General features: G+C 61.4%; 111 protein-coding genes (2 of these 111 running past the window's edge). 47 read left to right on the top strand and 64 right to left on the bottom strand.

Annotated features, from left to right (window positions below; translation table 11 throughout):
• The 5 genes from fliD to lexA all read right to left on the bottom strand — a co-directional run.
• On the bottom strand, positions 1 to 213 hold the beginning of the coding sequence (fliD, locus tag FB598_RS13975; RefSeq protein ID WP_141915688.1) for a flagellar filament capping protein FliD. It extends 1,869 nt beyond the left edge of the window; only the first 213 of its 2,082 coding nucleotides appear in the window; it begins with the start codon at positions 211 to 213; its stop codon lies beyond the left edge, outside the window.
• A 185-nt stretch (positions 214 to 398) separates the two neighbouring features.
• Positions 399 to 758: a flagellar protein FlaG gene (locus tag FB598_RS13980; protein WP_141915686.1), complete on the bottom strand. Its 360-nt coding sequence runs from the start codon at positions 756 to 758 to the stop codon at positions 399 to 401.
• Between the two features lie 78 nt (positions 759 to 836).
• Positions 837 to 1,925 carry a flagellin gene (locus FB598_RS13985; RefSeq protein WP_141915684.1) on the bottom strand — a complete coding sequence of 363 codons (1,089 nt, stop codon included), beginning with the start codon at positions 1,923 to 1,925 and terminating at the stop codon, positions 837 to 839.
• A 435-nt stretch (positions 1,926 to 2,360) separates the two neighbouring features.
• On the bottom strand, positions 2,361 to 4,310 hold the full coding sequence (locus FB598_RS13990; protein ID WP_141915682.1) for a tetratricopeptide repeat protein: 1,950 nt from the start codon (positions 4,308 to 4,310) through the stop codon (positions 2,361 to 2,363).
• Positions 4,311 to 4,521: 211 nt separating this feature from the next.
• Positions 4,522 to 5,178 (bottom strand): transcriptional repressor LexA, encoded by a 657-nt coding sequence (gene lexA / locus FB598_RS13995; RefSeq protein ID WP_141915680.1) that lies wholly within the window; start codon positions 5,176 to 5,178, stop codon positions 4,522 to 4,524.
• 294 nt (positions 5,179 to 5,472) lie between these two features.
• Here lexA and rpsF point away from each other — a divergent pair, with 294 nt between their 5' ends.
• The 7 genes from rpsF to FB598_RS14030 all read left to right on the top strand — a co-directional run bounded on the left by rpsF (position 5,473) and on the right by FB598_RS14030 (position 10,566).
• Complete coding sequence (gene rpsF / locus FB598_RS14000; RefSeq protein WP_006462645.1) at positions 5,473 to 5,838, top strand: 30S ribosomal protein S6; 366 nt, start codon at positions 5,473 to 5,475, stop codon at positions 5,836 to 5,838.
• 24 nt (positions 5,839 to 5,862) lie between these two features.
• Positions 5,863 to 6,156 (top strand): primosomal replication protein N, encoded by a 294-nt coding sequence (priB, locus tag FB598_RS14005; RefSeq protein ID WP_141915678.1) that lies wholly within the window; start codon positions 5,863 to 5,865, stop codon positions 6,154 to 6,156.
• A 42-nt stretch (positions 6,157 to 6,198) separates the two neighbouring features.
• Positions 6,199 to 6,483: a 30S ribosomal protein S18 gene (gene rpsR / locus FB598_RS14010; protein ID WP_006462643.1), complete on the top strand. Its 285-nt coding sequence runs from the start codon at positions 6,199 to 6,201 to the stop codon at positions 6,481 to 6,483.
• Between the two features lie 26 nt (positions 6,484 to 6,509).
• Positions 6,510 to 6,962, top strand: coding sequence for a 50S ribosomal protein L9 (rplI, locus tag FB598_RS14015; protein ID WP_141915674.1), 453 nt, complete (start codon positions 6,510 to 6,512; stop codon positions 6,960 to 6,962).
• 204 nt (positions 6,963 to 7,166) lie between these two features.
• Positions 7,167 to 8,621 (top strand): replicative DNA helicase, encoded by a 1,455-nt coding sequence (locus FB598_RS14020; protein WP_141915671.1) that lies wholly within the window; start codon positions 7,167 to 7,169, stop codon positions 8,619 to 8,621.
• Between the two features lie 216 nt (positions 8,622 to 8,837).
• Complete coding sequence (locus FB598_RS14025; protein WP_141915668.1) at positions 8,838 to 9,464, top strand: DUF47 domain-containing protein; 627 nt, start codon at positions 8,838 to 8,840, stop codon at positions 9,462 to 9,464.
• 88 nt (positions 9,465 to 9,552) lie between these two features.
• On the top strand, positions 9,553 to 10,566 hold the full coding sequence (locus FB598_RS14030) for an inorganic phosphate transporter (protein ID WP_141915665.1): 1,014 nt from the start codon (positions 9,553 to 9,555) through the stop codon (positions 10,564 to 10,566).
• A gap of 99 nt (positions 10,567 to 10,665) precedes the next feature.
• Here FB598_RS14030 and FB598_RS14035 read toward each other — a convergent pair whose 3' ends face one another.
• Entirely contained in the window at positions 10,666 to 12,351 is a 1,686-nt protein-coding gene (locus tag FB598_RS14035) for a PhoH family protein (protein ID WP_183405854.1), read from the bottom strand.
• A 125-nt stretch (positions 12,352 to 12,476) separates the two neighbouring features.
• Between FB598_RS14035 and FB598_RS20765 the strand changes: the two genes are divergently transcribed.
• Positions 12,477 to 12,635, top strand: a complete 159-nt coding sequence (locus FB598_RS20765) for a hypothetical protein (RefSeq protein WP_183405855.1) — start codon at positions 12,477 to 12,479, stop codon at positions 12,633 to 12,635.
• A gap of 158 nt (positions 12,636 to 12,793) precedes the next feature.
• On the opposite strand, the gene FB598_RS14040 is transcribed toward FB598_RS20765, so the two are convergent.
• The 9 genes from FB598_RS14040 to FB598_RS14080 form a co-directional block, all read right to left on the bottom strand.
• Positions 12,794 to 13,270, bottom strand: coding sequence for a peroxiredoxin (locus FB598_RS14040; protein ID WP_141915662.1), 477 nt, complete (start codon positions 13,268 to 13,270; stop codon positions 12,794 to 12,796).
• 92 nt (positions 13,271 to 13,362) lie between these two features.
• On the bottom strand, positions 13,363 to 14,304 hold the full coding sequence (locus FB598_RS14045) for a polysaccharide deacetylase family protein (RefSeq protein WP_141915660.1): 942 nt from the start codon (positions 14,302 to 14,304) through the stop codon (positions 13,363 to 13,365).
• A gap of 179 nt (positions 14,305 to 14,483) precedes the next feature.
• Complete coding sequence (locus tag FB598_RS14050; RefSeq protein WP_141915658.1) at positions 14,484 to 15,539, bottom strand: bifunctional UDP-4-keto-pentose/UDP-xylose synthase; 1,056 nt, start codon at positions 15,537 to 15,539, stop codon at positions 14,484 to 14,486.
• Between the two features lie 27 nt (positions 15,540 to 15,566).
• Positions 15,567 to 16,484 carry a formyltransferase gene (locus tag FB598_RS14055; RefSeq protein WP_141915655.1) on the bottom strand — a complete coding sequence of 306 codons (918 nt, stop codon included), beginning with the start codon at positions 16,482 to 16,484 and terminating at the stop codon, positions 15,567 to 15,569.
• A complete protein-coding gene (locus FB598_RS14060; RefSeq protein WP_141915652.1) occupies positions 16,481 to 17,437 on the bottom strand; it encodes a glycosyltransferase in 957 nt (318 codons plus the stop codon). The genes FB598_RS14055 and FB598_RS14060 overlap by 4 nt, the downstream gene beginning before the upstream one ends.
• Before the next feature lie 127 nt (positions 17,438 to 17,564).
• Complete coding sequence (locus tag FB598_RS14065; protein ID WP_141915650.1) at positions 17,565 to 18,686, bottom strand: DegT/DnrJ/EryC1/StrS aminotransferase family protein; 1,122 nt, start codon at positions 18,684 to 18,686, stop codon at positions 17,565 to 17,567.
• Between the two features lie 74 nt (positions 18,687 to 18,760).
• The gene (locus FB598_RS14070; RefSeq protein ID WP_141915647.1) at positions 18,761 to 19,132 is read right to left on the bottom strand and encodes an EamA family transporter; all 372 of its coding nucleotides are present in this window, start codon (positions 19,130 to 19,132) and stop codon (positions 18,761 to 18,763) included.
• A complete protein-coding gene (locus tag FB598_RS14075) occupies positions 19,129 to 20,859 on the bottom strand; it encodes a glycosyltransferase family 39 protein (protein ID WP_141915644.1) in 1,731 nt (576 codons plus the stop codon). The genes FB598_RS14070 and FB598_RS14075 overlap by 4 nt, the downstream gene beginning before the upstream one ends.
• A gap of 56 nt (positions 20,860 to 20,915) precedes the next feature.
• The gene (locus FB598_RS14080) at positions 20,916 to 21,296 is read right to left on the bottom strand and encodes an Mth938-like domain-containing protein (protein WP_141915642.1); all 381 of its coding nucleotides are present in this window, start codon (positions 21,294 to 21,296) and stop codon (positions 20,916 to 20,918) included.
• A gap of 413 nt (positions 21,297 to 21,709) precedes the next feature.
• Here FB598_RS14080 and FB598_RS14085 point away from each other — a divergent pair, with 413 nt between their 5' ends.
• The gene (locus FB598_RS14085; RefSeq protein WP_141915639.1) at positions 21,710 to 22,939 is read left to right on the top strand and encodes a pyridoxal phosphate-dependent aminotransferase; all 1,230 of its coding nucleotides are present in this window, start codon (positions 21,710 to 21,712) and stop codon (positions 22,937 to 22,939) included.
• A 130-nt stretch (positions 22,940 to 23,069) separates the two neighbouring features.
• A complete protein-coding gene (locus FB598_RS14090; RefSeq protein WP_141915636.1) occupies positions 23,070 to 24,380 on the top strand; it encodes a homoserine dehydrogenase in 1,311 nt (436 codons plus the stop codon).
• Positions 24,381 to 24,468: 88 nt separating this feature from the next.
• On the opposite strand, the gene FB598_RS14095 is transcribed toward FB598_RS14090, so the two are convergent.
• The 5 genes from FB598_RS14095 to FB598_RS14115 all read right to left on the bottom strand — a co-directional run bounded on the left by FB598_RS14095 (position 24,469) and on the right by FB598_RS14115 (position 28,641).
• Positions 24,469 to 24,909: a surface-adhesin E family protein gene (locus FB598_RS14095; RefSeq protein ID WP_141915634.1), complete on the bottom strand. Its 441-nt coding sequence runs from the start codon at positions 24,907 to 24,909 to the stop codon at positions 24,469 to 24,471.
• A 197-nt stretch (positions 24,910 to 25,106) separates the two neighbouring features.
• The gene (locus tag FB598_RS14100) at positions 25,107 to 25,967 is read right to left on the bottom strand and encodes a penicillin-binding protein activator LpoB (RefSeq protein ID WP_141915631.1); all 861 of its coding nucleotides are present in this window, start codon (positions 25,965 to 25,967) and stop codon (positions 25,107 to 25,109) included.
• Between the two features lie 21 nt (positions 25,968 to 25,988).
• On the bottom strand, positions 25,989 to 26,600 hold the full coding sequence (lpoB, locus tag FB598_RS14105; RefSeq protein ID WP_141915629.1) for a penicillin-binding protein activator LpoB: 612 nt from the start codon (positions 26,598 to 26,600) through the stop codon (positions 25,989 to 25,991).
• A 40-nt stretch (positions 26,601 to 26,640) separates the two neighbouring features.
• Positions 26,641 to 27,054, bottom strand: coding sequence for a YcfL family protein (locus tag FB598_RS14110; RefSeq protein ID WP_141915626.1), 414 nt, complete (start codon positions 27,052 to 27,054; stop codon positions 26,641 to 26,643).
• 48 nt (positions 27,055 to 27,102) lie between these two features.
• Positions 27,103 to 28,641, bottom strand: coding sequence for a COG3014 family protein (locus FB598_RS14115; protein ID WP_255464027.1), 1,539 nt, complete (start codon positions 28,639 to 28,641; stop codon positions 27,103 to 27,105).
• A 290-nt stretch (positions 28,642 to 28,931) separates the two neighbouring features.
• Between FB598_RS14115 and FB598_RS14120 the strand changes: the two genes are divergently transcribed.
• From FB598_RS14120 to FB598_RS14160, 9 genes are all read left to right on the top strand, one after another.
• Entirely contained in the window at positions 28,932 to 30,071 is a 1,140-nt protein-coding gene (locus tag FB598_RS14120; RefSeq protein ID WP_141915624.1) for a helix-turn-helix transcriptional regulator, read from the top strand.
• Positions 30,072 to 30,173: 102 nt separating this feature from the next.
• The gene (gene thrC / locus FB598_RS14125) at positions 30,174 to 31,634 is read left to right on the top strand and encodes a threonine synthase (protein ID WP_141915622.1); all 1,461 of its coding nucleotides are present in this window, start codon (positions 30,174 to 30,176) and stop codon (positions 31,632 to 31,634) included.
• A 154-nt stretch (positions 31,635 to 31,788) separates the two neighbouring features.
• Positions 31,789 to 33,072 carry a gephyrin-like molybdotransferase Glp gene (gene glp, locus FB598_RS14130; protein WP_141915619.1) on the top strand — a complete coding sequence of 428 codons (1,284 nt, stop codon included), beginning with the start codon at positions 31,789 to 31,791 and terminating at the stop codon, positions 33,070 to 33,072.
• Positions 33,069 to 33,326, top strand: coding sequence for a molybdopterin converting factor subunit 1 (gene moaD, locus FB598_RS14135; protein ID WP_141915617.1), 258 nt, complete (start codon positions 33,069 to 33,071; stop codon positions 33,324 to 33,326). The genes glp and moaD overlap by 4 nt, the downstream gene beginning before the upstream one ends.
• A 1-nt stretch (position 33,327) precedes the next feature.
• Entirely contained in the window at positions 33,328 to 33,960 is a 633-nt protein-coding gene (locus FB598_RS14140) for a bifunctional 2-polyprenyl-6-hydroxyphenol methylase/3-demethylubiquinol 3-O-methyltransferase UbiG (protein WP_141915615.1), read from the top strand.
• A 107-nt stretch (positions 33,961 to 34,067) separates the two neighbouring features.
• Positions 34,068 to 35,474 (top strand): gluconate:H+ symporter, encoded by a 1,407-nt coding sequence (locus FB598_RS14145; protein WP_183405856.1) that lies wholly within the window; start codon positions 34,068 to 34,070, stop codon positions 35,472 to 35,474.
• A 111-nt stretch (positions 35,475 to 35,585) separates the two neighbouring features.
• Positions 35,586 to 36,038, top strand: coding sequence for a molybdopterin synthase catalytic subunit MoaE (gene moaE, locus FB598_RS14150; RefSeq protein ID WP_141915610.1), 453 nt, complete (start codon positions 35,586 to 35,588; stop codon positions 36,036 to 36,038).
• A gap of 208 nt (positions 36,039 to 36,246) precedes the next feature.
• Positions 36,247 to 37,536, top strand: a complete 1,290-nt coding sequence (locus tag FB598_RS14155) for a type II toxin-antitoxin system HipA family toxin (protein ID WP_141915608.1) — start codon at positions 36,247 to 36,249, stop codon at positions 37,534 to 37,536.
• Positions 37,536 to 37,826, top strand: coding sequence for a helix-turn-helix transcriptional regulator (locus tag FB598_RS14160; protein WP_141915606.1), 291 nt, complete (start codon positions 37,536 to 37,538; stop codon positions 37,824 to 37,826). The genes FB598_RS14155 and FB598_RS14160 overlap by 1 nt, the downstream gene beginning before the upstream one ends.
• Positions 37,827 to 38,096: 270 nt before the next feature.
• On the opposite strand, the gene FB598_RS14165 is transcribed toward FB598_RS14160, so the two are convergent.
• From FB598_RS14165 to FB598_RS14180, 4 genes are all read right to left on the bottom strand, one after another.
• On the bottom strand, positions 38,097 to 39,083 hold the full coding sequence (locus tag FB598_RS14165; protein WP_141915604.1) for an HlyD family secretion protein: 987 nt from the start codon (positions 39,081 to 39,083) through the stop codon (positions 38,097 to 38,099).
• An 82-nt stretch (positions 39,084 to 39,165) separates the two neighbouring features.
• A complete protein-coding gene (locus tag FB598_RS14170) occupies positions 39,166 to 39,366 on the bottom strand; it encodes a DUF1656 domain-containing protein (RefSeq protein WP_141915601.1) in 201 nt (66 codons plus the stop codon).
• Positions 39,356 to 41,584: an FUSC family protein gene (locus tag FB598_RS14175; RefSeq protein WP_141915599.1), complete on the bottom strand. Its 2,229-nt coding sequence runs from the start codon at positions 41,582 to 41,584 to the stop codon at positions 39,356 to 39,358. The genes FB598_RS14170 and FB598_RS14175 overlap by 11 nt, the downstream gene beginning before the upstream one ends.
• The gene (locus tag FB598_RS14180; RefSeq protein ID WP_141915597.1) at positions 41,581 to 43,092 is read right to left on the bottom strand and encodes an efflux transporter outer membrane subunit; all 1,512 of its coding nucleotides are present in this window, start codon (positions 43,090 to 43,092) and stop codon (positions 41,581 to 41,583) included. Before FB598_RS14180 ends, FB598_RS14175 begins: the two co-directional genes overlap by 4 nt.
• 223 nt (positions 43,093 to 43,315) lie before the next feature.
• Here FB598_RS14180 and FB598_RS14185 point away from each other — a divergent pair, with 223 nt between their 5' ends.
• The 5 genes from FB598_RS14185 to rraA all read left to right on the top strand — a co-directional run bounded on the left by FB598_RS14185 (position 43,316) and on the right by rraA (position 50,066).
• The gene (locus FB598_RS14185) at positions 43,316 to 44,296 is read left to right on the top strand and encodes a LysR family transcriptional regulator (protein ID WP_141915595.1); all 981 of its coding nucleotides are present in this window, start codon (positions 43,316 to 43,318) and stop codon (positions 44,294 to 44,296) included.
• Between the two features lie 84 nt (positions 44,297 to 44,380).
• Entirely contained in the window at positions 44,381 to 44,755 is a 375-nt protein-coding gene (crcB, locus tag FB598_RS14190; protein ID WP_141915592.1) for a fluoride efflux transporter CrcB, read from the top strand.
• A 123-nt stretch (positions 44,756 to 44,878) separates the two neighbouring features.
• Positions 44,879 to 47,464, top strand: a complete 2,586-nt coding sequence (gene clpB, locus FB598_RS14195) for an ATP-dependent chaperone ClpB (protein ID WP_141915590.1) — start codon at positions 44,879 to 44,881, stop codon at positions 47,462 to 47,464.
• Between the two features lie 387 nt (positions 47,465 to 47,851).
• A complete protein-coding gene (locus tag FB598_RS14200) occupies positions 47,852 to 49,534 on the top strand; it encodes a sensor domain-containing diguanylate cyclase (RefSeq protein WP_141916054.1) in 1,683 nt (560 codons plus the stop codon).
• 40 nt (positions 49,535 to 49,574) lie between these two features.
• Positions 49,575 to 50,066, top strand: coding sequence for a ribonuclease E activity regulator RraA (gene rraA / locus FB598_RS14205; protein WP_141915588.1), 492 nt, complete (start codon positions 49,575 to 49,577; stop codon positions 50,064 to 50,066).
• A 56-nt stretch (positions 50,067 to 50,122) separates the two neighbouring features.
• Here the strand turns inward: rraA and FB598_RS14210 are convergent, their stop codons facing one another.
• Both FB598_RS14210 and FB598_RS14215 read right to left on the bottom strand, forming a co-directional pair.
• Positions 50,123 to 52,351, bottom strand: coding sequence for an FUSC family membrane protein (locus tag FB598_RS14210; RefSeq protein WP_141915585.1), 2,229 nt, complete (start codon positions 52,349 to 52,351; stop codon positions 50,123 to 50,125).
• Between the two features lie 236 nt (positions 52,352 to 52,587).
• The gene (locus tag FB598_RS14215) at positions 52,588 to 53,118 is read right to left on the bottom strand and encodes a PaaI family thioesterase (RefSeq protein ID WP_141915583.1); all 531 of its coding nucleotides are present in this window, start codon (positions 53,116 to 53,118) and stop codon (positions 52,588 to 52,590) included.
• Positions 53,119 to 53,543: 425 nt separating this feature from the next.
• On the opposite strand from FB598_RS14215, the gene aceA reads away from it, so the two are divergent.
• Complete coding sequence (gene aceA / locus FB598_RS14220) at positions 53,544 to 54,851, top strand: isocitrate lyase (protein ID WP_141915580.1); 1,308 nt, start codon at positions 53,544 to 53,546, stop codon at positions 54,849 to 54,851.
• A gap of 132 nt (positions 54,852 to 54,983) precedes the next feature.
• On the opposite strand, the gene FB598_RS14225 is transcribed toward aceA, so the two are convergent.
• From FB598_RS14225 to modA, 3 genes are read right to left on the bottom strand one after another with little or no spacing between them, the layout of a single operon-like run.
• Positions 54,984 to 55,661, bottom strand: a complete 678-nt coding sequence (locus FB598_RS14225; protein WP_141915577.1) for a sulfate/molybdate ABC transporter ATP-binding protein — start codon at positions 55,659 to 55,661, stop codon at positions 54,984 to 54,986.
• 52 nt (positions 55,662 to 55,713) lie between these two features.
• A complete protein-coding gene (modB, locus tag FB598_RS14230; protein ID WP_141915574.1) occupies positions 55,714 to 56,388 on the bottom strand; it encodes a molybdate ABC transporter permease subunit in 675 nt (224 codons plus the stop codon).
• Positions 56,389 to 56,414: 26 nt separating this feature from the next.
• Positions 56,415 to 57,173, bottom strand: coding sequence for a molybdate ABC transporter substrate-binding protein (gene modA, locus FB598_RS14235; RefSeq protein ID WP_141915571.1), 759 nt, complete (start codon positions 57,171 to 57,173; stop codon positions 56,415 to 56,417).
• 263 nt (positions 57,174 to 57,436) lie between these two features.
• Here modA and FB598_RS14240 point away from each other — a divergent pair, with 263 nt between their 5' ends.
• The 4 genes from FB598_RS14240 (at position 57,437) to FB598_RS14255 (ending at position 62,185) form a co-directional block, all read left to right on the top strand.
• On the top strand, positions 57,437 to 57,790 hold the full coding sequence (locus FB598_RS14240) for a winged helix-turn-helix domain-containing protein (RefSeq protein WP_141915569.1): 354 nt from the start codon (positions 57,437 to 57,439) through the stop codon (positions 57,788 to 57,790).
• Between the two features lie 9 nt (positions 57,791 to 57,799).
• Entirely contained in the window at positions 57,800 to 59,536 is a 1,737-nt protein-coding gene (locus FB598_RS14245; protein ID WP_141915566.1) for a ClcB-like voltage-gated chloride channel protein, read from the top strand.
• A gap of 260 nt (positions 59,537 to 59,796) precedes the next feature.
• Positions 59,797 to 60,684, top strand: coding sequence for a 23S rRNA (adenine(2030)-N(6))-methyltransferase RlmJ (locus FB598_RS14250; RefSeq protein ID WP_141915563.1), 888 nt, complete (start codon positions 59,797 to 59,799; stop codon positions 60,682 to 60,684).
• Between the two features lie 154 nt (positions 60,685 to 60,838).
• Positions 60,839 to 62,185: an EAL and HDOD domain-containing protein gene (locus tag FB598_RS14255; RefSeq protein WP_141915561.1), complete on the top strand. Its 1,347-nt coding sequence runs from the start codon at positions 60,839 to 60,841 to the stop codon at positions 62,183 to 62,185.
• A 142-nt stretch (positions 62,186 to 62,327) separates the two neighbouring features.
• Here FB598_RS14255 and FB598_RS14260 read toward each other — a convergent pair whose 3' ends face one another.
• Both FB598_RS14260 and FB598_RS14265 read right to left on the bottom strand, forming a co-directional pair.
• Positions 62,328 to 62,963: a hypothetical protein gene (locus tag FB598_RS14260; protein ID WP_141915558.1), complete on the bottom strand. Its 636-nt coding sequence runs from the start codon at positions 62,961 to 62,963 to the stop codon at positions 62,328 to 62,330.
• Between the two features lie 24 nt (positions 62,964 to 62,987).
• On the bottom strand, positions 62,988 to 63,875 hold the full coding sequence (locus tag FB598_RS14265) for a methylglyoxal synthase (RefSeq protein ID WP_141915554.1): 888 nt from the start codon (positions 63,873 to 63,875) through the stop codon (positions 62,988 to 62,990).
• 243 nt (positions 63,876 to 64,118) lie between these two features.
• Between FB598_RS14265 and greB the strand changes: the two genes are divergently transcribed.
• Both greB and FB598_RS14275 read left to right on the top strand, forming a co-directional pair.
• Positions 64,119 to 64,673: a transcription elongation factor GreB gene (greB, locus tag FB598_RS14270; RefSeq protein ID WP_141915552.1), complete on the top strand. Its 555-nt coding sequence runs from the start codon at positions 64,119 to 64,121 to the stop codon at positions 64,671 to 64,673.
• A 123-nt stretch (positions 64,674 to 64,796) separates the two neighbouring features.
• Positions 64,797 to 66,137: a DUF3422 family protein gene (locus FB598_RS14275; protein WP_141915550.1), complete on the top strand. Its 1,341-nt coding sequence runs from the start codon at positions 64,797 to 64,799 to the stop codon at positions 66,135 to 66,137.
• Between the two features lie 29 nt (positions 66,138 to 66,166).
• On the opposite strand, the gene FB598_RS14280 is transcribed toward FB598_RS14275, so the two are convergent.
• Complete coding sequence (locus tag FB598_RS14280) at positions 66,167 to 68,698, bottom strand: aldo/keto reductase (RefSeq protein ID WP_141920753.1); 2,532 nt, start codon at positions 68,696 to 68,698, stop codon at positions 66,167 to 66,169.
• A 13-nt stretch (positions 68,699 to 68,711) separates the two neighbouring features.
• Positions 68,712 to 69,653: a glycosyltransferase family 2 protein gene (locus FB598_RS14285; RefSeq protein WP_141915548.1), complete on the bottom strand. Its 942-nt coding sequence runs from the start codon at positions 69,651 to 69,653 to the stop codon at positions 68,712 to 68,714.
• Positions 69,654 to 69,876: 223 nt separating this feature from the next.
• Between FB598_RS14285 and FB598_RS14290 the strand changes: the two genes are divergently transcribed.
• Genes FB598_RS14290 through FB598_RS14300 form a run of 3 tightly spaced genes read left to right on the top strand, consistent with a single transcriptional unit; the run spans position 69,877 to position 73,367 of the window.
• Positions 69,877 to 70,710, top strand: coding sequence for a WecB/TagA/CpsF family glycosyltransferase (locus FB598_RS14290; protein WP_255464028.1), 834 nt, complete (start codon positions 69,877 to 69,879; stop codon positions 70,708 to 70,710).
• A 46-nt stretch (positions 70,711 to 70,756) separates the two neighbouring features.
• On the top strand, positions 70,757 to 72,163 hold the full coding sequence (locus FB598_RS14295) for an undecaprenyl-phosphate glucose phosphotransferase (RefSeq protein WP_141915546.1): 1,407 nt from the start codon (positions 70,757 to 70,759) through the stop codon (positions 72,161 to 72,163).
• Entirely contained in the window at positions 72,153 to 73,367 is a 1,215-nt protein-coding gene (locus FB598_RS14300; protein WP_141915544.1) for a GNAT family N-acetyltransferase, read from the top strand. Before FB598_RS14295 ends, FB598_RS14300 begins: the two co-directional genes overlap by 11 nt.
• A 4-nt stretch (positions 73,368 to 73,371) precedes the next feature.
• On the opposite strand, the gene FB598_RS14305 is transcribed toward FB598_RS14300, so the two are convergent.
• The 11 genes from FB598_RS14305 to FB598_RS14355 form a co-directional block, all read right to left on the bottom strand.
• Positions 73,372 to 74,124, bottom strand: coding sequence for a polysaccharide deacetylase family protein (locus FB598_RS14305; RefSeq protein WP_141915541.1), 753 nt, complete (start codon positions 74,122 to 74,124; stop codon positions 73,372 to 73,374).
• A gap of 15 nt (positions 74,125 to 74,139) precedes the next feature.
• Positions 74,140 to 75,252, bottom strand: coding sequence for an acyltransferase (locus FB598_RS14310; protein WP_141915539.1), 1,113 nt, complete (start codon positions 75,250 to 75,252; stop codon positions 74,140 to 74,142).
• Positions 75,249 to 76,691 carry a hypothetical protein gene (locus FB598_RS14315; RefSeq protein WP_141915537.1) on the bottom strand — a complete coding sequence of 481 codons (1,443 nt, stop codon included), beginning with the start codon at positions 76,689 to 76,691 and terminating at the stop codon, positions 75,249 to 75,251. Before FB598_RS14315 ends, FB598_RS14310 begins: the two co-directional genes overlap by 4 nt.
• Complete coding sequence (locus FB598_RS14320; RefSeq protein ID WP_141915534.1) at positions 76,684 to 79,116, bottom strand: cellulase family glycosylhydrolase; 2,433 nt, start codon at positions 79,114 to 79,116, stop codon at positions 76,684 to 76,686. Before FB598_RS14320 ends, FB598_RS14315 begins: the two co-directional genes overlap by 8 nt.
• Positions 79,113 to 80,531, bottom strand: coding sequence for an O-antigen ligase (locus tag FB598_RS14325; RefSeq protein ID WP_141915532.1), 1,419 nt, complete (start codon positions 80,529 to 80,531; stop codon positions 79,113 to 79,115). Before FB598_RS14325 ends, FB598_RS14320 begins: the two co-directional genes overlap by 4 nt.
• On the bottom strand, positions 80,515 to 81,468 hold the full coding sequence (locus FB598_RS14330; protein ID WP_255464029.1) for a glycosyltransferase family 2 protein: 954 nt from the start codon (positions 81,466 to 81,468) through the stop codon (positions 80,515 to 80,517). Before FB598_RS14330 ends, FB598_RS14325 begins: the two co-directional genes overlap by 17 nt.
• 3 nt (positions 81,469 to 81,471) lie before the next feature.
• Positions 81,472 to 82,764 carry a lipopolysaccharide biosynthesis protein gene (locus FB598_RS14335; RefSeq protein WP_141915530.1) on the bottom strand — a complete coding sequence of 431 codons (1,293 nt, stop codon included), beginning with the start codon at positions 82,762 to 82,764 and terminating at the stop codon, positions 81,472 to 81,474.
• Positions 82,737 to 83,690, bottom strand: a complete 954-nt coding sequence (locus tag FB598_RS14340) for a polysaccharide biosynthesis tyrosine autokinase (protein ID WP_141915527.1) — start codon at positions 83,688 to 83,690, stop codon at positions 82,737 to 82,739. Before FB598_RS14340 ends, FB598_RS14335 begins: the two co-directional genes overlap by 28 nt.
• 11 nt (positions 83,691 to 83,701) lie before the next feature.
• On the bottom strand, positions 83,702 to 85,033 hold the full coding sequence (locus FB598_RS14345; protein ID WP_221292439.1) for a hypothetical protein: 1,332 nt from the start codon (positions 85,031 to 85,033) through the stop codon (positions 83,702 to 83,704).
• Between the two features lie 110 nt (positions 85,034 to 85,143).
• Entirely contained in the window at positions 85,144 to 85,935 is a 792-nt protein-coding gene (locus FB598_RS14350; RefSeq protein ID WP_141915521.1) for an SLBB domain-containing protein, read from the bottom strand.
• Positions 85,936 to 86,510: 575 nt separating this feature from the next.
• Positions 86,511 to 87,119, bottom strand: coding sequence for an FMN-dependent NADH-azoreductase (locus FB598_RS14355; RefSeq protein WP_141915519.1), 609 nt, complete (start codon positions 87,117 to 87,119; stop codon positions 86,511 to 86,513).
• Between the two features lie 259 nt (positions 87,120 to 87,378).
• Between FB598_RS14355 and FB598_RS14360 the strand changes: the two genes are divergently transcribed.
• Complete coding sequence (locus tag FB598_RS14360; RefSeq protein ID WP_141915514.1) at positions 87,379 to 88,398, top strand: LysR family transcriptional regulator; 1,020 nt, start codon at positions 87,379 to 87,381, stop codon at positions 88,396 to 88,398.
• Positions 88,399 to 88,713: 315 nt separating this feature from the next.
• Here the strand turns inward: FB598_RS14360 and FB598_RS14365 are convergent, their stop codons facing one another.
• From FB598_RS14365 to FB598_RS14395, 7 genes are all read right to left on the bottom strand, one after another.
• Positions 88,714 to 90,978 carry a bifunctional (p)ppGpp synthetase/guanosine-3',5'-bis(diphosphate) 3'-pyrophosphohydrolase gene (locus FB598_RS14365; RefSeq protein ID WP_141915511.1) on the bottom strand — a complete coding sequence of 755 codons (2,265 nt, stop codon included), beginning with the start codon at positions 90,976 to 90,978 and terminating at the stop codon, positions 88,714 to 88,716.
• Between the two features lie 35 nt (positions 90,979 to 91,013).
• A complete protein-coding gene (gene rpoZ, locus FB598_RS14370) occupies positions 91,014 to 91,217 on the bottom strand; it encodes a DNA-directed RNA polymerase subunit omega (protein ID WP_141915509.1) in 204 nt (67 codons plus the stop codon).
• An 84-nt stretch (positions 91,218 to 91,301) separates the two neighbouring features.
• Positions 91,302 to 91,940 (bottom strand): guanylate kinase, encoded by a 639-nt coding sequence (gene gmk / locus FB598_RS14375; RefSeq protein ID WP_141915506.1) that lies wholly within the window; start codon positions 91,938 to 91,940, stop codon positions 91,302 to 91,304.
• A 78-nt stretch (positions 91,941 to 92,018) separates the two neighbouring features.
• Positions 92,019 to 92,303 (bottom strand): DNA-binding transcriptional regulator, encoded by a 285-nt coding sequence (locus FB598_RS14380; protein ID WP_141915503.1) that lies wholly within the window; start codon positions 92,301 to 92,303, stop codon positions 92,019 to 92,021.
• Positions 92,300 to 92,428 (bottom strand): hypothetical protein, encoded by a 129-nt coding sequence (locus tag FB598_RS20925; protein ID WP_141915501.1) that lies wholly within the window; start codon positions 92,426 to 92,428, stop codon positions 92,300 to 92,302. Before FB598_RS20925 ends, FB598_RS14380 begins: the two co-directional genes overlap by 4 nt.
• The gene (locus tag FB598_RS14390) at positions 92,410 to 92,655 is read right to left on the bottom strand and encodes a hypothetical protein (protein WP_183405857.1); all 246 of its coding nucleotides are present in this window, start codon (positions 92,653 to 92,655) and stop codon (positions 92,410 to 92,412) included. The genes FB598_RS20925 and FB598_RS14390 overlap by 19 nt, the downstream gene beginning before the upstream one ends.
• Before the next feature lie 65 nt (positions 92,656 to 92,720).
• On the bottom strand, positions 92,721 to 93,635 hold the full coding sequence (locus FB598_RS14395; protein WP_141915499.1) for a YicC/YloC family endoribonuclease: 915 nt from the start codon (positions 93,633 to 93,635) through the stop codon (positions 92,721 to 92,723).
• A gap of 287 nt (positions 93,636 to 93,922) precedes the next feature.
• On the opposite strand from FB598_RS14395, the gene rph reads away from it, so the two are divergent.
• The 5 genes from rph to FB598_RS14420 all read left to right on the top strand — a co-directional run bounded on the left by rph (position 93,923) and on the right by FB598_RS14420 (position 100,043).
• On the top strand, positions 93,923 to 94,651 hold the full coding sequence (gene rph, locus FB598_RS14400) for a ribonuclease PH (RefSeq protein ID WP_141915496.1): 729 nt from the start codon (positions 93,923 to 93,925) through the stop codon (positions 94,649 to 94,651).
• Positions 94,652 to 94,793: 142 nt separating this feature from the next.
• Positions 94,794 to 95,384 (top strand): RdgB/HAM1 family non-canonical purine NTP pyrophosphatase, encoded by a 591-nt coding sequence (gene rdgB, locus FB598_RS14405; protein ID WP_141915494.1) that lies wholly within the window; start codon positions 94,794 to 94,796, stop codon positions 95,382 to 95,384.
• Positions 95,381 to 96,625, top strand: coding sequence for a radical SAM family heme chaperone HemW (gene hemW, locus FB598_RS14410; protein WP_141915491.1), 1,245 nt, complete (start codon positions 95,381 to 95,383; stop codon positions 96,623 to 96,625). The genes rdgB and hemW overlap by 4 nt, the downstream gene beginning before the upstream one ends.
• A gap of 144 nt (positions 96,626 to 96,769) precedes the next feature.
• Positions 96,770 to 97,969 carry an EAL and HDOD domain-containing protein gene (locus FB598_RS14415; RefSeq protein WP_141915489.1) on the top strand — a complete coding sequence of 400 codons (1,200 nt, stop codon included), beginning with the start codon at positions 96,770 to 96,772 and terminating at the stop codon, positions 97,967 to 97,969.
• 4 nt (positions 97,970 to 97,973) lie between these two features.
• Positions 97,974 to 100,043, top strand: coding sequence for a bifunctional diguanylate cyclase/phosphodiesterase (locus FB598_RS14420; RefSeq protein ID WP_141915486.1), 2,070 nt, complete (start codon positions 97,974 to 97,976; stop codon positions 100,041 to 100,043).
• A gap of 476 nt (positions 100,044 to 100,519) precedes the next feature.
• Here the strand turns inward: FB598_RS14420 and FB598_RS14425 are convergent, their stop codons facing one another.
• Complete coding sequence (locus FB598_RS14425; RefSeq protein ID WP_141915484.1) at positions 100,520 to 100,801, bottom strand: helix-turn-helix domain-containing protein; 282 nt, start codon at positions 100,799 to 100,801, stop codon at positions 100,520 to 100,522.
• A gap of 89 nt (positions 100,802 to 100,890) precedes the next feature.
• Between FB598_RS14425 and FB598_RS14430 the strand changes: the two genes are divergently transcribed.
• A complete protein-coding gene (locus FB598_RS14430) occupies positions 100,891 to 101,682 on the top strand; it encodes a hypothetical protein (RefSeq protein ID WP_141915482.1) in 792 nt (263 codons plus the stop codon).
• Positions 101,683 to 102,407: 725 nt separating this feature from the next.
• Here the strand turns inward: FB598_RS14430 and FB598_RS14440 are convergent.
• Complete coding sequence (locus tag FB598_RS14440) at positions 102,408 to 102,737, bottom strand: hypothetical protein (protein WP_141915478.1); 330 nt, start codon at positions 102,735 to 102,737, stop codon at positions 102,408 to 102,410.
• A gap of 2 nt (positions 102,738 to 102,739) precedes the next feature.
• On the bottom strand, positions 102,740 to 103,006 hold the full coding sequence (locus FB598_RS20990) for an AlpA family transcriptional regulator (RefSeq protein WP_141915475.1): 267 nt from the start codon (positions 103,004 to 103,006) through the stop codon (positions 102,740 to 102,742).
• Positions 103,007 to 103,435: 429 nt separating this feature from the next.
• On the opposite strand from FB598_RS20990, the gene FB598_RS14450 reads away from it, so the two are divergent.
• Both FB598_RS14450 and FB598_RS14455 read left to right on the top strand, forming a co-directional pair.
• Positions 103,436 to 104,134: a hypothetical protein gene (locus tag FB598_RS14450; RefSeq protein WP_141915473.1), complete on the top strand. Its 699-nt coding sequence runs from the start codon at positions 103,436 to 103,438 to the stop codon at positions 104,132 to 104,134.
• A gap of 25 nt (positions 104,135 to 104,159) precedes the next feature.
• Positions 104,160 to 104,852, top strand: coding sequence for a hypothetical protein (locus tag FB598_RS14455; RefSeq protein WP_141915471.1), 693 nt, complete (start codon positions 104,160 to 104,162; stop codon positions 104,850 to 104,852).
• Positions 104,853 to 105,009: 157 nt separating this feature from the next.
• Here FB598_RS14455 and FB598_RS14460 read toward each other — a convergent pair whose 3' ends face one another.
• Both FB598_RS14460 and FB598_RS14465 read right to left on the bottom strand, forming a co-directional pair.
• Positions 105,010 to 105,897 (bottom strand): ImmA/IrrE family metallo-endopeptidase, encoded by an 888-nt coding sequence (locus tag FB598_RS14460; RefSeq protein WP_141915469.1) that lies wholly within the window; start codon positions 105,895 to 105,897, stop codon positions 105,010 to 105,012.
• Positions 105,890 to 106,225: a helix-turn-helix domain-containing protein gene (locus FB598_RS14465; protein ID WP_141915467.1), complete on the bottom strand. Its 336-nt coding sequence runs from the start codon at positions 106,223 to 106,225 to the stop codon at positions 105,890 to 105,892. Before FB598_RS14465 ends, FB598_RS14460 begins: the two co-directional genes overlap by 8 nt.
• Before the next feature lie 132 nt (positions 106,226 to 106,357).
• Between FB598_RS14465 and FB598_RS14470 the strand changes: the two genes are divergently transcribed.
• The 4 genes from FB598_RS14470 to FB598_RS14485 all read left to right on the top strand — a co-directional run bounded on the left by FB598_RS14470 (position 106,358) and on the right by FB598_RS14485 (position 108,590).
• Entirely contained in the window at positions 106,358 to 106,663 is a 306-nt protein-coding gene (locus FB598_RS14470) for a DUF3892 domain-containing protein (protein WP_141915465.1), read from the top strand.
• A gap of 132 nt (positions 106,664 to 106,795) precedes the next feature.
• Positions 106,796 to 107,002: a DUF2188 domain-containing protein gene (locus FB598_RS14475; protein WP_141916048.1), complete on the top strand. Its 207-nt coding sequence runs from the start codon at positions 106,796 to 106,798 to the stop codon at positions 107,000 to 107,002.
• A gap of 179 nt (positions 107,003 to 107,181) precedes the next feature.
• The gene (locus tag FB598_RS14480; RefSeq protein WP_141915463.1) at positions 107,182 to 107,451 is read left to right on the top strand and encodes a metal-sensing transcriptional repressor; all 270 of its coding nucleotides are present in this window, start codon (positions 107,182 to 107,184) and stop codon (positions 107,449 to 107,451) included.
• 11 nt (positions 107,452 to 107,462) lie between these two features.
• Entirely contained in the window at positions 107,463 to 108,590 is a 1,128-nt protein-coding gene (locus tag FB598_RS14485) for a nickel/cobalt efflux protein RcnA (protein ID WP_141915460.1), read from the top strand.
• A 105-nt stretch (positions 108,591 to 108,695) separates the two neighbouring features.
• On the opposite strand, the gene FB598_RS14490 is transcribed toward FB598_RS14485, so the two are convergent.
• The 8 genes from FB598_RS14490 to FB598_RS14520 form a co-directional block, all read right to left on the bottom strand.
• The gene (locus FB598_RS14490) at positions 108,696 to 109,088 is read right to left on the bottom strand and encodes a chromate resistance protein ChrB domain-containing protein (RefSeq protein WP_255464030.1); all 393 of its coding nucleotides are present in this window, start codon (positions 109,086 to 109,088) and stop codon (positions 108,696 to 108,698) included.
• Between the two features lie 2 nt (positions 109,089 to 109,090).
• Positions 109,091 to 109,711, bottom strand: coding sequence for a superoxide dismutase (locus FB598_RS14495; RefSeq protein ID WP_141915458.1), 621 nt, complete (start codon positions 109,709 to 109,711; stop codon positions 109,091 to 109,093).
• Between the two features lie 45 nt (positions 109,712 to 109,756).
• Positions 109,757 to 110,953 carry a chromate transporter gene (locus FB598_RS14500; RefSeq protein ID WP_141915456.1) on the bottom strand — a complete coding sequence of 399 codons (1,197 nt, stop codon included), beginning with the start codon at positions 110,951 to 110,953 and terminating at the stop codon, positions 109,757 to 109,759.
• A 25-nt stretch (positions 110,954 to 110,978) separates the two neighbouring features.
• Entirely contained in the window at positions 110,979 to 111,938 is a 960-nt protein-coding gene (locus FB598_RS14505) for a chromate resistance protein ChrB domain-containing protein (protein WP_141915453.1), read from the bottom strand.
• A gap of 90 nt (positions 111,939 to 112,028) precedes the next feature.
• Positions 112,029 to 112,178 carry a hypothetical protein gene (locus FB598_RS20770; protein WP_183405858.1) on the bottom strand — a complete coding sequence of 50 codons (150 nt, stop codon included), beginning with the start codon at positions 112,176 to 112,178 and terminating at the stop codon, positions 112,029 to 112,031.
• 61 nt (positions 112,179 to 112,239) lie between these two features.
• On the bottom strand, positions 112,240 to 112,602 hold the full coding sequence (locus FB598_RS14510; protein ID WP_141915451.1) for a hypothetical protein: 363 nt from the start codon (positions 112,600 to 112,602) through the stop codon (positions 112,240 to 112,242).
• A gap of 64 nt (positions 112,603 to 112,666) precedes the next feature.
• Complete coding sequence (locus FB598_RS20995) at positions 112,667 to 112,966, bottom strand: YHYH domain-containing protein (protein ID WP_370511660.1); 300 nt, start codon at positions 112,964 to 112,966, stop codon at positions 112,667 to 112,669.
• A gap of 24 nt (positions 112,967 to 112,990) precedes the next feature.
• Positions 112,991 to 113,110, bottom strand: partial view of a hypothetical protein gene (locus FB598_RS14520; protein WP_141915447.1) — the 3' end only. Its footprint extends 669 nt past the window's final position; only the last 120 of its 789 coding nucleotides appear in the window; its start codon lies beyond the right edge, outside the window; the stop codon is at positions 112,991 to 112,993.

The following is a 113,110-nucleotide window of genomic DNA, read 5'->3' on the forward strand; positions in this document are numbered from 1 at the left end:
GCTGGCCGAAGTCAGGGCCTTGATCGCGCTTTGATAAGTCGACAGCGCGCTCTTGAGGTTGCCATAGGCGGAGATGAGGGTGTTGTAGCTGCTGGCCTGGGTGGTCAGCGGCGTCAGTTGGGACTGGCTTTCGGCCGAGATCAGCTGGCTGACCAGCGTTGCTACGTCGAGAGGGCCCGCCGAGGTGGAGATGGTGCCGGTGGAAGTCGCCATTGTTCACTCCTGAATCTATGCGTTGCGCACGGCGTCATGCAGGCTACGGCGCAGTCAAGAGTGACGATTGTTGGCTCTTAAGTACGGCGTCGGTGCAATGGGTTGACGCTGTGCGAAATAAATACTCGAATCCGTTATGAACTGTGGTGCATGAGACCAACATGCCACTGCAGTTCGTACCAGACTCAAACCTTGTGGTTGATCAGCAAGCCTTGCATCTTATCAATCGATTTTGCAATTGCAATGGCTTCTTCGCTGGGAATCTGGCGAATGACGGTATCGGTGGCCGTATCGACAACCTTGATAATCGTTTTGCCGGTGTCCTCATCTTTCGAGAAGTTCAGGGCCGATGCGTTGGCGGCGGCGAAATCATTCAGCTTGCCGACTGCATCATTGACGTCGCTTTCAGCAGTGCGGCGGGCTTCAGGCGCCGCAGCCGGTGCAACGGTCGATACCACTGGATCGGGCTTTGCGGCAGTCTGCGGCAGCGCGTATGCGGTGCCCGAGTCGCCTGCAGTTGTTATATTAAGTGGGGCAATCGACATGGTGTTACTCCCTTCCTTAAAGGAACGTGCGGAGAATATCAACTATCCTCCGCACGCCATCCTACCTAGCTCTCAGGCTTATTTCAACAGCGAGAGAACCGACTGTGGCGAGGAGTTCGCTTGCGACAGCATTGCGGTACCGGCTTGTTGCAGGATCTGCGCACGGCTCAAGTTCGAGGTTTCCGCCGCATAGTCGGTATCCATGATACGGCTGCGCGACGCGGTGATGTTCTCGCTCGACACTTGCAAGTTGCTGATAACCGCGGTGAAGCGGTTCTGCACCGCACCGAATTCCGCACGCTTGGACGAAATCAGGTTGATTGCCTTGTCCAGGTTCTTGATCGCGTTTTGCGCATCGCTTTGCGCGCTCGGAGCGGCAACTGCGGCATCCAGGCTCAGCTTGGCGCTGTCGATGGAGGCTTGCAGGGTCACAGCCGAAGAGGCCAGTGCTTCGGCGGTCAGGGTCGAGCCGGTGGCGAACAGGTCGTCCAGGGCAGCCTTGGCCGAAGTATAGGTGGCTTGGGCAGTGCTCACGCCGCTGGTGTCGCCCAGGCCGATCAGGCCCTTGGCGCTGGTGCCGATGACGCTGGCGATGGTGCCATTGTTCGACAGGTCGTCCAGGGTGATGGTGATCTGGTCGTTCAGCTTGTTGTCAACGACGTTGGCGCCGACCTGGAACGACAGGGTCAGCGAAGCCGAAACGCTGTTGGAATCGGAACCGATGCCAGCCGAAGCGCCTTGGCCGACGCCGGTGAACAGGTTCTGGCCGTTGAAGGAGGTGCCGTTCAGCACGCGGAAGACTTCTTGCGACAGTTGCGTGTATTCGTCGTTCAGGGTCTTGCGGTCCTGGGCGCCGTTGGTGCCGTTGGCTGCTTGCACAGCCAGTTCACGCATACGTTGCAGGTTGTCGGTCACGGTGGACAGAGCGCCTTCAGCGGTCTGGGCCATCGAGATACCGTCGTTGGCGTTACGTTGCGCCACTGCCAGGCCCTTGACCTGGGCGTTCATGCGGTCGGCAATTGCCAGGCCGGCGGCATCGTCCTTGGCGCTGTTGACGCGCAGGCCGGAGGACAGGCGTTGGATGGAGGTGTTCAGCGACGACTGCGACGCGCTCAGGTTGCGTTGCGTGTTGAGCGACGGGATATTGGTGTTGATGATTGATGCCATGCTAATTCTCCTAAGATTTGAGACCGATGATCCGAGTTTCAGTGCTTAACTTTGGTCTTCTACCCATGAGTCCCAGGCGTTTCAACCTCTGTTGTATGCGTTATCGGGCAGCCTTGGAAAAAGTTTAGGGCTATTCGCAAAAAATCTTTTCAGGGCTTTCCGAACCAAAACTACGTGCTTAAAAAGTAACCAAGCAAATCCCTTTTCGGCGTCTTCATCCAAAACTTTAGGTTTAATTGCACAGCGGGAAGATGGAATGGCAAAAAAACTGTATCACGAGGGGAGGGGATGCCCTTTTGTTTTCAGATTGGCATCATCAGGATGTTTTGCAAACGCCCTGGGATGAGTCAATGAAAGGGGGCTTGTGTCCGTTTTTTGAGGGCGGGCGGCGCGCAAAATATCGATCCGGCTCTGCTTTTGCGCGCCAACGGTTCTTTATCGATTGCGCATGGCAGTCAATTCGGTTGCCATTTTTGCAATGACGGCCTCCCAGTTGCCTTCTTCCGGCTGGCGGAAGAGCCGGGTGTTCGGGTACCACACGCAGTCGTCGCGGTCGAGCAGCCAGCGCCAGTCAGGCGTATGCGGCAGCATTACCCAAGTGGGGCCGCCGAGTGCGCCGGCCAGGTGCGCGACCGAGGTGTCGACGCTGATGACGACGTCGAGATTGGCGATGGCGGCCGCCGTATCGGCAAAATCCGTGCAATCGTCGCCCAGGTTGAACACAGGGAGGCCGGGTTGCAGATTGTTCAGATCCGCCGTGGGTTTGCCTTTTTGCAACGAAAAATAGTCGATGCCCGGAAGATTGAACAGGGGCAGCAGCTTGGTCAACGGGATGGAGCGGCGGCGATCGTTGCCGTGCTCCGGGTTGCCGCCCCAGACAAAACCGACGCGCAGATTGCCCGGTTTGGACAGTCTTTCGATCTTGTCTTTCCAGATGGCCTTGCTGCTCTCTTCGGCCGACAAATAGGAGGGCAGGACGGGGATGTCGTCGATGGTATCGGTGCCTAATGCGTGAGGCAGGCTCATCAGCATGTAGGCGTAATCGCAGCGGGGTATCGGGTCGCTCTCGCGCACCAGCATGATGTCCGGCGAATAACTCTGGAACAAGCGATACAGGGGATTCTTGACGTGTACGGCAACCTCTGCCCCCAGTTCCTGGACCAGCTTGGCATAGCGCAGGAACTGGATACTGTCGCCAAAGCCTTGTTCGTGCATCAAGAAGATGCGCTTGCCCTTGAGCGAGGAGACGCCATCCCATTTGGGGATGATCTTGAACAGCTTGTGCACCACGCGATAGACATCGGCCCGTTCGCGCGTGACCAGGCGGCTTTCGTGGTTTGCCCAGCCTTCTTTCAGGTTGCCTTGCAAGAGCTGGCTGAGTGCCAGGTTGTGCATGGCGGTCGAGTAATTCGGCTTGAGTTCCAGTGCCTTCCTGAAGTACGGGATGGCTTCTTCGCGGCGTCCATGGTCATGCATGATGGCGCCGATGTTGTTGTAAGTCAGGGCATGGCGCGGATCGAGTTCGAGCGCTTTGTTGAACAGGGCCAGTGCCTCCTCGACGCGATCTTGTGTATTTGCGAGGCTGACGGCTAATTTGGCATAACTGTTGGCATCGTTGGGCAGCAGTTCGATGACGCGCCGGTAATGCTCATGCGCCTTGTCGACCTCATCGAGCTTCAGATAGGCATCTGCGATCTTGTAATGCGCGTAGCTGTCCGTTGGGTCCAGCAGCAAGGAGGTCTTGTGCGACTCGACAGCCTCCTTGTACATGTTCATGGCATAGAAGGCTTCGCCCAGTGCGGTATGTGCGGGGGCGAAACTGATCTGCAGTTCGAGCGACTTCATGATCGTCGATACTGCTTCGTTCAAGCGTTTGGCGTCAATCAGCGCCCGTCCCAAGTGGCTCAGGGGCCCCGGCGCGCTGGGTTCGCGCGCTACTGCATCTTCAAAATAGGCAATTGTCGCTTCGGGGTCGTTCTTTTCATGCAGGGCATTGGCCAGGCCGATGCGGGCATCGCGATTGTCAGGGTCGCAGGCGATGGCGCGTTCGAAAAGCTCGATCGCCTCATCGACGCGCTCCTGTTTGAGGACGCAATTTGCCAGGCTGGTGGCATATTCCGCGTTGCTTGGATCTCCCTCCATGGCCTTTCTCAGCCATTTTTCTCCCAGCGCGTAATCGTATTCTTGTATGGCAATCAATCCGCGGGCATTGTGGGCGAAGATCAGATTGGGCGCGCGCTTGAGCACTGCATCGCATTTTTGCCGGGCTTCGCCAGGCTTGCGCGCTTCCAGCAGGTCAAGGCTGGCGCGAACGTCAAGCAGGTCTTGCAACTGATATTTCGATGGTGGTGGGGAGGCTTTTGAGTGGCCCTTGCGCGTAGACATCAAATTTCCTTGCTAGATGGATCAGTACCGTTCGCGAAGACGAAGGCGGAATGCGACAGCTAGGCATGATATGTGGCTACGCAGCTGGATGAAAGTGCGAACAGAAAGCGAAACAGGGCGTTTTTGCTCAGACTCAAGCTTCGTTTTGCCTGGCCGGCGTGGCAGGCAAAACGAAGCGATAGCGATGGGCGGGGTGGCGGGAATGAATGGCTTACCAGCTGCGCAGCAATCCTACGGCGAGCCCTTCAAGCGCGAAGTCTTCATCGTTCTGGTCGATGAGGATGGGGGCGAAGTCGGGATTCTCGGGCAGCAAGGTAATGGTGTTGCCGGATTTCTGGTAGCGCTTGACGGTGACGTCGTCGGCCAGGCGGGCAACGACGATTTGGCCGTTGCGCGCCTGGTCGGCCTTCTTGACTGCGAGCAGGTCGCCGTCGAGGATGCCGGCATCGCGCATGGACATGCCGCGCACCTTCAACAGGTAGTCGGGTTTGCCTGAAAACAGGGCGGGATCTACCTGGTAGGTTTTTTCCACATGCTCTTGCGCGAGGATGGGCGAACCGGCTGCGACGCGACCCACCAGCGGCAGGCTCAATTGCATCAGGGCCGGATGGGGCAGCGCCATCTGGCGGTTGCCTGGCAGGCCGGCTGCGACCCCGGACTCCCGCAGCCGGATGCCGCGGGAGGTGCCGGGGGAGATTTCAATGGCGCCCTTGCGGGCCAGGGCCTGCAGGTGTTCTTCGGCCGCATTGGCGGAGCGAAAGCCCAGTTCCGAGGCAATCTCGGCGCGCGTGGGGGGGAAGCCGGTGTTTTCGATGGCGTTCTTGATCAGGTTGAGGATCTGTTCCTGGCGCGCGGTGAGCTTGAGCATGTGGAGTGCCTTTCCGGGGAGGAAGGCTGTTTGTATGAACAGTCTGTATTTTTATACAGTTACCATCTTTGTGTCAACGGCAACATGGGACAATGCGGCCGATATCGCTTCGCATGCGCATATATATAGAAGGAAGGCGGGGCGGCGGAGCCGGGTTGTCGCCGCCAGGCCTCGCCCAATCCTTGTCTGGATTGCTGTTTGGCCGGATATCTTGTATGATTGCCGACTTTCCTCTTCCCACACTCGTCTTGACGCCGGGGTGGGCGTTTTGTCAATAGTCCAAAAGGAGTCTACATGCGTCATTATGAAATCGTATTTATCGTCCACCCGGACCAAAGCGAGCAAGTGCCTGCGATGATCGAGCGTTACAAGGGCATCGTCACCACCCGCGGCGGCAAGGTGCACCGTGTCGAAGATTGGGGCCGTCGTCAACTGGCCTACCAGATCCAGAAGCTGGCCAAGGCACACTACGTCTGCCTGAACATCGAAGTCGACAGCGAAACGCTGGCCGAAATCGAAACCGGCTTCAAGTTCAACGATGCCGTCCTGCGCCACCTGACCGTCAAGATGAAGAAGGCCGAAACCGGTCCTTCCCCGATCCTGAAGGCAGTGCAAAAGGAAGACGCAGCCAAGAGCCGCACCGAAGCACCCGCAGCCTGATTGCGCAGCGATTCATAGCGGAGAGTGAACCAGCTTCAAGTCATCGCCAGCCTGGCCGAACGTGATGTGTTGCGTTATACGCCGGCCGGCATCCCGATTGTGACTGCCAGGTTGCAGCACCAGTCGGAGCAGATGGAAGCGGGGATCAAGCGCTTGGTGGAGTTCGACATCGCGGCCATGGCCGCCGGGGAAATCTCCGGTCGACTCAACAAGGCAGCGCTGGGAGCCATGTTCCAATTCACCGGCTTTCTGGCCCGCAGGAATCGCAACAGCAAGAGCGTCGTGTTTCACATCGTTGATTTTGATCCCGTCGGTTAATCCGACACAGACATTACCCAATTTAGATACAGGAGCCAAACCATGGCATTCGGTAAAAAGTTCGATAAAAGCAAACTGAAAAACAAGCGCCAACAGCAAAACCCGCTGTTCAAGCGCAAGAAATTCTGCCGTTTCACCGCCGCTGGCGTTGAACAGGTCGATTACAAGGACGTGGACACCCTGAAGGACTTCGTTCAGGAAAACGGCAAGATCATGCCGGCACGCCTGACCGGCACCAAGGCCCACTACCAGCGTCAGGTGGATACCGCGATCAAGCGTGCCCGCTACCTGGCCCTGCTGCCGTACACCGATCTGCACAACGCGTAATCGCCGCCGAGAAATAGGAGAAAAACATGCAAGTCATTCTGTTGGAAAAAATCGTTAATCTCGGTGGTCTGGGCGATGTCGTGCGCGTCAAGGACGGTTTCGCGCGCAACTTCCTGATCCCGCAACGCAAGGCCCGCCGCGCTACCGATGCAGCCATCGCTGAATTCGAAGCCAAGCGCGCCGACCTGGAAAAGGCCGCCGCTGAAAAGCTGGCAGCAGCCCAAGCCCAAGGTGAAAAGCTCAACGGCGCCACCATCGAAATCTCGCAAAAGGCGGGCGTCGATGGCCGTCTGTTCGGTTCGGTCACCAACTTCGACATCGCCGAAGCGCTGGGCAAGCAAGGCTTCGCCGTCGAAAAGGCGCAGGTTCGCCTGCCTAACGGTCCGTTGAAGATCGTTGGCGAGCACCCGGTTGCAGTTGCCCTGCACACCGACGTGGTGGTCGATGTGACCATCAACGTGAAGGGCGAGCAAGCGTAAGCATTGCATTCGCTGCAATTCAATTTGCAATAAGAAAGCCGGGTTCGCCTGGCTTTTTTATTGCCGCCCGGCATCAGGGCGCAAGCGTTGCCGGCCTTATCCCGAGGCCGGAGCGGTCCAGCCCGGGAAACGGAAATGACCGCGCAAGATATGGGCTGCGATTTGCCTCCAGCCTGAAACGGCCAACTCCCATAGCAGGTTATAATGCGCGCCATGAAAGAATCATCCCGCGCCAAGAAAGACTCCTTTCCATCATTCCGCGGCCCCAGAGATTCCTCTGATCCCGAGGTCGATTCGCTACGCGTGCCGCCGCATTCGATCGAGTCCGAACAATCGGTGCTCGGCGGTTTGCTGCTGGACAACGCGGCGTGGGACCGTATCGCCGATTTCGTCAGCGCTGACGATTTCTATCGTTACGACCACCGCATCATCTTCGAACATATCGTCAAGCTGATCAACAGCACCAAGCCGGCTGACGTCATTACCGTCTACGAAGCCTTGTCGACCAGCGGCAAGGCAGAAGAAGTGGGCGGCCTGGTCTACCTCAATGCGCTGGCGCAGAACACGCCGTCGGCAGCCAATATCCGCCGCTACGCCGAGATCGTGCGCGACCGCGGCATCCTGCGCAAACTCATCACGGTGGCCGACGAGATTTCCGGCAATGCCTTCAATCCGCAGGGCAAGGACGTCAAGCAGATGCTGGACGAGGCCGAATCCAAGATTTTCGCCATCGCTGAAGAAGGTTCGCGCGGCTCGCAGGGTTTCATGGAAATCCAGCCCTTGCTGACGCAAGTGGTCGAGCGCATCGATGAACTGTACAACCGCGACAATTCCAGCGACATCACCGGGGTGCCGACCGGCTTCATCGACCTCGACAAGATGACCTCCGGCCTGCAGCCGGGCGACCTGATCATCGTCGCGGGACGTCCTTCGATGGGCAAGACGGCATTTTCTATCAACATCGGCGAAAACGTTGCCATCGACAGCGGCCTGCCGGTGGCGGTGTTCTCGATGGAAATGGGCGGCGCCCAGCTGGCCATGCGTATGCTGGGCTCGGTCGGCCGCCTGGACCAGCACCGCCTGCGTACCGGCCGCCTGCTGGACGAGGACTGGCCCCGCCTGACGCACGCCATCCAGAAGATGAACGATGCCCAGTTCTACATCGACGAAACGCCGGCCCTGAGCCCGATCGAATTGCGCGCGCGTTCGCGCCGCCTGGCGCGCCAGTGCGGCAAGCTGGGCCTGATCATCATCGACTACCTGCAACTGATGTCCGGCAATGGCGGCAGCTCCTCGGAGAACCGCGCATCGGAAATCTCGGAAATCTCGCGTAGCCTGAAGGGCCTGGCCAAGGAACTCAATTGCCCGGTGATCGCGCTGTCGCAGTTGAACCGTTCGCTGGAGCAACGCCCCAACAAGCGCCCCGTGATGTCCGACTTGCGCGAATCCGGCGCCATCGAGCAGGATGCCGACGTGATTTTGTTCATTTACCGGGATGAGGTTTACAATCCGGACTCGCCCGACAAGGGGACGGCGGAAATCATCATCGGCAAGCAGCGTAACGGGCCCATCGGCAGTATCCGCCTGTCATTCCTGGGCATGTATACCAAGTACGACAATTACATCGGTAATCTGGCCCAGCCTTACGGCGGCGATTGATGGACCATTTTTCGGCCGCGCGCAATGTCTGTGGCCATGAGGGAACCACGAGCGGCTTTTTTGCCGCTCGTGTCGTGTAAGTAAGGCGCGGAGCCGGTCGGTTCGGCGCGCAAGACGGGCAGGGCGGTTTTTCGCAAGCAATGGGAGCGGAGTCCCGTATCGCCGGTCCGAAACAGCGCTTCATGCAAGCGCGAATCATTGACGAGAGAGTGAAACATGTTTGGACGATTGATGCCGACTGAAGGCAAATTCTTTGACCTTTTCAATCAGCATGCCGAATTGGGGGTCAAGGGGGCAAAGGAAATGGTCGCGCTGATGACCAATTTCGATGACCTCGAAATTCGCGTGCACGCGATTGAAACCGTCGAGAAGCAAGCCGACAAGGTGACCCACACCACCATCGACCTGCTGCACAAAACCTTCATCACCCCGCTCGACCGCGACGACATCCACCAACTGATCACCCGCATGGACGACATCCTCGACCTGCTCGAGGATGCGGCCCAGACTATCTCCCTGTACGACATCAAGTCCATCACGCCCGAAGCCAAGCGCCTGGCGGAGCTGTGCCTGGCCTGTGCGGAGAAGGTGCAGGCCGCCGTGGCCCTGCTGCACAACATGGACAATTCGCGCCAGATCCTGGCGATCTGCCAGGAAATCGACCGTCTCGAATCCGATGCCGACCATGTGATGCGCGCGGCCATGTCCAAGCTGTTCCGTGACGAGCCCGACGTGCGCACGCTGATCAAGCTCAAGGCCATCTACGAGATCCTGGAAACCGTCACCGACCGCTGCGAAGACGTGGCCAACATCATTGAAGGCATCATCGTCGAAAACGCCTGACGCCAAGTTGCCCGGCAGTTGCGGCAACCGCCGCCTGCCAGTGTGACCTGGCCACGGCTGCGGGTCGGCCTCAAATAACGGTTTATCCATGCATACAGTTCAAATCAGCTTACATATCCTCGCATTCCTGATCGTCTTGGCCTTGCTGTTCGATTTCATGAACGGTTTCCACGATGCGGCCAATGCCATCGCCACCGTGGTGTCCACCGGTGTGCTGCGTCCGCAGACGGCGGTGGCCATGGCGGCGTTCTTCAACCTGGCCGCCGTCTTCGTGTTCCACCAGCTGCATGTGGCGGCCTCGGTGGGCAAGGGCACGATCGAGCCGGCCGTGGTCGACCATTACGTGGTCTTCGGCGCGCTGATCGGCGCCATTTTCTGGAACCTGGTCACGTGGTACTACGGCATCCCATCGTCGTCCTCGCATGCGCTGATCGGCGGCCTGGTCGGTTCGGCCGTGGCCAAGGCCGGCACCGGCGCGCTGATCTCCTCGGGCCTGCTCAAGACGATCCTGTTCATCGTGCTCTCGCCTTTGCTGGGCTTGCTGTTCGGTTCGATCATGATGCTCATGGTGTCATGGATCTTCTTCCGCTCCACGCCGCGCAAGATCGATGGCTGGTTCCGCCGCCTGCAGCTGTTGTCGGCCTCGATGTACAGCCTGGGCCACGGCGGCAATGATGCGCAAAAGACCATCGGCATCATCTGGATGCTGCTCATCGCGGCAGGCTATTCCAGCGCCGGCGCCGAAGCGCCGCCGATGTGGGTGATCATTTCCTGCTATTGCGCGATCAGCCTGGGCACGCTGTTCGGCGGCTGGCGCATCGTCAAGACCATGGGGCAGAAGATCACCAAGCTGAAGCCGGTGGGCGGCTTCTGCGCTGAAACCGGCGGCGCGATCACGCTGTTCATCGCCACCGCGCTTGGCATTCCCGTTTCGACCACCCATACCATTACCGGCGCCATCGTCGGCGTCGGCGCTTCGCAGAAGATGTCGGCGGTGCGCTGGGGCGTGGCCGGCAATATCGTCTGGGCATGGATTTTCACGATCCCCGCCTCGGCGTTCGTCGCCGCGATCGCATGGTGGGTCGGCGTGCGCATCCTCTGATTCCGCACATGTCTTGATTCCGGCGATCTCAACAAAAAAACCACCTTGCGGTGGTTTTTTTGTTGGAGCCGATCGCGCTTACATCACAGCGCGCTTACATCACAGCACATCGCTGGCATGATCCGCCAGGCGCGAGCGTTCGCCGCGCGCCAGGGTCACATGGCCGCTGTGCGACCAGCCCTTGAAGCGGTCGACCACATAGGTCAGGCCGCTGGAGCCTTCGGTCAGGTAGGGCGTATCGATCTGCGCGATATTGCCCAGGCAGATGATCTTGGTGCCGGGGCCGGCCCGGGTGACCAGCGTCTTCATTTGCTTGGGCGTGAGGTTCTGCGCTTCGTCGATGATCAGGAACTTGTTGACGAAGGTGCGGCCGCGCATGAAGTTGAGCGACTTGATCTTGATGCGCGAGCGGATCAGGTCCTGGGTCGCGGCGCGGCCCCATTCGCCGGCATCGCCATCGGACTTGTTGAGCACCTCGAGGTTGTCGTCGAAGGCGCCCATCCATGGCCCCATCTTCTCTTCTTCCGTACCCGGCAGGAAACCGATATCTTCCCCCACCGGCACCGTCACGCGGGTGACGATGATCTCGTTATAGAGCTTGGTTTCCAGCACCTGCGCCAGGCCTGCCGCTAGCGCCAGCAGGGTCTTGCCGGTACCGGCCTGGCCCAGCAGCGTGACGAAATCGCACTCGGGGTTCATCAGCAGGTTCAGCGCGAAGTTCTGCTCGCGGTTGCGCGCGGTGATGCCCCACACGCTGTTCTTGGCGTGGCCGTAGTCGCGCAGGGTCTGCAGCACGGCGGTCTTGCCGTTGATCTGCGTGACCTGGCCGTAGAAGGCCGGTTCGCCGTTCTTGGGCTCGATGAACACGAACTGGTTGACCAGCAGCGACGGCACATAAGGGCCGGTCACGCGATAGTAGGTGAGGCTGCTGCCGTGCTTGCTTTCCTGCCAGGACTCCATGCCCTTGGCGTGCTTGGTCCAGAAGTCGTCTGGCAGTTGCTGGATGCCCGAGTACAGCAGGTCGGTGTCTTCCAGCACATGGTCGTTGAAATAGTCTTCGGCGGGCAGGCCGATGGCGCGCGCCTTGAGGCGCATGTTGATGTCCTTGGACACCAGCACCACCGGGCGCTCCGGATATTGCTGGTCCAGCGCGCGCACCACGCCCAGGATCTGGTTGTCGGCCTTGCCTTCGGGCAGGCCTTCCGGCAGCGCGGCATTCTGCAGCTTGGTCTGGAAGAACAAGCGGCCCTTGGCATCCTTGTTGCCCAGCTTGGCCAGCGGGATGCCGAGGTCGATCGCATCCTCGGCGATGTCGGACACCAGCGCATCCAGCGAGCGTGAGATCTGGCGCGCGTTGCGGGCGACTTCCGACATGCCTTTCTTATGGTTGTCCAGCTCTTCCAGCGTGATCATCGGCAGGTAGATGTCATGCTCTTCGAAGCGGAACAGCGAGGTCGGGTCGTGCATCAGCACGTTGGTGTCGAGCACGAACAGTTTGGACACGCCCAGCTTGTCGGCCGTGCGGCTGGTGGGGGATTTGGCGCGCGATTCCAGGTTCCTGGGGGCGCTCTTCGGCTTTTCCGCGACCGGAGCCTTGCCGCCGATGCGCGCGCGCGGTTCTGCAATCTTTGCTTCAGGGGCGACGAGTGCTGCAACAGCTGGTTTTGGGGCGGGTGCTTCGACGAGAGTGATGTTCGGTTTGACAGGTTTATTGCGATCAGCCTTGGGGTAGTCCTCGGGAGACAACAACGCAGCTGGCTTGCTCGGCATTTTGGGCAGGGGCATCAGAACCTCGGTAGTAAATGAAGAAAACACCGCTTTGTCAGAGCGAACAGGTATTGCGGTACGGCTAACAGCGAAGGGAACATCGACTGAGCAATGGCACCGCAGGATCTAATGAAGCCCTTCTGATGGCCCGCCATGCCGAAAAACGGCATCGTGGCATGGGCAAAACCATGGGGCAGGAGGGCTTGATTAGCGTCAGCGGCGATTTGAAAAGTAAAAAAGCCGTTTCGGCAGGCCTTCGGCCTAAACCAGAAACGGCTTTCAAAAAACGTTTTTCTATTTGAATTCAATGGCTTGTATCGATTGACCGCATATTCGTCGAACGCGGCAGCATCGCTTGCCAGGCGACCCTGACACGGCCTGCAAACATCGTTCGGGCAGATTCGCACTGCACGGTTCCGGTAGTGCCGGCAGATGGCGCTACAAGATTTCCGATGGTTGTTCAGGCAATGGTTTTGATGAAGGCCAGCACTTCATCCACGTGGGCTGGAACCTTGACTCCACGCCATTCTTTCACCACTTTGCCCGATCCGTCAATCACAAACGTGCTGCGTTCGACGCCGCGAACTTGCTTGCCATACATATTTTTCATCTTCATGACATCGAACATGGCGCACAGCGTTTCGTCAGGATCAGAGATCAGCTCAAAGGGCATCTCCAGCTTGGCTTTGAAATTCTCGTGCGATTTCAGGCTGTCGCGGCTGATGCCGAAGATGTCGGTGTTGTGCTGCTGGAATTGCGGGTGCAGGTCCCTGAATTGCATCCCCTCGGTGGTGCAGCCGGGGGTGTTGTCCTTCGGGTAAAAGTACAGCACCAGGTTGCGGCCCTTGTAGTCGGCAAGGTTGAAGTCCTTGCCGCCGGTCATGCTGGCCGAGAATTCCGGCACGGTCTTGTTCAGGATGGTTGGTCTGTCGGTCAAAATGGCGCCCCGTATATCGGTTGTCGTTGGTGTGGTCGGTTATTGCGTATGCCTGCAATTCTGGAAGTGGTGGCGAGCCTGCAAACCGGCTCCTACATCGCCTGTACGATCATGTCGCCCGAGCGGCCCGGCAATTCGCCCCAGCTGATCGGCAGGATGGGCAGTACATCGTTTTTCACGCTCTGGTAATAATCGCCCATGGAAACCAGTTCATAGCCTTGCGTACGCCAGCCTGCCAGCAATTGCTCGAAAATGGGGGCGAGTTTCTGGCCTTCAAGTTCGGCATGCAAGGTGAAGACGTGGTCGCGCGGTTGCCGGGTCAGTTCCAGCAGGAGCTCGGCGGCATTGCCGGCATCGATCAGCTTGCCGCGGATGGTGCGGCCCAGGATTTCATCCAGCGTCGGCAGCGTGGTCGGCAATTGCACGCAGGACAGCGGGCGGCCGAAGGCCGACAGGCGATGCGGCCCGGCATCCGGATCGGCCAGCCGGCCGTCTTCGCGCAACTGCGAGCGGCCGTCGGAGGAGTAGGCGATGCCGAACTGGTCGAGCTGCACGAAGGCATGGTCGTTCATCTGCCAGCCGGCCGCGCCGTGGGTGACCGGCGCGCGCCCGAAGATATCGTGGTAGCGGCCGTAGGATTGCTGCATGGTTTCCTGCGTCCATTGCGCATCGGCGGTGCGGACGTTGTCTTGCCAGACGCGGTGGTCCCAGGTGTGGATGCCGCACTCAAAGCCGGCGTCGTAGGCTTCGCGCATGAAGTCGGCGCAGGTCTTGCCGATATCCGGCGCCGGCAGCAGCGTGCCGTACATCAGCGTCTTGAGGCCATAGTGCTCGACTACCGAGGTGCGCGATACCTTGCTGAAGAAGCCCGGGCGGAAGATCTGCTTCAGGGCCCAGCCGGTATGGTCGGGACCGAGCGAGAACAGGAAGGTGGCGCCGGCGCCGTGTCGGCGCAACTGGGCGATGAGGTTGGGAACGCCCACGCGGGTGCCGCGGTAGGTATCGGCGTCGATCTTGAGTGTAAGTTTGGGCAATGTCGGCGAATCGGAAAGGTGACAGGGAATACGAGCAACCCGGGAATTGCTGCAATGCGGCTCAGATAGGGAGACTAGCACCGCATGCCGCACAGAACAATACACAGACGGCAAATGCCGTGGCGAAAAAAGAAAACCGCGCCGTAGCGCGGTTTCCTGGCAAGGCGGATATTTGCGGATCAGTCGACCAGCGCACGCGCTTCGGCCACCTGGCTGCGATAGGCGTCGAAGATGTTGCGCAGGGTGTCGGCCATGGTGGTCTGCGGCTTCCAGTTCAGTTCGTCGCAGGTATTGGTGATCTTGGGCACGCGGTTCTGCACGTCCTGGTAGCCCTTGCCATAGTAGGCTGCCGAGGTCGTTTCGACCAGCTTCACCTGCTTGGCGGTCTCGGCGTACTCGGGGTATTCGGCGGCCAGTTTCAGCATCATGTCGGCCAGTTCCTTGATCGAGTAGTTGTTGACCGGATTGCCGATGTTGTAGATCTTGCCCGAGGCCACGCCGCCTTCGTTGGCGATGATCTTCATCAGCGCGTCGATGCCGTCGTCGATATAGGTGAAGGCGCGCTTCTGCTGGCCGCCGTCGACCAGCGAGATGTTCTCGCCGCGCACGATGTGGCCGAAGAACTGGGTCACCACGCGCGAGCTGCCTTCCTTCGGGGTATGGATCGAATCCAGGCCGGCGCCGATCCAGTTGAACGGGCGGAACAGCGTGAAGTTGAGGTTGTCTTCCATGCCGTAGCCCCAGATCACGCGGTCCATCAGCTGCTTGGCGCAGGAGTAGATCCAGCGCGGCTTGTTGATCGGGCCGCAGATCAGTTCGGACTCTTCCGGATCGAATTCCTCGTCATGGCACATGCCATAGACTTCCGAGGTCGACGGGAACACCAGGTGCTTGCCGTACTTGGCGGCCGAACGCACGATCGGCAGGTTGGCTTCGAAGTCCAGCTCGAACACGCGCAGCGGCTTGTTGACGTAGGTCGACGGCGTGGCGATGGCTACCAACGGCAGGATCACGTCGCACTTCTTGACGTGGTACTCGACCCATTCCTTGTTGATGGTGATGTCGCCTTCGAAGAAGTGCATGCGCGACTTGTAGGCCTCGTTTTCCAGAATGTCGGTGATGCGGTCGGTCATCATGTCCATGCCGTAGACATGCCAATCCGTGGTTTCCAGGATGCGCTTGGACAGGTGGTGGCCGATAAAGCCGTTGACGCCGAGAATGAGGACTTTTTTCATAATGAGAGCAGTGTGAATGGCCGGACTTCAGGAGGCCATGTATTTCAGGTAATTGTTGAGCGACGCATCCCGGTCATTGATCTGGATGCCCAGGATCTGGAGGAAGTTGCCGTCGCCGCAGCGTGCGTACAGTTTGCCTCCTTCAAAGAACTTGTCTTGCATGCCATGCGCCTTCTGCAGGGCCGGATGGGCCGATGGCGGAACCAGCCGGGTTTTGGTGACCGTAATTTTATCACCCGCGATTTCTTCGAAGGCGCCGGGATAGGGCGGGGCCACCGCACGCACCAGGTTATGCACCTCGCGCGCGGTGCTGCGCCAGTGGATGCGGCCGTCTTCCGGCTTGCGGCCGCCGAAGTAGCTGCCCTTGGTCAGGTCGTTGGGCAGGCGCGGGGTATGGCCCGACAGCATTGCCGGCAGCACTCCCCACAGGGTTTGTTCGGCCGCCACGACGACCTTGCCGAAGACCTCGTAGGCCGTGTCGTCCGGCAGGATCGGCACGGCGGTCTGGGCCACGATGGCGCCGGCGTCGGGCTTGACCGTCATCTCGTGCAGGGTGGCGCCGGTTTCGGTCTCGCCATGCAGCACCGCCCAGTTGATCGGCACGCGGCCGCGGTACTTGGGCAGCAGCGAGCCGTGCATGTTGTAGGCGCCGTGCCTGGCCGCGGCCAGCAGCTCCACCGGCAGCATGTGGCGATAGTAGAAGCTGAAGATGAAGTCCGGTTGTGCCGCCTGCACCTGGGCCAGCAATTGGGGCGATTTCGCGTCGGCCGGCGTGATGAACGGGATGCCGTTGTCGCGGCATACGCCGGCCACCGAACCGAACCAGATGTTCTCGGTCGCGCTGTCTTCGTGCGTGACCACCAGCGACACCTGCACGCCGCGTGCGAGCAGCACCTTCAGGCAACGCACGCCCACGTCATGGTAAGCGAATACGACGGCATTCATGATGTCTGCTTGTCCTCGTCGGAGGATTGTTCAAGGATGGCCTGCACCACATAGCGCGGTCGCGCGCGCACCTGCATGTAGATGCGGCCGATGTATTCGCCCAGCAGGCCGATGGAAAACAGGATCACGCCCATCAGGAAGAAGGTGATCGCAAACAGGGTGAACACGCCGCCCACTTCCGCCCCGATCAAGAAGCGCCGCACCACGATCAGGATGAACAGCGCCGCCGAGGCGAACGACAGGAAGATGCCCAGCAGCGAGAAGAACTGCAGCGGCACCAGCGAGAAGCCGGTGACCAGGTCGAAGTTCAGGCGGATCAGGCTGTAGAACGAATACTTGGATTCGCCGGCCGAGCGCTCTTCGTGCTCGACCGTGATTTCGGTCGGCTTGCGGGCGAAGGTGTAGGCCAGCGCGGGCACGAAGGTGTTGACTTCGCGGCATTGGTTGACCAGGTCGATCACGTTGCGGCCGTAGGCGCGCAGCATGTTGCCCTGGTCGGTCATCTTGATGCGGGTGATTTTCTCGCGCAGGCGGTTCATGGCCTTGGAGGCGATGGTGCGCCAGGCCGAATCCTGGCGTTTGCGGCGGATCGAGCCGACGTAGTCGTAGCCTTCGCGCATCTTGGCGACCAGGTTGCCGATTTCCTCGGGCGGGTTCTGCAGGTCGGCATCCAGCGTCACCACGATATCGCCGCGGGTGGCTTCAAAGCCGGCCATGATGGCCATGTGCTGGCCGTAGTTGCCATTGAACAGCACCACGCGGGTGACGTCGGGACGGATGCGGTACTGCTCGGCCAGGATGCCGGCCGAGCGGTCGCGGCTGCCATCGTTGACGAAGATGACTTCATAGCTGTAGCCCAAGGCGTCCAACGCCGGGTAGAGGCGTTCGAACAGCTTGGCGAGGCCGGATTCCTCGTTGTAAACCGGGATGACGACGGACAGTTCTGGTTTCATCAATGGCGGGTACTGGAATATGTCAAAGGCCCGAAGCCGCAGCGACCGTCAGGCGTCGCGGCATTCAGGCCCGCTTGGAGCTGAAATTGCAAGTGGTGCGGAATTTAAACGGAAAATTGCCGCAAAATCAACGCAAGACCGATTTTACCGTTTCGACTGCGCGTTCCACGTCATCTTTACTCATTGCATTGAACATCGGCAAGGAGACGATGCGCCGGCCCACGCGCTCGGCCACCGGGAACATGCCTTCCTTGAAACCGCGCTCGCGGTACAGCTGCAGCAGGTGGATGGCCGGGTAGTGGTAGCCGATGCCGACTTGCTTTTCCATCATCTTTTCCATGAAGGCGGCGCGCGTGATGCGCTCGGGCAGCACCAGCTGGAACATGTGCCAGTTGGAGTTCTCGAAGTCGGCCACCGGCAGCTGGGCGCCGTACTCGGCTTCGAAACGGTCGCCGAAGGCGGCGAAGTAATGCCTGGCCAGCGCCTTGCGGTGGGCGGTGATGGCATCGATATGGGCGAACTGGCCCAGGCCGATGGCGGCGGCCACATCGGTCATGTTGAACTTGCCGCCCAGCACATCCACTTCCAGGCCGTCGAAGCCGCTGCGGGTCACGCCCTGCAGGCGGTACTTCTCGGCCAGCCTGGCTTCGTCGGCGTTGTTGAGCACGAGGAAGCCGCCTTCGGAGCTGGTGATGTTCTTGTTGGCCTGCAGGCTGAACGAGACGAAGTCGCCGAAGGCGCCGATGCGTTTACCGTTCCAGGTCGAACCCAGCGCCTGGGCGGCGTCTTCCACCACGCGCAGATTGTGTTTCCGGGCGATCGCGTACAGGCGATCCATGTCCACCGGCAGGCCCGACAGGTAGACCGGGATCACGGCCTTGGTGCGCGGGGTAATGGCGGCTTCCAGCTGGTCCAGGTCGATGTTGCGGGTGACCGGGTCGATGTCGGCGAACACCGGCGTGGCGCCGGTTTCGATGATCACGTTGGCGGTCGCCACCCACGAGATCGGGGTGGTGATGACTTCATCGCCCGGACCCACGCCGGCGATGCGCAGCGCGATTTCCATCGTGCAGGTGCCGGAGTTGAAGGTGCGCACGATGCGCCCGCCCAGGTACTCGGACAGCGCCTTCTCGAAGGCCTGCACCTTGGGGCCGCTGGTGATCCAGCCGGAACGCAGCACGTCGGCGACGGCGGCGATGGTGGGTTCGTCGATGGTGGGTTTGGCGAACGGCAGGAAAGGCAGGCTCATGAGTGTGTTTCTCGGTCAGGCTATAACGTAGAACGTAGATAGATGCCAGGCGCAGGGCAGCGCGCTATTGTAAATCAGCTTCTGGTCAGCAAAACCACGCCGATGATGATCACCCCGATGGCCAGCAGGCGCTGGGCGGACACCGCTTCCCCGAGGAAATACCAGGCGCCGACGGCATTGATGATATAGCCCAGCGACAGCATCGGGTAGGCGATGGTCACGTCCACGCGCGACAGGCCGATGATCCACACCACCACCGAAATCACATAGCAGGTCAGGCCGCCGATGATCGGCAATTGCGTGGCAAGCTTGATACCCGTGGCAAACCAGTTCTCCGCGCTCAGGTGGATCGCGCCCACGGCGTTGGTGCCTGCCTTGAGCAGCAATTGCGCCACGGCGTTGAGGCAGATGCCGGCGAAGATGAAACCGAACGTGGCCAGGTTCATGGCGCCGCTTTCTTGCCGTCGCCGGTCGTGGCCGCGTCCGGGGCCGGATCATTGGCCACAATCACGCGGCGCGGATCCTGGCCGATCAGGCGCATCGGCAGCTTGCGTTCCTGCAACTGCTTGTAGAGGGTGGGATCGACGATGGCGATGTCCTTCTTGCCGGCCGCATGGTCGGCCACCCATTGGGCGACGAAGGCGTCCATGGTGGGCAGCCACAACTGCGGTTCCTGCTTCAGGCCGAATGCCATTTCGTCGGCGTGCTGGACCAAGGTCATCGTGCGGCGCAGGTAGAAAGGCAGCGCCTGCTCATAGCGGCCCACCAGGTAAATCGGGGTTTCGGGCTTCAATTCCGCCTGCAGCACGGGAACATAGTCGACGCCGGCGGAGTAGCGGCCCTGCGGATCGTGCCCCAGCATCAGCACCTGGCCGGCGAGGAAAGCGGTGGCGGCCAGCGCGGTCACCGCCACATCCTTGTGCTGGCGAGCCAGGCGGATGGCGGCGATGCCGCCGATGAAAAACAGCAGCGTGGCGGCATAGATATACGGCACATGCGCCTCGACCAGCGGACGCGAGAAGGCGTCCTTGGCCAGCGACGGGACGCGCGGAATGAACGCCAGCCCAACCGCGCACGGCACCGCCACCAGCGAGCCGGCCAGGGCCAGCGCCTTGTAGTCGGCCTTCTCCAGGTAACAGGCGATCAGCAGCGCCAGGGCCGGGAAGATCGGCAGGATGTAGGAGGGCAGCTTCGAGTCCGAGATGCTGAAGAAGACGAAGATGAAGACGGCCCAGATCAGCAGCAGTTTCTTCGGCTGGAAGCGTCCGCCGTTGAGGCTGTTGTAGGCGGCGGTGTCGCGCTGTTCGCGCATGCCTTGCCACAGCCCCTGGAAGAACACGCCCAGCCACGGGACGATGCCCAGCAGCAGGATGGGAATGAAGTAGTACCACGGGCCGGTGCGGCTGTGGATCTTGGAGGTGAAGCGCTGGAAGTGCTCGTGGATGAAGAAGAACTGCGGGAATTCCGGGTTCTTCAGCGACACGGCCACGAACCACGGCGTGGTAATGGCGAAGAACAGGAGCAGGCCCTTGAGCAGGTGCAGCCGCTTCCAGATCGCCCAGTCGCGCGAGAACAGCGTGTACAGCACCAGTACCGCGCCAGGCAGCACGACGCCGATCAGTCCCTTGGACAGCACCGCCAGCGCCATCCCGGCCCAGCACAGCAGCATCCAGTTGCGCTGGCTTTCACGCGAGGCGTCGTTGCGCTGGGCCATGAGCAGCGCGCACAGCGCGATGGTCATCATGCCCGACAGGCCCATGTCCAGCGTGTTGATATGGCCCATGCCGGCCCAGAAGAAACTCGACGCCAGCACCAGCGCGGCATAGAAGCCGACGCGGCCGTTGAACACGCGAACGCCGGTGTAGGCTGCCAGGCCGATGCCGAGCAGGCCGCACAGGCCGGTCCACAGGCGCGCCTGCCATTCACCCAGGCCGAACAGCTCGAAGGTGAGGGCATTCATCCAGGTTTGCAGCGGCGGCTTTTCGAAATACTTGATGCCGTTCAGGCGGGTGGTGATCCAGTCCTGGGTGGCGACCATTTCGCGCGCCATTTCCGCATAGCGGCCCTCATCGGTGGGTACCAGGGTGCGGGCGCCCAGCATCCAGAACCACACCAGCAAAAACAGGATAAGCAGCGTCCAGACGAACGCTTTCGATTTGTACAGTTCGCGCATTGACGGCGGTTCCTTGTGCGTGTCTTGGGTTTTTTGTCGCGGCAGGCCGAAGCCGTTCAGCTCTTGGGAGGGATGATCAGCGCCAGCGCCACCTTGCGGCCTTCGGCCATCAGGATATTGTAGGTGCGGCAGGCAGCCTGGTTGTCCATGCACTCGACGCCGATGCGGCGCGCGGTCAGGGCGGCGATCAGCTTGGGATGGATAAAGCGCTGGCGCTCGCCGGTGCCGAGGATGACCACGTCGGGCTGGGTGGCGTCGATCTGGGCGAAGTCGGCCACGGTAAGCGCCTCGAAGCTTGCCACGGGCCACGGAGCCGGTTCGGTTTCGGGCAGCACGACCAGGCTGTGGGTGAAGCGGATGGCATTGAGCTCAACGCCGTCTTCATCGTAAGCGGTGACAGTCTGGTATTGCTTGGTTTCGGTTGAATGAAGCTTCATCGCAAGATGGGCTGGAAGGCGTGCGGATCATCGGCCGGCGGGGGCGCCGGGATGTCATTCCGACATGCGTTGCAGCAATCTGGTCGTAAAGTGCTGCATTGTAGCCGTTTCCTTATCCGGCGCACGCCTATTTGATTGATAAAATGAACAGCTTTGGGCAAAATGGCCGGTTCCCGGCCGCTGGGCGATGGGCGCGCGCAAGCGTGTTTTGCGCCGCTTTCGTTGCGCTGCGCGCATGCGCGCCAAGCGAAGCCGCCGCGCGAGTTGCCGCAAGGAACCGGAGATAAACCAAGGGATGCGCCGTGATGGAGAGGCAGGAACCTGAAAGGTTCCTTGCCCGCCCGGCGCCAAGAGAAACGGACCAGCCCCGCATGCCGCGGCGCCCCCGCTTCAGAACAAGTAGAGGAATGGCTGTGCGACCGATTCAGAAATCCAAGAAACTGGCAGATGTTTGTTACGACATTCGTGGTCCCGTGCTGGAAAAAGCGCGTCAGATGGAGGAAGAGGGCCACAAGATCATCAAGCTCAACATCGGCAACCTGGCCGCCTTTGGCTTCGACGCCCCGGACGAGATCGTCCAGGACATGATCCGCAACATGGGCAACGCCTCCGGCTATACCGATTCCAAGGGTCTGTTCGCGCCGCGCAAGTCGGTCATGCACTACACCCAGCAAAAGAAGATCGAGGGCGTGACCATCGATGACATCTACCTGGGCAACGGCGCTTCCGAGCTGATCGTCATGAGCGTGAACGCCTTGCTCAACACCGGCGACGAAGTGCTGGTGCCGTCGCCCGACTATCCGCTGTGGACCGCCGCGGTGAGTCTCTCGGGCGGCACCCCGGTGCATTACGTGTGCGACGAGCAGCAAGGCTGGCAGCCCGACATCGCCGACATCAAGAAGAAGATCACGCCCAACACCCGTGCGATCGTGGTCATCAACCCCAACAACCCGACCGGCGCGCTGTACTCGGTCGAGGTGCTGAAGGAAATCATCGAGCTGGCGCGCCAGCACCAGCTGATCATCCTGGCCGACGAGATCTACGACAAGGTGCTCTACGACGGCAATACCCATACCTCGCTGGCTTCGCTGGCCGACGACGTGCTGTTCATCACCTTCAACGGCCTGTCCAAGAACTACCGCTCGTGCGGCTATCGTGCCGGCTGGATGGTGGTCTCGGGCGAGAAGAAGCATGCCAGGGACTATATCGAAGGCCTCAACATGCTGGCCTCGATGCGCCTGTGCGCCAACGCGCCGGGACAGTTTGCGATCCAGACCGCGCTGGGCGGCTACCAGAGCATCAACGACCTGGTCGGCCCGAACGGCCGCCTGACCAAGCAGCGCGACCTGGCGCACAAGCTGCTGACCGACATCCCGGGCGTGAGCTGCGTCAAGCCGAAGTCGGCGTTGTACATGTTCCCGCGCCTGGATCCGGAAATCTATCCGATCAAGGATGACCAGGAGTTCGCCTACGAACTGCTGGCCGAAGAGAAGGTGCTGATCGTGCAGGGCACCGGCTTCAACTGCCCGACGCCGGACCACTTCCGCGTGGTGTTCCTGCCCAATACCGACGACCTGACCGAATCCATGGGCCGCATCGCCCATTTCCTGGAAGGTTATCGCCGTCGGCACGGCACCGCCTGAACTGTCGGCAACGCATCCGGCATCACCGCGCGGCAACGTGGCAAGGCCGCGCAGCGATTACCGTTTTACTTGCAGTACCCGTCCTGTTCCGTGAGCAGGGCGGCAATTTTTCACCAACCACGAAGACAATATGAAATCCATCAAAGTAGGTTTGCTCGGCATCGGCACCGTGGGTTCCGGTACTTTCAATGTTCTCAAGCGCAACCAGGAAGAGATTGCGGGCCGCGCCGGCCGGGGCATTGAAATTACCATGGTGGCCGATCTCAACACCGAGCGCGCCACCGAACTGACCAATGGAGAAGTCAAGGTTGTCAACGACGCCAACCTGGTGGTGAACGACCCTGACATCGACATCGTCATCGAGCTGATCGGCGGCTACGGCATCGCCAAGGATCTGGTCTTGAAGGCCATCGCCAACGGCAAGCACGTGGTCACTGCCAACAAGGCGCTGATCGCCACGCACGGCAACGAGATCTTCAAGGCGGCGCAGGAAAAGGGCGTGATGGTCGCATTCGAAGCGGCGGTCGCCGGCGGCATCCCCATCATCAAGGCGCTGCGCGAAGGCCTGACCGCCAACCGCATCCAGTGGATCGCCGGCATCATCAACGGCACCACCAACTTCATCCTCTCCGAGATGCGCGACAAGGGCCTGGACTTCGACGTGGTGCTCAAGGAAGCGCAGCGCCTGGGCTATGCCGAAGCCGATCCGACCTTCGACATCGAAGGCGTGGACGCCGCCCACAAGCTGACCATCATGGCCTCGATCGCCTTCGGCATCCCGGTGCAATTCGACAAAGCCCACGTGGAAGGCATCACCAAACTGCAGGCCAGCGACATCACCTACGCCGAGCAACTGGGCTACCGCATCAAGCTGCTGGGCATCACGCGCCAGACCGAGAAGGGCATCGAACTGCGCGTGCACCCGACGCTGATCCCGGCGCAGCGACTGATCGCCAATGTCGAAGGCGCGATGAATGCGGTGGTAGTACGCGGCGACGCCGTCGGCGAGACCCTGTACTACGGCAAGGGCGCCGGCTCCGAGCCGACCGCCTCGGCCGTGATCGCCGACCTGGTCGACATCACCCGCCTGGCCACCGCCGATCCGGAGCACCGCGTGCCGTACCTGGCGTTCCAGCCCGGCGCCATGGCCGATACGCCGGTGCTGCCGATGGCCGAGGTCACCACCAGCTATTACCTGCGCATGCGCGTGGCCGACAAGCCGGGCGTGCTGGCCGACGTTACCCGCATCCTGGCGGATTCGTCGATCTCGATCGATGCCATGCTGCAGAAGGAGCCTGCCGAAGGCGAGCAGCAGACCGACATCATCATGCTGACCCACCAGACCCAGGAAAAGAACATCGAGGCGGCCATCGCCAAGATCGAAGCGCTGCAGACGGTGGTCGGCAAGGTTACCAAGATCCGCCTGGAAGAGTTGAACTGAACGGTGGGGCCAATGGCAATGGCCCGCCAATGAAAAACGGAGCCGTATGGCTCCGTTTTTTTATGCCTGACGCAGGGGGGGCGGGGGCTTACTTCTTCTTGAGCTCGTAGCCGCACACCGCCTGCAGCATGGCGTCGCCGACTGACATCGGCTTGGGCTTGGTGAATTCCATGCCCTTGAGGGCGCTGGTATGGTCGCGCTTGTCGCCCTTGCCGTCGTTCTCGGCGAAGATGATCTCGCTGACCAGCTTCATGGTGCCGGCCTTGCAGTTGTACTGGTGCAAATCCTTGTAGGACTTCAGGCTGGGGAAGCTGGCGTCGCCGGTGTTGGGGCGGGCTTCCTTGAAATTCCACAGCGACCATGCCTCGCGGATGCCGCCGCTTTCGACGATGGAGTCGGTATCGACCAGCAGCGAGGACTGGTCCGTGCCGCCCAGGGCCTGCCAATTCTCCGCATGCGCCGGCGCGCCAGCCAGCAAGGCGCCGAATGCGCCGGAGATCGCCAGCAAGGTCTTGATCTTTTGTTTCATGCCATTTCCATCCTTCTTGAGTTGAATGCCGTCTTTGATGTGGCTGTCGCGCGGGAGTTTCCGCCATGGCGGACGCACGAAGTGCCGCAGCATAGCCCGGCGTTGCCGGGCTTTCAAGGGTGGTAACGTTTTATTTCATCTGGCCGGGCGGGATTTGTTTCTTTATGGAAACAAATTGGGCCATCCCGGATGCCTGGTCACTTGAAGACCACGGTGCGCTCTTCCTGTGCAGGCGCATTGGCCGGTCCGGCATTGCGCGCGGCGCGGGAGGCGCGGGTGGATGCGGCAGGGTTGAATTGCGCCTCCATTTCGCTGGCCACGGCATCGCCCAGCGAGCGCGAGACTTCCTGCATGACCTTGCTCTTGTTGAGCGCGATCCGGGTTCCGGCGGCATTGGCCAGGCGCGTGTCCGAACCTTCGCCCATGGCCGAGAAGGCCGCCTTGATCTCATAGGTCCTGGTATTGATCAGCGAGAACTCGCCCACCAGTTCCAGCGCCAGCGAGAACGACACCGCATTCGATCCCTGGATGGGATGGGTCTCCTGGCGGAAGTCGACGTTGTTGATGCTGCCGAACAGCACATAGTCGGCCCCGAGGTAATAGCCTTGCTTGATGCGGGCGATGATGTCGTACAGCTTTTCCGTGTTTTGCTGGGTCCACGGCTTGCCTTGCACCAGGCGGTATGAGCCGGACTTGAGCAGTTCGCCCTTGATGTCGGCGGTAAATTTGCGCAGTTCGCCGCGGCTGATCACGGTGACGCTGCCCGAGGCCGCCACCACCGAACTTTCGCCGCGGCTCGACGAGCGTTCGGACGCCGAGCCCGACGAGCTGTTGGCCGAATCGCGGAACTGCCCGCTGGACGAGGAGCGGTTGTCATGCTTCTCGCGCGCTTCGAAGTATTGGAAATACTCCTTCACCTGCTCTTCATACGACAGGTCGGTGACGGCGATCTTGGGCAGGTTTTGCGCGCCGGCCGTGGGAGCGTCCAGCACGATGCAGGCCAGGCCGCCGATTGCGCAGGCCGCGCGCAAGATGCGCAGGAGGGAGGATGGGTACATGAGCGTTTCCTGAAGCGCCGTTCAGCGGCGCGAAGTCTTGCGGATTTCCTTTTCGTCGGCCCATTCGATGGTGCCGGCCTCGATGTCGGTCATGATCAGGCTGAACTTGTAGTAGACGTCCTTGACGTCGCCGCCGCGCTTGACGATGGAAGTGATGTTGCCTTCGATGCGGTATTGCGCGCCTTGCATCTTGCCGACCTTGGCGGTGGCCGATTTCTTGTACAGGCCGCTGTTGTTCTGGCGGGTCAGCTCGTCGGTCTGGTTCTGCATGGCGTCGATGTCGGTGGCGAAGCGCATGGTGCCGCTCTTGACCAGCTGGGTGCGGATCGAGTCGCTGATGGAACGCGTATCGATGTATTCGCTGGTCTTGTTCTTGACGTCGGCGAAGGTGACCAGCGGCTTGCTCTTGTAACCGCTGGCCGATTGCGCCAGCGAGCGCGCCATCGATTCGGCGATGGTCTGCAGGTCGGTCGAGCCGAATTCGTTGGTCACCTGTTCCACCGCCTTGGCGTCGCCGTACTGGACGTTGCCGCCGACGGTCGGCGTGCCGGGCGTGGCGCAGCCGAACAGGGCGGCGCACAAGGCGCACAGGGCCGTATGGCGAAGCTGGCGGGAGTGGGGGATGGCGTACATGGCGTTTCCTTTTTTGGATGGCGGATAAGAATTCAGCGGGTCATGGGCTGTTGCCGGAAGCGCTGGGCCGGCTCAGCGAACGGTTATCGGTGGCGCTGAACTGGATCTTGAAGTCGCGCGCCCTGGTGGTCGGCGCGACGATCTGCAGCGTCAGTTTTTGCGCGCCGTGCAGCAGCACCGGTTTCCAGGCTTCGTCGTCCCATACCTGGAAGCCGGCGTCATCGAGCCACTGCACCCGGTAATAGGCGCTTTGCGGGGCGGTGTCCTGGTTGGTCAATTCGGCCTGCACCCGCAGCAGACCGTTCTGTTCGCGCATGCGCAAACCGGTGAATTGCAGCGAGGCCGGTTCGCCCATGGTTTCGATCTTGGAGGCGATGGTCTGGCCTGCGGCCGGGGAGCCGAAAAACAGTGCGCAGGATGCTGCCAGCACGATGTTGCGTAAAAAAACTTGCATCTGGATTCTCCGATGTGTCGATGTCGTGATGGCGCTGGCGCAGAGCAGTTATTGGCCGGCCGTGGCCGAGACCGGCACGATCGCCTTCTTCCTGTCGGCGGCGCTGGCCAGGGCCTTTTCCTTGGCCGCCGCCGCGGCTTTGGCGGCATTGTTGGGGGCGGCTTTCTTGCCGGCCTTGGCGACCTTGGCTGGCGGCGTATCCGGGGCGGCCAGGGCCAATGCGGCCTGTTGTTCGTTGAACGGCGTCTGTGCCAGATACAACGCCGGTCCGGAAGTGCGCATGGTCACCACGGCGTAATTGCCGGAGAGCTTCACTTCCCGTGTCAGTTGGCTGGTGCCGGAGAGCAGGCTGATGGTGTGCGCCCCGACCGGCAGCTTGACCCGCGCCACCGAGAAGAAGCCCGGCAGGGTGCGCCAGGTGCGTTCATCGGCCACTTCCGCCACCACCGAGCCGACCTTGGCCGCCAGGCTCAGCAGCGAGCCGAAGGCTCCCATCGAGCCGGCGTTGTCGTCGATGGCTTTCTGGGCGACGCCGCGCGTGATGGCGCGCACCGAGGAGCGCGCAATGATGCCGGGCATCTCGTCGGAGAGCGCCTTGCGCGCCATCTGGTCGACGCTGGTGAGCAGGGCGACCGGCGCGGACTTGCCATCGATGTTGATGGCCGCGGGCACCATCGAGCTATCCGCGGCGCGGATCACCGGCCAGGAAATCGGCGTGGCGATGATGGACAGGCCGCTGCGTCCCGGGATCGGCAGCATGATGGGCAGGGTCATGGAGGAGATGGCCGGGGCGCTGCCCGATTCGATCACGATCAGGGTATCGACCAGCTTGGGCGAGCGGGCGCGCACGCGGCCGTCGAGCCCCTTGAGCCCGTCTTCCAGCACCGGCTCGCCCGGGCGCATCTCGATTGCCTTGCGGTAACCTGCCGCAGCCAGCGAAGGTTCGCCCAGGCTTTCGTAGACGAAGCCGGCCAGGTAGTTGGCGATCGCGGATTCATAGGAATTCTTCAGCGCCTGCACTTGCGGATCGACCAGGGTCTCGACCGGATAACCGCTGAGTTCCTTGAACGAGGTCGTCTTCAGTCCCTTGGACTCGGCGCTGCTTTTGGCTTGTTCCAGCTCCTTGCTGCGGAACTCGGCAATGATGGCCTCGCGTTCATGCATCTTCTTGATCTCGGTGCGCGCCGAATCCCAGTCGCCGATGGCCAGGTGGTCCAGCGCCAGCCGCAGGTTGATGAAGGTCTTTTCGTAGTCGCGGCCATCGTAGCGGCGGGTCGTGTCGTTGAGCACGAAGGAGCCGATGTCGCCGAACAGCTTGGACGGATCGCTCTTGGCCTGTTCTTCCCAGCCGCGCACCTTCTCGTCGGCGGCCAGCCAGCTTTCCTTGCTGGCCTCGTAGGCGCCTTTCATGCGCAGCAGCTCGCCCTTTTCCATGAAGTAGAGCAAGTCCTTGTCCTTGTCGGGATTTTGCTGTTCAAGCGTTTGCAGCGCGAGGTCGGGATTGCCGCCCTGCATGGCGCCGACGGTGCTGCTGGCCTTGTTGTCGTAGCCCTGGGTAGCGCACCCGGCGATGAGTCCGGCTGCCATGGCCCCCGCGCACAGGCGTTTGCCCAAGAACAGGGCCGCCATTGTCCTTTGGCCGTTCGGCTTGATTTGCATGATGAGTTTCTCCCCGGAATTGCCAGCATCCCAGTCGTGCATGTCCCCTGACAGTTGCTCCTGTGAAAAAGCGAGCCGACTGACTGTTTGGCAAGAAAAATTCTAGAGAAATGCAACACAAAAAGCCTCATCCGTTTGAATGAGAAAGTGAAATGTTCTATGCTCGGAAGCGGGAAGGCCAATCAAGTCGCCACAGTGAGCGACATGGGGATAAAACAATGAAAACCGCCAATCAGGAACAGCGGTTCGACCAACTGGTCGGGCTGATTTACGAGTCGGTGCAACATCCCGGGCAGCTGGCGCCGCTCATGGAATCGATATGCGATGAGATCGGCGCGGTCGCCGGGCATTACCTCCACATGGATATGTCGACCCGGGAGGTGTTCAGCTCCGTCATCAGCAATCCCATCTTCAACGCCGCCGATGTCGAATACCGGACTTACTACAACAGCGTCGACGAGCGCCTGCAGTGGGTTGCCGCCGGCGCCGTCGGCGAGTGGCGCGCGGACTACGAGCGCTTCGACGAAAGCTTCGTGCGCCGTAGCGAGATCTATAACGATTTCCTGTTCAAGCACGGCGCGCGCCACATGGTTCTCGGCCGTGTCGGCGGCGAGGGCCTGGACAATGAAGTGCTGTCGTTCCTGCGCCCGGTCGGCGCCGGGCATTACGACGCCGACGATCTCCAGCTGCTGGAACGCATCACCGGGCACATGATCCGTTCCTCCGTGCTGCGGCGGCGCCTGCGCGCCCTGGAAAGCCAGCAGCAGGCCGACCAGGCCCTGCTGAAATACTTTCCCTACGGTACGGTGTGGGTCGATGCCGCCTGCCGCGTGGCGTCGTTCAACAACGTGGCGGCAGACATGCTGGCCGGCGCCGACGGCATCTGCGTGAAGGCGCAACGCTTGCGCCTGGCCGACCCCGGCGCCGATGCCATGCTGGTTGCCGCCGTCAGCCAGGCCACCGGCGCTGAAGGCCGGCGCGGGCAATGGTTTGCCGCCCGCCGCGAGCGGGGCGGGCAGCCGCTGGTGGTGTCGGTCATTCCGGCGCAACCGGACCGCCAGGCCGGTTTTGCCGATGACAGCGGGCCGCTGGCCCTGGTGATCCTGCAGGACATGGGCCGGCAGCAGCTGCCGCGCAGCGCCATATTGCGCAAGATGTTCGGCCTGACCCCGGCCGAAGCCCGCCTGGCCGAAGCGCTGCTCGATAACGACACCATCGAGAGCTATGCGCAAAAAGCCGATGTCAGCCGCAATACGGTGCGCACCCATATGGCCAGCCTGTTCTCCAAGACCGGCACGCGGCGCCAGGCGGAACTCCTGCGCATCCTGATGATGGCCGAACCGCCGATCCGTATCTGATGGCCTGCCGGCGGCAAAAGTGAGCGCGGCAGTGGCGGGACGCTATAATGAGCGACTTCTCCGATTCCCCCGCATTCACGCATCCTGCAGCCATCACACGTCATGCAATACGTCTCTACCCGCGGTCACTCTGCCACTCCTTCCTTTTCCGAAATCCTGCTGGGCGGCCTGGCGCCGGACGGCGGCCTGTACCTGCCGTCGCAATACCCGCAGGTAAGCGGCGCCGAGCTGGACCAATGGCGCAAGCTGTCCTATGCCGACCTGGCCTTCGAGGTGCTGAAGAAGTTCGCCACCGACATTCCCGAGGCCGACCTCAAGGCCCTGGCGCACAAGACCTATACCGCCGACGTCTACCGCAATACCCGCGCCGGCGAAGACGCATCGCAGATCACCCCGCTGCGCACGCTGGAAGACCAGGACGGCAAGAAGCTGGTGCTGCAAGGCTTGTCCAACGGCCCGACCCTGGCCTTCAAGGACATGGCCATGCAATTGCTGGGCAACCTGTTCGAATACGCGCTGGCCAGGAAGGGCGCCGAACTCAACATCGTCGGCGCCACCTCGGGCGACACCGGCAGCGCCGCTGAATACGCCATGCGCGGCAAGCGCGGCATCCGCGTGTTCATGCTGTCGCCGCACAGGAAGATGAGCGCCTTCCAGGCCGCGCAGATGTTCAGCCTGCAGGACCCCAACATCTTCAACATCGCCATCGAAGGCGTGTTCGACGACTGCCAGGACATCGTCAAGGCGATTTCCAACGACCTGGAATACAAGGCCGCCAAGAAGATCGGCACCGTCAATTCGATCAACTGGGCGCGCGTGGTCGCGCAGGTGGTGTACTACTTCCGCGGCTACCTAGCGGCGACCGCCTCCAATGAGCAGAAGGTCTCGTTCACGGTGCCGTCGGGCAACTTCGGCAACATCTGCGCCGGCCACATCGCGCGCATGATGGGGCTGCCGATCGACAAGCTGGTGGTGGCCACCAACGAGAACGACGTGCTCGACGAGTTCTTCCGCACCGGCGTCTACCGCGTGCGCAAGTCGGCCGAGACTTACCACACCAGCAGCCCCAGCATGGACATCAGCAAGGCCTCGAACTTCGAGCGCTTCATCTACGACCTGCTGGGCCGCGACAGCGACCGCGTCAAGGCGCTGTTCCACAAGGTCGAGAGCGCCGGCGGCTTCGACCTGACCGGCAAGCCGGGCAGCGACGGCAACGAATTCGCCAGCGTGATCAAGTACGGTTTCGCCTCCGGGAAATCGACCCACGCCGACCGCCTGGACACCATCCGTTTCGCCGAAAAGAATTACGGCATCACGGTCGACACCCACACCGCCGACGGCATCAAGGTGGCGCGCGAGAACCTCGCGCCGGGAGTGACCATGATCGTGCTGGAAACCGCGCTGCCGGCCAAGTTCAACGAAACCATCCGCGAAGCGCTGGGCCGCGACGCCGACCGTCCGGCCGGGTTCGAGAACATCGAGGCGCTGCCGCAGCGTTTCGAAGTGATGCCGGCCGACGCCGTCAAGGTCAAGAGTTTCGTGGCGCAGCACACCGGCCTGTAAGTTGCATCGATATGCCGGACGCCGCCCGGACCCTCAAGTCCGTGCGGCGTTTTTCATGCGCAAGGTGTAATACTGATTCGCTGTGCCGATTGCATTAAAATGGCAGATCGCTATATCCGCACGGAATCAGCGAAAACCAGATAACAGGCCAGACATGCAAGCCAATACTTCTCTACCGAATCCAAGCGACAAAGCGGCGGCGCCGTCGCGCCCACCGCTACAAAGCGTGGCGCAGGCATTGAATACCTTGCTCGACGCCGCCGTGCCGGTGCAAGGCAGCCAGACCATCTCCACGCTCGACGCCTGCGGCCGTGTGCTGGCGGCCCCGGTACAGGCGCACATCAACGTGCCGGGCATGGACAATTCGCAGATGGACGGCTATGCCGTGCGCGCCGCCGACTGCGCTTCGGGCCAGGCCCGCTTGCGCGTGTCGCAACGCATTCCCGCCGGCCATGTCGGCCAGCCGCTGCAAGCCGGCACCGCCGCACGCATCTTCACCGGCGCGATGATGCCCGCAGGCGCGGATGCGGTGGTCATGCAGGAGGCCTGTGACACCGAGGGCGAATACGTCATCGTGCGCCACGTCCCGCAGCAGGGCGAATGGGTGCGCACCATCGGTGAAGATATCCGCCAGGGCAGCACCATCCTTGAAGCCGGCACCCGCTTGCGCCCGCAGGAGCTGGGTTTGGCGGCCTCGGTGGGGCAGGCCGAACTCTCCGTGCGGCGCCGCTTGCGCGTGGCGGTATTTTTCACCGGCGATGAGTTGGCCATGCCGGGCCAGCCGCTGAAGCCCGGCGCCATCTATAACTCCAACCGTTTCCTGCTGCGCGGCCTGCTGGAGAAACTGGGCTGCGAGATCACCGACTACGGCATCGTCCCGGACAACCTCGACGCCACCCGCAAGACGCTGCGCGAGGCGGCGCAGCAGCATGACCTGATCATCACCAGCGGCGGCGTGTCGGTGGGCGAGGAAGACCACGTCAGGCCGGCGGTGGAAGCGGAAGGCCGCATCAACATGTGGCAGATCGCCATGAAGCCGGGCAAGCCGCTGGCCTTTGGCGAAGTGAACCGCCAGACGGCGCAAGAGGGGCGCGCCTTCTTCATCGGCCTGCCGGGCAACCCGGTATCGTCCTTTGTCACCTTCCTGGTCTTTGTGCGGCCCTTCCTGTTGTGCTTGCAGGGTTTGCCGCGCGCAGCCGTGCTGCCGCAGGCGCTGGCCATGCGCGCCGATTTCGCCTGGCCCAAGGCCGACCGCCGCCAGGAATTCCTGCGCGTGCGCCGCAACGCCAATGGCGGGCTCGACCTGTTTCCCAGCCAGGGCTCCAACGTGCTGACCTCGACCGTGTGGGCCGATGGCGTGGTCGACAATCCTGCCGGCAAGACCATTGCCGTGGGGGACATGGTCTCCTTCATTTCTTTCCAGGATTTGCTGTCATGAAAATCGAACTGCGTTTCTTCGCCAGCGTGCGCGAAGCACTCCAGACCACGCAGGAAGTCATCGAACTGCCGGCCAGCGTCAAGACCATCGGCGACGTGCGCGCCTTCCTGATCGGGCGTGGCGGTATCTGGGCCGAAGTGCTGGGGCCGGAAAAGAATTTGCGCATGGCTTACGACCATGTGATGGCCGAAGCCGATACCGAGATCGTCGATGGCGGCGAGGTGGCCTTCTTCCCGCCGGTCACGGGGGGCTGACATGCCCGCGAAGGACGATGCCTCGGCCGGCACGCTCGAACATTACAGCCGTAATGCCGAGGGGTTTCGCGCAGGCACCTGGGAGCACGACGTCAGCCAGAACATCGGCGCCTTGCTGGATGCGCTGGCGATGCGCCCCGGCATCGCCGGCCATGGGCCGTTCTCCATCCTCGACTTCGGTTGCGGCCCGGGGCGCGATTTGCTCACCTTGTCGAAGCTGGGGCATGAAGCGGTAGGCCTGGACGGCACGGAGGAATTCGTGTGCATGGCGCGCCAGGCTTCCGGCTGCGAGGTCTTGTGCCAGGATTTCGTGAAGCTCGATTTGCCGGCGCAGCGCTTCGACGGCATTTTCGCCAATGCTTCGCTGTTTCATGTGCCATCGGCCGACCTGCCGCGTGTGCTGGCGCAACTGCGCGAAACGCTGAAGGAAGGGGGCATTTTGTTCAGTTCCAATCCGCGCGGCGACGATGAGGAAGGCTGGAGCGGCGAACGCTATGGCGTGTGGCATAGCCTGGAGGGCTGGCGCCGCTACCTGCTGGCTGCAGGATTTGCCGAATTGCGGCATTATTACCGCCCTGACGGTTTGCCGCGCGAGCAGCAACCGTGGCTGGCCAGCGTCTGGCAAAAGACCTGATCTGACCGGCGATCCGCTGCAAGCGGGCCACGATCCGTTTTTTGGGAGGAGACAGGGCATGCGCCAAACATGCCTGTTCGAGGGGATGCACAAGACATCGTCCAGCGATGCGCATTCATCCACACCTGAAGAAGGAACCCGTCGTGATATCAACCCAATTGGCCGCCTGGGCGGCCCAGGATACCCAGCTGTTGCTGGTCACCCTGCTGGCGCTGGTCGCCATCGTGGTGCTGATCAGTTTTCTCAGCATCGCTCCCTTTCTCTCCATCCTGATCGGCACCTTCGTGGCCGGCATCGGCGCCGGCCTGCCGCTGGAAGACATTGCCAAGGCATTCAGCAAGGGCGCCGGCAGCATCCTCGGTGAAGCCGGCATCATCATTGCGCTGGGCGCCATGCTGGGCGCGCTGATGGCCGATTCCGGCGCGGCCGACAAGATCGTCACTACCTTGCTGCGCTACGCGCGCGGCCGCACCATCCCCTGGATGATGGCGGCGGTGGCGCTGGTGATCGGCTTGCCGCTGTTCTTCGAAGTGGGCCTGGTGATGATGGCGCCGATCATCTTCGTGATGGCGCGCCGCTCCGGCCTGCCGATCATGCGCGTGGCCATTCCCGCGCTGGCCGGCATGACCACGCTGCACGCCTTGTTGCCCCCGCACCCGGGGCCGTTGATCGCGGTGAGCGCGCTGCATGCCGACCTTGGCACCACCATGTTGCTGGGCTTGCTGGTGGCGATACCGGCGGTGATCATCGCCGGCCCCCTGTATGGCAACTTCCTGGCGCCGCGCCTGAACGTGGTCGAGCCGGACCAGATCGGCAAGCTGTTCGCCGGGCGCGAGCAGAAATCGCAGCCCGGTTTCGTGCCGGCGCTGGTCACCATCCTGTTGCCGGTGGCGCTGATGCTGGGCCGCACCGTGGCGCGCATCTGGGTCACGCCCAAGACCGGGCTGTATGAGATGCTGAACTTCTTCGGTGAGCCCATCATTGCGCTGACCGTCACGGTCCTGTTCGCCGTGGTGGTGCTGGGCTGGGGCCAGGGCACCAGCCGCTTCGATGTCGGCGCCACCTTGCGCAAGGCGCTGCCGCCGATCGCCGGCCTGCTGCTGACCATCGGCGCCGGCGGCGGCCTGAAGCAGGCGCTGCTGAGCGCTGGCATCAGCGACACCATCACCAAGATCGCAACCGGCACCCATGTGCCGCTGATCCTGCTGGCCTGGATCATCGCCGTGGCGCTGCGCCAGGCGACCGGCTCGGCCACGGTGGCCACCACCGCCACCGCCGGCATCGTGGCGCCGCTGGTGGCGGGCCTCTCGGCTACCCACAATTCGCTGATGGCGCTGGCCATCGGCGCCGGTTCGGTATTCTTCTGCCACGTCAATGACGCCGGTTTCTGGATGGTCAAGGAATACTTCGGCCTGAACCTGAAGCAGACGCTGGCGACCTGGTCGGTGATCCAGACCCTGGTGTCGGTGATCGGCCTGGGCATGACGTTGCTGTTGTGGGGCATACTGGTCTAAGCCGGTTCGGCCGGGGCCTGGCGCAAGCCGGGCTCCGCGTCGTTTGCGTCGCTTTCGCGCCCGCCGGCGCTGTTAGAATCTGTCGCTGCACTTCACTTTATTTCCGCTGCCATGCCCGTTCGCGTCCAGACCGCCGATTTCGATCTTTCCACCGAAGTGGCGCAACTGCGCCTGGCCAATCCCAAGGTCGGCGCGGTGGTGAGCTTCGTCGGTACCGTGCGCGACCTGAATGAGGGCGCGGAAGTGTCCGGGATGGAGCTGGAACATTACCCCGAGATGACTGGGCGCGCGCTGGAGCAGATCGTGGCACAAGCCAGGGAGCGCTGGCCGATCTTCGATGCGCTGGTGATCCATCGCGTCGGCCCCATGCAGCCGCTGGAGCAGATCGTGCTGGTGGCCGTGACTGCGCGCCATCGGGGCGAAGCTTTCGCCGCCTGTGAATTCATCATGGATTACCTCAAGACCCGGGCGCCGTTCTGGAAGAAGGAGCAGACGCCGGACGGCGCGCGCTGGGTCGACGCGCGCGAAAGCGATGACGCCGCATTGGGCAAGTGGGATAACTGACGCCGGGATAACGCGCCATCATTGGCGCCGCCGTGATGGCGCACAAGCTTTATCCTCATCCTCCATTTAGAGGCCGAGACGCGCACGGTGCGGTGACCGGGCTTGGTTTTTGTCCGCGTGCTCGGAAGGAAGTAATCTACAATATTTACACATTAAACCATCATTATTAATAAGAATTTATTTTTATTAATGATATTATGATGTGTATATGGATACTTCCTGCACACTCCAGCTCTTCCTCGCCGGACGCTGGCACGATGCTGCCGCACTGTCGCTGATAGGGGAGCCCGCTCGTGGAATGGCCTGCGCGACTTATCTTGCCTACACCACCGAGCACGCCATGGCTTATCAGCAGCGGGTGGATGCGGCCGCCTTGTCGGTCAATCTGCCGGTGGATTTCACCGACCATAGCGGCGACGCCTGGCCGCCTTTCCTGATCGACCTGTTGCCCCAGGGGCATGGCAGGGGGGAGTTGCTCAAGCAACTGGGTTTGGATGGACGAGCCGAGGCCTCGGCCGACTGGCCGCTGCTGTGCGCCGGCGCAGGCAATCCGATCGGCAATCTGCGCGTGCTGGAAGCCCATGAGTGGGTGCAAGCGCGCAGTGGCAACAAGTTGCGCGGTTTCACCGCAGATGAGATCGCCTCCCGTTCGGAAGACTTCAACGAATACCTGGCGCAGCATGGGTTGTTCCTCGCCGGCTCGTCCGGCGTCCAGGGCGAATGGCCGAAGATCCTGCTCACGCGCGGCGACGACGGGTTGTATTACCTTGACCATGCGTTACCCGACGAGCTGGCACGGCAGCATTTCATCGTCAAGTTCGGCCGCGGCCAGGATGAGGCCCTGGCCGACATCTTGCGTTTGGAGGCGCCCTATATGCATCTGGCACGCAGGCTGGGGCTTAAAGTACATGGCGAACTCGTCTTGCGTGGGCGGGCATTGTTCATTCCGCGCTTCGACCGTGAAGTGGTTGCTGGAGCAGTGCTGCGCCATGCGCAGGAAAGCATCGCTGCGCTATGCGGTGTCAGCGGCTTCGGCGCCATTCCTTCGCACAATACCGTGTGCACGCGGCTGGGGCAGGTGGCGACCGATCCGCTGAGCGAGGTGGCCGAGTACATCAGGCGCGATATTGCCAATATCGTCTTGCGCAACAAGGACAATCACGCACGCAATACCGCCATCTGGCGCAAGGCCGATGGCAGCATAGGCCTGACGCCGCTGTTCGACTTCGCCCCGATGTGGCTGCACCCGGACGGCATCGCCCGGCGCATGCGCTGGGAGGCAGATGACGGCGGTTCGCCGCAATGGGCCAGCGCGATTGATCAAGCGGCACAAGCCGCGCAGCTTGACCGCGATCTGCTGGTGCAGCGTGTGCGGCCGATGGCGGCGCCGCTGGCAAGTTTGCTCGATGACGCCCGCGCCCTCGGTATTGAGGAAAAATTTTTGACTCCGCTGGCGGCGACCGTCAACCAGGTCGTGCTGCAATTGGAGGCGCTGTAATGGACAAGCGATTCAAACCGCTGACGCCAGTCGAGCAATTAGCTGAGCGCAAGGCATTGGCCGATGAGTTGGCGGCCGACCCGACGCTACCGGTGCCGGCCGTCATCCGCAAGATCCGCGCTGCGCTGCGGCTGACGATTGCCGAATATGCCCGCTTGTGCGGCGTATCGGCACGTACCTTGCAAGATATCGAAAGAGGCGAGTCCAGCCCCACATTGGCCACGGCGGAAAAGCTGCTTAAACCGATGGGCTTGACGGTCGGGGCGGTGAGTCAAAAACGCTCCGCTTGAAGGGGTAATGCCGTTCAGTTAATCCGAAATTTCCCCGTCGCCCTGACGAAGGTCAGGGTCCAGCGTCGCGTCATTCGTCATTCAACGGCCATTGAGGCACAACGAAAGACACAGGATCCCGGCCTTCGCCGGGATGACGATTTGCAGATGGAAGGCTTAACTGAACAGCATTACGCTTGAAGGGGGGATGCCTGCGATGCAGGGCGTACGAAAAAAGCGGGCGGATGAGAAATCATCCGCCCGCTTTTTATTGCCCGGACATGCCGGAACTCAGCTCTTGGGCGCCGGCGCAGCCTGTTCCTGCTGCTTGCCGCTGCCCGGTTCCAGCACCACGGTGCAAGTCAGGCCGGAAGCCAGCAGCACGTCTTTCGGCACTTCGTCCAGATGGATGCGCACCGGAATGCGCTGGGCCAGGCGCACCCAGTTGAAGGTCGGATTGACGTCGGCGATCAGCTCGCGGCTTTGCGGATTGTCGCGGTCGTAGATACCGCGCGCGATGCTGTCGACGTGGCCGGAGAGGGTGGCGCCGTTGATCAGCTGGATTTTGGCCTTGTCGCCCACCGACAGCAGCGGCAGCTTGGTTTCTTCAAAGTAGGCGTAGACCCAGAAGGAATGGCTGTCGATCACCGCGATCTTGGCCGCGCCGGCGGTGGCATAGTCGCCGCGGCGCACGTTCAGGTTGGTGATGTAGCCGTCTACCGGCGAGAACACCTTGGTGCGTTCCAGGTTCAGCCTGGCGGTGTCGCGCTGGGCGATGGCCGCCTGGTACTGCGCCTGGGCCGACTGGAATTGCGCTTGCGCGGCCTGGAACTGGGCTTCGGATGCGGCGACCTGGGTGCCGGCGTCTTCGCGCGCCTCGCGCGAGACTACCAGCGCATCCATGTCGGCGCGGCGGCGGGCCTGGGCGCGGCGCATGTTCAGCTCGGCGCGGCGCGCGTCGACATCGGCGCGGCGCACGTCGAGGTCGGACTTGCGCGCGGCCACGGCGGCATCGGCCTGCTGGAGCGCCAACTGGTAGCGCGCCGGGTCGATTTCCATCAGCAGGTCGCCTTTCTTGACCAGCTGGTTGTCGCGCACCGGCAGCCCGACCACCTGGCCGGAGACGTCCGGCGCGATGTTGACCACATCGGCGCGCACGCGGCCGTCGCGGGTCCACGGCGAGACCATGTAATGCTGCCATAGCGTCCAGGCGAGGAAGATGGCCAGCAGGAAAATCAGCAGGGTGATGGCGAGGCGAAAAATCGATTTGACCGACATGATGAACTACTCCTGAATGTTTCTTTATCTTTTCGTATTGCGTGTTTGTTATTGATTGGCGCGGCAGGCGTTGGATACGCAGCTAGGCATACACGTATAGCCCCATCAACGCGGCGAAGCAGACGAACATGCTCACGCGGAACAGCGCCGGATGCCAGACCAGGTTGTACAGGCCGATGCGTACCAGGATGCGGTCGACCACGAAGGCCACGGCGCCGGCCGCAATCGCCAGCAGCAACAGCGTGGGGATGTAGGCGTCGAAAAAGGAAATCTCACGTGGCATGGCGGGCTCCGGAATGCGAGGTGTTGGCCGCGCCGTCGCGCATGGTGTGCAGCGGCGATTGCTGGTCCAGCAGGGCGGTGCGGATGAAATGCAGGTAGCTCAGCGTACGCTGCAGGCGGTGGCGTTCGCTGCGTTCGCGGTAGTGCGGGCCGATGGCTTGCTGGACCTGGGCGATGGCGTGGTCGTTGGCGGCCAGGGCGTTGGCGAAGGTATCGGGGTCGGGGCTGCCGAACAGCGCCGGGATGGTTTCGCGCAGGCGGTTCAGCGCGGCATAGGCCTGGGCCGACAGCAGGTCGGGGCGCTCGGTGCGGATGCCGTTGAGTTCGGTGCGCAGCTCGATGATGGCGTGGCCCACTTCCAGCGTGGCGAACATCCAGCCGAATGCATTCTGGCGCAGCGCCGGGCGGCTGCTGGTGAGCATGGTGATCTGGTGCATCAGGTCGCGGGTGCCGCTTTCGAATTTCAGCGCCAGGTGGCCGAGCTTGCCGAAACAGGCATCCACGACTTGCTTGCGCAGCTGTTTTTCCAGCACGCGCACGGTCCAGTCGGTGGTCGGCGGCAGCAGCAGCATGAAGGAGACGGCGGTGACGATGAGCGACACCAGCAAGGCGACCGATTCGTTGAGATAGCCGGCGGCGTTGAAGCGCGCGAAATTGTCCGGCACCGCGAGGAAGGGGAAGAAAATGCAGATCCCCAGGCCATAGCCGGCCCATTTCGGTTTGGTGGTCAGCCACACGGCCAGCATCAGCACGGGGGTGAGCATCGCCGCCAGCATCCAGTAGCCGTCGGCGCGCGGCAGCAGGTGGAAGGTATAGACGTAGCCGGCAATGGCCGCGAACACCACGCCGATGGTGACCGTGCGCGTGGCCTTGGCCGGGTCGGGCGCGGCCGAGGTGATGGCGCAGAAGGCGGCGGCATTGAGCGCGGCCACGTCGCCGCTGGGCCAGCCGCTGGCGAGCCAGAAGGCCGACAGCAGCAGCAGCGTGACGGCGGCGCGGGCGCCGGCGATCAGCGCGGTGGTCATGCTGGTCTTGGAGGCGTAGGCATGCTCCCATTGCTCGCGCTCATGGCGGCGCGGGTTGAGCGACGCATAGGTCAGGGTGTAGGCGTGCAGTTCTTCGATGACGCGGTACAGCAGTTCCGAAGCGGTGTCGAAGTCCAGCATGGTGCTATCGCTGTCGATTTGCAGCGCATTGCGGGTGGCGCGCACGCGGCGCGGCAGTTCGCGCTTGTAGGTTTCCAGCTTCAGTGCGGCGTCGGCGGCGTCCACCGCGCTCATCACCGGTTCGCCGCCGGTGCGGGTCAGCAGCGGCTGCACCTCCTTGAAATAGGGGGAAATGGCGTCGATGACGACTTGCGCGCTGGGGGCGGTATTGGCATGCAAGCGGTTCATCAACTGGTGCAGCGCATGCACGCGGGTCGACAGCGCCATGAACTCGCTGTTCATGCGCGTGAGGCGGCCGCTGCGCAGGCGGATTTCGGGATCTTCGAAGATGGCCGAGCTGCGCAGCGCTTCCAGTCCGATGATGTCGCCCACGAAGCGGGCATTGGCGGCTTCCAACTGCTTGCGCTCGCTGGTGCCGCCCAGGGTGGCGCCGATCAGGTCGACGAAGGCGGTGAAGCGGCCGCGGATGATGCGCACTAGCCCCGGGGCGCTGGCTTGCGGAAACACCAGCGCGCTGACCAGGCCGGCGCACACGATGCCCACGGTAATTTCGGTGACGCGGGTCATGACCGAATCGAAAGTGATGCCGGGATTGAGCGCGGCCGGCAGGCCGATCAGGGCCACCGTATAGCCCGACAGCACAAAGCCGTAGGAGCGGAAATTGCGATTGTGCGCCGAGCCCACGGTGCACAGGCCGATCCATAAGGCGGAGGCGATCAGGAACAGCTCAGGCGTCTGCGCGAACAGGCCCACGAGCACCACCACGGCGACCGAGCCGACCAGGGTGCCGATCACGCGGTAGAAGCTCTTGGCCAGGATCATGCCGCTTTGCGGCTGCATCACGATGAACACCGTGATCAGCGCCGAGCGCGGCGATTCGAGGTCGAGCCCATAGCCGATGCCCAGCGCCAGCAGGCCGGCGAACACCATCTTGAAGACGTAGATCCAGGTCGGCCGCTCGTTGTGCCACCAGTCGCTGGCGGCTTCGCGCAGTTGCGCCCTGAAGGACGGGCGTGGTGTTGCGGCTGCGGCCGCGTTGGCGGGCTGGTTCATTTTGCGGCGGCCTTGAGGGTGCGGCTGCTGGCGATCCCGGCAGCGGCTTCGGTTTCAGTTCCAGGCGCGGCCGCCGGTTCCAGGCCGCCGCCCAGGGCTGCGGTCAGCGCGGCATAGGCGGCCAGGTGCCGGGCCTGCAACTGTTGCACGATCTGTTGCTGGCGCAGCCATTGGGTCTGCGCTTGCAGCACGTTGAGGTAATCGGTCAGGCCGCGCTGGTAGGCGCGGGTGGCGATGTCGACATTCTTTTGCGCGGCGGCGACCGATTCGCCCGCCTGCTGTTGCTGGCGGGCCACCGATTGCAGCGTCACGACCTGGTCGGAGATCGACTTCAAGGCCTGCGACAGCAGGGCGTTGTAATGCTCGACTTCGATGTCGTAGCCGGCGGTGGTGGCGCCCAGTTGGCCGCGCAGGCGGCCGCCTTCGAAGATCGGCAGCGAGATCGCCGGCCCGTAGGTGGTTTGCCAGTTTTTCATGCTGAGGAAAGACAGCATGCCGCCGCCGGCAGCGGCCGGGCCGATGCCGGCCAACAGGTTGAGGTTGGGGTAGAAGGCGGCCTTGGCCACCGCGATGCCGCGGACCGCGGCTTCCACGCGCCAGCGCGCGGCGCTGATGTCGGGACGGCGGCCGACCAGTTCTGCCGGCAGCGCGCTGGGCAGGCCGATGGCCGTGTGCAGCGCCAGCACCGGCCGGGCGATGCGGTCGCCGGCGCCCGGGCCTTCGCCCAGCAGGGCGGCCAGCTGGTTGCGCACCAGCGCAATGCTCTCATGCAAGGCTTCGATCTGGCGGCGGGTTTCCGGCAGCGGGGATTCGGCCTGGGTGATTTCCAGTTGGGTGCCGATGCCGCCGGTGAAGCGGCGATGCGCCAGGTCGAGGATCTTCTGTTCTTCCTTGAGCATGGCTTCGGTGTTGTCCAGCAAGCCGTATTGCAGCGCCAACTGGACATAGGTGCGCACCACGTTGCTTTCCAGGTCGAGCTGGGCGGCGCGGGCATCGGCGGCGACCGCGTGCAGTTCATCCTGGGCGCGCTCGGTGGCGTTCTTGTTGCGATCCCACAGGTCGACGTTGTAGGTCAGGCCCAGGGTGGCGGTGTTGTTCCAGGTCAGCTTGTCGCGGAAGCTGGCGCCGTAATAGACGTTGTCGGACCAGTCCTTGCGGCCGATGGCGGCATCCAGTTGCGCGCTGGGCAATTCGCCGGCATGCGCTACCATCGCCATCGACTGTGCCTGGCGTACGCGGGCCGCGGCAATGGCCATGCTGGGGTTGCCGGCGACGGCTTTTTGCACCAGGGCGTCGAGTTGCGGGTCGTTATAGGCCTGCCACCATGCGTGTTGCGGCCAGCCGGCTTCGGCGCCGGCCTGGCCGATGGCCTGTCCGGCGTCGAAGGTGGCGGTGTCGCGGACTTGCGCTTGCGGCCTGATGCCTCCCTGGTCGGCGCAGCCGGCGATTGTCAACGCTAGCGCAATGACGGTCAGGGCAGGCAAATGATGGTGGAAGAGGCGGCGCATGAAATTACCCCAAAATATGCAAATATCAGATGATATGTATTATATTTTGTAATTATCTTGGGAAAAATTCGACAATTCGCAATTATTTGTCTTATAAATTGAAATAATTGACTAACTGTTTTAGGTAACAATGCTGTCATCCGCCAGTCCGGAAAAGCGAGTTTGCTGAGTGGACGACTCCGATGAGCTTATCCGAGAACTGGCCACAGCATAGAGAAAGAGTATGGATACCCTGCAAAACATGCGCGTGTTCGTGCGCGTGGTCGATGCCGGCAGTTTTACCGCTGCGGCCCAGCAGATGGAGTTGACCACTGCCCATGTGTCGCGCGCCGTGGCAGACCTGGAGCGGCACCTGCGCACCCGCCTGCTGAACCGCACTACCCGCCGCATTGCCTTGACCGAGGCCGGGGAGCGCTATCTGCTGCGTTGCCAGCAGATCATCTCCTATGTCGAGGAAGCCGAAGCCGAGGCCGGCGCCGCCTATGTGAAGCCGTCCGGGCGTTTGCGCATCCATGCGATGACCAGTTTCGGCCAGCGTTATGTGATCCCGGCCATTTCCGGCTACCAGAAGCGCTATCCCGACGTGGCGGTGGAGCTGACCCTGGCCCAGCGCATTCCCGACATGCTGGAAGAGGGCTATGACGTCTCGCTGGTGCTGGCGCGCGAGTTGCCGGATTCGGGCCTGATTTTCCGCCAGTTGGGCAGCACCTTCAGCATGTTGTGCGCCTCGCCTGCCTATATCGACAAGCATGGCATGCCGCAAAAGCCGGCCGATCTGCTGAATTACACCTGCCTGCAACTGGTCAGCCCGGTCTCGCCGCTGGATGAGTGGATCATCGAAGGGCCGGAAGGCCAGGACATGATCGCCGTCAAGAGCAAGTTCCAGGTCAACGTGGCCGAGGCCATGCTGGCAAGCGTCCGCGAAGGCATGGGCATCGGCGTGCTGCCGATCTATTCGGCGGTGGATCCGCTGCGCGCCGGCACCATCGTGCGCGTGCTGCCGCAGCATCGCATGCAGCACATGGGCGTCTATGCGTTGTACCCGTCGCGCCAGTACCTCGATGCCAAGATCAGTACCTGGGTCGACTGGATGCACGAGAGCGTGGACAAGGCCTTGCAGGAAGACCATCAGGCGCTCGAGCGCATCGGTTCGCTGCGTGAAGAAATGCAGGGGATCGCTACCGCCCGGGAACATACCCCCTGAGAGGGGCGGAGGACAGGGATGGAATGGCCGGGACGATTGCAGTTTCTGGCATCATCGCAGCGACGGACAAGACAAGGAGGCAGCATGGGATGGTTGGCGGTAGGCGCGGGAGCGACATTGGGGGCATGGCTGCGCTGGCGGCTCTCGGCGGTGTATAACGTGGGCGGCCATCTGGTGCCGATCGGCACGCTGGCGGTCAACTGGATCGGCGGTTATGCGATCGGCTTTTTGGTCGCCTGTTTCGAGCAGCATCCCGGCCTGTCGCCGGAATGGCGCCTGTTCGCCATTACGGGCTTCCTCGGCGGCCTGACCACCTTTTCGACGTTCTCGGCAGAGGCCATGATCCTGCTGCAGCGGGGCGACTATCTCTGGGCCATCGGCCATTCGGCGCTGCACTTGCTCGGCTCCATCGCGTTGTGCGTTGCCGGCTTTGCAACTTATCGCGCGTTGGCCGGATAACGCGCGACGGGAGGGCATCGGGTGTGGCGGGCATGATGCAAATCAAATTTCCGTGCCGGGCACTTTGCTTGAAAATCAAATGTCCGGCCCAATTTTCATTACATTGAAAAATTGGAGCGAACCATGCGTCTCGACAAACTCACCACAAAATTGCAGGAAGCGCTGGCCGACGCGCAATCCCAGGCGGTCGGCCACGATAACCAATACATTGAACCGGTGCACCTCGTCATCGCCCTGCTGAGCCAGGACGACGGCGGCGCGCGCTCGCTGTTGCAGCGCGCGGGCGTGAACGTGAACGGCCTGTCCGCCGCCTTGCAGGGCGCCTTGCAGCGCCTGCCGCAAGTCTCGGGCAACGGCGGCGAAGTGCAGATCGGCCGCGAACTGGTGGCCTTGCTGAACCTGGCCGACAAGGAAGCGCAAAAGCATGGCGACCAGTTCGTCGCCAGCGAAATGGTGCTGCTCGGCCTGGTGGACGACAAGTCCGATGCCGGCCGCGCCGCGCGCGAGAACGGCCTCACCCGCAAGTCGCTGGAAGCCGCCATCAAGGCCGTGCGCGGCGGCGCTTCGGTGTCGTCGCAGCAGGACGAGGGCCAGCGCGAAGCGTTGAAGAAATACACGCTGGACCTGACCGAGCGCGCCCGCGCCGGCAAGCTCGACCCGGTGATCGGCCGCGACGACGAGATCCGCCGCGCCATCCAGGTGCTGCAGCGGCGCAGCAAGAACAACCCGGTGCTGATCGGCGAGCCGGGCGTGGGCAAGACCGCCATCGTCGAAGGCCTGGCGCAACGTATCGTCAACGGCGAAGTGCCGGACAGCCTGAAGTCCAAGCGCGTGCTGTCGCTGGACATGGCGGCGCTGCTGGCCGGCGCCAAGTACCGCGGCGAATTCGAGGAACGCTTGAAAGCGGTCCTGAAAGAGATCGCCCAGGACGAAGGCCAGACCATCGTCTTCATCGACGAGCTGCACACCATGGTCGGCGCCGGCAAGGCCGAAGGCGCGATGGATGCCGGCAACATGTTGAAGCCGGCATTGGCGCGCGGCGAGCTGCATTGCGTGGGCGCCACCACGCTGGACGAATACCGCCAGTACATCGAGAAGGATGCCGCGCTGGAGCGCCGCTTCCAGAAGATACTGGTCGACGAGCCGAGCGTGGAGGCGACCATCGCCATCCTGCGCGGCCTGCAGGAAAAGTACGAGGTGCACCACGGCGTGGACATCACCGACCCGGCTATCGTGGCCGCGGCCGAATTGTCGCACCGCTACATCACCGACCGTTTCCTGCCGGACAAGGCGATCGACCTGATCGACGAAGCCGCCGCCAAGATCAAGATCGAGATCGACTCCAAGCCGGAAGTCATGGACAAGCTCGACCGCCGCCTGATCCAGTTGAAGATCGAGCGCGAAGCGGTCAAGCGCGAGAAGGACGAGGCTTCGCAGAAGCGCCTGCAACTGATCGAGGAAGAGATCGAAAAGCTGGAGCGCGAGTACGCCGACCTGGAAGAGACCTGGAAGGCCGAGAAGTCGACCGCCCAGGGCGGCCAGCAACTCAAGGAAGAGATCGAGAAGGTTCGCCTGCAGATGGAAGAGGCCACCCGCAAGAGCGACTGGCAGCGGGTGTCCGAGCTGAAGTACGGCAAGCTGGCCGAACTGGAAGCGGCGCTGGAAGTGCAGAACAAGAAGGATGCCGCGGGCGTCGCGGCCGAAAAGCCGAAGCTGGTGCGTACGCAAGTGGGCGCCGAGGAAATCGCCGAGATCGTGGCGCGCGCCACCGGCATCCCGGTGTCGCGCATGATGCAAGGCGAGCGCGAGAAACTGCTGCACATGGAAGACGTGCTGCATGAGCGCGTGGTGGGCCAGGACGAGGCGATCGTGGCCGTGTCCGATGCCATCCGCCGTTCGCGCGCCGGCCTGGGCGACCCCGGCAAGCCGTATGGTTCGTTCATGTTCCTGGGCCCCACCGGCGTGGGCAAGACCGAGCTGTGCAAGGCGCTGGCGTCTTACCTGTTCGACACCGAAGAGGCGATGATCCGCATCGACATGAGCGAGTTCATGGAGAAGCATTCGGTGGCCCGCCTGATCGGCGCGCCGCCGGGCTACGTGGGTTACGAGGAAGGCGGCTACCTGACCGAGGCCGTGCGCCGCAAACCGTACAGCGTGATCTTGCTCGACGAGATCGAGAAGGCCCATCCGGACGTCTTCAACGTGCTGCTGCAGGTGCTGGACGACGGCCGCATGACCGATGGCCAGGGCCGTACCGTGGACTTCAAGAACACGGTGATCGTGATGACCTCGAACCTGGGTTCGCACCGGATCCAATCGATGGAAGAGAGCGACCCGGCGCTGGTGAAGCTGGCGGTGATGGCCGAGGTGCGCACGCACTTCCGTCCGGAGTTCATCAACCGGGTGGACGAGATCGTGGTGTTCCATGCGCTCGACGAGAAGAACATCGGCGCCATCGCCAAGATCCAGTTGCGCATCCTGGAAGAGCGCCTGGCCAAGCTGGAGATCGGCTTGCAGATCAGCGATGCCGGCCTGCAGAAGATCGCCGAGGCCGGGTTCGATCCGGTGTATGGCGCGCGGCCGCTGAAGCGGGCGATCCAGCAGGAGATCGAAAACCCGCTGTCCAGGGAAATCCTGGCCGGCAAGTTCGGCCCGAAGGACGTGGTGCACGTGGACGCGCGCAACGGCCAACTGGTGTTCGCCAAGTAATTCCGCAAGCGGGGCGAGGCGCGGCGGCAGCGTTTTGCGCCGCCGTGCCGGTCCGGTTGGAAGCCGATTGCGCTTTGGGGCGCAATCGGCTTTTTTCGTGGTTTTTTGGAGGGGCGCCGCCGCCATTCTTGCTGTTGTTTCCGGGGAAACCCCGGCCGGATACGCAATGCATCCATTCGGCAATGCCTGTTGCCGGGCTTTTGGCATACAATGGTTGCTCAATCGAAAGAACTGGTGCAGTGCGCCGCAATGCCGGCCACAGCAGTTGGCAATGCGTACCAGCGGGGGAATTATGCGAAAGATAATTGGCGGCCAGAGTCCGCGAAGGGATCGATCCTGAGGCAATCGTCTTTGCAGCGGCTTTTCATCTTGCCGTTCATCTTCCTGATGGTTTGCCTGGCGCTGACGATAGGCTGGTTCCTGTATCGCGCCGGGAACGATGCCACCGAAGTCCTCGCGCGCAATGCGCTGATGGAGGTGATGGGACGCGTCGGCCAGGCCATCGACCGCCAGACCCTGAGCGCGCGCGAGAGCCTCAATATGGTGGCGCCGCCGCCGGTGCCGCCCGTCAACCCCGGCGACCAGCCGGCCGTATTGCCATTTCCGAAAGACCGCAAGCAGCTGGAAGAACGGCTGTGGCTGGCCAATTTCCTGTTCAGCGATCCCAGCTACGTTTATTTCGGCGGCGTCGACGGCAGCTTCCTCGGCATCAAGCAGGAAAGCGCCAGCGTGTTCAGGTACAGCATCCGCGAGCCGGAAGGGAAGGATTACGTCTATTACCTGCGCGGTCCCGGCACCGAGATGAAGCTGGCCGCGGTGCAGGATTACGAGCCGCGCAAGCGGCCCTGGTACATCCAGACGGTGGCGCGCGGACGCGAGACCTGGTCTTCGGTGTATGCCGATTTCCGCGAGAAGTTTTTGGGCATCAATCTCTCCAAGCCGGTTTTCGATACCGACGGCACTTTCCTGGGCGTGGCCAACAGCAGCATCGGCTTGAGCCAGCTCACCACCTTTTTGCAGCAGTTGCCCTTGAGCGCCAATGGCGTGGCTTTCGTCGCCGAGCTTAAAGGCGACATGGTCGCCACTTCCCTCAACGAAACGCTGCACGAGATCAAGGGCAACGCCGGCGAGATGGTGCGCCTGAACGCCCGGCAAAGCCAGTCGCCGCTGGTGCAGCAGGCTTTCGATGAGGTACGGAAGTACATGGAGGTGCATCGCCTCGTGCCGGGTCAACTGGTGTTTCTGGGCGCGCACAGCCAGGGCAGCAAGATCGAGGTAGCCGTCCGCTTGCATCACGACGATGCCGGCCTGGACTGGTTGGCCATCAGCGCTGCGCCGCGTTCGGATTTCCTCGGTTCGGTGACCGGCGGCGTCTATCAGACCCTGCTGTTGGGACTGGTGGCGGTGTGCCTGACTTTCGTGATCGGCTTCGCGTTGTTGCGCTGGGTGTTGCGCGACATCCGCAAACTGACGCTGGCGGCCAAGAGCATCGGCAACGGCAGCCCGTTCCCCCCTCTTAACATCAATCGCGACGACGAGATCGGGCAACTGGCGCTCAGTTTCCAGGAAATGGAGCGCAACCTGCGCACCGACCGCCTCACCAACGTGCTCAACCGCGACTCGCTGATCGCGCAGATCGAGTTCCGCCGCCGTAATTCGTCGGAGGCCAATCCGCTGCATTTTGCGATGCTGTTCATCGACCTCGACCGCTTCAAGGCGGTCAATGACGAATATGGCCACGACGAGGGCGACAAGGTGCTGGTCGTGATCGCCGAGCGCCTGCAGCATGCCTTGCGCCATGACGACTCGGTGGCCCGTTTTGGCGGCGACGAGTTCGTGGTGTATTTGCACGGCGTCAGCGAGATCGAGGTGGCGCGCACGATTGCCGACAAGATCCGCCATGCCGTCAACCGCCCCATCGAAGGGCGGGACGGCAACCAGTACACGGTGGACGCATCGGTGGGCGTGTCGTTGTATCCCGAAGACGGCCTGGATGTGGAAACTCTGCTGCGCATGGCCGACTCGCGCATGTTCGACCAGAAGCGCCTGCATCGCATGCTGTCGGTATGATGCCGTATTGCCCGTAACACACACCATCACGGAGACCACCATGAGCTTTGCCACCTGCGACCTGTGCGATAACAATGAAGACAAGCTGGCGGCTGGCGCCTTGCATGTGCTGCCGCCCATCTTCGCTTCGTTCGGCAAGCAACATGCCTTTGCCGGCCCGGCCAGGACGCTCAAGGTGTTCGAAGACAACGTGCTGGTGCGCGCCGCGCTGGAAACGCCGGGGGATGGCCATGTCCTGGTGGTGGATGGCGGCGGCAGCTTGCGCTGCGCGCTGGTGGGCGGCAACCTCGGCATGCTGGCGCAGAAGAACGGCTGGGCCGGCATCCTGGTCAATGGTTGCGTGCGCGACGCCGCCGAGCTCAACGCCTGCGATATCGGCATCCGGGCGCTGGCCACGCATCCGCAACGCAGCTTCCGCAAAGGGGCAGGCGACGCCGGCCTCAAGGTCAGCATCGCCGGCGTGGCGGTGTATCCGGGCGACTGGATTTATGCGGACGTGGATGGCGTACTGGTGTCGCGCACCCAACTGTGACGCGGGCATGGCATCGGCGGCCGGCGGCAGCGGCCTGCCGGATGCGGCGCAAGGGTTCAGTTCTGCTGGCGCAGGATATGGTCGATGGCGGCGGTCTGGACGACGATTTCGCGCAAATCCTGATTGAGCAGGCTGGTGCGGCGCTGCAAGGTATTCCAGCCAGACCACGCGCTGGCGTCGGCCGGCACCGGTTCCGGGGTGACAGGCCCGATCAGTTCGATCTTGGCCGATAGCGCCTTGTCTTGCGGCGCTTGCGGCGAGACGGTCACCGCGCCGCTGCGTTTCTTCGACTTCGGCGCCAGGATGCGCTGAGCCTCCGCCAATTGCTGGCTGGCTTCCAGGTAAGTGCTTTCGATCAACTGGTTGACCGCGCCTTGCGGGGTATTTTCCTGATGGCGCCGCAACATCAGGCGCAGGGCGGCAATGTGCGCCGCCACCAGGTAGTTTTGCACGATGAAGCGGTTGAGCTCCTTGACTGCGCGGTGCTTGGTCACCGGCTCATCCATCATGCGCACCAGCGCCGAGATCAGCGCCGCCAGGCTATCCATGAAGCCCTTGCGGCATACCCGATAGAAAAAATCGTCCTTGACCTTGCCTTCCAGCATGTCGCGGCTGGCGGTCAGATAACGCTGGCTGGCCTTCAATACGTTGCGCAGCAGCTTGGGCAGGTCGCGGTATTCCCAGGCCGGCAGCACGTAGCTGAAGATAGTGGCGATCACCACCCCGATCACGGTGTCGATCAGGCGCTCGCTGACCACGCCCTGGTGGCCGGCCGGCAGCAGCAGGTTGAGCAGCATCAGGATCTGCACCGAGGCGGCGATGGCGGTGTAGCGGTATTTCACGTAGGTGAACGCGGGCGCGGCGACGCTGGCGGCGAACAGCACCGCCATCAGGCCCATCGGGTTATGGACGAAGCGCAGGATCAGCGCCGTGATCAGGCAGCCGATGATGGTGCCGATCAGGCGGTCGGCCATGCGTTGCTTGGTGGCGCTGAAATTGGGTTTGAGGATGATGACGATGGTCAGCACGATCCAGTAGCCGTGCGCCATGTAGGGCAGGTGGCTGGAGATCCACAGGCCTGTGGTCACCGCCAGCGCGACGCGGATGGCGAAGCGGAAGATCGGCGACTGCCAGCGCAGGTTGACCAGCAGCATGTTGAACTTGAACTTCTGCTGGGTCAGGAACGGCGTCATGTCCGAACCGGGCAGGATCGGGATGGGGTCGACCGGGTTCTGCGTGGCCTGGTGCAGCTGGCCGATCAGTTCGATGATGTCGCGGATCTTGTTGTAGGTCACGCGGAGGATGGTCAGGGCTTCTTCGGAGGCCCGGTTCGGCCCCGGCTGGGCCATCTGCTGCATCTCGTACTGGATGGCGCGCAGCTCGGCCTTGTAGTTGACGGTGGGGGAGGAGGCTTTCTTGCGGGTGATGGCGTAGGCGATCGATTCGATGTCTTCGGCGGTCTTGTTGGCCAGGTCGCGCAGGAAGATCATCACATCCTTGTCGCCGAAGTGGTCGCGCAGGAAGGCGTAGTCGGCGTGGGTGGACAATACCTGCTCATAGAGCTCCAGCATCGACAGGTGCACTTGCACCAGCAGGCCGTCCTGCTTGGTATAGAGGTCGCGCAGGATCAGGTCGCGCGAGGCTTGCTGCTTGTCGGCCACCACGATCTGCTGGCGCACCAGCTGGTTGAACTGGGCGGCGAGGTCGTGCCGCACATCGTAGAAATCGGCCTTGATGCGCAGGTAGCGCGCCAGTTCGAACAGGGCTTCGGCCAGCACCTGCTGCTTGATGCGGCGGCGCAGGAACCATGACACCACCATCGAATAGGCCAGGTAGCCGAGGCCGCCGCCCAGAAACAGCACGCAGTTCGCCAGCGCGGCCGAGATCGGCACCTGGTTTTCCATCGACAGCGTCATCACCATCAGCGCGGCGAACTGCAGCGGCATGGTCTTCTTGCCATAGACCACCATCATGCTGGCGAAGAAGCTGACCACCACCATCATTGCGCCGACCAGCCAGGGCACCGGCGCGCACAGGCTGATGAGCAGCATCACCAGCGTACACAGCAGCACGCCGGCCAGCATCTCGTTGAACTTGTGCCGCAAGGGGCTGGGCAGGTCCATCAGGCTGGTGCACAGGGCGCCGAGGAAGACCGTCATGGTGGTCGGCATGTCGGCCACGTTGTACACCAGCATGGTGAGGCCGACCACCCCGATCGCGATTCGCACCCCAGTATAGAAATAATGACTGAATAGAAATGTGCGGATGTCCAGGGCGTAATGCATGAAGACTATCGACGTTGGATCGCCGTTCAATTTTAGTAGGCGTTCATTTTGTGCCTTCTTCGTCGATTAAACAACCGAGCGGTGGCGTTGCCGCAAAAAGAAATTGGTGGAACGAAAGACGGCCGGCCCGGTCGGCGCGCTCCGGAGCGCAGGCGCGCGGCTATTACCCCGGCGCTTTCGGTACGCGGAAGATCGGGAGGGGGAATACTGCGTGAAGTTTTTTCACTTCCGGCGCTTCAGGGCAGGGGAAAGACCAGGCAGGTCGTGGTCGCGTGGGCATACAGGCGGCCTTCGGCATCGATGATGCGCCCCTCGGCGATGCCGACCTGCTTGCCGACTTGCACCACGCGGCCTTCGGCGCGCACCGGGCCGGTCTTCTCGGTCAGCGCCCGCACCAGGTTCACTTTCAGTTCGAGCGTGGTGTAGCCCATGCCTTGCGGCAGCACCGAATGCACCGCGCAGCCGACGGCCGAATCCAGCAGGGTGCAGAAATAGCCGCCATGCACGCTGCCCAGCGGGTTGTAGTGGCGCTTGTCGGGCGTGCCCTGGAATACGATGCGGCCCGGTTCGCCTTCCACCGGGATGAAGTCCATGGTCTGGCCGATGGGCACCGAGGGCAGCAAGCCGTCCCAGATCTTCTGCAGGAAATCCATGCCGCTGCCGGCCTTGAGGTCGGCCATGGTGGCTACGCCGGGCGGCGCCAGCTTGGCGCGCACTGCCTCTTCCTGTTTGCGCCACAGCGCAAGCGTCTCTTCTTTGGTCGTCATGTTTCCTCCGGGCTGGCGCCCTCGATGTGAATGGAATGCCTTGTCTGGGTAGGTGACTTTTATTATGCAAGAGGTGGATGTGAACGTCAAAAATTTTCGAACGATCGTCTTAATCCTCAATGGATCGCCTGTGCCGCAACGGCAAAACCTGTGCAAGGCGGCCATATTTCACGATGAGAATTTTTCATTTCGTATTGTGAAAAGTGCGGGTGCGAAGCATCAAAATGATTTTTCATTTCCAGAAATTTCGTTCCGTATCGCAAAAAACAAAAAATAAGTATTTGATTTTATTGGTATAAAAAAATTACCTATGTCTTATACAAGACATTGTTGCTCTGCACATGGCGGGACTACTATGAAGTCATGGAATTCGCGATTTCATCCGATTTTTAAACACTTCAACATTGACGAAAAAGGAGATCACCATGAGCACACGTGAACAGCAAATCCAGGCACTGGAAAAGGATTGGGCAGAAAATCCCCGCTGGAAGGGCATCAAGCGCAACTATACGGCCGAGGACGTGGTCCGCCTGCGCGGCTCGGTGCAGATCGAGCATTCGCTGGCCAAGCGCGGCGCCGACAAGCTGTGGCACCTGGTCAACAACGAACCCTTCGTCAACGCGCTGGGCGCCCTGACCGGCAACCAGGCCATGCAGCAGGTCAAGGCCGGCCTGAAGGCGATCTACCTGTCCGGCTGGCAAGTGGCGGGCGATGCCAACCTGGCCGGCGAAATGTATCCCGACCAGTCGCTGTATCCGGCCAACTCGGTGCCGATGGTGGTCAAGCGCATCAACAATACCTTTGCCCGCGCCGACCAGATCCAGTGGTCCGAAGGCAAGAACGACATCGATTTCTTCGCGCCCATCGTGGCTGATGCCGAGGCCGGTTTCGGCGGCGTGCTCAATGCCTTCGAACTGATGAAGTCGATGATCGAAGCGGGCGCCGCCGGCGTGCACTTCGAAGACCAGCTGGCTTCCGTGAAGAAGTGCGGCCACATGGGCGGCAAGGTGCTGGTGCCGACTCGCGAAGCGGTCGAGAAGCTCAACGCCGCACGCCTGGCGGCCGACGTCATGGGCACCAGGACCCTGGTGATCGCCCGTACCGATGCCGAAGCGGCCGACCTGCTGACCTCCGACGTGGATGCCAACGACAAGGCCTTCCTGTCGGGCGAGCGTACCGTCGAAGGTTTCTTCAAGACCCATCCCGGCATCGACCAGGCCATCTCGCGCGGCCTGGCCTATGCGGAGTACGCCGACATGGTCTGGTGTGAAACCGGCAAGCCCGACCTGGCGTTCGCCAAGACCTTCGCCGAAGCCATCCACGCCAAGTTCCCGGGCAAGCTGCTGGCCTACAACTGCTCGCCGTCGTTCAACTGGAAGAAGAACCTGGACGACGCCACCATCGCCAGGTTCCAGCGCGAGCTGGGCGCAATGGGCTACAAGTTCCAGTTCATCACGCTGGCCGGCTTCCATGCGCTGAACTACTCGATGTTCAACCTGGCGCATGGTTATGCCCGCAACCAGATGTCGGCCTTCGTGGAATTGCAGGAAGCCGAATTCGCCGCCGCCGCCAAGGGCTTTACCGCGGTCAAGCACCAGCGCGAAGTCGGCACCGGCTACTTCGATGCTGTGACCCAGGCGATCCAGCAGGGCCAGTCGTCGACCACTGCGCTGCACGGTTCGACCGAGGATGAGCAGTTCTTTGAAGAACAGATCGAAAAGAAGGTTGCCTGATCGCCTGAACAGATTTGAGTTGGTTGTATGTTGTGCTGTGTGAAACCGGCTTGACTCCAGCGCAAGCCGGTCGGGGTATCCCCCATCCTGGAACCGCACCTCAAAAGGGTGCGGTTTTTTTTCATGGTGGAGTCAGGGTGAACGCTGTGCCTGGATGCGCCCGTCGCGTATTTCGAACACTTCGTCGCCCAATGCCTCGACATCGGCCGGATCATGCGTGATCAGGAGCATGTGCACGCCTAGGCGCTGCTGCAGTTCGGCCAGTTCGCGCCGCATGCGCTCGCGCAACGACGGGTCCAGCGCGGAGAAGGGTTCATCCAGCAGCAGGATGTCGGGTTCCGACGCCAGCGCGCGCGCCAGCGCCACGCGCTGCCGCTGGCCGCCGGAAATCTGCGCCGGACGGCTGCCGGCGATCGCCTGCAACTCAAATGCCGTAATCCATTGTTGTACCGCGGGATGCGCAGCGGGCCGGCGCAGGTTGAAGCAGCCGCGCGCCAGGCCGAAGGCGATGTTCTGCGCCACCGTCAGGTGTGGAAACAGCGCGTAATCCTGGAACAGGTAAGCCACGTTGCGCTCCTGCGCGCGCACGTTGATTTGCTGCCGCGCATCGAACAGCGTGCGGCCGTCCAGCCGGATGTGGCCGGCGTCGGGCGTCAGGAGCCCGGCCATGGCCTTCAGGGTCAGGCTCTTGCCGGAGCCGGACGGGCCGTACAGCACGATGCGCTCGCTGTCGGAGGCGAAGGCGATGTCGAGTTCGAACACGCGGTCGCCGGCGCGCAGTGTCTTCTGGATCTGGAGTTCGACGCTCACGGCAGCTCGGGATGGGGTTGGAAAGTGGGGCGCATGGCGGGATAGGCGGAAATCAGCGCAACGTAAACCGGGCGCGGTCCGGCACCAGCCGGCCGGCCAGCATGAGGATGACCACGCAAGTGATGGAGGTGATCACCACCAGCATGGTGGCGGCGCCGTCGTCGCCCGCCTGTACCGCTTCATAGATGGCCACCGACAAGGTCTGGGTGCGGCCGGGCAGGTTGCCGGCGACCATCAGCGTGGCGCCGAATTCGCCCAATGCGCGGGCGAAGGCCAGCAGCACGCCGGCGGCGATGCCCTTGGTCGCCAGCGGCAGGCTGACGCGGAAGAACACGCCGGCTTCCGACACGCCCAGTACGCGGGCGGCGTTTTCGAGCTGGTGGTCGACGTTGTCGAACGCGGCGCGGGAGGCCTTCATCACCAGCGGGAAGGCGACGATGGTGGAGGCGAGCACCGCGCCTTGCCAGGTGAACACCAACTGGATGCCGAGGCTTTCAAGCCAGGCGCCGAATGTGCCGCGGCGGCCGAACAGCACCAGCAGGTAATAGCCCAGCACGGTGGGCGGCAGCACCAGCGGCAAGGTCAGGATGGAATCGACCAAGTCGCGCAGCGGCGAGCGCCAGCGCGACAAGCCGTAAGCCGCGGCCACGCCCAGCACCATGTTGAGCAGGCTCGCCAGCCCGGCGACCTTGAGCGAGAGCAGCAGCGGCGTCCAGACGGGATGCATGGCCTTGGGTCAGCGAGCGCCGGTCGTTAAGGTTGCAGGAAGCCGTAGCGCGCCAGCACGGCCTGGCCGGCGGGCGAGAGCACATGAGCGATGAACTTGTCGGCCAGTTCCTGGTGCCGGCTGCCGGCGGTGGCGGCGATCGGATAGGTGGCCGGCGAATCCGACGGGATGCGGATGGCGACCCTGACCTTGTCCGGCATCACGGCGGCATCGGTGGCGAACACGAAGCCGGCATCGACTTCGCCGCGCGCCACATAGTCCAGGCTGGTGCGCACATTCTCGGCCATCACGGCTTTGGCCTGGAGCTGCTGCCACAGGCCGGCGCTTTCCAGGGCGGTCTTGGTGTAGCGGCCGAACGGCACGGAAGCCGGATTGCCCAGGGCGATGCGCTGGTAGCCGGGCTGGCTCAGGTCGGCCAGCGCAGCCGGCTGCAATTTGCTGTCATGCGGCACGATCAGCACGATCTGGTTGGCGGCGAAGTTCTTGCGGGTCGCCGGATTGACGGCTTTTTCGGCAACCGCCTTGTCCATCGCCGCCTGGTCGGCCGAGGCGAACACGTCGGCCGGGGCGCCGCGCACGATCTGTCGCATCAGGATGTCGGAAGCGCCGAAGTTGGTGATCACCTTCACGCCGGGGTTCTGTTGCTCGAACGACTGCGCCAGCTCCTTGAAGGCATTGGTCAGGCTGGCCGCGGCCGATACCACCAGGTCGGTGGCATGGGCGACGCTGGCGGCAAACATCAGGGCGGCGGCAAAGGCGAGTTTCAGGCGGGGGCGCTTGAACATCGGTAATCCTCTCGGTTCCGGTATGAGATGGCCTGCCATCGGCATCCGGCCGTGCCGCAGGCAAGTAAAAGCGCGCGGGCCGATGGCCGACGCGCGCTTGTTGGATGCCTCGAAATATACGCAAGGATATAGCGCTCGTCAACTGCGGGCAGCGCGGCGGCGTCCCGGGAGCGCGGCTGTCCAACCGGCGCTTGTCGCCGCATCGTTGCTGTCGCAGCACGGCGATGTTGGATGTGCCGGGAGGCCCTTGTACAATCACGCGCATGACTTATTCCAAGACCATCAGATTGCGCGTGATGCAGGGCGACACCATCGCCTTCGGCCCGGGGAAGGCCGATCTCTTGCAAGCCATCGAGCGTACCGGGTCGATCTCCGGCGCCGCGCGCGAGATGGACATGTCGTACCGGCGCGCCTGGTTGCTGGTCGAGGAAATGAACCGCTGCTTCTCCAGCACGCTGGTGACGACCGCCACCGGCGGCGCCCGCGGAGGCGGGGCGGCGGTGACCGGGCTGGGTCGCGAAGTGCTGGCGCGTTACCAGCGCATGCAGAAGAAGGCCGAGGCCAGCATCGCCGCCGACCTCGGTTACCTGCATTCGCTGATGAACGATCACCGATAGGCGCGGACGATGCGGGAAATCTGGCTCAAATATCGTCTGCGGGTGCTCAATGCCTGCCGCGTTTCGGAAAACCATTCGATGTTGCTGTGGGGCGCCCTGGCTGGTTTCGTCGGCGCGCTGGCAACTGTCGCCTTTCGCGAGAGCATCGCGCTGCTGCAATTGCTGCTGACCGGCCATAGCGGCAGTTTCGTCGAAATCGCCAAGGGGCTGCCCTGGTATATGCGCATGCTGCTGCCGGCCGCCGGCGGCATCGTGGCCGGCTTGTTCCTGGTGTGGGCCCGGCGCGTGCCGGCCGGTGGCGGCGGCGACTACATGGAGGCGGTGGCCATCGGCGATGGCGCCATTCCCGTGCGGCACACCCTGTTGCGCAGCATGTCGTCGCTGGCGACCATCGCATCAGGCGGCTCCATCGGCCGCGAAGGTCCGATGGTGCAAATGGCGGCGCTGTGCGCTTCGCTGGTGGGCAAGTTTTCGCATTTCCCCGCATCGCGGCTGCGCCTGCTGGTGGCCTGCGGCGCCGCCGCCGGCATTACCTCGGCCTATAACGCGCCGATTGCCGGCGCATTCTTCATTACCGAGATCGTGCTCGGCTCGCTGGTGATGGAGAGTTTCGGCCCGGTGGTGGTGGCTTCGGTGGTGGCCAACATCACCATGCGCGAGCTGCCGGGCTACAAGCCGGCCTATGAAATGCCCTTCTTCCCGGATGTGGCGGGTTGGGAAATCCTGTTGTTCGTGATGCTGGGTGTGCTGGCGGGCTTGCTGGCCCCGCAATTCCTGCGCACATTGGAGTTGGGGCGTGCGGCCTTCGGCAAGTTGCGCCTGCCGTTGCCGGCGCGCCTGGGCGTGGGCGGTTTGCTGGTGGGCCTGATTTCGGTACAGGTGCCGGAAGTCTGGGGCAACGGCTATAGCCTGGTCAATTCGCTGCTGCATACCGACTGGATGTGGCAGGCGGTGCTGATGGTCTTGCTGATGAAGATACTGGCGACCACGATCACGGTCGGATCGGGGGCGGTGGGCGGCATCTTCACGCCGGTGCTGTTCGTCGGGGCGGCGGTCGGTTTCCTGTTCGGCGGTGCGGCGCAGGCGCTGATGCCGTTTCATATGTCGCAGCCTTTCGCCTATGCGATGGTGGGGATGGGGGCTTTCCTGGCGGCGGCGTCGAATGCGCCGTTGATGGCGATCCTGATGATTTTCGAGATGACCCTGAGCTACCAGGTGGTTCTGCCGCTGATGCTGTCTTGCGTGGTGGCCTATGTCGTCGCCCGCGGCCTGGATGGTCGCTCGATGTATGACATCACGCTCAAGCGCCATCGCGATGCCGAAGAGCGCCTGCGGCTGCGCGGCACCCACATGAGCGAACTGATCCGTCCCGCCGAAACGGTGCTCAAGGAAGACGCCAGCATGAAAGACATGAGCGCGATGTTCCTCAAATACCCGGTCAAATATATCTACATCGTCGATGACGACGGGCGTTACCAGGGCGTGGTGGCGCTGCAGGATCTGACTTCCTGGCTGCTGGACAAGAAAGACGACACCGGCCGCAAGGCCAGGGATTTCCTGCGCCGCCATTTCCTGCATGAGGTGACGCCGGACATGTCGCTGGGCGAGGCGTTGCAGCTGTTCCTGGATCATCAGGGGGAGCGTTTGCCGGTCATCGCCAATGCCGACGATCCCAGGTTATTGGGGGTTGTCTACAAGACATCCTTGCTTGACGCCTATTTCCGGCTCGACCGCGCGGGTAATTGAGCCGCGTAAATTTTTGTTAAGCATTAACATGGCCATGCCAGCCGCGAATACCTTGTGCGCCGCCTGTCCGGGCGAGATACCGGCATGGATGCCAAGGCGGCGGGGTGTTATCCTGATGCGCTGTTTCTTTGTAACAATTGCAGCCTGTGCGGTTTACTGGCATCGTATCCTTGCTAGAATGCCAAACGTTTCTTCTGTCGTACGATAGTCATTTGCCAACTCGTACGACTTCCACCTTTTTATAAAGAGCACAATTTCCCATGCTGAGTTATCGCCACGCTTTTCATGCCGGCAACCACGCCGACGTCTTGAAGCACATGGTGGCGATTCAGCTGATGCGCTACCTCGGGCAGAAAGATGCTGCCTACATGGTCATCGACACGCATGCCGGCGCCGGCGTATACGCTCTCGACAGCGACTATGCCAGCAAGAATGCCGAATACGAGACCGGTATCGCCCAATTGTGGGGCCGCAAGGATCTGCCGCCGGCGGTCCAGGAATATGTCGATCTGGTGCGCTCGCTCAATCCCAGCGGCAAGATGCGCTACTACCCCGGTTCGCCTTATTGCGCCGAGAAGGTCATGCGCGAACAGGATCGGTTGCGCCTGTTCGAATTGCATCCGTCCGAAGGCAAGGTGCTCGAAGATAATTTCCGCAAGCTGGAAGCCCACGCGCTGGCGCAAGGCCAGCGTCCCTCCGCGCGCGGCAAGCGCGTGATGGTGTATCGCGCCGACGGTTTCGCCGGACTCAAGGCGCTGCTGCCGCCACCTTCGCGCCGCGGCCTGGTGCTGATCGATCCCCCTTATGAAGACAAGCGCGACTACACGCACGTGGCGCAGGTGCTGGCCGATGCGCTGACGCGTTTCCCGACGGGGATGTATGCCGTCTGGTATCCGGTCTTGCAGCGTAATGAGTCGCGCCAGTTGCCGGAGCGGCTCAAGCGCCTGGGCGCCAAGAGCTGGCTGAATGTGACGCTGGCCATCCATGGCCCGGCGCCCGACGGCTTCGGCCTGCACAACAGCGGGATGTTCATCCTCAATCCGCCATGGACGCTCGAGCCGATGCTCAGGGAGGTCATGCCTTACCTGGCCGATGTGCTGGGCACCGACGACAGCGCCGGCTTTGTCTTGGAAGCGGGGGAGGCGTGATATGCTGGAACGCTGCCTGTTTTGTGATTTTTTGTGATTTTCTTCCGGTGACATTATTTCAGGTGGCCGAAGCGATGCCGAATCGGCATACAATGTGCGGCATTGCCGAAAATGAAGAATCGTTACCAAGCTTGGGGCTCCTAAAATAAGAACCATGTCAGACCAGCCATCCGACCAGTCCAGCCCTGCGCACCACGCTCTGGATTTCTTCCTGGCCCGCCAGCCTATCCTGAACCGTGAGCAGGACCTGATCGGCTACGAACTGCTGTTTCGCAGCGCCGCTTTCGGCCCCGCCAACGTGAAGGACGACGTCACCGCAACAGCCGCGGTGATCGCGCATGCCTCGGAGCTGGGCCTGTCCAACGTCATCGGCAACCTGCAAGGCTTCATCAACGTCGATGCAGCGGTGCTGATGAGCGACTTCATCTATTTCCTGCCGACCGACAAGGTGGTGCTGGAGATCCTCGAAACCGTCAAGGTCACGCCGCAGCTGGTGGAGCGCGTGCGGGAGCTGGTCAAGGCCGGTTACGTGTTTGCGCTGGATGACGTGGTGGCCGAATCGGAAGAAATCGAAGAGCTGCTGCCCTTGGTCAAGATCATCAAGATCGACGTCATGGAGGTCGATCCCAGCAAGCTGCTCAAGCTTTCCGTACACTTCAAGCGCGCCGGCAAGGAACTGCTGGCGGAGAAGGTCGAGACCCTGCAGCAGTTCAACGATTGCGTCACGTTCGGTTTCGATTACTTCCAGGGCTATTACTTCGCCAAGCCCATGATCCTCCAGGGCAAGAAGCTGGAAGCCTCGAAGGTGGTGATCATGCACCTCCTGACGCTTCTGGTGCGCAATGTCGACAATGGCGAGATCGTGCGCTACATCAAGCGCGACGTCGCCTTGAGCCTGACGCTGCTGCGCCTGGTCAACACCCCCGTCTACGGTTTCCAGAAGTTCATCGATTCGCTGGGGCAGGCGCTGATCGTGCTTGGCCGTCGCCAGCTCAAGCGCTGGCTGCAGATCCTGTTGTTCGCCAATACCGACAAGAACAAGGCGCATACCCTGTCGCCCCTGATGATCCTGGCGGCCACCCGCGGCAAGATGCTCGAACTGGTCACCGCGAAGATCCGTCCGGGACGCCGCAAGATGTCGGAAATGGCGTTCACGGTCGGCATCATGTCGCTGGTGGATGCGCTGTTTGGCATGAGCATGGAAAGCGTGTTGCGCCAGATCACGGTCAGCACCGAGATCCGAGAGGCGCTGCTGCGCCGCACCGGCTTTTACGGAACCGCCTTGAAGCTGGTCGAGTGCACCGAACAGCGCGAGCAGAACCAGGAAGAAATGCAGCAACTGCTCGATGAACTGGGCCTGTCCGCCGACGACTTTTTCGAGGCCGAAAAATACGCCTTCGAGTGGGGCAACAGCATCTCGACCAATAACATCGGCCAGGCGCCCGGCGGCTCGATGGCGCCGCCGCCGGACGGCTATGTCGACGACGATGACGACGATTGAGGATTAGGCGCCGGGCCGCACCCGGAGCAAAGACAAGGCCGCCGTGCAGATGCATTGGCGGCCTTGTCTTTATGGCCGGCCGCTGGCGGGGGGCCGGCACCCGGCATTCCGGATCCGATGACGCGCCATGCCAATGGCGGTTTCAGTTGGAGCGGAATTTACGCCATTTCCTCATGCGTGCGGCCAGGCGCCGGAACAGGCGCAGCAAACGTGCGCCCCCGGAGCGCGGCGAACCGCTCAAGCGCGATTTGGCGGTTTCGATGGCGCCGCGCACCGTGCGCTGCAGGCTTGCGATCGATTTCTGTATCTGCTGCCAACCGGGGCTGGCGTACAGGTGGGCAATCATCCTGTCCTTGAACGCGAGGATATTGTCATGGGCGCGTTGAAACCATGCCAGCGACAGCATGCTGCGGCGCGTGAGCGCGTAGATGCGGGCCACCAGCGCCGTGCCCAGCACCTTGGCGGCGAGGATGATGCCAACGCCCAGCGTCGGGTGGCCGTGGGTGATGGAGAGCAGGGCGAGGATCTTGACCGGCAACAGCAGCAGGGTCGGCGCCAGGAACACCAGCAACGCCGCATAGGGCGAGAGCCGTTGCACCCAGTGCTGCAATTTCACCAGGAAAGGCCAGGCGGGAATGCGCGCCAACAGCGCCTGGGTGACTTCCCACAGCCATTCTTCCAATATCAGCAGCAAGGCCGCCAGGTAGATCAGCGGCGCCAGCAAGCGCCGCCGCCATCTTGACGGACGGCGGGGAGGAAGAGGTGGGGGAGTCGACATGGCAGCGTCGGCGCAGGCCGGGGCTCAGACCTGGCGCGCTCCGATCAGCGACAGCCAGCGGTCGCCCCATTTGACGTCGCTCATGCAGGAGGCGTAGTCGGTCACGGTGCGCGCGGCGCGTTCCAGCAACTGGATGTCGGCCTCGTGCTGGCGCGCCACATGCGGGTCTTCCAGGAACAGCACGCGCCGGCACTGGTGTTCCAGGATCAGCTCGGCGATCTGCGCATCGCCTCCCAGCGGGCCGGAGAGGAAGGGCTTGACCCAATGGCGGCCGGCTTCGCCCTTGATCTTCATGGCCAACTGGTTGAGCTGGCCGCCGGTGGTGCCGGTGGCGCAGCGGAAGGCGAACTTGTCGAGCACGTCGAAATGCTTTTCGGCCAATTCCAGCATGCGCGGCTTCATCGCATCGTGGGCGATCAGCGCGATGCCTTCCTGCTCCAGTTTGAATCGGCTGTCCAGCGCCGGGTCGGCGATGCCGCCGTTGGCGATGGACTCCAGCTCCAGCCATTCCTGGGCGCCGGCCAGCGTCGACAGGAAAGGCTTGCCGTGGATCACGCACTGGCGCTTGAGCGCCACCGCCTCGGGGAAGGTGGAGGAGGGATCGACCGGGTCGATCAGATAGATCACCGCATCCAGCGTGCGTTCGGGATCGGCATCCACCGTGCGCGAGACCAGCTTCATCAGGCCGCCGTTGCGCCCGTAGGGAAAGCGCACCAGATGCGGGTAGCCGGGCAGCAGATCCATCTGGCCGATGGCGTCGAGGGTGCGGCCGACCACGATCAGTTCCGGCTGCAGCGCTTCGATGCGATGGCGCGAGCCGGCCAGCAGCCGGACCAGCGCGGAGTCGGGGGCGTCCTGGTGGGCGCGGTTGGCAATCAGGCCGATGCGGTAACGGGGAGCAATGGAGGACATGGATGGTCGCTTGATGGAAACGGACAAGAGGAATGGCGTTACCCGGAATTATCGCCGAGGGCGCGGCAAAGGGCGAGGGGCCAGGCAAGAAAAGCCGGCAAAGGCCATGCGGCACGGTAGCACAGTACAGCAAAGGGGGCGTTTGCCCCCGCAACTGTACCCTCGCTGCTTCCCGCATCCGGCTACAATGGCATGTAAGCCATGCGCTGCGCGGCTGCAGCCCAATTGAACCGAATATTGCAGATGAACAAGGCCTTTGTAAAAGAATCCGACGGCGATGACGATGATGAAATCGCCTTGCCCGCCATTCCCGCAGGGTCCAAGAATTACATGACGCCCCAGGGGCATCGGCGCATCAAGGACGAGCTGCTGCAACTGATCGACGTCGAGCGCCCGGAGGTGGTGCGCATCGTCTCCTGGGCCGCGTCCAACGGCGACCGTTCCGAGAATGGCGATTACCTGTACGGCAAGAAGCGCCTGCGCGAGATCGACCGCCGCATCCGCTTCCTGACCAAGCGCCTGGACCTGGCCGAGGTGGTCGACCCCACGGTGCACCATGGCAGCGACCAGGTTTTCTTCGGCGCCACCGTCACGTATGAAAACCAGCGGGGGGAATCCCATACGGTGACCATCGTCGGCATCGACGAGCTCGATCCGCTCAACGGCAAGATCAGCTGGGTTTCGCCGGTGGCGCGCGCGCTGACCAAGGCGCGCGAAGGCGACGAGATCGTGTTGCAGACGCCGTCGGGCATCGAACAGCTGGTTATCCTGGAAGTGAGTTATCCGGCGCCGCAATAAGCGCGGCGATTACGCTCGGACAGGTACCCATCACCGGAAAGAAATAATGCGCGCCGTTCCCGGCATGCTTTTCGCATGCGTGCAACGGCGCCAAGCCAGTTCAACATCATCTGCGGAAAACCCATGTCTATCGTCTATGCCAGCCTGAACCATTCCCAGCGCGTCGTCCTGGCGGCCGAGGTGCATTCGCGCCCGTTCCTGCAACTGACCCTGTCCGAGACGCTCACGCATCTGGCCGTCTACGTGCGCGAGGAGGGCAACGGCAACCGGCACGCCAAGACCCAGCACGCGCTGCTCGAAGCGCTGTGCGCCCATTTCGGGGTGGTGGCGCCCGGCGCCGAAGCCAAGCATTTTTATCATGACTTCGGGCGCTTCCGCCTGAAGTGGGAGTGCCATACCGAATTCGCCACTTACACTTTCGCGCAAGCCCATGAGGAGCCGTTGTCGACTGCCGAAGCGTTCGCCCGCGCGCCGCTGTCGCACATTCCCCAGCAATGGCTGCTGTCGTTGCAGGGCAAGCTGATGGTGGCTGCGCATGTGGTGGTCGAACCCGGCGCCGACGACCTTGCCGATACCGCGCGCAGCATGCAGCGCATCTTCGAAGGCAAGTTGATGAGTTCCAGCAAGGTCTTGCAGGGCGGCGAGATCTGGACCGATTTCCAGATCCAGTCCGACGGCTTTTCGCGTTTCGTGGTGCGCGACATCGGCTTGCGCGAACTGCAGGGCGGCCGCCTCGCGCAGCGCATCCTGGAGATCGAGACCTATCGCATGATGGCCTTGCTGGGCCTGCCGCACGCCCAGCAATCCGGGCCGCTGCTGAACCAGGTCGAAGGTGACCTGGCGGCCTTGACCGCGACCATGGTGCAGTCCGAGCAATCCATGGGCGGCACCCCCGAGGAGCATGCCGAGGATGAACGGATGCTGCGCAAGATCACCGGGCTGGCCGCGCGCATCGAAAAGCTGTCGCTGGAAAACAGCTACCGTTTCTCGGCCTCGCAAGCCTACTTCCAGCTGGTGCAGGCGCGTATCGAGGAGTTGCGCGAGCAGCGCATCGAAGGCGTGCCGACCATCGGCGAGTTCATGGAACGCCGGCTGGCGCCGGCCATGAATACCTGCCAGGCCGTTGCGCGCCGGCAGGAAGCGCTGGCCGAGCGCATCGCCCACACCAACGACTTGCTGCGCACCCGTATCGGCATCGTCCAGGAGCAGCAAAACCGCCAGATCCTGCAATCGATGAATGCGCGCGCCGCGCAGCAGTTGAAGCTGCAGCAGGCGGTCGAAGGCTTGTCGGTGGCGGCGATCTCGTATTACGTGATCGGCCTGATCGGCTACGCCGGCAAGGCCGCCAAGGCGGCCGGCCTGGCGGTCAATCCCGACCTTGCCACGGGCCTTGCGGTGCCGCTGGTGGCGGCTTGCGTGTGGCTGGGATTGCGCCGCATGCACCGGGGGCTGGACCGCCATTGACGCCGCTGCGGCGGCCCTGAACCTGGCCTTTATTCCCCCGCCAGGCCGGGCAGGCTGGCCAGTTGGGCGACCCGTTCCAGTTTGCGTGTGGAGACGATGATCGAACCGCTCGCGTTGCGGGCCAGGGCCTGGGTCAGCTTGACCGGCGCCGGCACCGCGCGCGTGGCGGCATCGGTCATATAGCCGTAGGTGAATTGCAACGGGCGCTGGTGCGCCTGGAGCAAGTCGGCCTGATGCAGGCTCAGGCTGTCGCGTACCTGCACCAATTGCGTCAGCCCCGGGCTTTGCTCCAGCATGGCGGCAATGGCCGCGGCTTCCCCCGCGATGCCCCAATAGCGGATTTTCCCGGCCAACACCAGGCTCTCCAGCCAGCGCTGCCATTCATCGGAGGCGATCAGTTCAGCCACCGGCTCATGCAGGTAAAGGATATCGACATGGCCGCGCCGCAGCCGGCGCAGGCTTTGCTCCAGGCTGGCCCGGGCGCGCGCCAGCGACCAGTCCACGACCGGCTGGTTGAGGCTCTTGATGAACTTGCCGGCGACCTTGCGCAGCAGGATGTCCGGCACCTGGGGACTGGAGCCGGATGGGCCGTAGAGGCCGACCTTGGTGGCGATCGTGATGCCTTGCAGCTCGCTGGCGGAAAGCTGGCCGAGGCTTTGTTCGGCCAGTCCGAAGCCGTAGTAAGGCGAGGTATCGAAATGCGTGAAGCCGGCGTCGATCGCCGCGCGCAGCAAGGCCAGGCGCTGTTCCTGCCTGAACAGGTGGTGCAGGCTGGCGGTGCCGAAGGAAAAGCGGCTGACAGCCAGGACGGTGCCGGGGATGGTGATTTTCTTCATGGGCGGAATGGGGGGATTGTCCTGGCCCGATGTCGGTAGCGGGAACGGATAAAACGAAGGGATGGCGCTGCGCTCCTGCGCTCCGCCGGCCAGGCGCGCGGCCAGGCGCACGCCCATCGCCACCGCGAGGAAGGTCGGGTTGGCTTCGCCGGTGGTGGGGAAATTGCTGCTCGATGCCACATGCAAATGCGCCACGCCATGCACCGCGCCATTGCGGTCGACCACGCCGGCGCCGGGATCGGCGCTCATGCGCGTGGTGCCGGTCTGGTGGAAGCCATCGGAGGCCTGTTCCAGGATATGGTCGAGGCGTTGTTCGGGCGGCCGGTGATAGGCGACATGACCCATGCCCGCCGCGCGCAGGTTCTGGTCCAGCACTTCGTGCGCCCGCAGCACCGATTCGGCATCGGCCGGCAGGTAGCGGAAGTCGATGTGCAGGCGCGGCCTGCCATAGGCATCCTGTTGCTTGGCCAAGGTAACCCGGCTATCCGGATTGGGCAATTGTTCGGCGTGATAATTCAGTGCATAGGTGCCGCCCTCGTTGCGCAGCACGAAGCCCGGCTTGCGGGTCGGCGACAGGTAGCGCAGGTGCAGGATGTCGAATACGTCGGCGACGGCGCGCCAGGGCCGTCGCAGCACGTTCAGCATATGCGCGCCATAGCGGTATGGCGGAGGGCCGATGTGTTTCAGGCGGATCGCTTCGCTGAGCAGGCGGCGGCCGAGCAGCGGGACGGAGAGCGCGAGGAACACCAGCGACAAGGTCGGGTTGCGGTGGCGCTCGTCGTAGAACGGCGGGTTGTCGGCGAAGAACGAGGTATTGAGCAGTTGCCGTTCGCGCTGCACGCGTTCGGTCAGCGTGAAGCGGCGGCGCACATAGGTGCCGGTCTGGTCGAGTGAGAAGTCCAGCGCCGTGAAGGATTTCGGCTTGGTCAGCACCAGGCTGCCGATGCTGCCGAAAATATGCCCCATGTAATAGCCGCCGAGCGGTCCGCCCTGGCCGCCGAACAGTCCGGGCATGTCTTGTGCCCGGCGCGCCTGTTCGGCCAGTAGCAGGCGGGTCGTCTCCAGCCCGCCGCAGGCCAGCACGTAATCGCCGGCATGGACTTCGATGGCTTGGTCGACATGCCGCACTTGCAGGCCGCGCAGGTGGATGCCGCCGTCGGCTTGCGGTATCAGGTCCAGGCCGGTGACCGTCGCATCGCACAGGATATCGATGCCCGGCGTGGCCAGTGCCCAGCCGCCAAGCTTGGGCGCCAGCTTGGGCTGCTGCGACCAGCGCTCCAGCTGCGAGAGCTCGATTTCCGGCATTGCGGGCCAGTCGGATGGAGAGCGGAACAGCGCCTTGCTGCAATCGAGGAATTGCGCCGCCGCCGGATACCAGGGCAGCAGTTCGTCGAGCCCAATCGGCCACCCGCTGCCGGGCACGAAATCGCGCGGGGCGAAATCGATCGGCTCGAACGGCACGCAACGGCCACCCCATAACCAGGAGCCGCCACCCAGGCCGCGCTGTGTGGCAATTTCCATCGGCGCATGGCGTTGCGCATCGGCGATGTGGGCCCTGACATGTTCTTGTCCGGTGTCGTCGCACTCACTCGTTCCCGATTCCAGGAGCAGTACGCGCGCGCCGCGCGCCCGCGCTTCCAGCGCCATTGACAGGCCGACCGGGCCGGTGCCGACAATGCATAGGTCGTAACAATGGTCGGCGCTCAGGCCGGACAGAATTGCCATAAAGGCCCCCCGATTAATTCTTTTTACCGAAAAAATGCTGCTTCAGACGCTTCATTTGCCATGCACGCAGGTAGCGCCGGAATTCGGGGTTGTCGTAACGCGGCAGGCCCCGCAGCGCCGACAGGAAATAGCTGTAGATCATCAGCAGGCCGCCGATGACGACAGGCTTTTCGCGCATGCGATTGATGCCGGTGGCGATCGCGTAGAGCGGGTGGTACCCCATATACCAGTTGCCGCGCCCCCAGCGCAGGCGTCCCTCGTAGATATGCTTGTCGGACGAGCCCATGATCCGGTGGTGCCACAGCCAGGCTTGCGGATCGTAGTAGCAGAAGGTTTTCCAGCCCTTCATCCAGGCCGTATGCACATCGATGCCATCCCATGACAGATGCTGCACAAAGCCGCCGATGTCCTCGAAGGCATCGCGTCGGTACAGTTTGAACTGGCCGGCGACTTGTTCATCGATATGGCTTTCCTCGATGTACTTGCCGTCTTCGTAGCGATAGACCTTGCCCGATACCGCGGCCAGTTTTGGGTCTTCGCTGAATTTTTGGAACATGCGTTCCAGGTAGCGCGGGCCGAACGACATGTCGCCATCCAGCTTGGCGATGTATTGGTAATCCTTGTTGAGGATGTGTTCGACGCCGAAGTTGAAGGCCGCCACAACGCCGCCGCCCAACTTGCGGAAGCCGCGATCCTGCCGGGGAACCAGCCGGATGAAGGGAAACTTCGCGGCATATTCGCGCACGATGTCGGGCGTCTGGTCGGTCGAACCGTCGTCCACCAGGATCCATTCCAGCGGCCGGCATGTCTGCGCGACCATCGAATCCATGGTCAAGCGGAGATATTGGGCCTCGTCCCTCACCGGCGAAATGATGACCAGCGGAACGACACGCGGGTCATCCGCCGGGGGCGCGGCGACCGGCTGCAACGCTTCTGCCTGTTGGAGAGCGTTCATGCGCGGGCAGCGGAAAGAGGACGTGGAGACATGACAGCTTGCTATCGGGACGGTTTCAAGTTTTCTTAAAGTCCTGAAAATCGCGTTTTTGTCGGCATTTCCAAGAATTACCGACGAAAAGCATCATAAATTTATTTAACGAGCTATCGCTAGAATTGTTAAAATAATGTCAATTTTATACCATTTTATCGCCCGATGAGCTTTGGGGAAAGCGATCCGATCAATGGAAGGCATCAGTGCAATGCAGACACAAGCGGCGCCAGCGAGGCTGAACGCGACGGCATTTCCGACTGTGCCCTTGTTTGGGCTGGATATTTGCGCGGTCCGCTTCGATGAGGCGGCCGACGCCTTGTTTGCCTGCGCCAGCGCCGGCGCGCGTCCCGCCCGTGTGATCGTCACGCCCAATGTCGACCATCTGGTACGGCTGCAGGATGCGCCCGCCGAATTCACCGAGACGTATCGCGGTGCGGATTACATTTTCGCCGATGGCATGCCCGTGGTGTGGGCCAGCCGGCTCCTGGGCCGGCCCTTGCCGGAGCGCGTTACCGGCGCAGACCTGTTCGTGGCGCTGGCGCAACAGGCGAGCCAGGCCGGGATGCCGGTCACCGTCATCGGCGGCATGCCGGGGCAGGAAGAGATGCTGCGCGCAGCGTTCACACGCGTTTATCCGGGGATGCCGCTGGAGCTGTTCTGCCCATCGATGCAATTCGACCCGCTGGGTGCGGAGGGGATCGAAGCCCGGGACCGGATCAATCGCCAGCGGCCCGGGATCGTGTTCGTTTGCCTGGGCATGCCCAAGCAGGAACGCTGGGCGTTCGCCTGGCAGCAGCAACTGGATGCGTCGCTGGTGCTGTGCGTCGGGGCCGCAATGGACTTTGCGCTCGGCTTCAAGCGGCGGGCGCCGCTGTGGATGCAGAAAGCCGGACTAGAGTGGTTCTGGCGGCTGGCATCGGAGCCGCACCGCTTGTGGCGGCGCTACATCATGCGGGGATCGCGTTTCGTTGGCTTGCTGGCGCGGGAGCTGAGAAAAAACCGCAAAGGCAAGGCCGGCCGCTGAACGGCATTCGAACCGACCCGGAAGGTCATTACGACAGGAGTGGAACGTGGGTTTTTATCGCGATACCAACAATCACCATATTGCCTTGTTTGGATTTATCGTCGGTGCCATTTATGCCGCCGTCATCGTGCTCAGCCTGATGCTGTGCGCGACGTTCTATGAGCCGGCACAGTTCACGACATTCCGTTACATCGGCTTGCTCGGCATGATCGGCGGGTTCCTCGTATTCAGCGATACGCGCCGTTTCGAAATCAACAATGACGCCTGGGCGATCCACGGCATCGGCAGCATTTTCAAATCCTGGCTGACGGTGTATTTCTCCATCGTGCTGCTGGTCTACCTGTCCAAGACGGGCGAAAACTACTCCCGTATCGTCATGCTTGCCTGGCTGATCGTCACGCCGGTGGCGCTGGTGCTGGCCTCGATTCTCACCCGTTACTGGGCATTGCGGCTCTACAACTCCAAAGAGCAGCGCCGCTCGGCGGTTTTCGTCGGCTTCAGCGAGGACTCCCAGCAACTGGCAAGTTCCTTCAAGAGCGCCAGGATCCTTGGCATCAAGCCGGTCGGATTCTTCGACAACCGCCAGGGAGTGCAGCGCATCGGCGATGCCCTGCCGCGCCTGGGGGCGCTGAGCGATGCCTCGGAATGGCTGCGCAAGAATCCGGTGGATGTCGTGTTCATCGGCCTGGTGCATGTGCGCGCGGCCGACATCCTCCCCATTATCGATTCCCTGCACGACTCGGTGGCTTCGTTCTATTTCGTGCCGGAGTCCAAGCTGTTCGGCCTGGGCCATATCAAGTACGAAGAGTTTGCCGGTGCGCCGGTGCTGTGCGCTTACGAAACCCCGTTCATCGGGCTGGCGCGCATTTTCAAGCGATTGTTCGACGTGGTGCTGGCGGCGCTGATCCTGATCCTGCTGAGCCCGCTGATGTTTTTGATCGCCATCGGCGTCAAGCTGTCATCGCCGGGGCCGGTGATTTTCAAGCAAAAACGCTATGGCGTGGGCGGACAGGAAATCGTGGTGTCCAAATTCCGCACCATGCGCAGCGACCTGCCGCCCGAAACCGGCGAGGTCAAGCAGGCGACCGTGGACGATGTGCGCGTGACGCCGCTGGGCCGCATCTTGCGCAAGACTTCGCTGGATGAGTTGCCGCAGTTTCTCAACGTGCTGGAAGGCTCGATGAGCATCGTCGGCCCGCGCCCGCACGCGGTCCAGCATAACGAGCTCTATCGCCGCCAGGTGAAAGGCTATATGCTGCGCCACAAGGTCAAGCCGGGCATTACCGGATGGGCGCAGATCAATGGCTTGCGCGGCGAAACCGATACCTTGGAGAAGATGCAAAAACGCATCGAATGCGACCTGTACTACATGCGGCACTGGTCGCTGTCGCTTGACCTGAAGATCATCCTGAGGACAGTCCTGGTGGTATTCAAAGGCCAAAATGCGTATTGAACCGGCCGCCATGCCGGTTGTCGTGCCTGGCCTGGCCCCGGGCGCGTTGCAGGTACGCGTGTTCACTTCGCTGGAAGCGGCGCAGGCGCGCTGGGAGGCGGCCGGGCAGGCATGCGCCGGCTACGGCTTTCAGCGTTTCGCCTGGCTGGCCCACTGGCAGCGCCAGTTGGGGCAGCGGCAGGGATGGCGACCGGCCCTGACCGAAGTCTGCGACGCCGGCGGCCGCACGCTGATGTTCATCCCTTTCGGCCTGCTCCCTCAGGCCGGCTTGCGCGTGCTGGGGCTGCTCGGCGGCGAAGTGACCGACTACAACGCCTGCCTGGTGCATCCCGACTTCGCGCGGCAGGTTCCGGCCGATCGCTGGGAAGCGTTTTGGCAGGCGCTGCAACCTGCGCTGCCGCCGTTCGACCTGGTGCGCATCAGGCGTTCTCCATTGCAGATCGAGCATCCCGCCAGCGGCGAAATGTTCGACAATCCGTTGACCTATTGGCCGCAGGCCCGGGCCGCCTGGCAACTCGAACGCGCCCATATCGCGACGCTGGGCGAGAGTTTCGGGGCCTTCCAGAAAACGCGCAGCGCCAGGATGTTTGCCGATACCCGCCGCCAGCGGCGGCGCCTGGAAGAACTGTGTCCGGGCGGCGTGCGCATCGTACTGCGGGCGCAAGGCACGGAACAGGATGCCATCGTGGCGGCCATGGCGCGCCAGAAGGCGCGGCGCTGGCGCGAAACCGGCAGCCGCGACTTATTCGCCGAACCCGGCTATCTGGACTTCTACCGCGGCCTTGCCACCGATTGTGGCGGCGCACAGGGCTGGGTGCAGGTATCGGCCCTGTTCGTCGGCGACGAGATCGTCGCCACCCATTGGGGCATTGGGCACGGGCGGCGCTTCTACTGGATCATGCCCGGTTATGAAGACGGCCAATGGGGACGCTACTCGGTCGGCCGGGTATTGATGGAGGCGGTGCTGCAGGATTGCATCGCCCGCGGTTTCGCCTTGTTCGACCTGACCGTGGGCGACGAGGCCTACAAGGCGCAATGGGCCGACCATGAACTGGCGCTCGCCAGTTTCGAAGCCGGCGTCAGTTGGCGCGGCAAAGGCGTGGTGGCGCTGCGTCGCCTCTGGCACGCCGCCAGGGAGAAGGCGCGCGGTCATCGGGGGTTGCGCAACCTGGTGCGCCGCCTGAGCGGCAAGGTGCCGTTGTAGTTCCTTATCCCACCTGGGACTCCCAATAATCGATCGCCGCCCCAACCGGCAAGACCTTGCAGCCGGCCTCGAGCGCCGCCTTCACCGCCTGCTCCAAACGTTCGGGAGGATAGCCGAAACGGCTGGGCGGATCTTCCACATCGTGCGTGTTGAGCACCAGCCAGCCTTTGCGGGCGGCGGTTTGATCTACCAATTCTTCGTAGGAAGGCGTCCCGATCGTTTCTGCATACAGGCGGTAGGTCTGGATCGCGTTCAGGTCGACCTCGCCGTAATGCGGGCCGCCGCCGGTGATGCGGCTGGAGCGGAAGCGCCGGCGGCAGATCCGTTTGGCGCCCAGCGCGTAGGCGCCGAACGGGTAAGCGAAATCCAGCCGCTGCAAATCCACGCCCAGATGTTCAAGAAAACGCGCATTGCGGTCCAGTTCCGCCGTGAGCTTATCGGCGCCGAGGGTGTCGCAGCGGATGTGCGAATAGCTGTGGCAGCCGACTTCATGCCCGCTGGCCAGCAGCCGGCGCAGTTGTTCTTCTGAGTGGCAGGGTTTGCCTTCCTCCAGTTGGCCGGTCAGGCCGCCGGCGACGTAGAAGGTGCCGCGTGCTCCATGCCGTTCCAATGCTGCGGCTCCAGCTTCGCAGGCTGAGGCCGGCACGTCGTCGAAGGTGAAGCTGACCACGCCGGCCGGCCCGCGCAGGGGCAGCATATTGCGCTGGGTATGGCGGGCGAGCAGGCGGCTCAGGCGCAGTGCAATAGAGGGAAGCATGGTGATGGGATCGCGTCAGTCGTTGACGATATGCGCGCCGAAGCGCTTGCGCAAGTTCATGAAGGGTTGCTCCAGGCCATAGTATGACGCCGTCGCCAACGCGAATGATAGTACCAGCGCCGTCAGCGCGAAACCGAGGTAGTGCGGCAGGCCGATCCGGCCGATGCCGAGGCTGCCAGGGCCCCAGAGTATTTCGCTCAAGACGATGGCGATAGGGTGGTAGAGGTAGAGTGAATAGGACCATGCCCCCAGCTTGCGGCCCGGCCTCGACTCCAGCACTGCCGTTACCGGCTGCATCGCACGGGTGAAGCAGATCGCGGTGATCAGCGGCATCAGCGCCAGTCCTTGCAGCGAATAGCGCAGCGTGTCGCGGAAATGGTCGTTGCGGATCAGGAAAGAGGCCAGCAGCATCAGCACGCAAACTACCTGCACCAGCTTGCCCGAGGAGAAACGCACCCAGCGCTGCTGCGTGTCATTGGCCAGGATCAGCGTCAGCCAGGCGCCGTAGAGGATGGAGTCGATGCGGGTGTCGGTGCCCATGTAGATGCGGTCGCTGCTGGCGCCGCTGAAATGCAGGCCGCTGCGCCACAGCAGCACCGCCAGCACGCCCAGCCCCAGCGTCAGGGAAAACGCGCGCAGCCGGGGCGCCAGCGCGGCGCACAGCAGGGGGAACAGCAGGTAGTACTGCTCTTCGATCGACAGCGACCAGAGGATGCTGAACGGGTCGAAACCGTCGCGCCCCTGGCCGAAGTGGAGGTAGATGCCGTAGTAGTTGGCGTAGTAGAACAGGGCCGAGGCGATCTTGCCCCAGGGCGTGATGCCGCCGTCGGCGTTGAAGGCCAGCGTGCCCAGCACGATCGCCATCAGCAGCGCCGGATAGAGCCGGAACGCCCGGCGCGCGTAGAAGTTGGCGATGCCGATCTGGCCCTTGGCCTGATGCTCGGCCAGCAGCAGCCGGGTGATCAGCATGCCGCTGATGAAGAAGAACAGCGTCACGCCGAAGCCGCCCGGAATCACGTGGTTGAACCCCAGGTGAGCCACCAGCACCAGCAGCACCGCGCAGGCGCGCAGGCCGTCCAGGCCGGGAATGTAGCCGTAGGCGGGCGTCGCGCCGGCCGGCGGCCTCACCGGAGATCCTCGATCTGTTGCCGGGCGCGGTTATAGCCCATCGGGTTGGCGTCGGTATAGGCGCCGCTGATGTTGTCGAAGGTGTAGTTCAGGCTTATCTGGAAATAGCTGCGGGTATAGTCGGCGCCGCCGCTGGCGCGGGTCTGCTCGCGCGAGGCGTCGGCGCGGAAGGCCAGGCGCCGGGTGATGTCGTAGTCGTAGCGCAGGCCGAGGCGCAGCAGCTTGTCCTGGCCGCTGCCGGTTCCCTGGAATGCCGTGACGCCGTTGTTGACCGTGAAGCTGTCGTATTTCTGGGATTCCAGCGACAGCAGCAGGGTGACGCGCGATTTCGGCGTGGCCTGCCAGACGTTGCGGCCCTGGATGCCGGTATTGATCACGTACAGGCGGTTATCCGCTTCCACGTTGGATTGCGGGGAATGCCAGACGCGCCCGTAGAAGGTGCTCTTGCTGGTGTAGTGCCAGTCGATCCCGAGTTCGGTCGACAGCAGTTTGCTGTTGCGCTCGGCATGGGTATTGAACTGGCGCGAGATGGTGCCGAGATGGCCGATGAAAATGGTGTTCTCGGTGTAGCGCCAGCCGGCATCGACGAAGATTTCCGAATCGGTGTAGCCGGAATCGAAATCGGCCACCTGGTTCAGGAAGGGCGTGGCGACAGCGGCGACGGGATCCGGATTGGCGACGATGCCGCGTTCCGGGAATTTCACCTTGCTTTGGCGAAAGCCGCCCGAGTAAATCGATTTCGTGCCGGAGGTATAACGCAAGGCAGCCTGCCAGGTGTTGCTGTTCATGTTGTACATCCTGGCCCGGTCCGGCACTTCATAGCTCAGCGTCTGCTGGGTGAAGGTGACCGGGAGATCGAAGCGGTCCGAGAAGCGGTAGGCGACTTCGGCCACATCTTCCCGGACGTGCGGATGTTCCGGCTCCACGTTCGAGACCAGAGCCGGATAGGAAATGGCCGTGCGGCCGCCGAAATAGTTGTACAGGCGGTCGTCGATGCGATGGCGGATGCGGCCCTTGAGCCAATTGCTGAATTCCATGGTGTATTGGGCATCCACCTGCTTCTTCGTGTAGTTCAGGCTGCTGCCGCCGCTGCCGGGAATATCGTTCGGGCTGCTGCCGTAGTCGGAAAAGCTGCTGCCATAGTGCATCTTGGAGGCCGATGCGGTCAGCTGGAAGTTGGTGCGCTGGGTCGGCAGCGGCAGGAACAGCCCGAAGCGCAGGTCGCTGGACCATGCCGTATCGGTTGTTTTAAGCGAATCGGGACTGTTGCCGGGAAACAGGAACGGGTTGTCGATCCGGTACCAGCTCACGCCCGTCTGCAATGCATATTCGGCCGTCGCATGCGCCGGCAGCGCGCCCGTTGCGGCGACCAGCGCGGCCAGCAGGCGCAGGCCGCCGGCGAGGCGGCCCGCGCGAAGCCATCCCCGTTGTTCACTCATCGGCGACCACCTCATACCAGGGGGATGCTTCGGCGGCATCGGCTTCCATCAGGACCGTCAATACCCCGCCGGCCAGCGAGACCCGGTTGGCGCCCAGCGCCGCCATGCGCTTGCCGCTGCCATCCAGCGGGTAGACGCTGGCGCGGCGCGCCTGGGTGCGCAGGCTGAGCTGTACCTGGCTGCGCTCCATCCAGACCGGACCCTCGACATCGCGGGCGCCGGAGGGACGGCCGGTGATGCCGGGGTCGGCTTCCAGCGTCATCCATTGGCTGTCGTTCTTGTAGCGCACGATTTCTTTCGGCCGCTGCGGCGCGGAGCCGGCCTGGGTGCCGGTGACGGCGGCGGCCAGGCTGACCAGCACATGGCGCGAGGCTTCCAGCTTGCGGTTGTCCAGCGAAGTGATGACGATGCTGGCAAAGCCGCGGCCCTTGCCGACCAGCGAGGCCGACACGGCGGCATCGCCGGCCTTGCGGGTTTGCAGGAAGCCGATGAAGGCGCGCATCTGGTCGGTGCGCAGTTCGATCATGCGCTGCAGCGGCGCATAGTCGAATTGGCCGTTGGGCGAGTGCAGCGTGGCGTTGGCGGCGATCGGCGTTTGTTTGCCCTGGGGCGTGCCGTTGACATCGATGGCGACCCGGGCCTGCGAGGCAAGTTCGGGAGTGACGCCGCTGGCCACGGCAAGGTGCGTGTCGAAGGCGCCGATGTCGCGCACCGAGGCGATCGCCAGCCGGGCCTGCTGCTGCAGCGGAACATTGATCTGGGTAGGCAGCGGCGCCACCAGGCCGCGGCGGAAGATCAGCGCGCTTTGGCCGGTCTGGGCGAATTTGCCCCAATCGCCGGAAAGGGTGAAGGCCGACGGCGTGTCGGACCAGTTGTCGCCGTCCATGTAATCGAAGAAGAACAGGCCGTCCCAATCCTGGGCGGCGGCGATGGCCGCCATCAGCGGTTGGATTTCGCTGCTCTGGCGGTTGGGGAAGGGCTGGTTGAATTCGGAGACGACAAACGGCTTGCGCGCATCGCGCCGCAACGACAGGCCGAGGATGCGCAGGATTTCGCCGCCGCTGGCGGCGCTGTCGCGCAAGCGCCAGTCGTAGCGATCCCAAGCCTTGCCGGGATAGTCGGGATGGTCGATGTAGAAGTGCTCGTCGATGTAGTCCATGCCGGCCTGCGAATCGAAATTGAGCACGCCGCCATAGCCCATCTGGGTGCCGGTGACCGGCACCAGCGGATCGGTCTCCTCATGCACTACGCGGCGTATGCGTTCGAAATAGGCGCGGTCGGTGTCGGCCAGGAATTGCAGGAAATCGCGCAGGCGAACGGCTTCCCCGGCATTGCTGGGGATGCCGGGATCGGTCGGGCCGAGCAGGCGGGTGGCCAGCGCGCGCAGCTTGCCGTCGAGCTTGTCGCGCCACTGGACGATCTTGCTGGCGGCATAGTCGGCATCGGTGGGTGTGAGCAGCGGCGGCGCCGCGTCGCCGGAGCAGGTTTGCCAGGCACCGCAGGCCTTGGCATAAGAGCCGTAGCGGCGCATGACCCAGGCCTGCCACTGCTTTTTCAGTTCCGGCTCATAGGCCTTGGGCACTGCGGCGCTCCATTCACGCCGCTGCCAGGCGGCCAGCAGGGAGGACTCGTTGTTGATTTCGACCATCGCCAGCGCCGGGTTGCCGCGCAGGTCCAGCGCGCGGATCAGTTGGCGCGCAAAGTCTTCCTGCAAGGCCACCATGCGCGGATAGTAGACGTGCACCGGCGCGCCCAGTTCGGTCTCTTGCGCCTTGTTGTCCAGCGGCGGCAACTGGTCGATGGCCGGGCGGAAACGATAGCCGACGTGCAGGTTCAGGTTGACATAGATGCCTTCCTGCCTGAGTACGCCGATGAAGTTGCGCAGGCGCGCCAGCGCGGTTGGGTTGAAGCTGGGATAGGGGCCGGGCGTGAGCAGGCTGCGCGGCGGATTGTCCTGGGTGCCGGGGCTGGTGTCCATGTGGTGCAGGCGCACCGCATTGAAGCCGAGCTTGCGCAGGCGCTTGGCCAGCCTGACGGCGTCGGCGTCCGACGGGAAATTGGTGGCGAAGCTCAGGTTGATGCCATACAGCCGCACGCGGGTGTCGTCGCCGCTATTGGCGCGGCCGTCGGGGCCGGCGCGGTAGAAGTGGCTGCCGCGCACGAACAGGCGCGCGGCGTTGTCCAGCGGCTGGTTCAGGGCCGACTGGTCGGGCGCACCGGACAGCGCATCCTGGTCGATACCGAAACGGTAGAACTGGATGCCGGCGTCGTTGCGCCGGAATTCCGGCATCTCGGCGGCCTGCGTATCGGCGCCGATCATGCTGGTCGGCGCCGCCACCGCCGTCATCGATGTTGTCGCCACGGTGTGCCATACCCATGCAACCAGGGCCAGCCTGGCCAGGCGTTCGATATGCGCGCGTTTCATCGGGCGGGGCCTTTCATTTCCGGATGTTTTTCTGGGGCCTGTTCCAACAGCGCCTGCTGCCGCTGCTGCGCCAGTCGCTGCCGCTCTTGTTCGGCCTGCCGGGCCAACTGCATCCGCTGCACCGTCAGGCGCGCCGAAATGGAGGTGGACGAATAGAGGAAGAAGATATTCTGGAACAGCACCCCGCGGAACACTTCGCTTTCCGAGAGGTTGCTGATCAGGATCAGGATCAGCATGGCCCAGTGGATGGCGGCTTCTTCGCGGTCGAAGGTGGTCAGCCGGATCAGGCTGATGATGTGATAGACGAACACCAGCGCCAGCAGGCACAGGCCGACGATGCCCAGTTCGTTGAAGATGTCGAGGTAGCCGTTGTGCGCCTGCAGCGGGATCCAGTGCAGGATATCGATGATCGATTGCGACGGGCTGCCTTCGCCCAGCCAGAAGGCGCCGTAGCCGATGCCGAAGATCGGATGCTTGTTGATTTCCAGCACCACCAGGCGCCAGATGTCGGTGCGGCCGGTGAGGTCGGTTGATTTGTTGAAGATCGCCGTGATCGGGGACAGCAGTTCGTCGCTGTCGGGCAGGCGGCTCTCCAGGGTATAAAACACCAACAGGGCCAGCATCGCCGCCATCGCCAGCACCAGCACGATGCGGCGGCTTTCGAACTGGCCGGTCAGGTAGCGCTTGCGCACCACCATGTAGATGGCGCTGCCCAGCGTGGCTACCAGGATGGCGGTACTGCTCTTGGCCATGATCAGGATGAAGGACGCAAACAGCATGCCGGCATAGCACAGGGCGCGCGGGAACACCTGGCCCAGGCTTTCCTTGAGCCAGAACACCACGCACAGGCCGGCGATCGCACCCAGCGTGTTCTTCTGCGTCATGATGCCGCGCCAGGCGGCGCCCAGTTCGTAATCGACGCCGATGCTGGGGATGGCCAGCGCCACCACGAAGGAGATCGCCATGAGCACCATCAGCGTGCCCAGCATGGTACGGATCAGTTGCTGCCTGCCGCCTACCGGCGGCGAAATGGCAATACCCACCAGCACCAGGCCGACGAGCTGGATGACGCGTTTGAACGTGACGACCGGGTAGGGCGACCAGAGCATCGTCAAGGCGCAATAGGCGATCATCAGGATCAGGAAGGGATTGAGATGGAGCATGTGCCGCCAGGTCCATTCCCGGTTGCGCCAGGCCAGCATGGCGCCAATGGCGAACAGCGAGCCGAACTCGATCTGGAAGATCAGGGAGCCTTCCACATAGCTGCCCGAGGGATCGGTATTGCCCCAGTTGAAGCCGGGCGGCAGCAGCGCGAACGTCATGCTCAGGACGATCAGCAGCCGCACCACGAACGGGTCGATGTTGCCGAAGGCGGAGGGGCGCGCCGTGTAGAGGGGGTCAATTGCCGTATTCATGGTAGCGGTGCCCGATCAGGGCGCTGAGTTTGCCGCACTGGGCGGATGCGGCGCGCAGCCAGCGCACGGCCTTGATCCGGGAGAACGGCAGGCAGGCAAGGCAGAGCCCGGCCGCGACAACCAACTGGACGGCGGCGCGCAGCCCCAGCCAGCCGCCGCGCCTGAAGCGCCCGAGCGGGGACAGGCGGGCGATTTCCGACAGCACATAGGTTTGCCCGAGCCGGTAGGAGCGGCGCAGCAGCCAGGGAAGATTGGCGCGCTGTAGCGGCACTTCCTCGCTGACGGTGGCTTCGTCGCACCAGACGAACACGGCGCCGTGCGCCAGCATGTCGCGAAACAGCATGGTGTCTTCCGCGCCGGTGCGGCCGAACGCCGTGTCGAATGGGCCGGCTTCCGGGGCCGGGCTGACGGCCAGCATCTTGCTGCGGCGGATCAGCACATTGCCGGTGCGGGCGTCATGCGAGGTGATGGGCGCGCCGGTGGCAAAGCGCGGGCGGTTGAAAAAACCGCCCCGGCGAATCCAGGCCGGGGTGCCCTCCAGGTAGCGCGGCAGCACCGGCGCGAACACGGCATCGGCGCCGAAGGCGCGTTGCGCCTGCACCAGTTTGCGGATCCAGCCTTCGCCGGGGGCCTCGTCGTCATCGATGAACAGGATCCATTCACCGCGTGCGGCATGGACCGCGGCATTGCGCGCGGCGGCGATGTTCGGCACCGGGACGTGCAGCGCGCGCAACGGCAGCGGCAAGCGGGCCTGCCACGCGTCCAGCACCGGGCGCGCGGATGCCTCGGGGTCGTTGTCGGCCACCACCACTTCCAGCGCCAGGCCGTCGCGGTCCTGTTCGCACAAGGCTTGCAGCAGCAGCTCCAGCAGCTGCGGCCGGCGGAAGGTGCAGATGCAGATGCTGATGTCGATCGGGGCGTTTGCCGTCATGTCCATGGCTTAAGTCCCCGCGAGGCTGGCGTTGCGGCGCACGCGCGGCAGGAAGAAGGCCCAGATCAGGATGCCATCGAAGACCTCGACCACGATCAGCGCCAGGATAGCCCCCCAGGCGCCATACAGCGGGATGAACAGCGCGGCGCACGCCAGCATGACTGCCAGGCAGGCGACGCCGCTGGCCAACAGCAGGCGATACTGGTCGTTGCTGGTGAGCAGGGAGGAGCCGATCGAGCGGGCGGCGTTGATGGCGAAATAGGCGCCCCATGCCAGCACCATGGCTTCCACGCCCTGGTATTTCGCGCCCAGCACGTGCGCCTCCAGCCAGGGAAGCGCCAGCCACAGCAGGCTGACGTACAGTATGGTCACGATTTCGATGCCGGCTACCGAGACCCAGGCCAGGCGGTCCAGGCGTTTCCAGTCGCGTGCGCAGAACAGGCGGCTGGCCATCGGCCGGGCGATGCGCGACCAGGCCATGACCGACAGCGCGATCGGCATCAGCAGCAGCCGCGAAGCATTGAGTTCGGCCGAGGCGGCCAGGCCCAGCGAGGCGGCGGCAAGATAGAGGTAGCTGTAGTTGGTGGCCCAGGCGACCAGCGCGCCGGGCAGGGCCCAGCGACCGCGCCGCCACATGTCGGCAATCGCCGCGCGCTGTTCCTGGATGGATGGCGGTGCGGCTGTAGGGCGGTTTCCGGCGTTGCGCCAGAAACCGACCGCATTGGCCAGCCCCAGCACCAGCAGGATGCCGGGCACGGTGAAGTGGCCGCTTGCCAGCAGTAGCGCCACGCCGGCTGCCACCGCCAGCGCGTAGGCCAGGTCGATGCGCAGCACGCGGCGCGGCAGGCCTTCGATGAAGTTCAGGCTGCGCTGGTATTCGCGCAGGGCGTTGGCGAAGACATAGACGGCGAAGGCGAGGCCCAGCGCGGGCAAGGATTCCGGCACGCCGGCGTAATGGCCGACAGCAATGCTGGCGAGGCCGAACAGGATGGCCAGCAGGGCGCTCAATTGCCATTGGAAACGGTGCAGGCAGGCAATCAAGTGCGCCCTCTGCGACTCGGTCTTGCCGGGGGCGATGGTTGTCAGCGGCCCGGTGATCAGCGATTCGAGGACGGTGGAAGCGAAAATGCCGGCGACGTACATTTGCGAGTACAGGCCGTAGGATTCCTTGGTCGCCAGACGGATCAGGACCAGCCCAAGGGCGAAGTTGAGGCCGCTCAGCAGCGCCTGGTCGACCAGCGACGCCAGCGAATGCCGCAGCAGCCGCTTGCCGCTTACTTCTGGCGCGGTCCGCTCAGCCATTTTTTCAGGTAATGCCAGTATTTGTTGCCATTGGCCGGTACCGTCTCGTCGGAGAACTGGTTGTAGATGGTGCCGATCACTTGCGCCCCGGCGGTGCCGATCTGGGTTTCGGCCTGGCGCAACTCCTCCAGCTGGGTGAAGTGCTGGCGGCCGACCAGCAGGCAGGCGCCGACCTGCTGGACGATGGTTTGCGCATCCGACGAAGCGGCGGCGGCCGGGGTGTCGACGATGATGACGTCGATATCCGCTGCCAGCTTGTCGATCAGGTTGCCCAGGGCCGGCTGCAGCAGGATTTCCAGCGGATTGGGCGGCGTCGGGCCGGCGCAGAGGACGCGCAGGTGCGGAAATCCCGGCGCATTCTGGCCATGGCTCAGTTGGGAGCGGCCCGCCAGGACGGTCGAGAGTCCATCCTTGTTGTCCAGGCAGAACAGTTCGTGCTGGCGTGGCGCGCGCAGGTTGGCGTCGATCAGCAAGGTGCGCTTGCCCATTTGCGAGAACGCCAGGGCCAGGCTGGCGGCCAGGTAGCTTTTGCCTTCCTTTTCGTTCGGGCTGACCAGCGCGAAGGCGATCTTTTCCTTGCCATCCGGACCGGCCAGGCGGATCGACAATTCGGCGCGGATCTGGCGGATGGCTTCGGCTTCCATGCCGAAGGGAGCGTGGGCGATCGCCAGCGACTTGTCGAGGTTGTCGCGCGGCAGCAGGGCGGTGGCGTAGTTGAACTGTTCCGACAGCACCATCTGCACGTTCTGTTCGGTCAGGTAGTTCAGGCGCACGGCCGCTTCGCCGAAGCGGATGCCGGCCGAGTTTTGCAGCTCGACCACGCGGGCGACCTGTTCCTCGGTGAGCAGGCCGGCGGTGATGAAGCGCGCGCCCATCTTGTCGCTCGGTCCCGTGGTTTGTTGCGCGGCTTGAGAGGTATCGTTCATGGAAGACCTTCTTATTGGAAGCCGATATGGCCGATGACCGGAACGCGCAGGCTGCGGGCCAGGTCGTCGCGGCAGCGCAGGCGGCGGGTGCTCAATTCGAGCAGCAGGGCCAGGCATAGCCCGATGCCCAGGCCGGCCACGATGCTGGCGGCGATATTTTTGAGCAGCAGGGGTTTTGAGTGGGTGCTGGGCGCTTCCGCCACGCGCAGCACATTCAGGTCCGGCGTGCTGATATTGCTGGCCATGAGGATCTCATCGTATTTCTGCAAGGCGGTGTTGTAGACGCGTTCGACGCTCTCCAGCTGGCGCTGGTACGAGGTGATGGTGTCGCGGTGCTGCTTTTGCTCCAGCAGTTTGGCTTTCTGCGCTTCCACCTGGGCCTTGAGCGTTTGCTCTTGCATTTGCAGGCGGCGCGTGTCGATCTGCTGAGCTTCTACCGCGCCCCTGGATTCGCGGTTGATGCGGGCCATCAGCTCATTGCGTTCGGCCAGCAGCGCCAGCGTCTTGGGGTGCTTGCCGCCCAGGACTTCCTGCACTTCGGCCAGGCGGCGGTCGGCGTCGCTCAGCTTGGATTTCATATCGTTGATGTTGGTGCGCTCGGCGACCTCGGGCAGGTCGTCGACCTTGACGCCGCTCTTGAGCAGGCCTTGCGTTGCCTTGTTGCGCGCCGCGGCTTCCTGCTGCGCATTCTGGACCGCGATCAGCGACGTCATCAGGTCGCCGAGCTGGCGCGATTCGAGGTCGTTGCGCTCATTGGGATCGATGATGCCGACTTCCTGCTGGTACTTGGTCAGCTTTTGCTGGATGGAATCGGCTTCTTTGCGCAAGTGTTCAAGCTGGGCGTTGTATTGCTCGCGGCGCGAGCGCGCCGAGCTGGAGGCGATTTGCTGGCTCAGTTCGATATAGGCGTTGACCACGGCGTTGGCCAGGTCGCGGGCCTGTTCGGGGGTGCCGGCGGAGTAGTCGACTTCGATCACGCGGCTGGAGCGGCGCGTCACCACCTGGGTATCTTCGTTGATGCGCTTGACCAGTTGGGAATGCGCGCGCGCGTCGCCATGCTGCTTTGCTCTTTCCTGGTACTGGGCGGTACGCTCCAGACCCAGCGAGTCGATCACCTTTTCGGCGACCGCCTGGCTGCGGATCATGTCGAATTGCGTCTGCATGTAGCTCTCGTCCATGATGGGCGAGAACAAGCGGCCATTGATCGGATCGTTGGTCTTGTAGTCGATGAAGACGTCCGAGGAGGCGGTATACGTCTTGGGCATCATCAGCGTGATGGCCGTGGTGGCGATGACCACCACGGCCAGCGTCTTGAAAATGGTACCGCGTGCGGCGGAGATCATCGCGGCAAGCTGGTTTGAGCTTAAGCCGGTTTCAGGTGTCTGCGCGTTCACAGTGAAGCCTTGTCGTTGTGATAGGTGGGGCGGGTGGTCATGCGCTATTGCGTCGTGTGCTAGAACAGGCTCTCGTCGACAAAGACAACGTCGCCCGGTTGTACCGGATCGGTCAGCGCGGCCTTGGTCGATTGGATGCCCTTGTCAGGGACTTCCCGGTTGATAAAGATACGGCGCTTGGAGGCGCGCTGGGTCATGCCGCCGCCAAGGGAGATGGCGCGCATGACGTTCATCTCCGGTTCCATGGGATAGGCGCCGGGGCGGTTGACCTCGCCATGGATGTAGAACTGTTTTTTCTTGTTGACGTAGATGACGTCGCCGGGCCGCATCTCGACATCCAGCGTCTTGCGGTCGGTGACGCCGGTTTCGCCCAGGAGGATGGGAATGCGCAGGTCGGATTCGCTTTTCTTGGGATCGTTGTCGCGGCGCAGCAGGGTGACGGTCTGGTCGGCATTCTGCGTCAGGCCGCCGGCGATGGCGATCAGCTCAAGCACACTGAGATGGCCCGGAATAGGATAACGGCCGGGACGGCTGACTTCACCCAGAACGGAAACCATCTGGCTGCGCATCTGGACGATTTCCACCGACACTTCCGGGTTCTTCAGGAAGTCGCCGTCGCGCAAGGCGCGGGCGATCTTCTTTCCGATCTCGCTGGTGGTCAGGCCGTTGACGTCAACGCCGCCGATCAGCGGCAAGGTCAGGATGCCCTTGTCATTGACGCCGACTTCAGCAGACAGGTCGGGTTGGCCGAATACGGTCACGCGCAGCACGTCGCCGGGGCCGGTACGGGCATCGGTGACGGTCGAGGAGGGAAGCCCCAGTGTGGAAAGCGTGCCAGGCGGCGCCGACATGAGTTCCCCGGTTTTGGTGGGATCGGAGGGAACCTGGGCAAAGCTGGCAAAGCTGAGAGAGAACAGCAGAAGCGTTGCGATTAGCCATTGGATGAAGTGATGGCGCAAATTGAACTCCCGTGAGTGAATTCTGAATAATTGGAGGCTATTTTCTCGCGATTTTTCTTGTTCTCATCTCAGTCAATACCAGATGGCTGTTCATGAGCGAAGACGAAAATACTTAAATGCCCAATAGAAAATTTTGTAAAGGCGGCGCTTATATTAATCTAATTGCAACATTTTGGAAAACCTCGGTGTGGCGTGAATGATGAATCAGGCTGCCATTGAACCGCATTTGGAGGATTGTTGATGAGGGATGAAGACGCCGAGAAGGCCGTCAGTTTGTCTTTTTTATTGTTATTCGGCAAATTTTTCTGGTTTTGTAGGGGAGCAGGTGTTGTTGTCCGGCCAGATGCGCAAAGGATAGGGTGCCATTGCCCGGAACCGGCATGGCGGAGGGAGAAATGAAACCGGGGTGAACCGTTGTAAACGGCTCACCCCGGTACCGACCCGGCCAATGATGGCGGGAGGGAAAATCAGACAGTCGCGGCGATCTTTTCCTGTGCGCTGGCCAGGGCTTTTTTGACCGACTCGTCACCCATCGACACGCCTTCGGCGATGACCAGCTCGACGTCGGTGATGCCGATGAAAGCCAGCGCGCTCTTGATGTACTTGCCCTGGAAATCCAGCGCTTCCATCGGGCCTTCGGAATACATGCCGCCGCGCGACAGGATCACGATGGCCTTCTTGCCGGTGGCCAGTCCGACCGGGCCGTTCTCGGTGTAGCGGAAAGTGCGGCCGGCGCGGAATACGTGGTCGATCCAGGCCTTGAGCGTGGAGGGCGGCGCGAAGTTGTACATCGGCACGCCGATGACCAGGGTGTCGGCCGCCAGCAGCTCGTCGACCAGCTGGTCGGATTGCTTGATCAGCTCGGCTTGCTGCGCATTGCGGTTCTCGGCCGGGGTGAAGTAGGCGCCCAGCAGCGCTTCGGTGATATGCGGCAGCGCGTCGCTGGCCAGGTCGCGATGGATGATGCGGCCGGCGGGGTTCTTCGCCAGCCATTGCTGGGCAAAGGAGGCGCTCAGTTGGCGCGAGATGGAGCCGCTGGCGCGGGCGCTGGAGTCGATATGCAACAAGGTGCTCATGGTCTTTCCTTTCGGTGGCATGCTGTTGCGCTTATCTGGATGGCAACGGCATCGGTTGTCTTCATTGCCCAAGGGGATGCCTTGGGAAGGGGGCAATGCGGCGCCGGCAGCGGGAGAAGCGGTTTGACGGTATCGTTGCTTCCTGCCAGGGGTGGTCCCTGGCTTTGCTGGCGGCGATGAAAGAAGCTTATCCAGTTTTCATTCGCATCAGTAGATGCGAGAATGTCATTTCACTGATCCATTTTTATGGGTAATGATGATGGTTGATCTGAACGATATCTGGCTTTTCGTCCACGTGGTGCGGGCCGGCAGCTTTGCCGCGGCCGGGCGCCGGCTGGCCATGCCCTCCAATACCATCAGCCGCCGCTTGCAGGCGCTGGAGGCCGAACTGGGCGTGCGCCTGCTGCAGCGTTCCACGCGCCAGCTCAATATGACCGCCGCCGGGCGCGAGTTCTTCGAGCGCTGCGCTCCCGGCCTGGAAGACATCGAATACGCCAGCGCCAGCCTGAGCGAGAGCAGCGGGGAGCCGTCCGGCAGCCTGCGCGTGGCGGCGCCGGTCGACTTCTTCGATAATTTTTCCATTGAGTGGATGCATGAGTTCATGCGCTTGTATCCCAAGGTACAGCTTGAATTCGTGCTCAGCGACAGCCGCGCCGACCTGATCGCCGAAGGCATCGACCTGGCTTTTCGCGGCGGCATCCTGCCGGATTCGAGCCTGGTGGCGCGCAAGCTGGTGGACAGCCATCGCGGCCTGGTGGCCAGCCCGCGTTACCTGGAGCACTTCGGCACGCCGCATACGCTGGCCGACCTGATCGGCCATACCTGCCTGGCGGCATCGCCGGCGCCGCATCACACCACCTGGAAACTGGAAGGGCCGCAAGGGATGGAAAGCGTGCGCGTCAATCCGCGGCTCTGCGTCAACACCGCGCAAGGGCAGTTGCGCGCGGCGCGCGCCGGCCATGGCATCGCCTTGTTGCCGACTATGCTGACTTCAGAAGACCTGCGCAACGGTACGCTGGTGCATATCCTGCCGGACTACCAGCGCGATGCGATGGGGCTGTATGCCGTGTATGTCCACCGCCGCCAGCTTCCCACCGCGGTCAGCGCCTTGATCGAATTCTTTGCCGACAAGCTGGCGCGCGGGATTGCCGATAAGGGGGAGCAGGTATGCCAGGAGCATTTCGCGCGGGAGGATGCAGCCAAGAAGGGGCAGGCTGGCGGCGCAGAGGCTGTATCGGAATTGCAAAGACGCGAGGGCGTGGAAAAGGCGGTGATCTGATACCGGCCTTAAGCGGTTCGCTCGGCAAAACGCCCGCAAATGCGGTAATGCAGTTCAGTTAAGGCTTATTCTGAAGCACTCATCACAGACCCCGTTCGGGCTGAGTAGGCCCGCCAGGGCCGTATCGAAGCCAGCGTGTCAGCGTCAGCGCTCTTGACTGCCCTTCGATACGCTGCTGCGCAGCTACTCAGGGCGAACGGAGTCTGGACTGCGCAAACCTCCACAAACACAAATGCCGTTCAGTGCTTAACTGAACGGCATTACCGCATTTGCGGGCGTTTTTCGGTCTTGGGGGGGGCAAGCAGCCTTAAGGGCCTAGCCCCGCTCACGCAGGATGCGGGCCACGCTGTCGATCTTGCGGATGCCGCGCATGGTGCGCGCCAGATGCACGCGATCTTCGACCTGGATGGTGAAGCGCAGGTATTTCATCGAGGCGCCGCCATCGTCGTCCATGCTGACCGACACGATGTTGGCGTCCGATTCCCCGATTTCGGCGGCGATGCGCGCGAGCGTGCCGCGCCGGTTATGGATCAGGATGGTGATGCGGCAATCGAAGCGGCGGTTGAGGTCATGGCCCCAGACCAGCTCGATCCAGCGATCGGGTTCCTTCTCGTGCAGGCGCTTGGCGGTCTCGCATTCCTGCGTATGGACGATCAATGTCTGGTCGGCCTTGAGATAGCCGGTCAGGCGGTCGCCCGGGATCGGCATGCAACAGGGGGAGAGCTGGGCCGAGGCGCCTTCGCTGCCGGTGATGACCACCGGATCGGGTTTGTTGGGCAGCATCTGGCCTTCGGGGTCGAGCTGCGGAACGTTGGTGCCGGCATCCATCATGCCCATGATATGGCGCGCCACCAGCGGCGCCATGCGGGTGCCGATGCCGATTTCGGCATACAGGTCATCCATGGTCTTGGCGCTGGACTCGTTGAGCAGCCGTTCGACGATATGCGTCGGCAGTTCGGGATCGATGCCCAGCGTGTGCAGGGCGTTGCCCAGCAGGCGGCGTCCGACCGACTGCGATTCAGCCATGTTGGCGGTGCGCAGGCGATGGCGGATGGCCGAGCGCGCCTTGCCGGTACGGACGTAGCCGAGCCAGTTCGGGCTGGGGCGCGAAGTCGGCGAAGTGATGACCTCGACGATGTCGCCGTTATGCAGCTCGGTGCGCAACGGGGCCGGTTCGTGGTTGATGATGACCGACGTGGTCTGGTCGCCGATGTCGGTGTGGATGCTGTAGGCGAAATCCAGCGCCGTGGCGCCGCGCGGCAGCGCGATGATCTTGGATTTGGGCGTGAAGACGTAGACCGAATCCGGGAACAGGTCGACCTTGACGTGCTCCAGGAACTCGGCCGAATCGCCGGTCTGCTTCTGGATATCCAGGAGCGATTGCAGCCAGGCATGGGTGCGCTGCTGCAGGTCGGTCAGGCTGCCTTCGTCGTCCTTGTACAGCCAGTGCGCGGCCACGCCCGACTCGGCCACGCGGTGCATTTCCCTGGTGCGGATCTGGAACTCGACGGGCGTGCCGTAGGGGCCGATCAGCGTGGTGTGTAGCGACTGGTAGCCGTTGAGCTTGGGAATGGCGATGTAGTCCTTGAACTTGCCCGGCATCGGCTTGAACAGCGAATGCAGGGTGCCCAGCGCCACGTAGCAGTTGGCGAAGCTGTCCACCACCACGCGAAAGCCATACACGTCCAGCACCTGGGAAAACGACAGGTGCTTGTTGCGCATCTTGCGGTAGATGCCGTACAGGGTCTTTTCGCGGCCGTCGACCTGGGCCGGGATGCCGGCGGCGATCAGCGTGCTGGTGACCGATTCCATGATCTTGGTCACGACTTCGCGGCGGTTGCCGCGCGCGGCTTTGACCGCCTTGTGCAGGGTGCGGTGGCGCAGCGGATACAGGTGGGCGAACGACAGTTCCTGCAGTTCGCGATAGATGTTGTTCAGGCCCAGGCGGTGCGCGATGGGCACGTAGACTTCCATGGTTTCGCGCGAGATGCGGCGCTTCTTCTCGGGCGGCATCGAACCCAGCGTGCGCATGTTGTGCAGGCGGTCGGCCAGCTTGACCAGGATCACGCGCACGTCGCGCGCCATGGCCAGCAACATCTTGCGGAAGTTTTCCGCCTGCGCTTCGACCTGGCTTTGGAATTCGATCTTGTCCAGCTTGGACAGGCCGTCCACCAGCGAGGCCACCGGCGCGCCGAAGCGTTCGATCAGTTCTTCCTTCTTGACGCCCTGGTCTTCCATGACGTCGTGCAGGAAGGCCGCCATCATGGCCTGCGCATCGAGCTTCCACTCTGCGCAGATTTCGGCCACCGCCAGCGGATGCGAGATATAAGGCTCGCCCGACTTGCGCATCTGGCCCAGGTGCATCTCATCGGCAAAGCGATAGGCTTCCTTGACCTTCTTCAATTCGGAAGGCGTCAGGTACTCTTCGAGCTTGGGCGTGAGGTGGGCGAACGTCGCCACGCCGCTATGGGCGGCGGGGGGCGCTTCGTTCGGGGAATGCGAGCGGCCGGAACCGGCTGCTCGTTTAGTGCTGGTGCTGGGAGTTGCTGATAACGTGGATTCGGTGGGGGTGAGGCTCATGCTTTACCGTTATCAGCTTCATGGACGGACAAGGATCAGGCCGGAACCTTTTTCAGCATTTCCAGGCCGACCTTGCCGGCGGCGATTTCGCGCAGCGCGGTGACGGTCGGCTTGTCCTTGGCGTCAACCTTGGGGGTATGGCCTTGCAGCAACTGGCGGGCGCGGTAGGTCGCGGCCAGGGTCAGTTGGAAACGGTTCGGGATTTGCTTGAGGCAATCTTCGATGGTGATGCGGGCCATGTAAAACTCCTGTGTGACGGTCTTGCTTGGAATGGGTGGAATGTCCTGGCAGCGATGCCGGCGCCGGTTTGTTCGGGACGCCGTTCAGGTGGCGTGGATGCCTAGCTGGGTAAACAAATAAGCATTGCGGGCGGCTTGCTGCGGAAAACGGCAGCGGGCTGCTTGGACAATCGCCGTCAGCTCTGACAAAGCGACGGCAAACTCTTGATTGATAATAACATATTCGAACTCTGGAGAGTGCGCGATTTCGCCGCCGGCGGCCAGGATGCGGCGGGTGATGACATGCGGTTCGTCCTGGCCGCGCTTCTTGAGGCGCTCTTCCAGGGCCGCGATCGAGGGCGGCAGGATGAAGATGCCGATGGCGTTGCTGAACTGCTTCTTGACCTGCTGGGCGCCTTGCCAGTCGATTTCCAGCAGCACGTCGGTGCCGTTGGCGATCTGGTCGGCGATCATCAGGCGCGAAGTGCCGTAATAGTTGCCGTGGACTTCGGCCCATTCCAGGAATTCGCCTTCGGCCTGGCGCTTGAGGAAGTCTTCGGCATTGGTGAAATAGTATTCGCGGCCATGCTCCTCGCCCGGACGGGGCGCGCGGGTGGTGTAGGAAACCGACAGCTTGATGGCCGGTTCCTGCTTCAGCAGGGCGTTGACGAGGGTCGATTTGCCGGCGCCGGAGGGGGCGACCACCATGAACAGGCTGCCGGAAGTAGGGGTTTTAGCTGGCATGTGATTCTCAGTGTTTTTTGTTGTGTCGGTCGGCGCCTGGCGCTGGCGCGGATACTCTGTTACCGGGTATCCGGCGATTCAGGCCAATGCTTCGATAACGGCTTGCGGGTTGCGCTCTATCACGTTGAGCAACACCAGCGCAGGGCCGTGCGGGGTACGGTCGCCGCGCTCCCAGTGTCGCAGGGTCGCGGTGGAAAAGCCGAAGCGGGCGGCGAATTGTTCCTGGGTCATGCCCACCTTGGCGCGCACGGCCTTCACGTCGATTGCGCGGGGGCGATGTACGCGTACGTTCTGCTCGTCGCCCTTGGCGTGAACGATGGCTTCTTGCAGTCCTTGCCTGATGCTGTCGAATGCGCTGCTCATGATGTTGCCCTTCCTTTCCAGATATCCACCAGCACGTTCACCAGGCCAGCCAGTTCGTTGCGCTCGGCCTTGCTCAAGTTGGCTTTGTCGCCCTTGGCAAAGAGCGTCAGCAGGTATAGAGGCATGAGGTCGTCGTGGTAATAGTAGATGACTCGCGTGCCGCGCTCTTGCCTTGCGCGCCACGACGCCAGCGTAGCTTGCGCACGCCGCCGGTGCTTTCCATGAGGTCGCCGGCCTTGGGATGTTGGGCCAGGTAGCTGATTAAATCCTGACGTTCTTGCGCACTCAGGAGCTTGTCGGCCAGGCGGATGTAGGTGGGCAGTTCGGCGATGCTGTGTGGAACTTCGTGCATGATGTATTCTAATCCAATGGATTAGAGGCATCAAGAGGCGCCAAGGCGTTTTGCTGCCATTGCACTTACTCCAGATTCTGCACTTGCTCGCGCATCTGGTCGATCAGCAGCTTCAATTCCATCGAGGCGTCGGCCAGTTCCTTCATGGCCGCCTTCGAACCGACGGTATTGGCTTCGCGATTGAGCTCCTGCATCATGAAATCCAGGCGCTTGCCGACCTGGCCGCCTTTTTTCAGGATATGGCGCGTCTCGGCCAGGTGGGCCGACAGGCGCGCCAGTTCTTCGGCGATGTCGATGCGGATGCCATACAGGGTGACTTCCTGGCGGATGCGCTCCAGCGATTCTTCGCGCGTGAGCAGCGGCGCCGATGCGCCGTTGGACTGCAATGCCAGGCCCAGCGCCTCGCTCATGCGCTCGGTCGCCTTTTGCTGGAATTGCTCGATCAGTTGCGGTACCAGCGGCGTGATGCGGGCCACGATGGCTTCCATCGCGTCGACGCGGGCCAGGATCACCGCCTGCAGCGCCGCGCCTTCGCGCGCGCGGGTGTCGATGAAAGCCGCCAGCGTCTGCTGCATGGCGGCCAGGATGTCGGCCTGCAGGGTTTCCTGGCTGATTTCGGCTTCTTCCATGACGCCCGGCCAGCGCAGCAGCTCGTTGATCGACAGCGGCGCGGCGTCAGGGAACTGGGCGCGCAACTGGTCTTGCAGGATAGACAAGCTGCCTACCACGCCGGCATTGAGCGCCTGGGTGTTGCCGGTCGCCACCTTGCGGCCGAAGCTCAGCCGGCATTCCACCTTGCCGCGCACCAGGCGGCTCATGATGGCTTCGCGCAGCATCGGTTCGACCGCGCGCAGGTCGTCATTGATGCGGAACTGCAGGTCGAGGAAGCGCGAGTTGACGCTCTTGATTTCGACGGTGACCGTGCCGGCAGCGGTTTCACGGGTGGTGACGGCATAGCCGGTCATGCTGTAGATGGTCAAATTCTGGCTCCGGTGTGTTTGCCCTTGCCGCAGTCGGCGGCGGCCGTGCGTTGGCGGGTGATGGTGATGAGCGGCGATGCCGCGCAGGCGGCCCGCCATCCTTTACAATGCCGGTTTTGCAAAATGCGGTTGCGGCGGTTGCTGTTGCCGCGCCGGCGGACCGGGCGGCATCGCCTCATCGGATCCCGCATTTTAAAGAAGATTGGCAGCCCAGCGCTATCAAAACATCGACATTGGCGGTTTTACGATTGCCGCCATCCCTCCGGTAGACAAGACAAGGACCGAGCATGACATCATCCCATCGCCCCAGCGCCCGCGCCGTTTCGCAACTGCGCGAGGTGCGCTTGACGCGCCATTACACCAAGCATGCCGAAGGTTCGGTGCTGGTCGAGTTCGGCGACACCCGCGTGCTGTGCACCGCCAGCATCGAAGAAAAGGTGCCAGGTTTCCTCAAGGGGAAAGGCCAGGGCTGGCTGACCGCCGAGTACGGCATGCTGCCGCGCTCGACGCATACGCGCATGGACCGTGAAGCCGCCAAGGGCAAGCAGTCCGGCCGCACGCAGGAGATCCAGCGCCTGATCGGCCGCGCATTGCGCGCCGCGTTCGACCTGGAAGCCTTCGGCGAACGCACGCTGCACCTGGATTGCGACGTGCTGCAGGCCGACGGCGGCACCCGCACCGCCGCCATCACCGGCGCCATGGTGGCGGCTTACGATGCGTTTTCGGTGCTCAAGTCGCGCGGGCTGGTGGAATCGATCCCGCTCAAGCATTTCGTGGCCGCCATCTCGGTGGGCGTCTACCAGGGCGTGCCGGTACTGGATCTGGACTACCTGGAAGATTCCGACTGCGACACCGACATGAATGTGGTGATGACCGATGCCGGCCATTTCGTCGAAGTGCAGGGCACGGCCGAAGGCGCGGCATTCGACCGCGCTACCCTGAACAGCCTGCTGGACCTGGCCCAGCAGGGCATCGCCACGCTCAATACCTTGCAAAAGCAGGCGCTGGGCCTCTGATTGCCGGCTATCCTGCGATGGCGCGTGAATCGTTTTACAATGCGCACATCGCATAAGAACCTGTTAACGCCATGTTGCACCGACGACATGGCGTTTTTCATTGCACCGGCGCAATGCCATGCCAATACCACCCAATCAAAGTATGAATACCAAGCAAAAGATCGTGATGGCGTCGAACAACGCCGGCAAGCTCAAGGAGTTCGCCAGCCTGCTGGGCGACATCGGTTTCGACGTGCGCGCGCAGGGCGAATTCGACGTGCCGGAAGCGGAAGAGCCGTTCGGCACCTTTGTCGAGAATGCGCTCGCCAAGGCCCGCCACGCGGCCCGCCTGACCGGCCTGCCGGCGCTGGCCGACGATTCCGGCGTATGCGTCAACGCCCTGGGCGGCGCCCCCGGCGTGTATTCGGCGCGCTATGCGGGCGAGCCGAAATCGGACGCCGCCAATAACGCCAAGCTGGTCAAGGATCTGGCCGCGCATGCCGACAAGTCGGCTTATTATTATTGCGTGCTGGTCTATGTGCGCCACGCCGACGATCCCCAGCCAGTGATCGCCGATGGCGTATGGAAGGGCGAAATCGTGGCCGACGCGCGCGGCGAGGGCGGTTTCGGTTACGACCCGTATTTCCTGTTGCCGCAATTGGGCAAGACCGCCGCGCAATTGAGCGCGGCCGAGAAGAACGCCGTCTCCCACCGGGGGCAGGCATTGCGTGCATTGGTAGAGAAGCTGAAATGATCCCGATCAAACCGGTTGCCGCCAAGCTACCCGCCGGGCCGGCGCAGGGCGGCCCGGCCCAGGCCGCGCTGGCGTTCCTGAAGCCGGGCAGCCTGCAGCTGACGGCTTTGCCGCCGCTGTCGCTGTATGTGCACTTTCCGTGGTGCGTGCGCAAATGCCCGTATTGCGACTTCAATTCGCATGAAGTGAAGGGCAGTTTCCCGGAGCAGGAATACCTGGACGCCTTGCGCACCGATCTCGAAATGGCGCTGCCGCTGATCTGGGGCCGCAAGATCGCCACCATCTTCATCGGCGGCGGCACGCCCAGCCTGTTGTCGGCGGCCGGACTGGATCGTCTGCTGTCGGATGTGCGCACCTTGTTGCCGTTCGACAGCGACATCGAGATCACGATGGAAGCCAATCCCGGCACCTTCGAAGCCGAGAAATTCCGCGCCTACCGCGCCAGCGGCATCAATCGCCTGTCGATCGGCATCCAGAGTTTCAATGCCGGCCATCTGGCGGCGCTGGGCCGTATCCACGACGGCGCGCAGGCCTTGAAGGCGGTGGAGATTGCGCACGCCAACTTCGATAACTTCAACCTCGACCTGATGTACGCCTTGCCGTCGCAGACGCTGGCCGAAGCCCGCGCCGATGTCGAGACCGCGCTCGCCTTCGCGCCGCCGCACCTGTCGCTGTACCACCTGACGCTGGAGCCGAATACGCTGTTCGCCAAGTTCCCGCCGGCGGTGCCGGACGACGACGCCAGCGCCGACATGCAAGACATGATCGCGCAACTGACCTCGGCGGCCGGTTATGCCAACTACGAGGTATCGGCCTATGCCCAGCCCAAGCGGCGCGCCAGGCACAATCTCAATTACTGGCAATTCGGCGATTACCTGGGCATCGGCGCCGGCGCCCATTCGAAATTGTCCTTCCCGCACCGCATCGTGCGCCAGGCGCGCTACAAGCATCCCCAGACCTATCTGGAACAGATCCGCGCCGGCGCGCCGATCCAGGAAGAAGCCGAGATCGGGCGCAACGCCCTGGGATTCGAATTCATGCTCAATGCGCTGCGCCTGACCGAAGGGTTTGCGCCGAACCTGTTTGCCGAACGCACCGGCATGGGCCTGAACCAGATCCAGCCGCAGCTGGACCTGGCCGAACAAAAAGGGATGTTGTATCGCGATCACGCCTTGATTCGCCCAACGGAACTGGGCCGGCGTTTTCTTAATGATTTGCAAGAAATTTTCCTGTCGGATTAAAGCTTGCTTGCAAGGCTATTTTTATCAGGTATATTTGAGAAAGTTTGAATTTCATTAAGAATTCTGTTGGGAAACTTTTAAGGGTTTTTCATCATGGATGAGTGCCCCAAACAATAAGAAGAGGGGCGCCAACGATAAAAGAATATGGCTGTCCAGGATAAAAGCGTCTCTTTTCCTCTCGTGTTTTTACAGCCTGTAGCCGACGTTCATCACGTATGGACTGCGCTGTCTCTGCACATCTCACCCATTGACGAGGATGGCAGTGCGCTGCTGTCCCGTCTATTCAACGAGTTCAAGCTGCATGATGCGCTGGGCGGGCTGGCATGCATCATCCCGGTCCGGGATCCTGCGGTATTCGCGCCCGAGTTCGCCCATCCCATTCCCCAGGGGCAGATTGCCTTGCGCGTACCGGTCGAGCATTGCGTCGATCCCGGCAAGATCGATGCTTTGGACTGGCTTTACAGCCGCGGCTTTTCGATCATCGCCGATGGCTTGCCCGCGCAGGGCGCGGCCATGTTTCCTTTTGTCGAGTCGCTCGCGCTTGACGCCAGCGTAGGCCGCTTGCCGGATGCGGCGCAATGGCTGCACCGCCTGCGCGGACCGCACCTGGCGGAAAACATCGGCGATGCGATCCAGTTCGATCGCTGCCGCACGGAAGGTTTTCGCTGGTTTGCCGGCGACTATGCGCTGCATCCCGACAGCCGCCTCTCGCAAAAGAATTCGATCTCCCGCGCACGCCTTTTGAAGCTGCTGGGGCTGGTCGCGCGCGATGCCGATGCGGGCGAACTGGAGTCGCTGCTCAAGCAGGATCCCGCGTTGTCCTACCAGCTCTTCAAGCTGGTCAGCTCGGCCGCTTTCGGCTTTTCGGCGCACATCACCAATTTCACCCAGGCCATCAACCTGCTGGGGCGGCGCCAGTTGCAGCGCTGGCTGCAACTGCTGCTGTATGCGCGCTTCCCGGGCGACGAGTCGGCCAATCCCCTGTTGCCGCGCGCGGCAGCGCGCGCGGCGATGATGGAGTCGATGGCGCAGCGGGTCGATTGCACCCGCGAGGAGCTCGACCGCGCCTTCATCACCGGCATGTTTTCGCTGCTCGACATCCTGCTGGGCATGCCGTTGCAAGACATCATCGAGCCGCTCAAGCTGCCGGCGGATATCGTCAATGCGCTGACCGCCCGCACCGGGAGGCTGGGCAAGCTGCTCGATGTGGTGGAACGTTCCGAATACAGCCGCATTCCCCTGCGGCATGCCGACCTGGAGGCCGCCGGCCTCGACGCCAGGATATATTGCGAATGCCTGCTGGAGGCCTTTGGCTGGGCAACCAGAGTCAGCACAGAGGCCTGAATCGATGATCTCCTCCGTTAGCACCGACGATCTGGCATGTTGTTCGGCATTGCTGGACGCGCTGCAGAACCTGCATGGGCCGGCGCTGTCCGCGGCGCTGGGAGGGATCGCTTCCGGCTTCCTGAAGCGTCCCGGCGGTAAATACCTGTCAGGCCAGGCGCCGGAAGGGGATATGCTCAAGCAGGCAGTCGGGCATGACAGCGAACATTTCGGCTATTACCTCTTTCCCGATCCGGCCGCGACTTACAGCACGCAGGAATGCCAGCGCCTGGCGATGCTGGCGGGCTTTACCGGCCGCCTGTTGCAGCGCCAGGCCGATACCGAACGACGGGCGCGTTCGCTCGACCAGATCGAAGCCAAGCTGGAACAGCAGGCGCAGATCCTGAACCAGATGCACGAGTCGGTGATCACCATGGATCCGGCCGGTTTCATCACCAGCTGGAACCGCGGCGCCGAGCAACTGTTCGGCTATACCGCGCTGGAAGCCATCGGCCGCAACGTATTGTTCCTCTACGAGAATGAGGATGAAGAGGATTCGCTGGCCGATATGTTCCTGGCGCAGGGCGGGCGGGAGATGGAAGTGCGCCGCCGCAAGAAGTCGGGCGAGACCTTCTGGGCCAGCCTGTCGCTATCGGTCATGCGCGACCAGCACGGCAATCCGATCGGCCTGATCGGCTACCTCAACGACATTACCGAACGCAAGAACGCAGAGAAGCTGATCCACCATCTGGCCTATTACGATTCGCTCACCGGCCTGCCCAACCGCACGCTGCTCACGCGCACCGTCGACCAAGCCTTGCAGGAAGCCCGGCAGGACAGCATGCACGGCTGCGTGATGTTCATCGACCTGAACCGCTTCAAGCCCATCAACGACACGCTGGGCCATGTGGCCGGCGATATGCTGTTGGTGGAGGTGGCGATCCGCCTGCGCCGCGCGCTGCGCGAACAGGATGTGGTGGCGCGCCTGGGTGCCGACGAGTTCGCGGTGGCGCTGTTCGACATCGACAAGGATTACCACCCCGGCTTCGTCGCGCAGAAGCTGCTGGCGCTGTTCGACGAGCCGTTCTTCATCGACGGCCATGAGTTGCGGGTAGGGGCCAGCATCGGCGTGAGCATGTATCCGGAAGATGCCTGCGATACCGAAACCCTGCTGCGCCTGGCCGACATCGCCATGTATCGCGCCAAGCAGGGCGGCGAGAACAACGAAGGCGGTTACGCGTACTACAGCGAGGAGATGAACCGCAACACGCTGGACCTGCTGCGCATCGAGACCGGCCTTTTGCATGCCTTCGAATACAACGAACTGCTGTTGTACTACCAGCCGAAGGTGGACATGCTGACCGGCGGCATCACCGGCGCCGAAGCGCTGGTGCGCTGGCGGCATCCGGAGCGCGGCCTGCTGCTGCCGGGCGAATTCATCCCCATCGCCGAAGAGACCGGCCTGATCGTGCAATTGAGCGACTGGGTGCTGGATGCGGTCTGCAAGCAGGCGCGCTCATGGAAGGATGCCGGCCTGGTGCCGATGCGCATCGCCCTGAACGTGACCGCGCGCGAATTCACCCGTTCGCTGCCGGATCGCATCCGCGCGGCGCTGAGCCGGCACCAGCTCGGCGGCGAATGGCTGGAACTGGAAATCACGGAAAGCATGCTGATGCACAGCACCGACCGCGTGATTTCCATCATGGAAAAGATTTGCAGCCTGGGCATCACGATTTCCCTCGACGATTTCGGCACCGGTTATTCCAGCCTGTCCTACCTCAAGCGCTTCCCTATCCATACGCTGAAGATCGACCGCTCGTTCACCATGGGCATCCCGGAAGACACCAACGATTGCGCGATCGCCAGCGCCATCATCGGCATCGCCAAGCAGTTGCGCCACAAGGTGATCGCCGAAGGCGTGGAAACCGAAAAGCAGTTCAACTTCCTCAAGGAAGCCGGCTGCAACGAGCTGCAGGGTTATATTTTCTCGCGCCCGGTGCCGGCCGGCGATTTCCATCGCATGCTGCTGGAAGGCCGGCGGCTCAAGATCATCGGCGAACATCCTTCATTGCCGCTGGACGATATCGGCTTCTGAGCGCGTGCCTGGTCAATTGAATGCGAATTGAATGTGGCCGGTGGCGATGCCATCGGCCATTTTCTTTTGTCGGTCGGATTCCAACGGAGTATCCCGCGGCAACGCATGCCTAGGCAGCCGTTATGGCCGGTATGCGTAGTAATGATTGTTTTCGTGTTGCGCTGGAGCTTTGACCGGAAGAGAGGTGCGGGACAGGCTCTTTCGGAGAAAGAGCGCGCCCCAGGAAGGACGCCGGCATCGAAGATGCCAATAAAAAAGCCCCTGTAAAACAGGGGCTTAGTAATGCTTGGGACGGAGTCATTCACATATAGAGCTCGAAGCCTTTTAAATACTGGGTTTATCGAATTAGCGGCGAATGAATACCGTCAAAAATACCGTCAAATTTACTTGGCTGCCCCAAGCGACGTTTGCCGCCTACATCACTCTACTGGTCTACATTCTCGCGGGCGAGCGGCTTCAAAATTGCTGACAATTGCTTACTTTTTTACCGACTTTCGTAGGCTGGATGCAACATTGTTAATTGCTGGTGGTTCAAGCAAATTCTGCACGTCCACTCCTAAGGCTGATGCAAGGCGCTCCAATCCATCAACTGAAATGTTTGTGACGCATCGCTCCAATTGCGAAATATAGGTGCGGTGAAAATCGGCCAACTCCGCCAGAGCCTCCTGGCTGATGTGCCGTTCAGCTCTGTAGCGCTTTATATTCATCGAAATCCGGTATCGAGCATTAACAGGCGGAGTGGTAGACGGCGTTTTCATGCCGTATAGGTTCGCTTATACCCATCTATAGCTCTACAGAGTTAAAATCTACTGCTTTTAAATCTCAATCAGAATAGGTAGGAGGGGTGATGAGAATATTGGGGACGCTAATGTTCGCGGTGTTGATGCTGTCAGGGTGCGGTACTACTTGGTACAACTCTCGTTTGCCTGATCCAATTGCAAGAGAGCGGCAGCTTGGGGTGGATAAGGCATATTGCGTACAGGTGGCTGCCGGTATTGCACCAATCCCCGCACTGCGCACCTATTCTCAAGAAAGTCAGAGCTACACAGTCCAAGGACAGTTTTCTGTGCAAGGTTCAAATGGTCCTCAAACAGGAACTTATCGAGCTCAGGTCGCACCCATCCCCAATCCAGGCGCAGCGTTTGAGAATGGCGTGTCTAACGGTGTGGCAATTGGTGCGGCGCTTCGAGCAAAGCGTCAACAAGACGAGATCCTGAAACACTGCATGTACCGGTTGGGGTGGACTGACACCGCGAGTGATCCTTCTTCATCAGGCTCGAAAGTTCAGGCGACTGGCACTGACTCCCCAATGGTATCGCTCTCTCAGCAGATGTTAGTCCCACCATCAGACCGTGACGAGGCAAAAAGCCTTTCCTGCGAGGACTGGGGCCGTGACATAGCAGTAGCGGTCGACTCAGCTCGCCGCGTTGGTGTACCTCGCGACGAAATGAATAAGGCTGCGCAAAGCTATATTCGGAAATCCGGGAGGACGTCACGGGATTTGCTTATCTTCATGTCCATTATTTCTATTCGGTACGGGACATCGGAGGCGGATCTGTCAGCCAGCGACTTCCCGCGTTATGTTGCGTGGGAGTGCCGACAGGGATGGAAAGGATATGGTCTAAGCACAGAGCAATGACAGCGAAAGGCTATCCGCCTTGTCGCATGTCATCAAAATGTATTACCTATGCGTAGATCATGCCTTAAGCAACTTGCCGTTCCGGGAGATGGCTTATCTAGATAGGTGCCCCGTGGCGGAACAAACGATAGCTAAAAAAGTGGCAGGTTTGTTCCTGGCCGGAACAAAGTTGATGTTTTCCCCTAGCACCTCTCCAACGTTTGTTCCGCTATGGAACGACTATTAATAGTTTTGTTTCCTGGCGGGGCTTCAATCTTCATTTTCCGAACGCGGTTCCATCGTGCGGGACTTTCATCGGTGGGAGGGCTATCCAATCCTTCGGTGATTGTTGTCCAATCGTTGGTGCTGTAGCTGCCCGGGCGTACATCGAGCTTGCGTAAATCGCAGTTCAGCGGATAAAGCGTCAGGGCGAAAAGACTACAGTCCAGCCGTGTACCCTGCCGAGTTTTCGAGAGTAACTTGGCGGCCTCCAACTCTTTCACGGCTTCTCCGAGGGTCTTGCGGCTGGTCCATCCGCGTGGCTCCATGATCTTAGGGGCCAAACAAATATCGCCATTTCTGGTTGCATTTGGACCTAGTATTGCTAAGCAATCCAGCAGTAATTTCGCCGCGTGCGGGGACAAAGAGGAACATGCTCGGCTTCGCAAAAAACTCAGAGGGACGGGTTGCCAAGGACCAGAAACAGAGACGGAATGCTTGCGGTCTTTTCCCTGTCTAGACATCCTCTATGCTCCAATTTTCAAGACGCCCGCATCAACCAACGGTGATACTTTTAGGCGATCTTCGAACGAAAGACTGTAGCGACCTGGATGAGAAATCTTGCCATCACGGTCGTGAATGGTGATGATTTCACAAGGTATCTCCAACCCTTTTTTGCGCAGGGCTGCGATGAGGTCAGGAGTGTTGCTGCACCCCGCGATTTGATCCAAGGCTTCGCGGCTAACTGCTCCTTCCCAAAGAGCTTTCAATACCCGCTCCTGACGTGGGCTGCGGATGACAATGGAAGTCAACCGTGCCGCTTCATCGGCTAAATCAATATGCTTCTTGCTATCCATTTCTAGCCCTCCATACGCGCCTGTTGCTTTGCCTGCCAAGCGACTGGGTCAGCTAGCCATGCATGAAGATCTTCCACGCGCCATGCGGACATGCGTGCCGAAAGTTTGGTGGGTGCTGGAAAGCGTTTCTGGCGAACCCAAGCCCAGATTGTGGAGCGGGCTAGACCAGTAACAGCACAGACTCGCGGAAGGCGGACGTAGCCGACTTGCGGAATATGGGAGATAGCGACCTCAGCGGGAGTGTTCGGGCGTCCTAGAGCGTTATTCATTGTGTCGAATCCTTATAAAGACGGTTCGGCACTATCTTGGCTGCATTTCCCGTGTCACACCGAGCGAGATGACAAACTTTCGCTCAAACATTATTGAGATATCTACATTGAATATGTGCAGCTACCGCGCCAGGCCATTGCGTTCTAACCACCCCACGAAGTAGCGCTTCAATCGCGCCATCTACTTGCAACCGAAACGCGCCGCCTAAGGGCGTGTAAATGCACCACAAAATTGAATATCAGATGCGCCACCCGTTCTCGCTTATTGCGCCGGCCATGGTGCCGATGGCGGATTCCGCACGTTTGAGGCATTTGATGATGTCGGGGTGAGATGTGTGTACTCATCTATATGCATCCTATGCGGGGATATCATATTCAATAATATGACCTTAAAATCGAGAAGATTGACCATTTAATAATTCAATAAAAATGAACAAAAAAATCTCTCCATTCTTACTAGCCATAGCAATCTTCTTTTGCGTTTCCGGGTGCGGACAAAAGCCGGAGGCTGTACGTCGGTTTTCTATGCTCAATTTCGATGGGTACAAGCTTCCGGGGCGTATTGAACAAGCGAAAGAAATGGGATTTAAGGACTGTAAGTCAGGCTACGACAGCTTTGAATGCGCTCGGACAGGCGACTCTACGTTCATGGGCGTGAAAACGCTGAGGGCAACATTGCGGCTGGAATATAAGGACTATTTCCTAGACGACGGCAGCTACAAAACGGATCTGTCACCAGATCAAAGAGCCCCTGAGAAATTAACCTATGAAAGCATTTCGTTTCTTCTTCCTGAAACTCAATACGACGCGCGGTGTGTAGCGAAAAAGAAGGTGGATTCTTGGGACAAACCGATTGAATGCCGTAAGGATGATGCGGGAACAGATTATTTAAAATATAAATTGTCGGAGGGGGGCTGGCTGGTGAGAGACTCAAAGATGCACCGCTATTATTTTAAAGAGGATCAACTAGTGACGATCCATATTGATCGCGATGGCCGGACCGTCAATATTAAGCAAATTTCTCAAAAAGAGCGGGACCTAGCAGTACAGAGTATCAAACAAAAGATCAGCGATATCCAGGCGAGACAGGCTGCTCGAGATGATGTATTAAAAAAACTGAAGGACTAATGGGGTAGCCAACTTGGAGAATCTTATGGATGCCATCCAGCAGAACTTGGCGGATTGGAAGGAATCACTTGTCCAATCGATTCCGGTAAGTGGATTACTGAATCGCAATCCTGTCGTATATAAGTGGCGCAGCTGCTTTCGCATCTGGATGCTTCGAGAGGCCGCTGCATGGCGTCTTCAGGATTTGTTGGCCCAATCCTACCAACTGCTTGGACAAGGGCACTGTCTGGGGGCACGAATTCTTCTCCGCAGCGGATTTGAGTCGCTTGCTGTCCTGATTTACTTGAATCAGCTAATGCAACAGGTATTGGACGGCAAGCTGGATTTTCACCTTTTTGGGCAAAAAACAGGAGCTCTACTGCTCGGCTCGCGGGATGGTTCTACGGAACTGCAGTCGATCAATATCATGACCATTCTGACCAAATGTGAAGAGCGGTATCCTGGTCTGATGGCAATTTATGCCGGCCTGTGCGAGAGCGCTCATCCCAACTATGAAGGAATGGTCGCCGGCTATTCAAAGATCGACCACGCTGACTATAGGACGGACTTTTCAAATCGCTGGATGGAACTATACGGCCGTCGTCACCCTGATTCCTTAGTTCTTTGCATGGATACTTTCCACATTGAATACAACATCCAGTGGACGGATTTGATGGGGCGCCTCGAAGCATGGATTGAATCTAATGACCAAATGCTGGAGCTGACGAAGGATTTATGACGTGAATAATCTTGGGAAGAGCGCCACTCATTATCCTGTCTTTGGAGGCGCATTCGGATCCATTGAAAGCACCAGAGCCGACTCAATATATAGATGTTTCTCTCGGAATCGAATGTTCTTCAAACAAGGGCTGCAATACGGCTCCGTGATTGTTAAATCACTTTTTCCAGTTCAATCCCTTGGATTTTTCTGAAAGCACAGCGAATGCGTCTTTCTCTTCCTCTTCCTCATATACGACGTTTGAGGCGTAGGGAAAACGAAGTAGGAAGATTTTTTGCTCGTATTGGTCGGAAACGACTACTGATTCAATAGTCTCAGCAGTCGCATGCCAAATCCCTGGTGCTACACGGCGTGGAATCCGTCGATCAGCGGTATTTGTTTGCAGATATTCGACTACTGAAGGAGGGATCATCTCACCAGGAGCTTTATAGCAGCCTAGACGCTTTGCTAGTTGACTGCAGAACGTCCAGCATATGAAGTCGTCGCTGTCCGCAACAACCAGCATCGCGGCCTCATGAGTAAATTCGAGCCATTTCAATGCAGTCGCTGTCAACGAAGTCTTATAACGCTCAGCACAATTTCCCAATAAATCAAACGTCACTTCCTGTCCGGTGATCTGTTGCTCAAAGTCAGTTCTTGGCATCAACAAATAAGAGGCGAAGACGTTGGCTTGCGATTCAATCCTTTTAGACTCCAGACTGTCGTAGTCCATCATCTCTGCCTGGCTGCATTTAAAGTCGTCACGTAACGTTCGATGTAATAAATAATGCCCAAATTCGTGAGCTATCGTAAAATTAATTCGCCCTGGGATAGCGACATTTTCGTCGAACGAGATACACCAATCCTTGTGCTTTTTTCTCTTAGAAAGCATTCCGTCGATGCCGTCAATCCCATGGTTGACAACAACTCCAATGGGATCCTCAAACTTTTGCTTTGTGAAGTCGAGGGCCAGAGTTTTAACGTCTACTGGAAAACTCTGTCCGGCTTGCAACCAGAGTTTAGACAATCGGATACCCCATGCGACTGGGGTAGTTGGATCAGTCATCGTCGTCAATCGCTTTCAGAAATTTTTCTAACTGCGCACGTTTATTTGAATCCAGTTGGCTGACACGACGAAAAAAAACCTCGTCGGCATCAGATTTTGCGAATTCCTGTTTGGCATCGTCTAGTAGAAACTCAACTGTCACTCCAAAGACCTCTGCCAATCGGGCAATTTTATCGGCTGACGGCCTCACTACCGGGCGATTCTCCAGCTCCCATATATAGCTTTTGCTTGATTCGGTTTTCTCCGCCAACTGATCAAGCGTCAGTTTTAAGAGCTTGCGTTGCGCCCGTATTTTTTCACCCAAGACGGTTGTTGCTTTTGTTGCCACTTTGAAACCTCTACGTTTAAAAGTTCAGAGTAGACGCATTTATTTTGCTTGACAAGTGAATTCTAGATCGCGATACTAAATATACGCCTACACCGAACTTATGCGTGAGGCGCTTCTATAAAGGGCTTTGTCATGGCAACAACGATTAAATGCGTAGCACGCCGTATGGCTGGTGGTAAGGGGCATGAACACATCAGCCATCTTTGGTGGGAACAGGTTGATAGTTCGCAAAAAGTGATTAGTACCGGCGTCAACACGCGAGCAGAGATGGTTGCTTTTATCGAAAAAAATGGCAACACGTCAGTCTGGTGTCCGGACCGCAATCCCGCTCTCCAAGGGGCCTGGGTGCATGTTCAGAACAACGGCTATACCAAATATGTGCAAACTTTCGCCGACGGGCGTACGACCGACAATCTGCTCTCTTTGCCTGAGAAGTGATGAAAATGGTGTGCTCATGAGTCTACTTGAGCACACCATTTTTATTTCCTTGCCTTCCAATAAATCCTGCCTATAGTAGTTAATGACACATTTCTAACTATATCTAGCATTTACCTTCTTCGGAGAACTATGATGACTGATAAGCGAATTTATGTTGAACAGCGACCTCAGGGCGACTATGCGGTTAGGCGCGCAAATTCGGAACGCGCCAGTGATGTCAAGCCGACGCAGAAGGAAGCCATTGAACGTGCACGCGAATTAAATGACGGAGTTGCACCGCACGTAGAACGTGTACGCCACACATCAAAAGGAAAACCGGATCAGTGGCGGAAACCTTAATAAAGACTTCCCCGTAGGAATTTTTCACCATCGCCTTGGAGTTCGTACAATTGTGCATATTCCAGTGAATTGGGTCACACAGTTCAGCAAGCTGGACACCAAGTGTTCAGTGACAAGGACATCAGATCGAGCGTTTTTTTAAAATCGTGTATCCTATGCCCCAGCATAGGATACTAAACATGAGCACACATACCTCTCACCCCGACATCATCAAGCGCCTCAAGCGTGCCGAAGGCCACCTCAAGGGCATCATCACGATGCTGGAGACAGAGCGAAGCTGCCTGGAAATCGCCCAGCAACTGCAAGCGGTCGAAAGTGCCGTTGGCAATGCCAAGAAAGCACTTGTTCACGACCACATCGAACATTGCCTCGAGCATGCAATCGGCGATAACTCCAAGGATTCCGCTGAAGCTATCCGCGAATTCAAAGAGATCACCAAGTATTTGTAAGGGATGCCGGCATGACTGATTTCGCTACCCTCTTGCAACAAGGGGCTGGTAACGCTTGGCTTTTCATTCCAAGCGCCATTTTGCTTGGAGCTTTGCACGGCCTCGAACCAGGGCACTCCAAGACCATGATGGCCGCTTTCATTGTGGCTATTCGCGGCACTGTCAGGCAGGCGGTGATGCTTGGACTTGCCGCAACTATCTCCCACACGGCGGTAGTCTGGCTCGTCGCAGTCGTTGGTATGTACTTCGGCAGTCAATGGAACGCGGAGACCACTGAGCCGTATTTTCAGCTTGCGTCGAGCGTCCTGATCATCGGTATTGCATTGTGGATGGCCTGGCGCACTTGGCGCCAGTCTCTGGCACAAACATCCCACGATCATGCTCAGCATACGCACGGTCATGAAGAAACCAAATGGGTGGATACTGGCCATGGCACTGTCCGAGTGGAGATATTCGAGACAGGTGTACCACCGCGCTTCCGTCTTTATGAAGAAGGAAATCAAGGACAAAGCTGGCAAGCTGGCGATGTTCTTGTGCAAACGACGCGCGACGATGGCACGGTGCAGCAGTTCATCTTTGCGCAGCGCGAAGGCTTCCTGGAGTCAATCGACGCAATCCCCGAACCGCATGCATTCACTGCGCGCTTGTCCCTCGCCCACGGCGGGCATGGGCATCACTATGACCTTGTGTATGAAGAGGATGCACATCATCATGGCCACCACGCCCCTGCGACAAACGGGCTGGATATCAGCAGTCCAGAGTATCAGGACCCACACGAACTGGCACACGCCAACGACATCAAGCAGCGCTTTCAGAATCGTGAAGTCACCAATAGTCAGATCGTCATGTTTGGTATAACCGGAGGTTTGATTCCGTGTCCGGCAGCGATTACGGTGCTACTGCTCTGCTTGCAGCTCAAGAAGGTGGCGTTGGGTGCAACCCTGGTGCTATGTTTCAGCATCGGCTTGGCGTTAACGATGGTTTTCTCAGGCGTCATTGCGGCCATTAGTGTGCGCCATGCCTCAAAGCGCTGGTCAGGTTTCGGTGAGTTCGCTCGTAAAGCACCTTACTTTTCGAGCGGCCTCATCGTCCTGGTTGGTCTTTACGTTGGTTATCATGGCTGGATTGCTTTGCCATAGGGATACCACCATGTGGGTAAGAATATTGATCCTGGCCTTCACGCTGGCCGTTCTGGCGGCCATTGCCTACGCCATGTTGCAATATTCCATCCTAGACTAGCCTCCCTAGGTTTGAGGTGGCCAGTTATGCTCTTCTTTCTGGCAAGTCCGGCACCATGTGTAGAGGGCTTCGTAGATGAGCATCCCATGCTTCAGCATTTCGTGGTCGTCCGTGAATAAAGCCGATAACCCGAGGGAAATGGCATAAAGACCCGCAGCCTGTGGTGCCAATTCCAGGCGTGACGTGTCGGCGCCCCGCACAATCGTCGCCAACTGATCAAGCGCAGGATCTTTGATCTGATATTTCGCAATGACGGCATCAAAGCTACACAATTCGCCGTCGTGGGTCAGTTCCGCGCCTACGACGTCATAAGGTATGGCGCCGGTTTTACGTGCGATCTCCAGCACGTCCTTGGCCGGCACGTACAAAAACTCAGCCTCTTTGTCGATGAATCGCAATATTAGCCAAGGACAAGCAATGCTTCGCTGGCCGCATGCACCGCCTGTGCATAACGCAAACTCACCACCGACCAAGCTATGTTCTGCATGAAGCAATCAACATAAGCCGAAGCATTGGAACCGTAATCAATGTGATAGGCATGTTCATACATATCGAGCGCCAGAATTGGCGTTCCCAGTGCGACGCATTGCGTATGATCGGAAGCCCATTGATTGACCAGCCTGCCATCGCGTGGCAAATAACTCAATATCACCCAACCCGAGCCGCCACCCAAGGCTTTACCCATCGCAACGAATTCGTCGCGCCAACGCTCGACACTGCCGAAGCTTGCAGCCAGCGCGAGCGCCATCGGAGGCGGTAATTTCCCGTCGCCGCCCAGACTGTCGAAATAGAGTTCGTGCAGCAGCATCGAATTGGTGGCGACCAGTTCTTCTCGTTTTATGCCGTTAATGGAGAATCCGGCTGTCGCCGAAAAATCCAACGGCGCGAGTTGTGTGCGGATGGCGTTCAGTCGTTTGACTGCGCCACCGTAATTGTTTTCGTAGTGACTGATGATAAGTTTTTCAGACAGTCCGGTGAGTTTGGACGGTTCACAGGTTAACAGTTGCATCTGGTAAGTCATGGTGGTGTCCTTGTGATGAAGCGTAGAAACTACGTATGAAAAGTCTCAGTGATGCATCAGCGGATAGACGACTAAGCCAAGGATGGCCGCTGCTGCAACGACGACAGGCTCTTGCAGTTTTTTGAATTTCCATAACAACGCAATCGTCACGAGGGCAATCAATATCGTCGGAAGATCGATGATCGACCGCCGGGCAATGACGATGACCGAGCCAGTAATGGCACCGATCGCCGCGGCCGTGATGCCATCCACAAAGGCAACGACGCCCGGCAACTTGCCGTATTTCTTAAAATAAGGCGCCGGCAAGACGGTGAACAGATAGCACGGCAGAAAGGTCCCCAGTGCAGCGACCGTGGCGCCAGGCAGTCCGGCCACCAGATACCCGATGAAGCCAACGGTAATGACCACAGGGCCAGGGGTGATCATGGCGACGGCGACAGCGTCGACAAATTGCTTGTCGGTGAGCCAGTGAAGCTCAGTCACCACGCCGCCGTAGAGAAAAGGCACGATGGCCAGACCGGAGCCAAAGACGAAAGCGCCAGCCTTGGTAAAGAAAATCCCGATCTGAGTCAGCAACGACACGTCCATGGAGCCGAACAGGCTACCTGCCACCGGCAATTGGGTCAGCGCGACCGCATTCAGATTGTTCTTTGCCAGCCACTTCGGCGGCGCGCGCAGAAACCAAACCAGCACGCCCGCGGCGATGAACAACCAGGCGATTTCCGACTCGGTTACGACGGTCACCGTCGCCAGCAGCAAATAAATTACCCAGAGCAACTTGTCCTTGCCAATACTTTTTTGCGTCAGCTTCTTGGCGCTCATGGCGATGATGCCGATGACAGCTGCACCGACGCCATAAAATACCGCCTGCATCCACGATAGGCCGCCGTAGCGCACATACGTCCAGCCAAGGGCCACCACCATAAAGAAAGATGGAATGACGAACGCAATGCCGGCAAGCGTCGCACCCAGTAACCGGTAATGGACATAACCCATATAAATTCCGAGCTGTGCGGCCAGCGGTCCCGGTGCCAGCTGCGCTAACGCCAGTCCTTCCTTGTAGTCTTCTTCAGAGATCCAATTGCGTCTTTCGACCAGATCGCGGTACATATAGCCCACCAACGCGACCGGGCCGCCGAAGCCCAAGGTACCGAGTCGCAGCATGTAGAGGACAAGTTGCCACATTGTGTAGCCTGGTGCCTCGGCCGAGGCCTGATTGACTGTTTTTGCTTCCGTTTCCATGGGATGTCCTCTTCAATGCGTTGGTTTAGTTTTTCTTCTGCTCGCTGAAGTGGGAATACAGCGCATCCAGCACCGATCCCATTTCGACCAATAATTCATCGTCGTTCGCGATGCGCTGGCGCATGCCAGTCATGATCGCTTCAAAGCCAACGGCTTCCGGTACCGGATCGCCGCCAAGATCGAGTGCGTGGATGATGGCTGCCAGTCGTTTGAGGCCGGTGTTTTCTGTTAAAGCAAAGCTGGCGAGCAACACCTCAAATGTCACCAGTTCACCAATATGGGTAAATGTCGCGCCATCAAAATCGAAACCGAGCGCATCGTCGGGGCAATCCGCAGGCGACGTAAGCCACAAGAACTCCGGCTTCTTGTCGATGAAACGCTGGATGAGCCAGGCGCTCGCCACGCGATCAACCCACAAGTGGCGGCGTGTCGCCCAGCGTTTGCCCTGATAAAGCGCGGGATCTAACAACGTGATTGCTCTTGCTTCCGATTGGGGCTCGTTCGGTGACATCGCGAGAGTCGCTGCTGCTTTGAAATCGGCCCAGTTGGCTTCCGCATCAACACTTGCTTCGTTGGGAAAATAGTCGATGCTGCGCAACGCCTCGTAGTCTCTTCCGAGCTTACGCAGCAAACGTGTCAATTCTTGAGGGGACGTTGTACTCAGGGTCTTACGTGCTTCCCGCAAGACGGCTGTGAATTCTGTGTACTCACCATTTCGCTCAAAAAGTCCACGAAACAGATCGTTTTCCTCAGGTGAGCGAGCGGTCACATCTAGCAACCAGGCAGCGCCGCCCTCAGCAATCGTGTCAGCGGCGAGTTCGTCTAAAGGTGCTGCGACCGACAGCGGCAACAAGTAGGCGCCGTCGCGCAAAGCGCCGCAGCCGAGCGCCTTCAAAGCGCGCCAGATGCGCATACGCGGTGTGGCGCTGGAGGCTGGAAGCGTCAGCACCAGGAGGCGCCAAGCAAGGAGATTTGTCGTATTCATATCGTTATTGTAGATATAAATACATAAATGTAAACATATTTACAAATTCTGTTGCCCCCCCCTTGCACTGATTGCAAGAGGCGGCGCAACTCACGCATGCTTAATCGTGACTATGGCGCCGCGACGCCAGAAGCCCATGGCAATCAAGATGGCGCCGACCCGCCGCAGCGGACCATAGGAGGCGCTTTCGTTGCGCGCGCGCAGACGAACAGTCGTCCCCTGGTAGGGCAGTGAAAACACGGGTTTCTCCTGAATAGATGAAGGGTGGCCGCTGCTAGCGGCCAGATAGATCAGGTCTAGATTAGGGGCTTAGGCGGTCGCTCGGGGGAATCTGAGGAATGGAATGCAACTGCGCGGGAGATCGAAGCTCCCAAATGGCTGCAAAGGTTGATGTAGCGCGTTCGAGCGCTATATGCAGAGGAATATCGTGAATGTAATCGCTGGGATCGTGCTTATGAGAGTGTTCTTGTCCCATGTCGCTGAGCAAAACCAAAACGCTGTCGCTTTCGGCGTCGCTGGTATCTGCGTGGTGATTGCCGTCCGCATGCTCCGTGTGGGCATCGAGCTCATGCGACCTGGATTTGGCGCTGACAAACTGTAGGCCAATCACGAAGAAGAACAAGAATGCCGCAACTAGTCGGCTGGTGGAGGGAGAGAATTTCACGGACGTATTTTAACTAAAGGTCCGTTGATAGCCAGCACCGACAGAAGGTGCCGGCTAGTCAAAATTAATGACAGTGGCGAACACCGGTCTTATGGTCGACATGGCAGCCTTGGCTGTCAGTGCCGCCGCTATGTGCAAACGATAAGGCAGAAACAAGCAATAGACTCAACGCTAGACAGCGATACTTGAATTTCATTATCTTCTCCCAAGTGGACTTGCGGTTGTTGTAATACTTATATGGCGAAGTCTGCACGGCTTCCGATGCACATCTATCGGGGAAACATGCATGCCGATCACTTTCCTTTGTCGAAAAGGTGTCTCGAATACGGCTCGGTCCATCATACATCCAAACGCGGTTTTTCATTTGTCTGACGAGCAATCCACTTTGCTATCCATCGAACATACCGTTTAGGGCAACGTGTTTTAGGATTGGGCAACACTTGATGTTGCGAGCGAAATAATAGTGGTGGCATCCGTGAACTGCCTGGCCGTTGATATCAGCAACTAG

The sequence above is a fragment of the Herbaspirillum sp. SJZ106 genome (genome assembly GCF_006715495.1).
Taxonomy (GTDB): Bacteria; Pseudomonadota; Gammaproteobacteria; order Burkholderiales; family Burkholderiaceae_D; genus Herbaspirillum.

Coding starts and splice junctions, on each gene's coding strand:
- hemW (WP_141915491.1), top strand. CDS start 95,381: ATGATCCCGATCAAACCGGTTGCCGCCAAGCTACCCGCCGGGCCGGCG.
- FB598_RS14180 (WP_141915597.1), bottom strand. CDS start 43,092: ATGCGCCGCCTCTTCCACCATCATTTGCCTGCCCTGACCGTCATTGCG.
- FB598_RS14240 (WP_141915569.1), top strand. CDS start 57,437: ATGACTTATTCCAAGACCATCAGATTGCGCGTGATGCAGGGCGACACC.
- FB598_RS14075 (WP_141915644.1), bottom strand. CDS start 20,859: ATGCGCGAACTGTACAAATCGAAAGCGTTCGTCTGGACGCTGCTTATC.
- FB598_RS14350 (WP_141915521.1), bottom strand. CDS start 85,935: ATGTCGGCGCCGCCTGGCACGCTTTCCACACTGGGGCTTCCCTCCTCG.
- FB598_RS13980 (WP_141915686.1), bottom strand. CDS start 758: ATGTCGATTGCCCCACTTAATATAACAACTGCAGGCGACTCGGGCACC.
- FB598_RS14095 (WP_141915634.1), bottom strand. CDS start 24,909: ATGAAACAAAAGATCAAGACCTTGCTGGCGATCTCCGGCGCATTCGGC.
- FB598_RS14485 (WP_141915460.1), top strand. CDS start 107,463: ATGACTGATTTCGCTACCCTCTTGCAACAAGGGGCTGGTAACGCTTGG.
- FB598_RS14505 (WP_141915453.1), bottom strand. CDS start 111,938: ATGAATACGACAAATCTCCTTGCTTGGCGCCTCCTGGTGCTGACGCTT.
- FB598_RS14050 (WP_141915658.1), bottom strand. CDS start 15,539: ATGAAAAAAGTCCTCATTCTCGGCGTCAACGGCTTTATCGGCCACCAC.
- FB598_RS14380 (WP_141915503.1), bottom strand. CDS start 92,303: ATGAGCAGCGCATTCGACAGCATCAGGCAAGGACTGCAAGAAGCCATC.
- FB598_RS14280 (WP_141920753.1), bottom strand. CDS start 68,698: ATGGCAATTCTGTCCGGCCTGAGCGCCGACCATTGTTACGACCTATGC.
- crcB (WP_141915592.1), top strand. CDS start 44,381: ATGGGATGGTTGGCGGTAGGCGCGGGAGCGACATTGGGGGCATGGCTG.
- FB598_RS14500 (WP_141915456.1), bottom strand. CDS start 110,953: ATGGAAACGGAAGCAAAAACAGTCAATCAGGCCTCGGCCGAGGCACCA.
- rpsF (WP_006462645.1), top strand. CDS start 5,473: ATGCGTCATTATGAAATCGTATTTATCGTCCACCCGGACCAAAGCGAG.
- moaE (WP_141915610.1), top strand. CDS start 35,586: ATGCCCGTTCGCGTCCAGACCGCCGATTTCGATCTTTCCACCGAAGTG.
- lpoB (WP_141915629.1), bottom strand. CDS start 26,600: ATGTACGCCATCCCCCACTCCCGCCAGCTTCGCCATACGGCCCTGTGC.
- FB598_RS14360 (WP_141915514.1), top strand. CDS start 87,379: ATGGTTGATCTGAACGATATCTGGCTTTTCGTCCACGTGGTGCGGGCC.
- FB598_RS14030 (WP_141915665.1), top strand. CDS start 9,553: ATGCATACAGTTCAAATCAGCTTACATATCCTCGCATTCCTGATCGTC.
- FB598_RS14300 (WP_141915544.1), top strand. CDS start 72,153: ATGCGTATTGAACCGGCCGCCATGCCGGTTGTCGTGCCTGGCCTGGCC.
- FB598_RS14260 (WP_141915558.1), bottom strand. CDS start 62,963: ATGTCGACTCCCCCACCTCTTCCTCCCCGCCGTCCGTCAAGATGGCGG.
- FB598_RS14035 (WP_183405854.1), bottom strand. CDS start 12,351: ATGCCCCTGCCCAAAATGCCGAGCAAGCCAGCTGCGTTGTTGTCTCCC.
- FB598_RS14440 (WP_141915478.1), bottom strand. CDS start 102,737: ATGGATAGCAAGAAGCATATTGATTTAGCCGATGAAGCGGCACGGTTG.
- rpoZ (WP_141915509.1), bottom strand. CDS start 91,217: ATGGCCCGCATCACCATCGAAGATTGCCTCAAGCAAATCCCGAACCGT.
- FB598_RS14140 (WP_141915615.1), top strand. CDS start 33,328: ATGCCCGCGAAGGACGATGCCTCGGCCGGCACGCTCGAACATTACAGC.
- FB598_RS14115 (WP_255464027.1), bottom strand. CDS start 28,641: ATGGCAGCCGGACTCATCGCCGGGTGCGCTACCCAGGGCTACGACAAC.
- FB598_RS14420 (WP_141915486.1), top strand. CDS start 97,974: ATGATCTCCTCCGTTAGCACCGACGATCTGGCATGTTGTTCGGCATTG.
- FB598_RS14355 (WP_141915519.1), bottom strand. CDS start 87,119: ATGAGCACCTTGTTGCATATCGACTCCAGCGCCCGCGCCAGCGGCTCC.
- FB598_RS14340 (WP_141915527.1), bottom strand. CDS start 83,690: ATGAACGATACCTCTCAAGCCGCGCAACAAACCACGGGACCGAGCGAC.
- moaD (WP_141915617.1), top strand. CDS start 33,069: ATGAAAATCGAACTGCGTTTCTTCGCCAGCGTGCGCGAAGCACTCCAG.
- FB598_RS14250 (WP_141915563.1), top strand. CDS start 59,797: ATGCTGAGTTATCGCCACGCTTTTCATGCCGGCAACCACGCCGACGTC.
- FB598_RS20925 (WP_141915501.1), bottom strand. CDS start 92,428: ATGCCTCTATACCTGCTGACGCTCTTTGCCAAGGGCGACAAAGCCAAC.
- rplI (WP_141915674.1), top strand. CDS start 6,510: ATGCAAGTCATTCTGTTGGAAAAAATCGTTAATCTCGGTGGTCTGGGC.
- aceA (WP_141915580.1), top strand. CDS start 53,544: ATGAGCACACGTGAACAGCAAATCCAGGCACTGGAAAAGGATTGGGCA.
- FB598_RS14305 (WP_141915541.1), bottom strand. CDS start 74,124: ATGCTTCCCTCTATTGCACTGCGCCTGAGCCGCCTGCTCGCCCGCCAT.
- FB598_RS14065 (WP_141915650.1), bottom strand. CDS start 18,686: ATGAGCCTGCCTTTCCTGCCGTTCGCCAAACCCACCATCGACGAACCC.
- FB598_RS14315 (WP_141915537.1), bottom strand. CDS start 76,691: ATGAGTGAACAACGGGGATGGCTTCGCGCGGGCCGCCTCGCCGGCGGC.
- rph (WP_141915496.1), top strand. CDS start 93,923: ATGACATCATCCCATCGCCCCAGCGCCCGCGCCGTTTCGCAACTGCGC.
- FB598_RS14025 (WP_141915668.1), top strand. CDS start 8,838: ATGTTTGGACGATTGATGCCGACTGAAGGCAAATTCTTTGACCTTTTC.
- rraA (WP_141915588.1), top strand. CDS start 49,575: ATGAGCTTTGCCACCTGCGACCTGTGCGATAACAATGAAGACAAGCTG.
- FB598_RS14120 (WP_141915624.1), top strand. CDS start 28,932: ATGAAAACCGCCAATCAGGAACAGCGGTTCGACCAACTGGTCGGGCTG.
- FB598_RS14425 (WP_141915484.1), bottom strand. CDS start 100,801: ATGAAAACGCCGTCTACCACTCCGCCTGTTAATGCTCGATACCGGATT.
- thrC (WP_141915622.1), top strand. CDS start 30,174: ATGCAATACGTCTCTACCCGCGGTCACTCTGCCACTCCTTCCTTTTCC.
- FB598_RS14110 (WP_141915626.1), bottom strand. CDS start 27,054: ATGCAAGTTTTTTTACGCAACATCGTGCTGGCAGCATCCTGCGCACTG.
- FB598_RS14365 (WP_141915511.1), bottom strand. CDS start 90,978: ATGAGCCTCACCCCCACCGAATCCACGTTATCAGCAACTCCCAGCACC.
- FB598_RS14275 (WP_141915550.1), top strand. CDS start 64,797: ATGTCTATCGTCTATGCCAGCCTGAACCATTCCCAGCGCGTCGTCCTG.
- FB598_RS14070 (WP_141915647.1), bottom strand. CDS start 19,132: ATGAACCTGGCCACGTTCGGTTTCATCTTCGCCGGCATCTGCCTCAAC.
- FB598_RS14165 (WP_141915604.1), bottom strand. CDS start 39,083: ATGTCGGTCAAATCGATTTTTCGCCTCGCCATCACCCTGCTGATTTTC.
- FB598_RS14060 (WP_141915652.1), bottom strand. CDS start 17,437: ATGAAACCAGAACTGTCCGTCGTCATCCCGGTTTACAACGAGGAATCC.
- FB598_RS14475 (WP_141916048.1), top strand. CDS start 106,796: ATGACTGATAAGCGAATTTATGTTGAACAGCGACCTCAGGGCGACTAT.
- glp (WP_141915619.1), top strand. CDS start 31,789: ATGCAAGCCAATACTTCTCTACCGAATCCAAGCGACAAAGCGGCGGCG.
- FB598_RS14330 (WP_255464029.1), bottom strand. CDS start 81,468: ATGGACATGACGGCAAACGCCCCGATCGACATCAGCATCTGCATCTGC.
- FB598_RS13990 (WP_141915682.1), bottom strand. CDS start 4,310: ATGTCTACGCGCAAGGGCCACTCAAAAGCCTCCCCACCACCATCGAAA.
- greB (WP_141915552.1), top strand. CDS start 64,119: ATGAACAAGGCCTTTGTAAAAGAATCCGACGGCGATGACGATGATGAA.
- FB598_RS14345 (WP_221292439.1), bottom strand. CDS start 85,033: ATGATCTCCGCCGCACGCGGTACCATTTTCAAGACGCTGGCCGTGGTG.
- FB598_RS14090 (WP_141915636.1), top strand. CDS start 23,070: ATGAAATCCATCAAAGTAGGTTTGCTCGGCATCGGCACCGTGGGTTCC.
- rdgB (WP_141915494.1), top strand. CDS start 94,794: ATGAATACCAAGCAAAAGATCGTGATGGCGTCGAACAACGCCGGCAAG.
- modB (WP_141915574.1), bottom strand. CDS start 56,388: ATGCATCCCGTCTGGACGCCGCTGCTGCTCTCGCTCAAGGTCGCCGGG.
- FB598_RS14215 (WP_141915583.1), bottom strand. CDS start 53,118: ATGACGACCAAAGAAGAGACGCTTGCGCTGTGGCGCAAACAGGAAGAG.
- FB598_RS14320 (WP_141915534.1), bottom strand. CDS start 79,116: ATGAAACGCGCGCATATCGAACGCCTGGCCAGGCTGGCCCTGGTTGCA.
- FB598_RS13985 (WP_141915684.1), bottom strand. CDS start 1,925: ATGGCATCAATCATCAACACCAATATCCCGTCGCTCAACACGCAACGC.
- FB598_RS14430 (WP_141915482.1), top strand. CDS start 100,891: ATGAGAATATTGGGGACGCTAATGTTCGCGGTGTTGATGCTGTCAGGG.
- FB598_RS20990 (WP_141915475.1), bottom strand. CDS start 103,006: ATGAATAACGCTCTAGGACGCCCGAACACTCCCGCTGAGGTCGCTATC.
- FB598_RS14480 (WP_141915463.1), top strand. CDS start 107,182: ATGAGCACACATACCTCTCACCCCGACATCATCAAGCGCCTCAAGCGT.
- gmk (WP_141915506.1), bottom strand. CDS start 91,940: ATGCCAGCTAAAACCCCTACTTCCGGCAGCCTGTTCATGGTGGTCGCC.
- FB598_RS14495 (WP_141915458.1), bottom strand. CDS start 109,711: ATGACTTACCAGATGCAACTGTTAACCTGTGAACCGTCCAAACTCACC.
- FB598_RS14415 (WP_141915489.1), top strand. CDS start 96,770: ATGGCTGTCCAGGATAAAAGCGTCTCTTTTCCTCTCGTGTTTTTACAG.
- FB598_RS20765 (WP_183405855.1), top strand. CDS start 12,477: ATGGCCCGCCATGCCGAAAAACGGCATCGTGGCATGGGCAAAACCATG.
- FB598_RS14460 (WP_141915469.1), bottom strand. CDS start 105,897: ATGACTGATCCAACTACCCCAGTCGCATGGGGTATCCGATTGTCTAAA.
- FB598_RS14335 (WP_141915530.1), bottom strand. CDS start 82,764: ATGGCTGAGCGGACCGCGCCAGAAGTAAGCGGCAAGCGGCTGCTGCGG.
- FB598_RS14450 (WP_141915473.1), top strand. CDS start 103,436: ATGAACAAAAAAATCTCTCCATTCTTACTAGCCATAGCAATCTTCTTT.
- FB598_RS14245 (WP_141915566.1), top strand. CDS start 57,800: ATGCGGGAAATCTGGCTCAAATATCGTCTGCGGGTGCTCAATGCCTGC.
- FB598_RS14160 (WP_141915606.1), top strand. CDS start 37,536: ATGGACAAGCGATTCAAACCGCTGACGCCAGTCGAGCAATTAGCTGAG.
- clpB (WP_141915590.1), top strand. CDS start 44,879: ATGCGTCTCGACAAACTCACCACAAAATTGCAGGAAGCGCTGGCCGAC.
- FB598_RS14100 (WP_141915631.1), bottom strand. CDS start 25,967: ATGTACCCATCCTCCCTCCTGCGCATCTTGCGCGCGGCCTGCGCAATC.
- FB598_RS14390 (WP_183405857.1), bottom strand. CDS start 92,655: ATGCACGAAGTTCCACACAGCATCGCCGAACTGCCCACCTACATCCGC.
- lexA (WP_141915680.1), bottom strand. CDS start 5,178: ATGCTCAAGCTCACCGCGCGCCAGGAACAGATCCTCAACCTGATCAAG.
- FB598_RS14175 (WP_141915599.1), bottom strand. CDS start 41,584: ATGAACCAGCCCGCCAACGCGGCCGCAGCCGCAACACCACGCCCGTCC.
- FB598_RS14185 (WP_141915595.1), top strand. CDS start 43,316: ATGGATACCCTGCAAAACATGCGCGTGTTCGTGCGCGTGGTCGATGCC.
- FB598_RS14200 (WP_141916054.1), top strand. CDS start 47,852: ATGGTTTGCCTGGCGCTGACGATAGGCTGGTTCCTGTATCGCGCCGGG.
- FB598_RS14470 (WP_141915465.1), top strand. CDS start 106,358: ATGGCAACAACGATTAAATGCGTAGCACGCCGTATGGCTGGTGGTAAG.
- FB598_RS14155 (WP_141915608.1), top strand. CDS start 36,247: ATGGATACTTCCTGCACACTCCAGCTCTTCCTCGCCGGACGCTGGCAC.
- FB598_RS14265 (WP_141915554.1), bottom strand. CDS start 63,875: ATGTCCTCCATTGCTCCCCGTTACCGCATCGGCCTGATTGCCAACCGC.
- FB598_RS14020 (WP_141915671.1), top strand. CDS start 7,167: ATGCGCGCCATGAAAGAATCATCCCGCGCCAAGAAAGACTCCTTTCCA.
- FB598_RS14285 (WP_141915548.1), bottom strand. CDS start 69,653: ATGAACGCTCTCCAACAGGCAGAAGCGTTGCAGCCGGTCGCCGCGCCC.
- FB598_RS14055 (WP_141915655.1), bottom strand. CDS start 16,484: ATGAATGCCGTCGTATTCGCTTACCATGACGTGGGCGTGCGTTGCCTG.
- FB598_RS14455 (WP_141915471.1), top strand. CDS start 104,160: ATGGATGCCATCCAGCAGAACTTGGCGGATTGGAAGGAATCACTTGTC.
- FB598_RS14255 (WP_141915561.1), top strand. CDS start 60,839: ATGTCAGACCAGCCATCCGACCAGTCCAGCCCTGCGCACCACGCTCTG.
- rpsR (WP_006462643.1), top strand. CDS start 6,199: ATGGCATTCGGTAAAAAGTTCGATAAAAGCAAACTGAAAAACAAGCGC.
- FB598_RS14290 (WP_255464028.1), top strand. CDS start 69,877: ATGGAAGGCATCAGTGCAATGCAGACACAAGCGGCGCCAGCGAGGCTG.
- modA (WP_141915571.1), bottom strand. CDS start 57,173: ATGTTCAAGCGCCCCCGCCTGAAACTCGCCTTTGCCGCCGCCCTGATG.
- FB598_RS14170 (WP_141915601.1), bottom strand. CDS start 39,366: ATGCCACGTGAGATTTCCTTTTTCGACGCCTACATCCCCACGCTGTTG.
- FB598_RS14210 (WP_141915585.1), bottom strand. CDS start 52,351: ATGCATTACGCCCTGGACATCCGCACATTTCTATTCAGTCATTATTTC.
- FB598_RS14325 (WP_141915532.1), bottom strand. CDS start 80,531: ATGAATACGGCAATTGACCCCCTCTACACGGCGCGCCCCTCCGCCTTC.
- FB598_RS14080 (WP_141915642.1), bottom strand. CDS start 21,296: ATGAAGCTTCATTCAACCGAAACCAAGCAATACCAGACTGTCACCGCT.
- FB598_RS14145 (WP_183405856.1), top strand. CDS start 34,068: ATGCGCATTCATCCACACCTGAAGAAGGAACCCGTCGTGATATCAACC.
- FB598_RS20995 (WP_370511660.1), bottom strand. CDS start 112,966: ATGAAAAACCGCGTTTGGATGTATGATGGACCGAGCCGTATTCGAGAC.